Below are 115,343 nucleotides of genomic sequence, written 5' to 3' on the forward strand. Positions count from 1 at the left end.
GAATCCTTTAGGCCGAATATCCAAGGTTTCCAGGGTAAAGCTGATCTGCCCTGGGTAAGTCGGGGCCTAAGGCGAGGACGAGAGTCGTAGCCGATGGACAACAGGTGGAGATTCCTGTACTGCGGTATGACAGAACTGTGGGGACACGTAAGGAAAGCGGAAGCCGGGAATGGAAAGCCCGGTGCAAGCAGGGTACCAGTCACTTAGGAAAATCCGGGTGGCAATGGGAAGCTGTGATGCGGAGCGAAATAAAAGTAGCGAAGTCCGTGAGCCATGCGTCAAGAAAAGCCGCTATTGTTTATACCGTACCCGTACCGTAAACCGACACAGGTGGATGAGGAGAGAATCCTAAGGCCGGCGGAAGAAGCATTGTCAAGGAACTCGGCAAAATGACCCCGTAACTTCGGGAGAAGGGGTGCCTGCGAGAGCAGGCCGCAGAGAATAGGCTCAAGCAACTGTTTAGCAAAAACACAGGTCTATGCGAAACCGAAAGGTGAGGTATATGGGCTGACGCCTGCCCGGTGCTGGAAGGTTAAGAGGAGAGGTTAGCGGTAACGCGAAGCTTTGAATTTAAGCCCCAGTAAACGGCGGCCGTAACTATAACGGTCCTAAGGTAGCGAAATTCCTTGTCGGGTAAGTTCCGACCCGCACGAAAGGCGTAATGATTTGAGCGCTGTCTCGACAATGCATCCGGTGAAATTGAAGTACCAGTGAAGATGCTGGTTACCTGCGCCAGGACGGAAAGACCCCATGGAGCTTTACTCCAGTTTGGTACTGGGGTCCGGTATTGCATGTACAGGATAGGTGGGAGGCTAAGAAACGGTAACGCCAGTTGCCGCGGAGCCGCTGTTGGGATACCACCCTTGCAGTACTGGGCTTCTAACCAGCCGCCGTGACCCGGCGGTGGGACAATGCCAGACGGGGAGTTTGACTGGGGCGGTCGCCTCCGAAAGGGTATCGGAGGCGCCCAAAGGTTCCCTCAGAATGGACGGAAACCATTCGAAGAGTGCAAAGGCAGAAGGGAGCTTGACTGCGACACCGACGGGTGGAGCAGGTACGAAAGTAGGGCTTAGTGATCCGGTGGTATTAAGTGGGAATGCCATCGCTCAACGGATAAAAGCTACCCTGGGGATAACAGGCTTATCACTCCCAAGAGTTCACATCGACGGAGTGGTTTGGCACCTCGATGTCGGCTCATCGCATCCTGGGGCTGTAGTAGGTCCCAAGGGTTGGGCTGTTCGCCCATTAAAGCGGTACGCGAGCTGGGTTCAGAACGTCGTGAGACAGTTCGGTCCCTATCCGGCGTGGGCGTAGGATATCTGAGAGGAGCTGTCCTTAGTACGAGAGGACCGGGATGGACGGACCGCTGGTGTACCGGTTAGACTGCCAAGTCTACGGCCGGGTAGCCAAGTCCGGAAGGGATAAACGCTGAAGGCATCTAAGCGTGAAGCCCCCCTCAAGATGAGATGTCCCATTCGAAAGAAGTAAACCCCCTTGAAGACGACGAGGTAGATAGGGCAGAGGTGGAAGTGCAGTAATGCATGGAGCTGACTGTTACTAATAGGGTGAGGGCTTGACCAACAATCGCAAGGTTGAAAAAAGATTCTTGACAAAGTATTCCAAAGGATGTAACATGTATGTAGTTTTGAAGGTGCAAACCTTTATATTCCTCCTTAGCTCAGTCGGTAGAGCATTCGGCTGTTAACCGAAGTGTCGTTGGTTCGAGTCCAACAGGGGGAGTTTTTTATGAAAATATTTGGCTCCATGGTCAAGCGGTTAAGACACCGCCCTTTCACGGCGGTAACAGGGGTTCAAATCCCCTTGGAGTCATTGAGAAAATTAAATAAAATGGCATTTGGTGTGGCTTTACTCTGACATTTGGTGTATGATACATTTTGTAAGTATTGTGCCGATGTGGCTCAATTGGCAGAGCAGCTGATTTGTAATCAGCAGGTTATCGGTTCGAGTCCGATCATCGGCTTTTTGGACCTTTAGCTCAGTTGGTTAGAGCAACCGGCTCATAACCGGTCGGTCCTGGGTTCGAGTCCCCGAAGGTCCATTTAATTTAATATTTTTCTGGCCCGGTGGCTCAGTTGGTTGGAGCGCCGCCCTGTCACGGCGGAGGTCGAGAGTTCGAGTCTCTTCCGGGTCGTTGCTGTTTAACAGCTAATTTAATATTTTTGTTTATGGGATCTTAGCTCAGCTGGGAGAGCATCTGCCTTACAAGCAGAGGGTCATAGGTTCGAGCCCTATAGGTCCCATATGCCGCAGTGGCGGAACTGGCAGACGCCCGGGACTTAAAATCCCGTGGGTAGTGATACCCGTACCGGTTCGATTCCGGTCTGCGGCATGATTTGAAACCCTTGAAAAATCAAGGGTTTTTTTGTTGTTCATTTAATTGAGTGTTGCATTTCATGCTACATAGGAATTAAGATTTAGAAAATAAAATTTGATTTTATATTATAAAAGGATATAATTATATTAAAAATGCAGTATTTCGAAACGTGAAAAGGTGATAATTGTTTTAAAACTATAGAAATATAATGAACATTGGAGGAATAAGATATGGACGCAAACATGAAGAAAAGAAATGAAGTACTCGCTAAAACAGTGATCAAGGGGCTGGAATCCCGTAATATGTCCGGTTATTACGCGTCAGATAAGGAAGAGGCGGTAAAGCTGGCATTGGAATTGATTCCAGAGGGAAGCACTATTGCCATGGGTGGCTGTGCAAGTGCTCATGAAATCGGGCTGATAAAGACACTAACGGAAGGAAATTATAATTATATTGATCGTGATAAAATGACTCCTAGAGACAGCCTTATGGCAGCTTATGATGCAGATGTATTTTTGTCTAGCGCAAATGCTATTACAAGCGATGGAATTATGGTCAATATTGATGGAAATTCTAATCGTGTTTCCTGCATTGCCCAGGGCCCGAGAAAAGTAGTTTTTATTGTAGGAATGAATAAGGTCTGTTCCGATTTTGATAGTGCAATGAAGCGTGCCAGAAATGTGGCAGTACCAGCAAATGCCCAGAGATTTGATGTTAAGACGCCGTGCAAGGAAACAGGAAAATGCTCTGATTGTAAGTCGCCTGATACAATCTGCTGTCAGTTCCTGATCACCAGATATTCCCGGCACGAGGGAAGAATCCATGTAATCCTTGTGAATGATACGCTCGGATTTTGATAAGTTTTTGATAAGTTCTACTTTGTTATAGATTTATTCCCTCATATAATGTTATAATCTTTAATGGAGAACGTAAAAGAAAATGTAACTGTTTTGAACAGATACAAGAAAATTCAAATCACAGGAGGAATTTCCCAAAATGAAAAAAGCTACATTATTTGCAGCAACTGCCGCCTTATTAGGTACAATCTGGGTATCTGGAGCAACTGTCTTTGCAGAGGCAGATACTTTCCCTATCACTGTAACTGATGATTTCGGAAATGAAGTTACACTGGAGAAAGCACCGGAGAGTATTGTATCTCTGGCACCGGTTAATACAGAAATTCTGTTTGCTCTTGGCGCAGGTGATTCTGTAACTGGAAGAACTGACTACTGTAATTATCCGGAAGAAGCTGCTGATGTAGATTCTATCGGAACATATACAGAGCCAAATATGGAGCTGATCTTATCCAAATCTCCTGATCTGGTGGTAGCATCCAGTTATATTGATGACAGCATCCGCCAGCAGCTGGAAGAGAATGGAACTGCAATTTTTGTAACAAATGCCAATGATCTGGAATCAACTGAGAATGATATTGAGGCACTTGGTAAGCTGATTGGTCATGAAGCTGATGCAGAAGAAGTTGTGAAAAATATGGAAGACCAGCTGACAGATCTGAATAAGGAGCTTGAGAATGTCGAGACTGAGAAGAGTGCATTTATCGATCTTGGAAGTCTTTACAGTGCAGGTCCGGATTCCCTTCTGGATAATTCCCTGAAGCTGATCAAGGTAACAAATGTTGCAGCTGACGCAGATAGTGCATGGCCGCAGCTCAGTGCAGAAGCTGTTGTGGAGGCAAATCCCGATGTATATATTTCCCTGTATCCTACACTTGAGGATGTGAAAGCGACGGCTGGCCTTTCTGATCTTGCCTGCCTGAATGAGGATGGTGGATTTATTTACATCGACGGTTCCAGTGTAGAGGGTGATATGATCCAGAGATCAGGTCCGCGTTATGTTGAAGGCTTGAAAGCTCTGGCAGAGATGGTATATCCGGAAATTGCTGAGAACGCAGAGACAGAGGAAGCAGAATAATCATTGCTGTTTTCCACAAAGCGTGCTGATATCTTACAGAAAGCTTTTGGGGCACGCTATAAGGGGCGAAAAAGGTATAATAGGTATTTCAGAGTAAGGGGCAAGTTTTTTGCCCCTACTTTTATAGGTAATTGAAATTATTTTGAAAAATGGCGTTTTAGGAATAGTCTGAAAGGGCGTTTTACATAAACGTATAATTTTAAATGTCTGTGTTGAAAAAATAGGAAAAAGTATGAAAAATAAAAAACTAAAAACCAGATACCTTGTACTGGCAGTTATTCTTTGTATTGGTATAGTCTGGGTGTGCACGATCACCGGTGCTGCATCAGTATCAGTGAACGATGCAAACCGTATTTTACTTAATAAACTGTTTCATTTAAAGGTCAGTCTGGATGAAATTTCCCAGGGAAATATTACAATCATCTGGAATATCCGTTTTCCACGAATTATTCTGGGATTTATTACTGGTGCAGCACTGGCTGTGAGTGGAGCGGGCTATCAGGGAATATTCAAAAATCCTATGGCTGATCCATTTGTGCTGGGTGTCTCATCAGGAGCGGCTCTGGGAGCTGCTATAGGTATCGTATTTCATTTTTCCTTTCGTATTGGCGTGTTTAACAGTACCATGCTTCTGGCGTTTGCAGGATCTTTTGCAGCACTGATCCTGGTATATAGTATTTCCCGAGTTGGAAGAAGAGTACCGGTTGCCACTTTACTGTTGTCGGGAGTGGCGATTAATTCCACACTTTCTGCGTTGATGTCATTCATTATGATGATGAATAAGCAGAGTATGGACCAGATCATGTTCTGGACAATGGGAACCTTGAATGGAAAAGGCTGGAATCAGATAAAAGCTGTTTTGCCTTGGGTAATTATCGGACTGATCATTATGCTTTTTTCCAGTAGGGAACTTGATATTATGTTAACTGGGGAGGAAACTGCTACACAGCTTGGCGTAAATATTGAATTTGTAAAAAGAAAGATTTTGTTTGCGTCCAGTTTGCTGACCGCGTCCGTAATTTCTGTAACTGGTATTATCGGCTTCGTAGGTCTGGTTGTTCCACATGTAGTGCGTCTGTTTACCGGTCCGAAGCACCGCAGACTGATTCCGGTTTCACTGGTATTTGGCGGGGCGTTTATGGTAATCTGTGATACACTTGCAAGGAGTCTGACCACTTCAGAGATACCAGTGGGAATTATCACTTCCATTTGCGGTGGTCCATTTTTCCTTTACCTGCTTCGAAAATCCAAAAAAGGTGGTGGAACAGCATGAGTGAAAAAAATAAGATTATGCTTTCTTTTTCTCATGCAGCAGTTGGATATGGAGAAAAAATGGTGCTGCAGGATGTAAGCTTCCAGGTGTCAAAAGGGGAATATGTGGCACTTATCGGTTCCAATGGTACTGGAAAATCTACATTGATAAAATGTGTGTCAGGACTTCTTCCTCTTGCCGGCGGAGAGATTGAAATCTGCGGAAAAGACAGCAGAAAGCTGAAAGCAAAGGAGCGGGCAAGACTGGTTGCAGTTGTTCCACAGTCCTATTATGTGGACTATGACTTTACCGTAGAAGATATTGTGATGATGGGGCGGAATCCTTATATTGATTTTCGCCACCGGGAAAGTAAGGAAGACCATGAAATTGCAGAACGTGCAATGAAGCTGACCAAGACAGATGTTTTCAGAGACAGACCGTACAATGAGCTTAGCGGCGGTGAGCGCCAGAGAGTTATTCTTGCAAGGGCGATCACGCAGCAGCCACAGATCATCCTGCTGGACGAGCCAACCTCTGCATTGGATCTGCATCATCAGATCGAAGTGATGGAACTGATTCGTGATCTGAATGAGAAAGAGAACATTACGGTAATGGCAGTGCTTCATGATATCAACCTGGCGTCCAGATTTTGCAGCAGAATCATAATTTTGAAAGATGGGAAAGTGAAAGCAGATGGAACGCCAAAGCAGATCATAAACCGGGAAGAAATGGAATCCCTTTACAATATGAAACTACTGGTAAAGAATAATCCACTGCTTGAGAAACCTGAGATTATCCCGATTCGCGTTATGGATGAAGAAAAGGTGCAAAAACCTCTTCGCATTCATGTAATCTGCGGGGAAAAAGGCGGTGTACGTCTTCTGGAACAGCTGGTGAATATGGGGCACCATGTAAGTGCCGGTGTCTTAAACCAGGAAAGCGATGATGATGAGATCTGTCGCTATCTGGAAATTCCGAGAATTGAGATTGGTCCATTTCAACCGGTAAGTGCAGAAGACCAGGAAAGAAACCTGAAGCTTATGGAAGATGCCGATGTAGTGGTCGTGGCGGATATTCCTTTTGGAGAAGCCAATATCCGCAATCTGGACGGTCTGGAGAATGTGAAAGGTGAGCTTTATATGAATGAAAATATAAAGAGGCAGGATTTCACAGAAGGGCTGCTGGAAAAAAGACTGCAGGAAATCGCAAAAAAGAAGAAGATTAAATTTTACGGAAAAGATGTAATGGAGAAATAGAGAATGCAATATGTCAGCCATTTGATTCCGGATGAGGATATGAAAAAATTTGCAGAAAAGTACGATGTCGGAGTGGAAAGTATTGATTTTTCTATTTCGGATAATCTGGATGATCTTTCTCAGTCTATAGAAAAGTATCGTGAAAAAATGGAATACATGGGAACCAATCAGTTGATTCTCCATGGGCCATTTCTGGATGTGAATCCCTGTGCCTATGATAGTCTGGTGAGAAAGGCTACTATGACCCGTTTTTCCCAATGCTATGAGGCTGGGCTGACACTAGGAGCGAAGAAAATCGTCTTTCATTCCGGTATGAATCCTTATGTTTATTACAAACAGGGATGGGCGGAGCATACGGCGGCATTCTGGCAGGAATTTATGGAAGACCGGACAGAAATAGAAATTGTTCTGGAGAATGTTTTTGATGATGACTGGGAACTTCTGATGGATGTTTATCGGCGTGTAGGCAAGCCTAATTTCAAGCTGTGCCTTGATATCGGTCATGCCCATTGTTATTCCAGTGTAGATGTACGGACATGGGCGAAAAATCTGGCACCATACGTTTCACATGTGCATATTCACGATAATCATGGTGACCGGGATTCCCATGTAGGGCTTGGAAAAGGGAATCTTCCATGGAGGGAAGCTCTTTCATTTTTACCCGAAAATGAGAGCCGTACATGGACGGTAGAATGTATGGAAAATGAAGATGTTGAGATGTGTTTAAAAGCGTTGTCTGATGAGGCATAGTTTGGTGTTGAGAAATTCGTACGCATGATTCGGTTAACGGCATATAGAAAAGAAAAATATGATATATGCGCGAAAATTGTCGAATCATATCGTGAATTGTCGGACGATTTTTCTTGCAAAATCCTGGTATAAAACGTAGAATAATGACGGAATCTGTGAACAGAAGGAAATGTCATACGAAGGGAACTATCGCAGGTGGAGAAGCTTGCAAAGTAGGATTCTTTCTTAACAGAGAAATTTTAATAGAAAATAAAATACATACCAGGAGGAAATCGAATTATGGAAATGACTACGAGAATGATGCAGCAGAACATTGAGAGAATGGTTACAAAACAGGGGCAGGTTGATGAAAACGATCCTTATATCAAACAGGACAACGAGGACCTGAAATATCTGGAAGGAAGATATGACCAGCTGCAGCTGCCATATACGGTGAGACGGGTAATTGATGATTATATTGCATGCCTGCAGACCAGAGATGAGAGATATGCGGATCTGTCTTATGAGGCGGGGATAAGAGATACTATAAATTTATTACAGGGGATGGGAATGCTGAAAGAGGCAGCTGCGGCGATTAGTGGGACTTTATAAAGAGCTTCTGTGTTCAGATCAGAGCCTTTTTCAAACATGTTCTAGCATTTTGTCCAGGCATTCTACGATCAGCCTGACGTTTTTCAGAGCGCCTAGGGTATCTCCCTTTTGCTCCAGGGAATGGTTGCAGCCCTCGAAGATTCCGCCGGTTTTGTCCGGAAAATTTCTGGCAGCAGCGCGGATTTTGGATTCCGGCATATACGGATCAGCGGTTCCGGCGAAGAAAAGTCCGTTGATATCAGAGAGATAACGGAGTGTGGAGGGGATTGGGGTTATGAGAAACTGGCGGACTTTTCCCTTCAATTGCAGGGCTGTTTCCAGCTGGCAGGCGATGGTGGTGCCGATGCTCTTGGAGATAAAAACAATATCGTTGTATTCAGAGAAAGGAACGTTTTCCAATTTGGGAAGCGTTCTTTTTATTGCAAGCTTAATAATGGGTTCCAGTTCTGCTGGGGTGCGGCCATGGAAGGTGTGGATATCCTGACCATATTCGAGACGGATGACTTCATATCCATGCTCGGCGGCCATGGCAGCAGTGTAGTATAAGAGTGGTTTGGTGCAGGTGTAGCCTACACCGGGAAAAATAACGGCCAGTTTTTTCATAGGATACCTCGCTTTGTACTGTTTGAAATAGCAGATATATTTGTTCGTGATTGCATGGTAAATTAACATCATTATATACTTCACATACCGAAAATGTAAAGAAATGCAAAGAAGAAATATGGTGAATTATCTGTGAAGATGTGATAAAATTTTAACTGTTTAAAAAGTCTGTGAAAATATAATTCAACTAGCGAGGAATAAGATTATGAAATTATTGATTGTGCGTCATGGAGACCCAGATTATGATATAGATTCTCTTACGGAAAAAGGTTGGAAAGAGGTGAAATATCTTTCTCAGAGACTTTCTAAATTGGAGGTAAAAGCATTTTATGTATCTCCTCTTGGAAGGGCGAAGGATACTGCGGCACCTACCTTGAAAAAGATGGGAAGAACAGCCACTGAGTGTGAATGGCTGAAGGAATTCCCCTGCCAGATCTGGCGTCCGGATGTGACGGATAAGAAGATCATTGCATGGGACTGGCTGCCACAGGACTGGATGGCTGACGAGAGATTTTTCCAGTATGATCACTGGTTTGAGAATGAGGCGATGCAGGAAGGGCATGTGAAAGAAGAGTATGACCGGGTAATCGGGGAGTTTGATAAACTTCTGGCAAAGCACGGATATGAGCGGGAGGGGCATTATTATAAAGTGAACGAGGAGAATAACGATACGATTATTTTCTTCTGCCATTTTGGACTGGAGTGTGTACTTCTCAGTCACCTGCTTAACATTTCCCCGATGGTATTATGGCATGGATGCGTAGCAGCGCCTTCTTCAGTGACGACTTTGGCAACAGAGGAACGCCGACAGGGGATTGCGTCTTTCCGTATGAGCTCATTTGGTGATATCTCCCATCTCTACGCAAATAATGAGCCTCCGGCGTTTGCGGCAAGATTTTGCGAAGCCTATGGGAATAAGGAGCAGAGACACGATTAAGGTGTCAAGACACTTTAGAATTACTTAAGAATTTTATCACAAATGAATCACAATTGAAACACATTCCTATCACAAAACATGGCTATATTAATAACTGTTTTCGGAGGAAAGAAATTTTCCAAAGACTTGAAGATAAAAGGTTTAAATATTTGAAAGGATGTGTGTTTCAATGAAACGTAAATATGCAGCAATCGTATTAAGCATGGCAATGGTGTTATCACCTATGAGTGTGTTTGCAGCTGACAATACAACAGATGCAACTGAGACAACCGAGACCGCTGCCGCTGATGATGAAGACGAGACAGAGGTTTCAGAATACATAATCGGTCAGGTAACAAAGGTTTCCGATACTTCTATTGAAGTAAAGACAGGTGAAGTCCTGAAGGAAGCAAGTGAACAGAAGACAGAGGAAAATAAGGACGGGGAAAAGGAAAGCGAGGAGAAATCCGAGAGCATGTCCTTACAGTTAAAAGACAACGATTCCCAGTCCTATGATATAACAGAGGATACCCCATTGTACTCAGCAACCGGACATAACAAATTGGAAGTGCTGGAAGCTGGTAAGGAAGCAGATGATGCTGCAAGTGATGATGCAGAATCCACCGATGAGAAAACGGATGATGCAGAATCCACCGATGAGAAAACGGATGATGCGGAATCCACCGATGAGAAAACGGATGATGCAAAAGCTGCCGACGAGAAAGCAGACGATGCAGGAGATGCTGATGAGAAATCAGATGGCGCAGAAGCTACCGATGAAAAATCAGACGATACAACAGCTAAGGATGATGAAGATGATGTTTATAGTATGGTAGTTGGTGAGGATGCCGTGATTTCAACTATCAAAGCATCTGATATCAAAGAGGGCGATGTTATCATTCTGAAACTGGACAAAGATGGAAAAGTAGAATCTGCTACTGTTCTTGTAGAAGAAGACAAAGATGCTGAAAAAGAAGAAACAGCTGGAGATAATGCAGACGAGGCAAAGGACAGCAGTTCTGACGAGAAAGCAGCAGACAGCACTTCTGATGCAGCAGCTGATACAGAAGAATCTGCAAACTGATTGGTTTGAGAAAGATAATCTGGCATTGATTTTATAATACAAAGGATGACAGCCACAGACGGCCATAAGTTGGTTTGAGTCTGTGGCTGTTTTTTCTTTTTCTTAATAAATTTTATAAGATTATCAGACAAGCGTTATCATGTTTTATCTAATGTTATCAAGCAATTTTTATAATGCCGGAAAGCCTTGATTTTACTAGGAAAAATTATAAAAATGGTTTCATCAACATTTATATTGTCTTATCTCCTGTCGATAAAATGATTATGGATTTGTGGGGTAAGTACTGGGGTAAAAAATGGGGTACAAGAACCACAAAAAAAATAAGCACTCAATACCTATGACATGATGCCTCTTAAGTAGACAGGGTAAATGACCGGATCTACTTAAGGGGAATCAGGAGAGGTATTGGGTGCTTTTTACAATTTAACGATTTCCTAAATAATTTTTGAATGATGCGATAATATCTATGGAAGGAGTTGATCCATAAGTGGCAATTATGCGGTCTCTTTCGTGAGAGGCATTATCAGACCATTCTTTAAAATCCTTTTGAGATATTTTTTTGGCAGTTACACGAGCATACATTCTTTTATAGGCACGTTGATATTCTTGAAGAATAGGGGTTGAGTCAACTTTTGCTTTTCTTGTTTGTTTAGCAGCCAACTTTTTACATGAGAATTTTTCGCCAGGCAGTACTCTATCGCAATATTCAGTTGCATATTTTCCTTTAGGTATAAAATATTTATGGCATCGACCACATTTCTTTACTTGAACATTTAATTGAATAAGAGCATACAATTCTTCCATTAAATAACCATGCAAGTTGTCATATTGGTATCTGACAGTTGTTGAAACGTTTAATTTTTTTAATTCGGAAATGACTTTTGGGGAGAGGGCAGGTTTGTCAATAATAGGTTCTTGCCCATTATAGTGACGATATTTTTCATTGGAACAATCCATTCTTTCTAGCATATTTAGTTCATGAACAGGTGTGTTAGATTCTAAAAAAACAAATCCATTCCGTTCAAATTTTTTTATATTTGTCAAGTAGTTATCGTTATAAAGTTCGTTATAAATATAATATTTCTCGAGCGCTGACAGTGCTGATAATTCAGGTAAAAATGAGGTATTGCAGCAGAAATTCAAAGCAAAATCAAATTCTTTTTTTATGTTAATTAAACTTGTTCTATAAGGCAAGCTAAGAGTGCGTCTACAAAATGAGTAATATAAGATATATAAATAAATACATTCTAAAGATGCAAGGTATTCTTGTTCTTCGTCATTTTCGTGGAGCCCATCCCATTGTCCTGAATTTTCACCTGACAAGTTTTGCAGAAAACATAAAGTTTCATCCGGTAATGAAAGAAAATTGAATAAATTTTCTCCTAATGGAAATTGAATCACATTTTCACTGAATTCAATATAATGAAAATCTGAATTATCGTCATAATATTTTCTGGTGTCAATATCTAAAGAAATTGTTGAATTATTTATATCCATATAAGCATAGCACAATCCATTATTGATAAGCTTATGTAGTGTTTTGTAGTTGTACATAATACATCCCCCCCCTTTTTGATTAGAAAATTGAAATTATAATAAAAATAGATTTCTATACTACTCTAACATAAAATATTGTGAACGTCTAGACATAATGATATAATAAGATAAAATAGAAAATTAAAAATAATAAAATATGATTTTCGAAAGGAGAAAAGAAAATGAGGGCATTAAAAGAAAATAGCAATGGAAGATATCAAAAAGTTCCGGCGGCTTGTGGCTTAGTAAATGTAAGTAGAAATACGCTTATGAAGATAGCTGGTGAAGCAAATGCGATTGCGCGATTTGGAAAATCAGTTCGGATTGATATGCCAGTTCTTTATGATTATATAGATAAAAATTGTAAAGGCTGATGAAGAGAGGGGATGATTCTATGAACGTATATGAACATCTGCTGCCGGGTAAAGAAAATGCACTGACACCGGAGTACCTTACTGTGAAATGCCATTTTTCCAGCGTTCGAATGCTTCAGAAGCAGATCGAAGCAGAACGCAAGGCTGGCAAAGTCATATTATCCAGCACAACTCCGCCTGGAGGATATTATCTTCCTGCAGCAGGAGACACAATGGAAATCCGAAAGTTTATTCGCACACTTGAGAATCGTGGTGAAAATACATTGCGTGTGTTAGATAGTGCAAGAGAACTTTTGGAAGAGTTGGAAGGTGATAAGAATTGACTTTTGAAAGGATTTTATCACACTTTCAAGTTAAAAAGCGAGGACTGGGAAAAGCACAGTGCATTTGTCCAGCGCATGCAGATAAAGAGGCTAGTTTAACACTTACAGATGGTAATGATCGAACATTGATTAAGTGCCATGCTGGATGTAGTACTGAAAAAGTTGTTATTGCAGCAGGATTAAAAATGTCAGATTTATTTTACGGAGATGGATTGGCAAAGGAAAGATGGCGAGCGTACATAGAGAATCGTGAAAAAAGAAAGATTGAGGCTGTGTACAATTATGCTTCCATTAATGGCGATTATGCTTACACGAAGATTCGATTGGAAGGTAAGAAAATGCTTTTTGGAATCTTGAGCAATGAGCGTTTTGCTTATGGTTTGAACGGAAAGAATAAGAAAACGTTTAATGCAGTATATGGAAGCATACCTAGTATAAAAAGGGCCATTGAGAGAAAAGAACCAGTATTTGTTCCGGAGGGGGAAAAGGACGTTAATACTTTAGTTAAAAAAGGATACGTTGCTTTTTCTTGCGGCGGTGCAAATGACTGGAATAAAAACGTATCCGAGCTTTGTAAAGACGCAGATGTGATAGTTTTGGCAGATAATGATGATCCGGGAAAGAAATTGGCATCTACTGTTGTAAGAGACTTAAAAGGTACTGCTAAGAGTATCAAGGTAATTATTCCAATGCCAGAGGTACCTAAAGCAGATATTACTGATTATTTCGAAGCAGGACATACTGTTGAAGAATTTGAAAATTTAATAAGGAATATTGATGATACAGAGAAGATTTGTGCAGATGTTCAACAAGATCAGAAGCAGGATACAGGTAAAAAACGATCTGTAATACAAAAAAGCAAGGACGAAGTAGCTGGAGGTCCGGCATTAGTCTTTAAGTTCCTCGACTGCAACTATGATGAAGATGGAAATGTAAAAAGCGTAAAACAGCTTGTACATAATTTTGAAATCGTTATGGATAAAGACAGCCGTTTTGCCGGGAAAATCCGCCTTAATGAGTTTGCACAACAACCTTATCTATATGGTAGTGTACCATGGGAAAATGAGAATAATTGTAGAGCATGGAGCAGTCATGATGATTCAGCCCTATTTTCACTGATACAGGCTGATTATGGGCTTAAAAGCCGACAGGACTTTGCAGATGCATTGAAAAATGTTTCTATGCGGAATAAATTCCACCCAGTAAGAGAATTACTGGATTCCCTTACATGGGATGGAAAAGAGCATATAAGAAGCCTGCTGCCGGAATATCTTGGTGCAGAGGATTCTGATTATACATACCAGGTGATGCGCTTATGGATGTTGGGCGCTGTTTCACGGGTGTATAAACCTGGAAGCAAATTTGATTATACGATTATTTTACAGGGCTCACAGGGCATTGGCAAGAGTACATTTTTAAAGCAAATGGCAATGGACGATTCCTGGTTCAATGATTCGTTGGATAGTTTGGATTCAGATAAAGCGGTTCAGTCCCTTACTGGATCATGGATTATTGAACTGGCAGAGCTTAAATCATTAGCAAGGACGGCGGGCGGTGTGGAGAGTGTAAAGCGATTCTTGACAGCCACACAAGACAAATACAGGATTCCTTATGAGCGTAGAGCCGATACTTTTTATAGGCAGTGTGTATTCGCCGGAACTACCAATAAAGATGATTTCCTACAGGATGAAACGGGAAATAGGCGTTTCCTAATTGTCCAGACAGGCGTTAAGAAACCATCAAAAAGTCTTTTTGTGCCAGAAATCATGGATACAATCAAGCTGGCTTGGGCCGAGGCTGTACATATTTGGAAAAATGAGAAGCCACAGCTGATACTTCCAGAAGCATATATGCAAGAGGCAAAGGAACTTCAAGAGGCGAATATGGCGGATGATGGCAAGCGGGGGATTATTCAGGAATACCTGGAAGGTAAAACACAGGTATGTGCTAGGGAAATATGGGAAAAAGCGTTAGGGGAAAACGTATCGCCTAGAAAATATCAGATCACAGAGATTAATGATATTATTGCTAAAGTACCAGGATGGAAAAAACTGAAGAGTCCGCGTAATTTTGAAGGATATGGTAAACAGCGCGGATTCCAAAAAACGGTGCTACAAACTGAGAATGAAAAGGCTACAAACTTTTCTGAGTTTGTTCCAATATCACGGCAAGAACAGATGGAAATACCATTTGATTGAAAGCTTAAAGAAGAATGTAGCTGACTTTGTAGTTAGATTGTAGCTTGCTTAGACCCAGTATTTACAAGGCTTTCTACAATAACTACAAAGACTACATTGTATCAAAAGAATTATATAAATATAAGAATATAGGCATAAAAGAGTATATATATAAGTTTAAACTCTTTGGGAAGATTGTAGCTGTTGTTTTTGTAGCTTTGGTAGCTACGAATTTTATAGGCGGTAATTCGCCGGAAAGGACAATAATCATGAAAATAATGACACAGGATAAAACACGAGTTTTAAATTTTAAAATGACGTATATCAGTTATGTAAGCAAGAATCGTATTTGTGAGGGTGATTTTGGTATTGCGGAATATGCAAGTCCAGAACGAGCAAAAGAAGTGTTGAATGATATGTTTCAAAAGTATGCAGCAGGAGAAAAGATATATATCATGCCGGAGGAGTAACCAGTGAACGATAAAGAAGAATTAAAGCAGATATATGACATCTTCGCGGATTGCTGGAGGCTATACAAAAGGCTGTATCCTCCGAGCAGACCTGAAGACGATACATACTGGCAGGGAATGATGAAAGAATTAGAAGTGTTACGGAAGAATTATCATCATTCCCGGTTGTGTGAGGACCTTCTTTGCGCTGTTGTCAGGGATTTGGAAACAAAATCCAAAAGAAGTAATCCTGCTGCCAGTATGCAAGAGTAATGGGGGCGGTCACCCTTGTAATGCATCATATCATGCCAGGCTGAACGGTGCAAGATGGGGCAAACATGTACCACAACTGTGGTCAGGTTTGATGGTAAAATATATGTAACAGGTAATATTTCATTGTTTCGGAGGTGGTTTTTGTGGTAGTTATTGCACTTTTGTTATTTGTGATTGTATGTGAGTTGGCGGCTATTTATGACAGACAGAATGGGGGAAAATGACATGGGAAGAAAGAAACAGATTTCAGATCAGAAACGCTTGCACAGGGAAAGAATGCGATTGCAGAAGGGCGTGTTTAGCTCTCTGGCTAATGCGATTGGGAACATTGGAGAACTTTATGCGGATTTCGTGCAGAGCGATGAGGTACGTAATTCCATGAAAGCTACAGCGGATAAAGCAATTGAATGCATGGATAATATCAAAGAACTTAACGAGCTGGAAGAACAGCTGAAAGCAGAAGAGCAGGAAAGCGAGGATGAGGATTAATGGAAAAGGTAATAATTCAGACTGGTGCGAAGACATACCAGATTACTGATCAAGACGGAAATGATCTGGGCGTGTTCAGATTTATTCCTTCAGATGCCGGCATTTTAAAGAGGTATAAAGAGGCAGCAGCTTTCTTTACTGGAATTAACGAAAGGATTAAGGACAAAGATTTTGAGGAAATTCTTCCAGATCTGGAAAAGGAAGCCGGGGAGAAGATTGACCTGTTGTTTGGTGCTCCTGTATCAGAGAGCTTCTTCAAGATTACCAGTCCGTTTACCATCCTTGACAGCGGTGAGATGTTTGCAGAGCAGATTATTGCAGTTATCGGTGGAATCATCGAAAAAGAACTGGATGCCAGAGAAAAGGCGCAGCAGAAAAGGATAAAAAAGTATACTGACAAATACGCAAAGAAAGAAGTAGCCGAAGCGTAGTTACATAACAGGGCTGTCCTGGTAACGGGATGGTCCTGAACATATAACGGCATTGGAAACAGGGTTCAGTGCCCGAACCTCAAATAGTTTGGAGGCAGATAGAACATGGCAGATGGTTCAATTATCATTGATACCAGAATAGATACCGGCGGTGTGTCGAAAGGAATGAACGCTGTGAAGGCTGGAATGACCAGAATATCCGCACAGGTATCGAAGATGGGCGATTCAGCAAAAAGTTCTTTCCAGAGGCAGATAACAGCGATAACAGACCTGTATCAGAATTACGAGAAGCAGGAACGTAAAGTATCAGAGCTGAAATCAAAGCTCGAAGAACTGAGCAAGGTCAGAATCGAGACAGAAGAATATAAAAAACTCAAAGACGATATAAAAGCTCTGGAAGATGAGTTTGAAAAGGTTGAAACGAAACAGCGTGAATGGCTTGATATGGGCTTTTCGATAGATTCTGCACCGCTTAAGGAACTTGACAAACAGATGGACGGTACCTGGGCAGATATTGACCGGTTACAGCGGAAACAGAAAGAGATGCAGGCAACTGGAAGGGCCTATGTGGATCCTAAATCTACAGATGCGTACAAGGGGACAGCCGAGAAGTACAATACGGAATCGCAGAAGCTGGAACGCATAAACGGAAGGTTGTATTCATCATACAATAATCTGAAGAACAAGGTTGAGGAATACCGACAGAAAAACAACCGGCTGGCACAGGTCATGCAGAATCTTCAAAAGGCTGCTGCCCGTGTAGGTATGGTTGTAAAGAACATGGGTTCAGCATTGAGAAGTGCCGGTTCCTCGATTAAGAGCATGGTCTCAGCGATGAAAAAAGCTGTAGAGAACATGTTTAATCTGAACAAACAGACAAATCGGTCGAGAATGAGTCTTTCCCGAATGCTGGGAATGTCGTTGCTGTTTTCAGGGGTATTCCGGGCGATAAGTGCTGTCAGTGATGGTGTGAAGACCGGATTTGAAAATCTGGCACAGTATTCCAACAGTACCAATTCAGCAATATCTTCTTTGATGTCCAGCATGACGAGGCTGAAAAACTCATTTGCTACAGCCTTAGCACCTGTTCTCACCGCGGTAGCTCCGATCATGTCAAGATTTATTGATATGATTTCCAGGGCAATCACTTATGTTGGGATGTTCGTTGCGGCACTGACCGGACAGAACAGCTTCGTAAAGGCAGTTGGTGTTCAGGAAGATTATGCTGCAAGTCTTGATAAGACCTCGAAGAATGCGAAAAAGGCATCGAAGCAGACAAAAGACTATCTTTCTTCGTTGGACGAGGTGCATAAAGTTTCAGCTAGTGGGAGCACGGGAACAGATGATTCTGGTGGATACAAAGCACCTACACCGGGACAGATGTTTGAAACGGTTCCGATTGCAAACAGTATTAAAGGGATTGCAGACAAGATCAAGAAGCTTATTAAAGCTGAAGACTGGGAAGGTCTTGGAGCTTATATAGCCAGCGGAATCAATAAAGGACTTCAAAAAGTCTATGATGCTATCAGCTGGAAAAAGGTTGGTCCTAAGATAACGAAATTCTGTAATGCGTTTACCAGAACATTCAACAGCCTGGTAGATCACATTGACTGGGATTTGATGGGGCGGACGGTTGGTGCCGGTATCAACACGATTGTAAATACGCTGAATCTTTTGATTACAGGAATTGACTGGAAAAACCTTGGTAAGAAATTTGCAACCGGAATCGCCGGCTTTGTTCGGGAAGTCAACTGGAACAATCTTGGACAGCTCATAGGAAACAGGTTCATGATTGTCTGGAATATCTTTAACGGGATGGTCCATAACCTTCCGTATAAGGAAATTGGACAGGCTGTTGCGGATGGATTGAATGGTGCTGTATCAAGATTTTCTCTTTCGGAAATCGGAGATACACTGGCAACAGGGCTGAATGGTGCATTCACATCATTGTACAGCTTTACGGAGCGTTTTGACTGGTCAGAGCTGGTAAATAACATTGCCGGTGGTATTAATACTTTCGTATCGGAATTTGACTGGAAAGCCAATGGACGCAAGCTGGAAACTTTTCTGGATAATCTGTGCGGATCCCTAGTGGATATGGCAGAAAAGACAGACTGGGAGGCTTTTGGAAAAGGTGTCGGAGATATGCTGACACAAGTTGACTGGCTTGGACACCTGAAGCAGGTGATAAAAGCTGTTGTCAAATCGCTTGGAGGCCTGTTTGATGGCATGGAGGCGAGCGGAACAGCCGGTAAGATAGCTGCTTTTCTTGGTAAAGCGTTTATTGCAGTGAAGATTGCAGATATAACGGGAATCAGTGACCTCGTAAAATTACTACTAAAGGCAATCGGAAAGAAACTGATCGGGTCCGAAGCAATCGGAGAATTGTCCGGTAATCTGACTACTCTTTTAGGCAATGCAGTAAAAGGTGCGGCAGGAAGCTTTACTTCCCTTGCATCAGCTATTACCCCACTGGTAGGCACTGCAGGGCTAATTGCCGGTGTGGGTGTTGCGGCGGCCGCAGCTACTTCTGAATTGGCAAAAATGGTGGAGACCATGCAGGGCGGCAATGGCGTCGGTGGTACATTTGGAAATACCATGGACAATTTCATCCAGACATTACAGCGGCGTGGCGATATCATATCCGGTTCTGCAACAGAAATCTGGAATCTGAAAGAGTCTCTTGAGAAAGAGGGAATGACTGCTGAGGAAAAGTCCAGTGCAACGCAGAAACTTATTGATAAGCTGGGTGAAATGGGTGTGACATCTGAGCAGGCAACACAGGCATTCGAGACATTGAGACAGAAGGGGCTCATTACAGATGATATGTTTGATATCCTGTCAGAATCCATTAAAACACTTGGTAATAATACAACTAATATGGCAAGCCAGATCAATCTTGGAAGCCAGAGTGCTCAGAAATCCTATGATGATCTGAAGCTTGTTATTGGAAATTTGACAAATCAGATGCATCTTGGAACGGATGAACAGGGACAGTTATTGAACGCACTGGAAAGAACAGTGGATTCTGGTGGTACTGCACAGGATGCATATAACAACGTCATGGCAGCAGTTAAGAATATGGGCGGAAATACTGAGACTGCTGCAAGGATTTTTTCAGAGGTATTCCCAAATGCAGTACAGGCAACAAAGACCAGCGTAGACAAAAATATTGTTGGTGCGCAGCAGACAGTAACGACTTCTACGGGCAAGATGAAGACAGATGCAGAGACGAATCTGGCAGGACTCCAGAAAGCAGCAGAGGACGCTTCCAACGGTGTGAGCGCAGCGACAGTGACAAACTGGGGCAATTCAGCAGCGGAGGTGGATAAGAACCTTGATCAGATGAAGCAGCATGCAAATCTGAAGCTTGGAGAGATGCAGAAGACAGTAGATAGTCATTTCTCCGGTCAGTACAATACCATGACCAATAAATGGAAATGGGTCGGTGAACGTATTGCACAGATAATTTCTGAGATGATTCGGAATACAGAAAGAAGCCTGGAAGGGCTGGCACGTGAGATGAAGTCTATCGGAACGAGGATGGGAAACAATCTGGCAAACGGGATTTCAAATGCAACCAGTGGAATCACAAGGACATTGAATAATGTTGTTGGAAAAGTAAACAGCACGATAGGAAATATTAATAGTTCTCTGTCTGGAATCGAAAGAGCATTCAGCTTTTCTTATGATGTAACGGGTCCTACAGGCAACCGGAGATGGGGCTATTACAATATGAGTTTGCCAAGGGTGAATACAATTCCATACCTGGCTAAAGGTGCAGTTATTCCACCTAGAAGCGAATTTTTGGCTGTGCTTGGTGACCAAAAACAGGGTAATAACATTGAAACGCCAGAAGCACTGCTCAGAAAAATTGTTCGCGAGGAATCTGGTGGACAGCAGAGTAGTGGAAATTATCGTTTTACCGCTCAAATCAATCGAAGAACAGTGTTTGATGAAATTATTGAAGAAGCAAAGTTAAGGCGTGATACAAGCGGTAGAAACCCGTTTGAACTGGCATAAAGCAATTCCCTGTCATGCTAAAAAGTGTGGCAGGGAGAACACATGGAGGAAGAAAAATGCTTACGAGGGAAGCAACTTATGAAGATTATGGATTTTCAGAGGAAGAAGATAAGAAATTTAATGAGTTCTGTCGAAAGCTTGAAATGAGGGACAAGATATTGTTGTTACAGTGCGCAGCAGAAGTGTATCCGAATGTTTGTGATGAACTTTATTGTTGTATCGTAATTGGAATGAGCTATGACAAGATGAATAAAAAGAACTTTGTTGCACTTGATCGTAAAGATTTCTATGCATACCGGAAGAAAACACTGGCAGTGTTCCGGGCGGCATTAAAGGCATGTAATAGATATCCGTTCTAAAGGTTGGAATAGAACCTGTCAAAACCGTCTGTTTTTATGTATTGGAAAATATCATTGATTAGTTAGGGGTGATTACTATGGCAAAAGGTATATCAGCAGAAGCACGTGAGGACATATTAGTACAGGCATTTTTAACGTGTCCAAATATAAGTGAGATATCCAAAAAGACGAAGATTCCCAGACCTACAATTTATACTGTGATTCATTCAGACAGCTTCCAGCGTAAGTATTCTGAGGCAAGAAACGAGGCCGTAACAGGAGCGATTGCATACCTGCAGGGAAAACTTGGAGAATGTGCAGCAGTGTTGGTCAATACGGCTACTGATACGGAAGTACCGGCACAGATCAGAGTGAACGCGGCTAATGCAGCATTGTCACAGTGCTCTCAGTGGACAAAGAATGTAGATATGATTGAACGTCTGGAAGCTATGGAAGAATTGATGTCACGAGTAGAACAGGAGCAGAAATCACAGAAGAGGGGTAAATGATGGATTTATGAATCGGACAAGTCTAATCTGGATAGGAAGGAGTTATTAAATGCCGAGAAGAAATAAGCGTGTAACGATAAGAGCTACGAGTGTGCCGGAGCTGCACCAGTGGCTGAGAGCTTGTAAGAGGGAAAATGCCAGAAAGAAATCACAGGGGCATAATGGGACGAAGAAACAGACAAAGGATTTGCATATTTAAAGGCGGTGGTGAATTATGGGAAGTCCGTTGATTAAAAGGCTTGATGCTTTATACCAAAGAGCTCAGATGGTAATGGCGGTTCAGGCAGATCATGCTCCGTTTGTGTCCATTGCTCCATGGAGCTTTATGAAGAATGAATGCAGGGTTGAATATTTCCCGGAAGGACATTATCAGAAAGAAGAAAAAATAACAACCACACTTCTTGACGCACTTGCAATAGCTCAGTATTACTATGAATGCGGAATACATGTTCAATTTACAATGAGCCTGTGTATAGAATGGTTGTTCCTGTTTGTCCGTGATGATCCCCGGTATTCTCCGCCACAACAGAAGTCATGGTATACAAAGAATGTTGAAGAGTATCCGGAAATAAAAGCCATGTTGGAGAGTGAACAGCGATTTGAAATTATTGGAGCATTAAGAAGAATGCCTCAGAATTTCCTTTTTAAGGGATTGCCTGATGATATTAAAGATGATTACAAATTGATGGATTTTTAGACAAAAAATGTCGGGAGTATGGGGATTCGTGGACGCGATTACGCACGCAAAGGAATTTTGTAACACGATAACGCGCGCGAAAATATTCGGAGATTTCGGAGACCCTAAAAGAGTAAAATGCGTTAGAACGAAGCCTGAGCGAACCCCGAAAAATAAGACTGTAAATATTATCGAACAAAACGAAAAGGAGATTTTTATGGATGGCTGTAACGAAAATGTAATTGAATTTATGACCAACGATACCAGAGCAACCTTATCATTCTCACAGGGTCGGTATAAGTCTGTAATCCGCAAGCTGGCAGAGAAGCACCCGGAAGATTGCCAGATCATTGCAGATAACGAGGACGGAAGCATTTGTGCTCATGTTCTGGTATCCTGGCTTCGGATTTCTCCGCCAAGGCAGTATACAGAGGAACAGCGGCAGCAGATGGGAGAACGACTGAGGCAGAATAGGTCTGAAAATACAGCAACACAAGGATAAAACAGGGCGAGAAACGATTGTAGAGTGTTTGAGGTAAAGTTGTAAGGGAGAGCAGATAAAAAGGCTAAATGAGCCGATAAAACAGTAGAAGCGGTGATGCTGGTAGTTAATAAAAATCCTGCTGCCGAACCTACGGTTCAAGAAGTTTTTCACTATTTTAAGGAGCGTTGTTGAGAATGAAGCCGCTGAAGAGCGACAAAAAGGCGGCAAGAACCGGGAGTGCTTGAACTGTCGATTAACATCGATATATTTGCTCGAACAGGCGAGGAACAGGCGAGAAATTAATAAATTGATGGAATAAGATGGTATTTTTGGATATAGCTAAAGAAAGGCGTGCAGTATGAACGAACTTGTGTATTTAAAGAACGATGAAGCAGTGTGTGATAGTTTGCAGGTGGCCGAGAAGTTTGGGAAGAGGCATGACAAGCTGATAGCCGAAATAAGAAGAATGTATGGAGAGTTGATAGGAAAAAGAGGCGTCCAAAATGGTGGAGCGAAATTTTTCTTTGAATCAACTTACGAGAATCGTGGAAAACGATATCCTATGTTTTTAATGACGAGAGATGGCTTTTCGTTGTTGGTAATGGGTTTTACCGGGAAAGAAGCTCTTGAATGGAAATTACAGTATATCCGGGCATTTAATCAGATGGAGAACTTTATCCGTGAGAAATCTACTCAAATGTGGATTGAAACCCGAAAAGCAGGAAAGCTTACTCGAAAAGCAGAAACGGATACGATTCAGAAACTTGTTGAGTATGCAAAGGGACAGGGAAGCAGCCATGCAGAAATGCTTTATATGACTTATACCAGACTGGCAAATAAAATGGCAGGAATCAATAAAAGGGACGAAGCTACGGTGATGCAGCTTAATAACTTGTCTTTAATGGAAAATATCATTTTGCATGAGGTTGATCTGGGAATTATGCAGGGAAAACATTATCAGGAAATATACAGAGATTGTAAGAAACGACTTGAAGCGGTGAAAGATTTGGCATACCTCGAAGCGGTATAAGAAGAAAATAGGGATAGTAAGAGATATGGGTGATTTGTAGCGGGAAATTGACAAATCCCGGAAGCTGGCATATAATATATTTATCAAGACAGCCAGTAAGGGAAGTCAAGATTCCCCGTCCTGGCAAGATATATGTTTAAGACGTAGCCGCCTATTCTTTACCAGAGAGCAGGGCGGCTATTTCTTATGTGTGTATGTAAGGATAGATACAATTAAGCTGGCTGTCGTCAGGATTATCATAAAAATCTCATAATCGCTCATAAGCATTCCCTCCTGTCAAGGCTCAGGATCAGGGAACCACAGCCGCTCTACTGGCTGCCTGGATAAATATACTATATTTGATTTCTACGCTGGGCTTCTTTGATTCGTTGCTGTATTAATTGAACGTTTAAGTCATCCCAATAATTGATGTATACAAGAGTTATATGATTTTCAATGCTGAGTTTGAGTTTCTGCTTGTCGCGCCATTGTTGTTTTTCAAAGCCATCTTTTCCACCGAAAAAATCAATAGGTTCAAAATGTTGCTTCCCCTGATATTCAAAAGCTAGATGAAGACTTGGTATAAAAACGTCATAACTCAATTGACTGTTTCCTTGTTTTAAGAAATCGGCACGATATTGATAGTAAACAGGTTTTTTAGGAAACATTTGGGTTATTAATTGAAACATAAGTTGCTCTGATTTCCATTTATTTTCTGGAATTGAATATTCATATAAATCAATATCTGCATACATTCCCTTTTCAATGGATTTTAATAATTCTACATCATTATAAGATTTCATATATGCAGTGAGCCAGCAAAATGACATTCCTTTTTCTTCGATACCGAGTTTTCCATTTCCTAAATTTTTCTTTCTCCATGAAATATCAAAAGTACCATTCAAACGACCAGTTAAAACAGTATGCATATCGGAATTAAAAGTAAATAAATATTTTAATCCTGCCCAGGTATTGAAGTGTTTTGGGTTAGAACATGTAACGCAGGCAAACAAGAGATCTGAACCAATGTCATATATTTTTTTTAAAGTTTGTTTCGCATTGGTATGACAAATTGCAATCCCATGATAAGGCTCTTCTTTAAGATCGAATAGTGCATAAGAATACGGAATTCCCTCCCATTTGTTGTATAAATCATTTATTTGTAGATTAGGAAACGCAGCGTTAATTAGTTCATACTTACTTATGTGATATGGATTTGAATAGCCCAAAATACCATTAAATCCCCAGTAAGAACACAAGGGAATTGTGCGAGTGTATTTTTTTATTCCGAAATCATAATGTCCAGCATCGAATATTTCTTCAACAACAAGTGAATTAGTAAATTCAATATTTATAGAAATATAAAGGATTAATGTATTTTCAATAATATATAACAATCCATAGTCCCAAACGTTAAAAACTTGATAATTGCAATTTTCAAGAAGACTCTTTAATCCTAATATATACGATTCGAAAATTTGTTTGGTATTTGTATCAGGAATAGGTGCTACTATTTGGTATAATCCGCGCCTAATATCTTTATCTATCTCTGAAAAATTAACAGAATTGTTATAGTAATCGACTGATTTTCCGGAATTTACTATAGAAGACGGGACCAGAATGTAAATAGGATCAGTATGCGGAATGCCCCATAATGGGAAATTAGTTTTTATAATTTGAGTATGAGAGTATTTCATGTTATTAATCGGTTACTTTATCCCCGTTAGGAAGAATAAACGAACTTTGATAGATACATCCTGCTGCTTCTGCTACTTTTTTGAGTTCTGCTGGAGTAAATCCCTCTCGCTTTAATTTTTGGTTAAATGCTTGAGGACTTGAACCATATAAGCGAGCAAGTTCAGATACGCTTATACCGAGTTTGACACATAATATTTTGACTTGTTCTGAAACTGCCATAATAATTCACCTCTAATATTTGATGTTTGATATATAAATAAATTATAAACGATAATATTTAAAAAGACAACATTAAAGTGGAAAAAAGAAATAAAACTATTTAAACAAAACTATTGACATTATAAACAAAAATGTTTATACTATAATCAGTTCAAGGGAATAGACAACAGCTGGGAGAGCCGAAAGCCCCCAATACTTCAAGCCATATACCTGTGAGAATCGCAATAGGGCATATCAATAGCCAGGAAGATGCTTGAAGGGCTGAGAGACCTTGAAAAGCAAAGGAGGACAGCAATATGAAGTACAATCTCAGCAAGATCATGTTGAAAGCATGGAAAGTTTACCGCAAGACAAAGAATATCAGCTTTGCAGAAGCACTTCACAGAGCATGGTTATCTGCAAAAGCAGAAGAAATCAATGCAAAGAGAATCGAAGATGCGAAACATGCAGCAGGAATCACAGAGGAAACCAATACCTTTGCTAAGTGGAAAGAGCTTGGTTATAAGGTAAAGCATGGAGCATCAGCATTATTCGGATGTTCTCTTATCTGGGGAAGCAGAGGAGACGGGGCAACATACAAAGCCAGTTTCTTTGGAAAGTCTCAGGTAGAAGCAATTTAATAAAAAAGCCCTTACCAGAGCGGTAACTCTGATAAAGGCAAAGCAACCCGACAAACGATCAAAATTGAGGGGCTGTGCGTATTATAACATACTCATTCCCCTCAGACAACAAAAGAAAGGAATGGACAGAATGATATCAGTAATGGACGTTCTTATGATTTTCTTTGGTGGGTTTATATCCGCAAAGGTATGTGACAGTATTCGTGAGTTAGAGAGAGGAGAATGAAGAATGAGTAAAAAAGAGAAAGCAATGAAGACACAGAAAGAAGCAGAAGTGATGCAGATTGCAAGTGTTCCGTCAGAAGAAGCAGACGGTGTAGGTGTGGTTATGGCAACTGAGATTATTGCAGATCTCAAAAAACAGCTGGAAGAGGCAAAGGAAGAAGCGAAAGACTGGGAAGAAAGTTGGAATATGTGTCGTGAGCAGGTTCGAGCATTGTCCAGGCAGTCAGATATTATTAGTATGGTGTTAAGGATGGATGATGTAGAACTATTAGATTTAGCTTTTGGATTTGTTAGAGGATGTTATAACCAGCAGATTAAAAAGGAACAGGAGGCAGAAAACAATGGAGAAATGTAATTTAACCCAGATTCCTTGCAGAAAGGCAATCGTGGACGTTGTCCAGGCCAACAAAAATAGAAGATCATTGCAGCACACCTATGAGCTGGCAGAGCTCTTTCGGATAGCTTGTTCCGGTAATGAAGCTTTTATGGAATTATCAGAGGAAGATCAGGAGCGTTTCTGGCTGATTACAGATGCTTTAATGCTGAATGATCTGGAAGACCTTAAGCGAGTACATAACCTTGCTAATTATCTGATGGTAAAGCGAATAAAGGACAATGTAAAAGTGGCGGAGGCATAACATGGATTATAAAAAAGAAATTGCAAATTTTCTGAATGAAATCCAGAGCGAGAAATTTCTGAAATTTTTATATAACGTAATTGTCTCATTTAAGAGACAGTGGGGGTACTAATATGGATTACAAGAAAGAAACTATTGAGATATTACAGAAGGTAAATGATGACAGTCTGCTTGAATTCTTCTATAGATTCATTGCCAGAGTATTAAAAAACAGAGGATATTAAAATATGGACTATAAAAAGAAACTTATAGAGATGTTAGAGAAAGCAGATCATGACCAAACATATACAATTTTCAGATTTGTTTGTAGCTTTCTGGGAATTAAATAAGACAATCAGGGGCGGCAACTGCTGCCCTATTACCATAGAAAGAAAGGTGATACCATGGCAAGAATCCCATCAGGAATGCGCAAAAAGGAAAATGGCTTATTTGAAAAGCGTTTTACTGTAGAGGGAAAGAGGTACAGTGCTTACGGGCATACTATAAAGGAATGCACAGAGAGCGAAACTTCAATTCGTGAAATGATAAAAGCCGGATTGTATAACAATAATAAGAATGTAACTTTGGACACATATTTTAATGAGTGGGAGAAATCCAGACAGGGTATTGTAAAGGACAGTACTAATAAGATGGTCCGATCAAAATATGAAAATCACATCAAACCAGTACTTGGAAGAAAGAAGATCCAGAAGATTGAAAAACGCGAAATCGTGAAGCTCCAACAGGATTTATCAAAAGGACTGAGTGCGACAACGGTAAATGCTATTATCATTGTTTTAAAGTCCGTATTAACCGCTGCCGTTGATGATGAAATAATTGGAAAGAATCCTGCAATATCAGTAAAACCATTGAGAACAGATGATAGACCGAAAGCAAGCGAAACAATACATAGAGCATTAACAAGGGAAGAACAGAAAGCATTTATGCAGGAGGCACAATCTGAATGGTTGTATGAGTTCTTTTATTTTTCTTTATGTACTGGCATGAGAATTAACGAGATCACCGCATTGAGGTGGTCAGATATAGATTACGTGAACAACGTGATTCATGTAACCAAAACAATCTCATGGAAAGCCGGAGGGGGAGTCATGGAAACAACCCCGAAATCAAAGACCAGCAAACGGGACATTCCAATGAATGAGACGATTAAACAGGTATTGCAGAAGCAAAAAGAAAAGATTGCTATGGTGCATGGGGAAATATTCGCCAGAAAGCTGGATAGCAATGTTTTTATTGGCGCAAACGGGACCAGGGCGATTGCATCTGCTACAGTGGGATATTCTATAGACAATGTATTGAAACGGCTTCGGCAGCAGGGGATTATAATTGAGCGTTTCACGCATCATGCATTTAGAGACACATTCGCAACAAGGTATATTGAGGAAGGGGGCAATATGCAGACATTAAAGAATATACTAGGACATAACAGCCTTGCAATGACTGCCGATCTTTATTCTCATGTTCTTCCAGATACAAAACAACAGGAAATGAAGCAAATCGAAAATGCATTTACGGGGGTAGCAGTTTTATAACTGCTGCCTCATTTTTTTGATTAAAATAGTTTATTGGGGTAAAAAGTGGGGTAAAGCAGAAAACAGAGTCAGAAAGATGCCGTTAATTCAATATTCTTTGCTGTTTTTTAATAAATTTTATAAAATTATTAGAATTTAGACAAATGCTTTTCACAATTATGCGGTAAGATATATACATCTTAAGAGAAAGAACTCTTAAGAAAAACTCTTTCCTTTCCCTAAAAATGTATAAATAAACCACCGTCTGTTGGCAAGAACGCCGACTGGGCGGTGGTTTTACGTTGTGTAGAAATATTTAATTTGAGTTTTGAGTATTATGGGAATGTTGCATGGAAAGCAGGCGCGAAATCATGTAGAAGCATGATTTCTGTGCATCGCGAAGCGTGTTGCTGTGAAGGTCGTGAACAGTAACATATTCTAAATGGGAGAATAGGAAAGAATTGTCTGGACAAGACTGTGAAGAGTCTTTATAGTAAGAATAGTGACCGTTTAGAGTCACAGTGATGAAATACGAAGTATATTGGAAGAAGATTTATTATATAAAGTATTGGAGGTATCTATGCAGTCAGCAGATCAGCTGCAGGACATGCTTCGTTCTATCAACCGGAAGAGCTATCCTGCCTATAAATCCCTGAAAGGGGCATATCAGTTTAAGAAATATATTTTATCAATTGATCACGTGCAGGGCGATCCATTTGCATCCCCATCCCATATCAGCGTGAAAATTTCCCACAAAGAAGCTGGTTTTCCAACCGCATATTATAAGGATAAACTGACCAGAATTACATTGGCAGACTATCTTACCCGCCAGTTTGAGCAGCAGGTGAACCGCTATACCTTCCGGGCAAAAGGCTCGGGAAAAAGCGGTCTGATTTCTGTGACCAGATGCGGGCAGGAGGTGCTGGAAAGAACTGCCTGTGAGATTACAGATAAGGGAATTACGGCGCGGTTCTTCGTTGGATTTCCGGCAAATGGACGAACCATAAATGCTGGCGAGCTGGAGAAGATTTTCTTCGAATTTCTGCCTGTATGTGTGGAAAAAGCTTTTATTTTCCGGAATTTAAGTGGAAAAGATCTGGAAAATACTATTTTTCTGGCAGAGGATCAGGCTTATATCCGGGATGAATTAAAGAAACGCTCTCTGGTGGCGTTTGTAAATGACGGAGCAATTCTGCCAAGAGAAAGCGGAATTTCCTCCAGACCGATGAAAAACTGCGTGGCATTTATGTCGCCGGATAGTCTTCGGGTAACCATGGAACTGCCGCATAAGGGAAAAATTACAGGAATGGGAATTCCGAAAGGGATTACTCTGATCGTAGGTGGCGGTTATCATGGAAAGTCTACACTGCTGAATGCTTTAGAGCTTGGTGTATATAATCATATTCAGGGGGATGGAAGAGAGTACGTGATTACAGATTCTACTGCCCAGAAACTGCGTTCTGAGGATGGCAGATTTGTAAAAGATGTGGATATTTCTCTCTTTATAAATGACCTTCCGAATAAGAAAAATACCAGCTGCTTTTCCACGGAGGACGCCAGTGGAAGTACTTCACAGGCAGCAGGAATTGTGGAAGGAATGGAAAGTGGCAGTCATGTTTTCCTGCTGGATGAAGATACTTCTGCTACGAATTTCATGGTGCGGGATGCCTTTATGCAGCGTGTGATCAGCCGGGAAAAGGAGCCAATCACTCCATTTCTGGAACGTGCCAGAGATCTGTATGAGAAGGCTGGGATTTCTACCATACTGGTAGCAGGAAGCTCCGGTGCATTTTTCCATATTGCAGATACTGTGATTCAGATGGACAATTACAGTCCTGTAGATATCACCAGGAAAGCAAGGGAGCTTTGTATGGATTATCCTTTAAACGAGAATAAAGCAGCTGAATTTAAGACACCGAAGAGCTATCGGATTATGTCAAAAAATGCACCTGTAAAAGGCCCGAAAAAAGATTATTACGGTCATTTTAAACCCCAGGATAAGCCGGAGCGGTCGGAGCGACTGAAGGTAAAAGTCCATGGAAGAGATGGTTTTTCCATTGGAAAGCAGGATGTGGATCTGCGATATATCGAGCAGCTGATCGACAGTGAGCAGACACAGACATTGGGAGTATTGCTGAAATATGCAGTGGAAAAACTGATCGATGGGAAGCGTACATTAGCGGAAATTGTGGAACTGCTTTGCGACAAACTGGAAAAAGAGGGGCTGTCATTTCTTTCAGATGGATATATTTCCTGCGGTTATGCAATGCCCCGGAAACAGGAAATTTATGCATGTTTTAACCGGTACAGGAGACCATAAAATTTGTGCAGGAAACCATATTTGTCGGTAGCTTTTTACCTGGTTATACGTTATAATGAAGTTCGGATGAGGAAAACACCGGGACTATTTTCCCTGTGTTAAATGATAATAAGAGAAAGGTGGATATAGATTATGGAACGTCCAAACGCATGGCTCACATATTCAGATGCAGATATGCAGGATCTGGAAAATGTGGCTAAGAAATACCGTCATTTCTTAAATGTAGGAAAGACAGAGCGTGAGTGTATCACACAGATTGTGAAAGAAGCTGAGGAAGCTGGATATGTTTCCCTGGAAGAAAAGGTGAAAAATGGAGAAGCTCTCAAAGCAGGAGATAAAGTGTACGAAGTGGGTATGAAGAAGATTATTGCCCTGTATCATATTGGAGAGGACGATCTGGCTGAGGGAATGAACATTCTCTGTGCGCATATCGATTCCCCAAGACTGGATATCAAGCAGAATCCTTTATATGAGGATACCGATCTGGCTTATCTTGACACACATTATTATGGCGGTGTTAAGAAATATCAGTGGGTTGCCCTTCCGATGGCAATGCACGGTGTTATTGTGAAGAAGGATGGAACTGTTGTGGATGTAACGATCGGCGAGGATGAGGACGATCCGGTGCTGTATATCACAGATCTTCTGATTCATCTTGCAGGACAGCAGATGGCGAAGAAGGCATCCGAAGCAGTTGAGGGTGAGAAGCTTGACATTCTTATCGGAAGCCAGCCGCTGAAAGATCTTCCGGATGATAAGAAGAAAGAGGCTGTGAAAGAGAACGTTCTTCGGATTCTGAATGAGAAATACGGTGTGGAAGAGGAAGATTTCCTTTCCGCAGAGCTTGAAATCGTACCGGCTGGTAAAGCACGTGACTGTGGTCTTGACCGCAGCATGATCGCTGGTTATGGACAGGACGACAGAGTATGTGCATATACTTCCCTTCTGGCTCTTCTCGAGATGGAAGCACCGAAGCGTACAAGCTGCTGTCTTCTTGTTGATAAGGAAGAAATCGGAAGCGTTGGAGCAACTGGAATGCAGTCACGCTTCTTTGAGAACAGCGTAGCAGAGGTTCTGGACGCAATGGGACAGTATTCTGACCTGAGACTGAGAAAGACTTTGAAAAATTCCAGCATGCTTTCCTCTGACGTAAGCGCGGGCTATGATCCGGCATTTGCAGATGCTTTTGAGAAAAAGAATTCCGCATATCTTGGAAGAGGTATTGTTCTCAATAAGTTCACTGGTGCCCGTGGAAAATCCGGTTCTAACGATGCCAATGCAGAGTATGTGGCAAGAGTACGCAGGATTTTTGATGACCATAAGGTATGCTTCCAGACAGCAGAGCTTGGTAAGGTTGATGTTGGCGGCGGTGGAACCATCGCTTTTATCGCAGCACTTTACGGCATGGAAGTAATCGACAGCGGTGTTTCCGTTCTCAGCATGCATGCACCGTGGGAAGTTACCAGCAAGGCTGATGTTTATGAGGCGAAAAAGGCTTATAAGGCATTTCTTCTGGATGCGTAACTGAGTATGCAGACAGGCTGTGAAAGCACTGTTTGTTTGGATAAACGTGGTGATGCGCAATGGCGATAATTTTGCAACAGTAATAAAATTCAAATGTGTGAATTGTGACGTAGTATTAGAGGTATCTATAAATTGGCGGGCAGACTTTATATGTCTGCCCGAAATTTTATCTAAAAGGATAGAGAAAAGAACCTTTTTGATGCTTGTGTTTATTGAAGAAAATTCTATCAAATGATATTAGATGAGGAGTAAAAGAATATGTTGAAAAAACAGGCGCCAGGAGAAACAATCCTGAAGGTTGGGGGAATGCTTCTCCTGTTTCTTGGTGTGTTGCTGGCATTTGGAAGTGGAAACACTATTTCCCTGGTTATGAAGGGCAGCAGTGACAGTACAGTTATAGAATATCTGAAACAGAACAGTATGACATACAGTCAGATGGTGGCAAGTAATGTGATGGTCCTGGTGGCAGGAATCATCTATCTGGCAGCAGGTGTTGTAGGGGTGAAACAGGCTGGCAATGTGGAAAATGCAGGAATTTGTGTGGGAATGGGAGGACTTCTTATTATTGAAGTAATCGCAGAAGTTCTTGTCACAATAAAATTCGGAGAATTCGACCTGGCATCTGTGATCCGTATGCTGATGTTCCCGGCTATTTATATGGTGGGTGCGCTGCTGAACTGGCAGGCGAAGAAGAGCAAGCTGTAGATAAGAATCGAATTGTATAAATGATGTAATGGAGAAGTCCTTGAAATCGTATGAATCGTGCAAAAAATATCTACAAAAAAATATTTTAAAAAAATTTGAAAAAGGTGTTGACAAAACGATGAGTATCGTGTAGAATATCCATTGTTGTGAGGGACAAGCGAAAACGTAAGACCTTACAAATAATAAATGTGTGTTTAGCTCAGCTGGATAGAGCGTTTGGCTACGGACCAAAAGGCCGGGGGTTCGAATCCTCTAACACACGTAACTGAGAAGCGGAATCATTGAGAAATCAGTGGTTCCGTTTTTTTTGTGCAATATAAAATTCCGTTGAAAATCTCTATTGCATGAAAGGCATTTCGTGCCGATGATGTGCATTCGCACAATAAGAAAGTTCTGTATGGTAAGAAATTTTCTTATATTTTTGTGTTACCATCCTTTTATTTTTACGATATATATTATGAAGGAGCTCATGTTACTGAGAAAAAATGGTACCCAAATATCTCCTTTCAAAAAGGCACCTTATTATATAGAAAACGGGAGGATAACCTGTAAATGAAAGACGATGAAATTATAAATTTGTTTTTGACGAGAGATGAAAATGCCATTAAAGAATTAAGTGCGAAATATCATCCCTATTGCTACAAGATTGCCTGGAATTTACTTGCGAACAGAGAGGATAGTGAGGAATGTCTGAATGATACATGGTTTTCAGTATGGTCACAAATTCCTCCGTCCAAGCCGCCTGTTTTATCACATTTTTGTGGGAGGATAACGAGAAATCACTGCATTGACCGTCTGCGGAAGCGATTTGCAGGTAAGCGCCCGGATATTCATATGGCAGATGTTTTGGGCGAGATGGATCAGCTGAATATCACTTATACAGTGGAGGACCAGCTGGCAGAAAAAGAATTGCTGGAAGTTATCAATGATTTTCTCGGGAAAATGAAAGCGGAAGAAAGGGATATTTTTGTGAGAAGGTATTGGTTTCTGGATTCCATTGCTTCCATTTCCAAGAGACATCATATGTCGGCAGGAAGCGTGAAAATGAATCTGTATCGAAACAGGAAGAAGCTGTTGAAAATGTTAGAAAGAGAAGGAGGCAGCCTATGAAAAAGTTTGATTTTTCAAAAGAATTTGGAAATATTGATTCAAAATATATCAGAGAGGCAGAAGGGGAGTGGAAGAAGGAAAAAGAAATCTGGACACCTCGGTTCTGGAGTAGAGTAGCAGCGGCCTGTGTGATTGTTACATTAGGTTCTGCGATCTTTTCCAATCCCCATGTGCAGGCAGCAATAAAAAATCTTACATTGTCAATAGGAGAAACTCTTGGCTTCTCGAAGGGAATTGAATCCTACACGGAAGTGTTGGATACTTCGAAAACAGATAATGGAATTACGGCAACTTTAAAAGAGGTGGTAGTGGATGATGGCCTTTTACTGGTAAAGATACACGCTGAAAAAGCAGAGTTGGAAGAGCAAAAAGAAATGGATGCTGCCAGCAAAATATCTTTTACTAATATGGACTTTGGGATTGATTATCAGAATTCCACAATAAATGGTCAAAAAATTGAGGAGTATGGAAGTGGAACCTACCTTCCTTATTCGATGAATGAACTCATGGAGAATGGGAGGAATGAAAATGCATATGATGAAGTGCTGGAATCCCGTTTTCAAAATTCTGTGGAGCTTGGTGAAAGTCCAAAGATACATCTTGTGCTTTGTGCTTATAATGAAGAGGATTTTGGCCGAAATCCAGTTGCCACTTTCCAGTTCGATTTTCAGGTTTCACATGCAGAGCTTATGAAACAGACGATTCACAAGAAACTGGAGAATATTTCTATTGAAACCAGAGAAGGAACTGTAAAATTAACTGATTTTTCCATGAATAAGCTGCAAAGCAGTATTACTGCAGAAATTCCAGATGAATTGTATGGGAAGTATGATTTGGAATTGCTTGGAACGGATAGTAAAGGAAATCTGTTGCGATATGAATTGAACGCAGGTACGGAGAGTGAAGCGCACCAGTGGATTTTTAAAACAGATTTTTGGGGAATGTACTGGAATGATTCGGATGAGCCTACACTTTTAATTCCAGATATGGATAGTGAGTACATGGAATTACAGCTCTACATTCGGGAACCATATACAGCAACTACAGATTCTGTCTGGGACGGTGATGCCTATGTAGAAGTGGGTGAAACGACTGCTGAAGTGGAAGAGGTTCAGGAAGATTATAAGGATGATGGAAATATTTCCGATACAGATGAGAATCTTGAAAATCAAATTATCGGAGGTGCAACAGGCTCTACTGCAGTGATGATTAAAGATGATATAGATGAGAATGAAAATGCGGATGTAGCAGAGGAAGATGAGTTTTATGGTACAGAAGAAAGCACATATAATGTGAAAGACAGCTCAGAAAAGGTTGGTGAGGAAGCCGCTTTGGCAGATGATGGCTGGATTCCTGTTGGAAATAGAATAAAAATCCAGATCAAATAATTTAAATATCCAGGCTGTATCAGTTTTAAAGCGGAATCATTGAGAAATCAGTGGTTCCGTTTTGCCGCCAGGGTAAAATTGGCAGCAAGGCAGCTTCTGGAAGAAAATAATAAATACATAGCTATTTCAAGGCTGTGATATAATATGCAAAACTTTGATTATAAAAGTTCATTTCAAAGCATGTTCTATGCTGTTTACATTCTCATGGGAAAGAGGAAGCGTAAAGAGAAAAGAAAAATACGATGCCGGGGCAGAGCGTGTCCGGTGGGCAAATACGGAGGAAGATATGTGCGGTATCTGTGGATTTACCGGTTACAGACAAGACCAGAAGACTGTGATCGAGAGAATGATGAAATCCATTGAACATAGAGGACCAGATAGCGAAGGCTCTTTTTGTAGTGATGAGATTACGTTAGGATTCAGAAGACTTAGTATTATTGATCTGGAGGATGGGCAGCAGCCTATGGAAAGTGCAGACGGGAATCTGCATATTGTTTTTAATGGAGAGATTTACGATTATAAGGAGCTGCGGGAGGAACTTGAGGACGCAGGCATTTCTTTTCATACTCATTCTGACACGGAAGTATTGGTAAATGCTGTACAGCAGTATGGTGACAGGGTCTTCCATAAGCTTCGCGGTATGTTCGGCTTTGCTGTATGGAATGAGAGAGAACAGAGTTTAATGCTGGCGAGGGATTTCTTTGGCATTAAGCCAGTCTATTATGCACAGATCAACGGACATTTTGTATTTGCTTCCGAGATCAAAAGTATTCTTGCTTTTCCTGGATATAAAAGAGAAGTGAATCAGCAGGCTCTGGAGCAATATCTGTCTTTTCAATATTCCCCTCTGGAAGAAACTTTTTTTAAAGGAATTTATAAACTTATGCCTGGACATGTGCTTTTTTATAGAAATGGGAAATATGAGATAAAGAAGTATTTTCAGGCGAGACTCACTCCACAGAAGTCGGAAAAAGGTAAGCTGATAAATGAAGCAGAAGCACAGACGCTGCAGCTTGAGCATGTCCTTGCAGATTCCGTGGAGCACCATATGCTAAGTGATGTAGAGGTTGGCTCGTTTTTGTCAGGAGGTGTGGATTCCGGTTATCTGGCTGCTGCTTCTGGTGCAGACCAGGCATTTACGGTCGGCTTTGACGAAGGAGACCACTATAATGAGGTGAAAAAGGCGGCAGAGGTTGCGAAGAAAGCAGGTCTGAAGCATCATGTGAAAATTATTTCCAAAGAAGAATTCTGGAATTCTCTTCCAGATGTAATGTACCATATGGACGAGCCACTGGGAGATGCCTCAGCAGTTGCCCTTTATTTTTTGGCGCAGGAGGCGTCGAAGCATGTAAAGGTGGTTCTGTCAGGTGAAGGGGCAGATGAGCTTTTCGGCGGATATAATATTTACCGGGAACCGGAAGCACTGAAAAAAGTTACATGGATTCCATTCGGACTTCGTCGTGCAATCGGTAAGCTTGCGGCGAAACTGCCAGATATAAAAGGGCGGGACTTCCTGATTCGCGCCAGCATGTCAGTGGAAGAGCGGTTTATTGGAAATGCATATATCTACCGGGAAAAAGAGAAAGATCAGATTCTGAAAAATGGTGTGACAGGAATATCCACCCAGGAATATCTGCGCCCATTCTACGAAGAAATCGGGAAGCCGTTTTTGGAAAAGGAGACTCAAAAGGACAAGAATTGTAACACATCGAAGCTTTCAAGGCGGAGAAGCAGTGAATCGAAGATTTCCGGAAAAGCAAGCAGTCTGCAGGACATGGAGAAAATGCAGTCTGTAGATCTGAACTACTGGCTTCCCGGTGATATTCTCCAGAAGGCAGACAAAATGAGTATGGCACATTCCCTGGAGGTCAGAGTTCCTTTCCTGGATAAAGAGGTGTTTGATCTGGCTTCCAGGTTACCGAAAGAATCCAAAATCGCCAATGGAACAACCAAATATATTTTCCGAAAAGCGGTTTCGAACTATATTCCACAGGACACAGATGGCAGGAAGAAGCTTGGATTTCCTATTCCCATCCGTGTATGGCTACGTCAGGATGACTGGTATCAGAAGGTGATGGAATTATTTACCTCAGAAGAAGCAGAGAAATTTTTCAATACCAGGAAGCTGGTTCAGCTTCTGAAAGAGCATAAAGAAGAGAAAGCAGATAACAGCCGCAAAATCTGGACGGTTCTGGCTTTTCTTGTATGGTACGACAGATTTTTTATGAAGAGTGCGGGAATACTTGAATGAGTGTGGGTGCCCGGAAGATTATGCTGTGCAGTTATAATCTTCCGGGGATTTTGCTCTTGTGTGCAATTCTATAAAAAATGCCTTGATAAATTAATTAAAAAAACTCTCTTTACGAATCTTTCCGATTCACATTTCTTGCCTTCTTCGCCGAATACATTTTCTCGTCAGCCAGGTTAATGTAGTCATTTAGTGAGTAAGCGCAGTCCATGGCAACTACATAACCGATACTTGCCTCAATTGGAAACTCAGTTTTGCTTTTTGATGACAAAATATCCAGCTGGGTCTGAAGGGTGTGAACCAGCTGCTGCATTTCTTTCGCACCGCAGTCTGGTATCACGCTGACGAATTCGTCCCCTCCATATCGCATGGAAATAGATCGGACCGGACAATATTCATGGAGGATAGAGGCAATGCTGCGAATGGCAAGATTTCCCATATCATGACCGAAATTGTCATTAATATATTTCAAATGGTCAGCATCAGCAAAAATGATCCCGACAGGCTTTTTCTCCCTCATACAGCTTTGGAAAAGAGGCAGTGCCAGCTTCTCGTAAGCCATCCGGTTATATAGTCCGGTCAGGGAATCGTGGATGTAAAGCTGGGAAAGCTGCTTATTCATCTTGCGGAGCATAAGTCTTGCATAAAGAGCCTCAATAGAGGTCTGGAGGGAGTTCATAGTCTCAAACAGAAACTGATGCTCCAGAAGGTAATCGCAGTTTTCCAGAATCAGATACCCGACTTCGCGTTCACGGAAGTGAAGTGGACAGAATTGATAGATATTCTGTTCTGTCTCAGCTTCCGTATGTGGAAAAAGAATACTGTCCTTCAGCTGGAAAATGGATGAACCGGATGCTTCCTCTGGCTGAGGATAGACCAGTGCCATTTCATCGGGGTAACCTTTGGTACGGTAGGTATCCTCTGGAATCTCCGGCAGGACATCTACTTTTTCACTTATAAAGATATCCGGATTCATAAACAGATAAATATTTCCGCATTTATGCTCTGTAAGCCATGTCTGTATGCGTCTGGCAAGCTCCGTATAACTGTCGCAGTCAAGAAGGTAACGGTCCAGATCCATCATCCAGTTCTGCATATCCCCCTGACGTGCCTCGGCTACGATCCGGCGGATTACATATTGTCCACGATCCGGCGGATTGGCAGAAACGCAGCCGCAGCTTTCCTGGAAAACGTGGGTAACCGGTGCATACATAAAGGTGTCAGAGGTGTCCCCTTTCCATAGTTTTTCCAGAAGGGCGATGGCATTGTACATAACAGTAGCCTTGGAAAATCCTACAGTGGTGATTCGTGGATCGTAATAAGAAGCCTTGTCTTCATTGTCAAAGCCAGTTACCAGGAAATCTTCAGGAATAGAGAAACCGGCTTCTTTTGCAGCCAGGCATACTCCTACTGCAATATTGTCATTGACACAAACGAAAGCGTCTGGGAGCAGACCTTTTTCACAAAAAGTGGTAAAAGCCTGGATACCGGTTTCAATTTCGTAATTGTGATGAATCACACGTTGTTCCTCAAAGGGGATTCCGTAACGGATAAGCGTATCTTTATAGGCCTGGAAACGAAGCTGGTTCTCTTTATTAAATTCAGGTCCACCGATAAAATTCAGCTTCCTGCAGCCGTGCTCCCGGATCAGATGCTCTGTGATTTCTGTGATGGCATTATAGTTATCGATACCAGAGTGATACAGTCCTGGAATCTGCTCCAGAAGAGACACTGCTGGTACGCCGCATTTCTTTGCACGGTCTGTTACCTCTGCGATCAAAGCTGGCTGGGAGACTGTGGCAAGATCCAGAAGAATACCGTCAAATTCAGAAAAATCAGGTAATCTGGTAATGTTATATTCTCCGGTGTTATGCTTCTCGTCCTTGTTGAAATTCCCAAAACACTGGAAAACATACAAATCTATATCTGACTGGTGTGTAGCCATATATTCCCGGTATCCTTCAATCCAGGTATACGTGACATAGCGTCCCCAGCCATCTGTAATAAGTGCAATTTTTTTCATGAGAAAACTCCAATAAAAATCAGATGTCCTAGAGCGTGTTTGAAAAATCATTCCTGCAATCTGCACGCCCCACTTTGCGGTATATTTTGCCCTCTTTCAGTCAGCGTAGCCCGCTACGCCTCCTTCAATCGGACAAAATCTCCCACAAATTGTGACGCACATCTTGCAGAAAGCCTTTTTCAAACACGCTCTAGAGCCTTTTTTAAACGTGCTCTAATGCGCCGCAAAATTCTTTTTTATACGTTTCAAGTAATTTCGCATTGTATATATTATATCGAATAGCAGAGAAAAAATCTATATTTTTTGTACATTTTAAAGATTGAAGCGGGAGAAATTTTAGAAATATCGCACTGTATTATAGAGGGAAGTGGAACATGAAACGTGAAAAAAAGGTAATTATTGACAAAATATTTTTCGAAAAAACGAAACCGGCTTTACTGAAAATTATTCTCATTTTGCCATCTTTCCTTTTGTAAACAAAAGAAGTATGATAAAAACAAGTTAGCACAGACTAACAGCCTGGGCAAACGATTACGATCTCACAGGGAGGAAGAGAGATGTTTCTGGAAATCAAAGGATTGAAAAAAGGGTTCGGCTCTGGTGACAGCCGTACAGAGGTGTTGAGAGGAATTGATTTTTCCGTGGAGAAAGGAGAATTCTGCGTGCTTCTTGGCCCGTCAGGCTCTGGAAAATCAACGCTTTTAAATATTATCGGAGGAATTGATGAGCCGGATGAAGGCTACATTTCCATCAATGGGGAAAAAACAGGGGATATGAAAGAGAAGGCGCTGACGATTTACCGCAGGAAGCACCTTGGTTATGTATTTCAGATGTACAATCTGATCCCGAACCTGAATGTGAAAGAAAATGTTGAAGTAGGCGCCTATCTTAGTGACAAGGCTCTGGATATTGATGAATTGCTTCATACACTTGGACTTTATGAACACAGGCATAAACTGCCGAACCAGCTTTCCGGCGGGCAGCAGCAGAGGACGGCTATCGGACGTGCCATTGTAAAAAATCCGGATATCCTTCTTTGTGATGAACCTACAGGCGCCTTGGATTACAATACCTCCAAGGAAATTCTGCGCCTGATCGAGCAGGTAAACCAGAAATATGGAAATACAGTCATTATGGTTACACATAACGATGCCATTAAAAATATGGCAGACCGTGTGGTGAAGATACGTGACGGACAGATCCGTAAAAATTATATTAATGAGTCCAAAGTCGCTGCAGACGATCTGGACTGGTAAGGCGGTGCGTTATGAAAAATCCATTGTGGAAACGTCTGCCCCGGGAACTGAAAAGTGATTTTGGGAAATACATTGTGATATTTCTGTTTATGACACTGACCATCGGTTTTGTGTCCGGATTCCTGGTGGCAGATGAAAGTATGCTGGCGGCTTATAATGAAAGTTTCGAAAAATATAATATTGAGCATGGAAACTTCACACTTTCTTCGAAAACCAGCGAAAGTGACCTGAAGAAGATAGAGAAAAAAGGAAAAGTACGAATTTGCGAAAACTTCTACCGGGATGAAGCTGTGGACGCAGATCTGGATGGTGATGAAGAAGGAACCATGCGTATTTACCAGAACCGTACAGACATGGATCTTGTGTGCCTGATGGATGGAAAAATGCCTGAAACAAAGGATGAGATTGCCATCGACCGGATGTATGCAGATAACAACAGCCTGAAAACGGGAGATAACGTCAAAATTGACGGCGACGAGCTTACGATTACCGGATTAGTAGCGTTATCCGACTATAGTTGTTTATTCTCGGATAACAATGATATGATGTTTGATTCGGTAAAATTTGGCGTAGCGGTCATGACAGAGGAAGGTGCCGGACGCTTCGGGGAAACCCATCTGGAATACCGTTATTCCTGGCAATATGATAAGGAGCCAAAGGATGACATTGAAGCAAAAGAAATGTCAGAGGATTTTCTGGAAGTGTTGGTGAAATATGGTGACGTAACCGGTTTTATCCCAGGATATGCCAACCAGGCCATCCATTTTACAGGTGAAGATATGGGTGCCGACAAGGCTATGGTGGAAGTCCTTTTGTACATGCTGATCGTGATCATTGCCTTTGTGTTTGCGGTTACAATAAATAATACCATTACAAAAGAGGCCTCTGTGATCGGTACACTGCGGGCTTCCGGATATTCCAGAAGAGAATTGCTTATCCACTATATTTCCATGCCGGTTCTGGTAACCGTGATCGCTGCAATCCTGGGAAATATATTAGGATATACGTTCTTTAAAGATGTGTGCGCTGGAATGTATTATGGAAGCTATAGTCTGCCTACTTATGAGACAAGGTGGAATGCAGATGCATTTATTCTGACTACGCTGATTCCGGTAGCGCTTATGCTGCTGATCAATCTGCTTCTCATTTCCAGAAAACTGAAGTTATCACCGCTTAAATTTCTTCGCCATGATCTGTCAACCTCCAGGCGAAAAAAAGCAGTGCGGCTTCCGAATTTTAAATTTTTCAATCGTTTCCGTTTGCGCATCGTGCTGCAGAATAAGTCCAGTTATCTGACACTTTTTATCGGAATCTTTTTTGCAAATGTACTGTTGCTGTTTGGAATGATGATGAAGCCTCTTCTGGATCATTACCAGGAAGAGACTGTGAAGAATATGATCGCGCCTTACCAGTATATTCTCAATGTACCGGAAGAGCCGGAGGAGGATGAGAAATATACGGTGATGGGAATGCTGCAGAAATTTCTGACTCCGTCCTTGAAAACAAGTGAAAAGTCTGCTGAGAAATTCTGTATGGAAGCTTTGAAAAATGTAGTTCCGGGTAAAGACGGGGAATCCATTACGGTCTATGGGATTTCAGAAAACAGTGAATATGTAAGCAGGGAACTTCCTTCGGACGGGGTGTTGATTTCAGACAGCTATTCTGAGAAATATAAAGTAAAAGAAGGAGACACCATTACCTTAAAAGAATCCTATGGAAGCGAAGAATATGAATTTACAGTCCGTGGAATCTATGATTATCCAGGCGCATTGACTGTATTTATGCCAATTACATCTTTTAGGGATGCTTTTGACAAGGATGAGGATTACTTTAACGGCTATTTTTCGCAGGAAAAAATAAAGGATCTGGATGAAGATCTGATCGCGGCTACCATCACGGAGGATGATCTGACAAAGGTCAGCCTCCAGCTGGATGTTTCTATTGGGGAAATGTTCCAGTTGATCAATGTTTTTTCAGTAATCCTGTTTGCATTGCTGATCTATCTGCTGACGAAGCTGATCATTGAGAAGAATGCCACTGCCATTTCCATGGTAAAGATTCTTGGGTACGAGGATAAAGAAATCATCAGTTTATATCTGACTTCTACTACATGGGTGGTAGTATTCTCTATTTTGTTCAGCCTGGCTTTATCAACATGGACGATTTATGGAATTTACGGTTACCTGATGTCTTCTTTTTCAGGCTGGCTGACTTTATATCTGGAACCTGTGGTGTATCCGGAGATGTTTGCAATGGGAATGGGTGCGTATGTGCTGGTTGCATTGCTGCAGTTCAGGAGGATACGGAAGATTCCTATGGATGTAGCACTTAAAAATGTGGAGTAGGAAAATTGTCTATAGGTTATTGAGAAATGATCCGGATTTCCGTTTTGGAAAATCCGGATCATTTTGACTAAAAGTGTTGGAGAAGGGCGCGGTTACTGCGAACAGAGTGAATAGTAACGGAGCATGTGTGTTATGAGAAATTTATTCATGATTTACAGTTGTGATTTGAGGCAGTTTCGTATATACTTTCAAATGTAGCCCAAAGTGGATATAGGTTTCCACTTTCATTTATGGTGATGTCTGCGTAAGCAGGCATGTCCGTTTAGAAAGATATGAGGAGATATGAACATGGATTACGCAAAAGAATCCTTAAAAATGCACTATGAGTTAAAAGGGAAGATCGAAGTAGTTTCAAGAGCAAAGGTGGATTCCAAGGATGCCTTGAGCCTTGCTTACACCCCGGGTGTAGCGCAGCCCTGCCTTGAGATTCAGAAAGATATTAATAAAAGTTATGAGCTGACCAGACGCTGGAATACGGTAGCTGTTGTTACCGATGGCACTGCAGTCCTGGGACTTGGAGATATCGGTCCGGAGGCAGGCATGCCAGTTATGGAGGGCAAATGTGTTCTGTTTAAAGAGTTTGGTGATGTAGATGCCATTCCTCTTTGCGTGCGCAGCAAGGATGTGGATGAAATCGTCCAGACGGTGCGTCTTCTGGCAGGAAGCTTCGGAGGGGTAAACCTGGAGGATATTTCTGCACCAAGATGCTTTGAGATTGAGAAAAAGCTGAAAGAATGCTGCGATATCCCGATTTTCCATGATGATCAGCATGGTACAGCGGTTATCACACTTGCAGGCGTGATCAATGCGCTGAAGGTTGTTGGAAAGAAAATTGAAGATATCAAGATCGTTACTTCCGGCGCTGGAGCAGCAGGAATCGCCATTATCAAGCTGCTGATTTCCATGGGACTGAAGAACGTAATCATGACAGACCGTAAAGGTGCTATTTATGAAGGCCGTGAGGGTCTGAATCCGATCAAGGAAGAGATGGCGAAGATTACCAATGCCAATCATGAGAAAGGCTCTTTAAGCGAAGTGATCAAAGGCGCAGACGTATTTATCGGTGTTTCTGCACCTGGCACCCTGACAGCAGACATGGTTCGTACTATGGCAAAAGATCCGATCATTTTTGCATGCGCTAATCCAACACCGGAGATTTTCCCGGAAGAGGCGAAAGCTGCCGGGGCAGCAGTAGTATCTACCGGACGCTCCGATTACCCGAACCAGGTAAATAACGTACTGTGTTTCCCGGGAATCTTCCGCGGTGCGCTGGATGTACGCGCTTCTGATATCAATGATGAAATGAAGATTGCGGCAGCTTATGCGATCGCAGGATTGGTAAGCGATGAGGAACTGTGTGCAGATTATATCCTGCCTGCTGCATTTGACTCCAGAGTAAAGGATGCTGTTGCCAAGGCAACCGCTGAGGCTGCGATTAAGAGCGGCGTGGCCAGAATCTGATTCTATTCTTCTCTGTAAATCCGCGCATTAGCTTCGGCAGAGTATAATTTCAATTGATGCCCGATCCGGATGGCTTTTGAATCGGTTCCGTGTCCGATCAAAGGTGTCCGGGCAACGGGCGTCTTTTTTTCTGCAAAATCTAATATCAGCTGGCCCATATCCGGCTGGCAGTTTTCTTTCTCCATTTGGGAAAAAGTACCAAGCAAAATTCCGTTTACTTTCTTAAAAACCCCCATTTGCTGAAGCTGGCTTAAGTAAGTGATCATTTGCGGCAGTTTTCCACCATAGGATTCCAGCAACAGGATTTTTTCCCTCATATCAGGCCAGTATGGTGTGCCTGCAAGTTTAAGAAGACAGCGGATGTTACCGCCTACCACAACTCCGTTCATATGGGAGCCGCGGATAAAATTGCAGGGAAAATCATACAGGGCAGAGCTCCCTGCAAGAGTCGTGCCAAGAAAGTCCGTTATCTGGGACTGGCCATGCTCATAAGTGAGATTACGGATCTGATAAAGAACAGAAGTTTTCCCTGTTCGTGAATAAATGGCATTCAGAATCGTTGTCAGATCACTGTATCCCCAGAAATGCTTTTTAGACCAGGCAATGGTCTGGAAATCAAGATAGGGCAGGAGCTCATTGGCCATGTCCCCGCCAGATATGTCAAAAATTTCTTCAACAGAGTCGTCTTCATAAAATTTCATCAACGCCTGGGCCCGCTGTCTGGCTGTTCCGGCAGAGCCGTTCTCATCAGCATAAATATATGGACTAAGCTCTGGTACGAAACCGGATTTATCTAAAATCTGAACCAACATGTCTAATGTGGCAGTTTGTTCCTTGGAAATTCCATTGGAACAACAGACAATTCCTATTTTACTTCCTTGCTTCATGATTACGTTCTTCCTTTCCGTGAAATATACCAGTTATATGTAAAATTAAGATAGCAGGGTGGAATGCTTTCATTATAAACAATAAATTGGGATAATTCTACAGGTAAGCTGGAATTTGACTGAAAATCTCTTGCGGAATACCAGAGCCTTTTTCAAACACGGTCTAGAGCCGAAAGTGTTTCTGAAAAGTCTGGTAAATTTCTTGAAAATCTTGGATTTGTACAGGGAGCTACTGTAACCGTTGTAAGCGAGATCAGCGGTAACATGATCGTGAATGTGAAGGATTCCCGCGTTGCCATTGGAAAAGATATGGCGAATCGGATCATGGTCTGAAATCCAGGAAAAGGAGTCGAGTATTATGAAGACATTACGACAAGTTGGCATTGGCCAGACTGTCACAGTGAAAAGACTGCACGGCGAAGGACCGGTAAAGAGACGTATTATGGACATGGGAATCACCAAAGGTGTGTCTATCTATGTTCGTAAGGTTGCTCCCCTTGGAGATCCTATCGAGGTAACTGTAAGAGATTACGAGCTGTCTCTGCGAAAAGTCGATGCGGAAATGATCGAGGTTGAGTAAACACTGTACCAGATATCGTACTTTTCTGACAGCTGTGAAGCTATGAACCACGATTTTTGCTGTGCGAAGGAAAAACGCAGCAGTAAATTGCATATTCAGGAAAAGAATAGGCAATTTTTTTTACCACAATAGTTAGCTGGCTCTAACAAAAGAGATAAAACACTAACATATAAAAAGGCAAATGAAACAAACGGCAGACGGATAAAACAAATGACAGCCAAACATAATAACTGGCAGCTGAAAGTAACCAACCTGATATCCGTCCGAAATGAAAAAAGAAAATCTGGAAAGAAAGAGGAGGCATGAAAATGTCGATTAAGATTGCACTTGCAGGTAACCCAAACTGCGGCAAGACTACATTATTCAATGCACTGACCGGCTCTAACCAGTTCGTTGGTAACTGGCCTGGTGTAACTGTAGAGAAAAAAGAAGGTAAACTGAAAGGCCACAAGGATGTAACAATCATGGACCTTCCTGGTATTTATTCCCTTTCCCCATATACACTTGAGGAAGTGGTAGCCAGAAATTACCTGATCGGTGAGAGACCGGATGCGATCATCAATATCGTAGATGGTACGAACCTTGAGAGAAACCTTTATCTCTCCACCCAGATCATGGAACTTGGAATTCCGGTTGTTATGGCAATTAACATGATGGATCTGGTTCAGAAATCCGGAAATAAGATACATATTGATAAATTAAGCAAAAAGCTTGGCTGTGAAGTAGTTGAGATTTCCGCCCTTAAAGGAACCGGAATCATGAAAGCTGCTGAGAAAGCAATCAGTGCAGCACAGAGCAAAAAGAACATTGTTCCAGTTCATGAATTTGCACAGGATGTTGAGGACACAATCAAGACTGTTGAGGGTAAGCTGACAGGAACAGTTGAGGAGTCCCAGAAACGTTTCTTTGCCATCAAGCTCCTGGAGAAGGATGACAAGATCGTAGAGCAGATGAAGAGCGTTCCGGATGTGTCTTATGAGGTGAAAGCCTTGGAAGATAAGTTTGATGATGATACAGAAAGTATTATTACAAATGAACGTTATGTATATATTTCTTCCATTATCGGACAGTGTTATACCAAATCTGCCAGCGGAAAGAAGCTGACCACATCTGATAAGATTGACCGTATCGTAACAAACAGATGGGCAGCTCTTCCGATCTTTGCAGTTGTAATGTTTGTTGTTTATTATGTATCTGTAACTACAGTTGGTACCATTGTAACAGACTGGACAAATGATGTGCTCTTTGGAGAAATCATTCCTCCGGCAATTGAGTCTGCTCTGGAAGCAGTGCACTGCGCTTCATGGCTTCAGGGATTGATCCTTGAAGGTGTTGTTGCCGGTGTTGGTGCTGTACTTGGTTTCGTACCACAGATGCTGGTTCTGTTCTTCTTCCTTGCATTTTTGGAGTCCTGTGGTTACATGGCCCGTGTTGCATTCATCATGGACAGAATCTTCCGTAAATTCGGTCTTTCCGGAAAATCCTTCATCCCGATGCTGATCGGTTCCGGATGTGGTGTTCCTGGCGTTATGGCTTCCCGTACTATCGAGAATGACCGTGACCGTAAAATGACAATTATGACTACAACCTTTGTTCCTTGTGGCGCAAAGCTTCCGATCATTGCAATGATCGCCGGTGCATTCTTTGGAAACAGCGGATGGGTAGCAACCAGTGCATATTTCGTTGGTATTGCAGCAATCATCTGCTCTGGTATCATTCTTAAGAAAACAAAAATGTTTGCTGGTGAGCCTGCACCATTCGTTATGGAGCTTCCGGCATATCACTGGCCAACAGCAGGAAATATTCTCAGAAGCATGTGGGAGAGAGGCTGGTCCTTCATCAAAAAGGCTGGTACCATCATTCTTCTTTCCACTATCGTTCTCTGGTTCTTAATGGGATTCGGCTGGGAAAATGGCGGATTCGGAATGGTAGAGGAACTGAACAACAGTATCCTTGCAAAAATCGGTTCTGCGATCGCATGGATCTTCGCTCCTCTTGGATGGACAAAAGCCGGCGAAGGCTGGAAGATGGCAGTTGCAGCTGTAACTGGTCTTATCGCAAAAGAGAACGTTGTTGCTACATTCGGTATGCTCTTCGGATTTGCAGAGGTTGCAGAGGATGGAGCTGAGATCTGGGGAAATCTTGCACAGGTTATGACTCCTGTTGCAGCGTACGGTTTCCTGGTATTCAACCTTCTGTGTGCTCCTTGCTTCGCAGCTATGGGTGCTATCAAGAGAGAGATGAATAACGCAAAATGGTTCTGGTTTGCAATCGGATATCAGTGCGGTCTTGCTTATGTAGTTGCACTTTGCATTTATCAGATTGGTACACTGCTTACAGGCGGCGGATTTGGAATTGGAACAGTTGTAGCATTTGTTCTGGTTGCAGCATTCCTGTACCTGCTCTTCAGACCATATAAAGAAAGCAATAGCTTGAAAGTAAACGTAAAAGGTGTTGCTTAAGCAATCGCTTTAAAAAGTATTTCAGCCTGTATCAAATGAACGATACAGGCTGGAATTTTTATATAAGGGGAAATTCGGTTACAGATGAAAAAGGATAACAGATTTCTCTTTATATAAAAATTCCAGTGTAAATGAATGGGAAAAAAGGAAATTCAGAAAAGGACGGCGACGAAAATGAGGGAAAACGCAGTAAAAGAAAAAGCATATGAGAATCATGAGGCATATCAGCGCACACAGATGCAGAAGGATATGATCATTGAACGATTACGCGAACAGGGCTGCAGGATCACCAGACAGCGTCAGCTGATCCTGGATACCATTCTGGTATTGAGAGTATTGAGATGACAATGTCAAAGTGCCAGGCGTGAAAAAAGGAATGCCTGTAATGTGCTTCATGCATGCTTTATAATGGCGAGTATGGAGTCAATGACCATAGTAAATCAGGATACATCAGTACCAGGAACCGAGGCAAAAAGAAAGGCGGAGGTGCGGCAGCTATGTGGTGTATGAAGAAAGAAGGAATGAAGGAATCAAGGGAAGATTATCTGGAGACGATTCTGATTCTGAATAAGAAATCCCCGGGGGACGTACGGCCTGTGGATATAGCCCACCACCTTGGAATTACCAAGCCAAGTGTGACAAGGGCTATGACGGAACTGGAAAAGGATGGGCATATTAAAAGAAATGAAAAAGGACGCCTGTTGCTCACAGAATCAGGAAAAGAAATCGCTGAGAATGTCTATGAGAAGCATCAGGTGATTACAAAACTGTTTTCCACTTGCGCAAATGTATCAGAAGAAACAGCAGAATCAGATGCCTGTAAAGTGGAACATGTGATCAGTGAAGAAACGTTCCAGGGGATAAAGAATTATCTGGATACAATGAAGAAAAGTGTGGAAGGTTAAAAATTTTTTTACTGATAAATACCTGCTCTAACTGGTTTGAAATAACGATTTTTGGAAAGTAGTGGCGAAAAAAAGTATTGTAAAACTTATACAAAGTACATAAAAATAACAACAGTTAGTTATATAAAACACTAAAAAATATCGAGAAGATTTCTCAACAAGCAAAAAAGTACTAGAAATTTGTAAAATGCTGATTTATAATACGAGAAATCGAAAGATAAGCAGATTATGACATAATAAAAAACATTAACGTATAAGGAAGAATTTAATCATGGCAAGTTTTAAATGGGACAAAACAGGACTTTTCGCAGCAGGTGTTTTATTCGGAACTGCTGGTATCAAGCTCCTTTCCAGTAAAGATGCAAAAAAGGTTTACACAGAGTGCACAGCAGCGGTTCTTAGAGCAAAAGACTGCGTAATGAAGACTGTTACAACTGTTCAGGAGAATGCAGGTGACATCTATGCAGATGCACAGCAGATCAACGAGGACAGAAAAGCAGCTGAGGAACCATTTGAGGACGAGGTTGCTGAGGAAGAGACTGCTGAAACTGAGACTGAGTTCAAAGAGGCAGAAGCTCAGACTGAGGAAAAAGCTGAATAAGTAACGAAGAACAATGCGGGAAGCCCTGCCGGGCCGGAACAAGAAACGGCAATGAGACATATGTCGTATGAAGCGTCCCTTGGCATTTGGGAAATTTTGCAGGAAAAGCGGTATAAGAGGGACTGGCGTATATTTGGCGGCAGTCCCTTTCTTATGAAAACGAATTATTTTTACAATGTAGTGGATTGTCAAAATCAGACGGCTGGAATGTCTGGGTTTGAACAATTGTTATTATATGATAAAAGTAGGTGACATCTTTGAAATTTACGATAAAACATGAGAAGAAGGGACGTATCAGAGTCCATCTTTTTCAAAAATATATGAATTTTACCCAGGCCGATACGCTTCAGTATTACCTGGAAAATCTGGAGGGAGTAAAGAAAGCCCAGGTTTTTAACCGTACCTGTGATGCTCTTATTTACTATACCGGAGAGAGAGACGAGCTGTTAAAGGCAATTCAGGCCTTTGGATATGCCCGTGTCAGTGTACCGGCTCAGGTATTGGAGAATTCCGGAAGGAAATTAAATGAAACTTATAAGGAGAAACTGGTAAACAAGGTTATTTTTCATTATGGACGTAAGCTCCTTTTGCCATATCCGTTGTCTGCAATTTATACTACGGCAATGTCAGTGAAATATATCTGGCTGGGAATCAAGACATTGTGGAAACGTAAGATAGAGGTTCCGGTGCTTGATGCAACAGCAATCGGTGTTTCCATTTTCAGAGGAGACTTCTCCACAGCTGGTTCAGTTATGTTCCTGCTTGGAATCGGAGAACTTCTGGAAGAATGGACACATAAGAAATCTGTTGACGATCTGGCGAGAACCATGTCCCTGAACACTGGCAAAGTATGGCTGCGCAGTGAGGGCACGGAGGTGCTGGTTGATGTTGACAAGATTCAGACCGGCGACATGGTTGTGGTACATATGGGAAATGTGATTCCATTTGACGGCGTGATCGCTGAGGGTGAAGCGATGGTGAACCAGGCTTCCCTTACCGGCGAATCAGTTCCGGTGAGAAAGGTAGAAGGAAATTCTGTATATGCAGGTACTGTTGTGGAAGAGGGCGAAGCTGTTATCACTGTAAAAGCAGTTGGTGGCTCCAGCCGTTATGAGAATATCGCTGCCATGATCGAGGACACCGAGAAATTGAAGTCCGGTCTTGAGAGCAAAGCAGAGCACCTGGCAGACAGACTGGTTCCCTATACATTAGGCGGCACTGCACTTACGTATCTGCTTACCAGAAATGTGACAAAGGCTGTTTCTGTTCTAATGGTTGATTTTTCCTGTGCATTGAAGCTGGCGATGCCGGTATCCGTACTTTCCGCGATCCGTGAGGCAGGAGAGTACAAGATTACTGTCAAAGGCGGTAAATTCCTGGAGGCAGTTGCTGATGCAGATACCATTGTATTTGATAAAACAGGTACTCTTACCAAGGCAGAACCTACAGTAGCCAAGGTTGTCCCATTTAACGGACAGAACCCGGATGAGCTGCTTCGTATCGCTGCCTGCCTGGAAGAACATTTCCCTCATTCTATGGCAAAGGCCGTTGTAGATGCGGCGAAGCAGAAGAAACTGGATCATGAGGAAATGCATTCCAAGGTGGAATACATTGTAGCTCATGGTATTTCCACAACCATTGAAGGCAAAAAGGCTATCATCGGAAGCTCCCATTTCGTATTCGAGGATGAGAAATGTACCATTCCGGATGGCATGGAAGAGCAGTTTAAGAATCTGCCAAACGAGTATTCTCATCTGTATCTTGCAATTGAGGGCAGCCTCGCAGCAGTTATCTGTATTGAAGATCCGCTTCGCGAGGAAGCACCTGCTGTTGTAAAAGCTTTAAAAGAGGCTGGATTTACCAAAGTTGTTATGATGACGGGAGACAGCGAACGTACTGCAAGGGCAGTTGCAGCAAAGGTTGGTGTTGACGAGTATTATTCAGAGGTTCTTCCTGAAGACAAGGCAAGCTTTGTGGAAAAAGAGAAGGCAAAAGGCCGTAAGGTTGTTATGCTTGGTGATGGAATCAATGATTCTCCTGCGCTTTCTGCAGCTGATGCAGGTATTGCAGTAAGTGAAGGAGCGGAACTGGCACGGGAGATCGCAGATATCACCATCGGTGCGGATAATCTGGAAGGTATTGTGGTACTGAAGCATATCAGTGATGCACTGATGAAGCGGATTCATGGAAATTACCGGACAATCGTAGGATTTAACACGGGTCTGATTTTACTGGGAGTTCTTGGAATCCTGCAACCGACTACATCTGCATTGCTTCATAATACCTCTACACTTCTGATCGGTATGAACAGTATGAAGAACCTGGTTTCTACTGAGGAAATTTAAGCTGTCAGAGTAGTGCTTTTGAGTCTGCCGAAAATGATTCCTGCAATTAAAAATGGTTATAAATCGAGAGTTAATGAGACAGTTTTTCATTAACTCTCTTTTTTTAGTTTGGTACTTGACACCACTAAAGGATTAGGGTAAACTAACAACATAAAAGTTAGCACTAGCTAACTAAAGGGCAAATTGTAGTACACAAAAGACTGCATCGGTGTTCTATAAAGCAAAAAGAGTAATACGTAACGTGCAAAGTGCAAGTCGTAAAACATAAATCACAAAGCACAAAGTATAGGACGTGAAGCATAAGGCAAAACAGCAGACCACGGACAGCAGTCAGAAACCATAACATACAGTAGAAGTGAAAACTTCTAATTTTTTTAACAAAGGGTTAGAATACGCTAACATATATAAGAAATATAAAACATTGATGAAGCAAACGTTTTTTATTTCCATAAGTGGCCCAAACCCGGAAAGGACAGTTCATATGAGTATTGTAATTATCGGCAGCAATGAGAGAATGGTGTGTCAGTATACTGATATCTGTAAAGACTATGGATACAAGGCAAAGGTTTTCCCGAAAGAAAACGGTGCCATCCGCAAGAAAATCGGATGTCCGGATCTGATGGTGCTTTTCACCAATACAGTGTCCCATAAAATGGTCATCAGTGCTTCCCAGGAAGCGAAGAAAAATAATATTCCAGTGGCACGTATCCACACCAGCAGTGCAAGTGCATTAAAGTGTGCACTGGATGAGCATGCTGTGATGGTATAAAGATATGTTTGAAAAATGTCTCATTGAGCATTGTGCTCCCACACTTGCTTCCTTGAAAGCAGCCAATCTTTTTAACGCCTGCTGTGAGGAAGGAGAGAATATCGACCTTCAGATTTCTATCTGGAATCAATTGATGAATCCAAAGGGAGTCAAGCTGATTACACTTCGCAAATCTGGTAACCGGGCATTGGTTTATGTTTACCGGGAAAAGAAGCTGGAAGAAAATCTGAAACGTCCAGGTGTCGAAAGGTTCCTGAAAAAGTGTGGATATGAAAGTACGAAACCAGAGCAGTGTCTTGAACTTCTTCAAAAACGGTTTGAAGGCGCAGATGGATTTCCACATGAAATTGGAATTTTTCTTGACTATCCATTAGGAGATGTGATTGGGTTTATCCAGAATGGCGGACAGAATTATAAATGTTCTGGCTGCTGGAAGGTATATTGTAATGAATGTGAAGCATTAAAAATGTTTCAGAAGTACCACAAGTGCCGGGAGGTGTACCGGAACTTATGGGAAAAAGGCAGGAGTGTTCTGCAGCTGACAGTGGCTGCTTAACATATATATAGTGAAAAATGTAACTGCTCAGAACCGACGTTTGTGAGGTTGGTGCCGAATAGTTGCAAAAATTATTAAAAAGAAAGAGGTAGAAGAACATCATGAGTAAAGTAGCAGTTGTATATTGGAGCGGAACCGGTAATACAGAGGCAATGGCAAATAAAGTGGCAGAGGGAGCGAAAGCTGCCGGAGCAGAGGTTGAAGTTATCAGCGCAGATGATTTTGACGCAAACCAGATTGATGGTTTCGATGGCGTTGCATTCGGATGCCCTGCAATGGGAGACGAGGAACTTGAGGATTCCGTATTCCAGCCAGTATTTGAAGCATGTGAGCCGAAGCTTGCAGGTAAGAAAGTAGCTCTTTTTGGCTCCTATGGATGGGGCGACGGCGAGTGGATGCGTAGCTGGGAAGAAAAATACCAGAATGATGGTGTAGCACTTGCAGCTGACAGTGTAATCTGCAACGAAGAGCCGGATGACGATGCTCAGGCTGCATGCATTGAACTTGGAAAAGCTATCTGCTAAGTTTCTGACTAAAAATATAACAATAATAACAAAAAACAACCTATATTAGAGTGAAAAATACTCTAATATAGGTTACTTTGCGCTTACGGGTTGCGGCTCCAGGAATTTTGGTGAAAAAAATCACAGAAACTCCGAGACTGGTTTTATGTGAAAGAATTTCCATAAGAAACATTGTTGAACTTTTTGGCTTGTGATAAAATAAATACAACTGTTTGAAACAACCGTAAAAGAAATCTGGCATAAAATATTTATCTAAAATAGAAATGATACCGCTAAAAATAGAAATGACCGAGGTGAGTATATGACTTTAGAAAACAAGCTAAATATTACGGAGTCCACAGAGCTTGCAAGAATGGAAGAGAAAATCAGCAAGAAAAAAGCTGTTGAATTATTTGAAAATGGATACCTGGATCATTATGAAGCTGGGACATTTAAGATGCTTGCTGTGATTCATAAATATCTCTTTGATGAAATATATGATTTTGCGGGAAAGGTGCGAACTGTAAATCTTGCAAAGGGAAATTTCAGGTTTGCGTCAGTGATGTATTTGCAGGCTGCACTTGAGAATATTGAAAAAATGCCACAGTCCACATTTGATGAGATTATTGAGAAATACGTGGAAATGAATATTGCACATCCGTTTAGAGAAGGAAACGGACGAAGCACCAGAATATGGCTTGATTTAATCCTAAAAAGGGAACTGGGCAAGGTTATTGACTGGAGTGCTGTGGATAAAGAGGACTATCTGCTGGCAATGGAACGGAGTCCCATTAAAGATATTGAAATCAAATACATTTTAAAAAAAGCTTTAACAGATCAGATTGATAACCGGGACGTGTATATGAAGGGAATTGATCACAGTTATTATTATGAGGGATATGTTATTTATAAGGCAGAGGAGTTATAAAAACGTAAAATCCCCCTGAAAAGATGAATTTATTTCCCCTTTTCAATCGTTTTGAAATGGAGTAAGATGGTAAAAACAAAGGTATATTCTTTGATACTGCAATTACTGGAAAATGCTTGAAAATGGTTTTAGATAAATTGTAATGTACATTTTGTAAGAATGATTTTGAGGCATGTTCTGGACTTTATATGTAAAGGAGAACAACAATGGCAGTTATAGAAAAAAAATACCAGTTTGGAACAGCTGAAAACAAAGAATTTATGCAGAGAATAAGAGAAGATCTGTTAAAATTCGGACACCGGTTTCCATCACCGGGAGGCAGCTCCTATTATCTGGGAGATGACGGAACTCCATGGACGGACAGGAACCGCGAGACATGGATCACATGCCGTATGACACATGTTTACAGCATCGGTGCAATGCTGGGACATGAGGGCAGCGAGGCACTTGTGGATGCAGCACTTAAAGGCATCCGGGGAGAACTTCATGATGATAAAAATGGTGGCTGGTATGCTGGCCTTACGCATGATGGCGAGATCGTACCAACCAAGCAGTGTTACGCCCATGCATTTGTTATTCTGGCTGCATCCTCTGCGATACTTGCCGGAAGAGAAGGGGCAGAAGAGCTTCTGAAGGACGCTTTGCAGCTTTATGACCTGAGATTCTGGAATGAGGAAGAGGGACTTTCCTGCGACACCTGGAATACAGAGTTTACCAGGTTGGATCCTTACCGTGGGGTGAATGCCAATATGCATACAGTAGAAGCATTTCTTGCGGCAGCGGATGTAACAGGAGATGAAAAATACCGTGCACGTGCAGGAAGAATCATAGATCATGTGATTGGATGGGCCAAGACGAACAGCTGGCGCATTCCAGAGCATTTTTCCAGCGACTGGGTACCAGATCTGGAATGCAACAAAGATCGCCCAGATGACCAGTTTAAGCCATATGGTGCAACTCCGGGGCATGGAATCGAGTGGGCCAGACTGATCACACAGTGGGCACTTTCTACATATCAAGAAGATAAGGTTGGCGCAGTACCTTATATTGAAGCTGCCCAGAAGCTGTATAACCGCGCTGTTGCTGACGGATGGAATGCAGACGGGGCACCTGGAATTGTTTATACTACAGACTGGAGTGGAAAGCCGGTAGTACATGACAGAATGCATTGGACACTTGCAGAAGCACTTAATACTTCCGCAGTTCTTTGCAATGTAACCGGAAATGAGAAATACGCCGCAGACTATGCAGAATTTATGAAATATTTGGATGAAAAGGTTCTGGATCATGTGAATGGCTCCTGGTTCCACCAGTTGGATAGAGAGAACAATCTTCTGGAAACCGTATGGCCGGGCAAGTCAGATATTTATCATGCATTGCAGGCAACTTTGATTCCGTATTGTGATCCAAGCCTGTCTGTTGCAGTGGCGGTGAAGAAACAGGCGGATTGATAAAATTCAAAAGTATGCAGGTTGTATTGCAGAGCAAATAAAATAATTGAATATAAAGAAATGAAGTAATTTTTGGGAATTGCAAATATTAAGGGGCGCGTGAAAAACGAGAAATCATTTTTCACGCGCCTCATTTGGACTTATCGGGTAAGCCGGTGAATCCTGAACATATAAGGGGAATTCAGGTATTCACGGTAAACTTCATTCATCCCACCCATCATATAATCGTATGGTTACCTGGATATTTCTTACCACATCTCCGTCCTCCAAATCCATATCATCTGGATCGGTGATCGGGGGCAGCTCTGGTACTTCTTCGGATAGCTCTACAGAGATCCAGTCAAATGCGGCTGCGTTTGCATTTTCGATAGCTTCATCCAGGGTATCCCCTTCCCCGAAGCAGCCTTCCAAGTCAGGAAAAGTTCCTTTATAGCGTCCGTCTTCTGTTTTTTTGAAGACAGCAGGATATACAAATTTCATGATAAACCTCCCGGAATAATTTTTTTGATAATTGTAACTGCTGAATTTCCTAGCAGTTTCAGAGAATGAATAGGGTTCTCTATTGCATTATAAGCGTTCAGATGGGGAAATACAAGTGCATAGAAGAGCAAACCATACCCGTTTAGGAAAGAAAAAAAGCCATTCGTGCAAACATTTCTTACTTTTTTTCTCAAAGAAATATAATGACCTAGTTTATTCGTGCTAAGATATATGGAAACAGAGAATATAAAAATTGTGAAAAATATACAAAAGTTGTTTTGCAAAATTATAAAAAACAGAAAAAGTGCAATATACACTTTACAAAAGGAAGAAAGTATTGTATAGTCTAATTAAGTTACACGAGTAACCAACGAAAAGAACAGGATAGGGGGGATGCAGGTGGCGACGAGGAAGGATGTGGCAGAATATGCCGGAGTATCAGTAGCGACTGTTTCCTATGTTGTGAATCATACCAAACACGTTACCCCTGAAGTGCAGGCGAGGGTGGAAGAAGCCATTCGGGAACTTCACTATACTCCTAATCTGGTGGCCCGGAGCCTGGTTACCCGTAAGACACAGCACGTTGCGATGCTGGTGAATAATCTGAAGAATCCTTATTATACAGAATTGCTGGCTGGAGCACAGGCGGTGGCAAGTAAGAAGGATTATATCGTATCTACGATCATGATTGATTATTCTAATCCAGAAGGTGGATTGAAGCTGGCTTCCAGAGGAGTGGATGGAGTGATTCTGGCTACTGTACAGTCCGGGGAAACGGCGAAACTGTTGGAGGGAAGTCTTCCCTATGCAACACCTTATGGAAATCTTGTATTAAGCTATAAAGAGGGGATATTTGGTGCCGTAAAGGCTTTGAAAGAATATGGACACCGGGATATCGCTTATCTCAGTGGTCTTCATCTGAACATGGAATCCCATGACCGTTATCGGGATTTAGTGGAAGCGTTGAAATATTATAATCTTCCCTATAATGAGAAACTGATGGTAGATGGTAATTCCTGTGAGGAGACAGATGAAGAGGCTGGCGTACAGGCAATGCGTAAGCTTCTGAAGAGAAAGGTTCCTTTTACAGCAGTATTTGCGCTGAATGATCTGATGGCATTCGGTGCGATAAAAGAGCTGAATAAAAGAGGAATCAGGGTACCGGAAGATGTTTCTGTAATAGGCTGTGATAATGTAAAAATTGGAAGTTACTTTGTACCATCTCTTTCGACGTTAGATACTTCATCCTTTGAAATGGGTAAGTATATGATGAAAACGCTGATTGCGAGAATTGAGAACAAACCGGAACCGCACAAAGTGATTGTTTCTTCTTATGTGGAAAGAGAAAGTGTAGGGAAATGTAAAAAATAACAGAGCTGCCTTTTGACAAGGCAGCTACAGTGAAAAGTATTGCGAAATAGAAAGCAATATTTTTTATTCGACAAAAAGTTACACGGGTAACCAAAGGAAAATCAGCATAACAGAGGGAAAAAGTGGAAAAGAAGAGAGTTGTGAATAATATAGAAGAATTTAAAAATCCCGGAATGAAATACAGAAGCATACCTTTCTGGGCCTGGAATGGAAGGCTGGAGGAAAAGGAACTTTACAGACAGCTTGATATTTTGAAAGAAATGGGATTCGGCGGAGCTTTTATTCATTCCAGAGTTGGTCTGGAGACAGAGTATATGGGAAAGAAATGGATGGAGCTTATCGATAAATGCCTGAAATATGGGAAAGAAAAAGGTCTGGAGTTATGGCTTTACGACGAAGATCGGTGGCCATCTGGAACGGCAGGCGGTCGGGTGACTGCAAAAAAGGAAAACAGAAGCAAGCGTCTGCAGCTTACTGTACTGGACCCGGGGCCTTTCCAGGATTTCGTGGCTGAAAACAGGGGAAAACTGGCAGGGATATATAGTTGCTTTCTGGAAGGACATGAATACCGGAACCTGAATCAATTGAATCCAGAGCAATTGGACCAGGAGGAACTGGAAAAAGAGGTTAGAATAGAACGTGGTAAAAAAGTTCTTGCAATTACCATAGAAGATTCTGATTTCAGTGATAATTATAATGGTTACACTTATCTGGATACTATGAAAGAAAGTGCCATGATGGATTATCTAGAGGAAACACATGACCGATATGAGAAAGAACTTTCCAAGGCGAGCCTTTCCTGTATGAAGGGAATTTTTACAGATGAGCCACATAGAGGTGCATTTCTTTGTGACTTTTCCGAAGGAAACAAAAAATCTATTCCTTATACAGATGAATTGTTTGAGGCATTTCAAGAGAAATACGGGTACGATCTGAAACCGGAGCTTCCAGATGTTTTTTTACGGAAACAAGGACAGTCCTTTTCCAGAGCTGCGTTTGATTATGTGGAATTGGCCCAGGAATTATTTCTGAAAAATTACATGAAAATGTATGCGGATCGCTGTCATGAATATGGATGGGAATTTACGGGGCATCTGCTTCATGAAGATTCTCTTTCCTCTCAAACCTGTATGTTGGGTTCCCTAATGACTGGATATGAATATATGGATATTCCAGGAATTGATTTGCTGGGCGAGCAAAATGATTGTTGGTGGATTGGGAAACAGTTAAGCTCTGTGGCTCATCAGCTGGACAAAAAGAAAATGCTTACTGAGTTGTTCGGATGTACCGGCTGGCAGATGAAGTTCCAGAATTATAAGGAAATCGGGGACTGGCAGGCAATGATGGGAATCAATCTGTTCTGTCCGCACCTTTCCTGGTACACTATGGAAGGGGAAAATAAGCGGGATTATCCGGCTAGTATTTTTTATCAGTCTGCCTGGTATAAACAATATAAATATATCGAAGATTATTTTGCAAGAATCCATATGTGCACAGAAGGGAAACCTGCTGACTGCAGACTGCTGGTACTAAATCCCATTGGTTCTGTATGGGCGAGAGCTTACAGTGGAAGTTTCCAGTGGCTGATGGCAGAGGATGAGGAAATCCAATCTATTGAAAATCAGTATCAGGAAACTTTCCGGATTCTGATGAGTGCAGGAATTGATTTTGATTATGGAGACGAGAGAATCCTGTCTGAGCATGGAAGTGCAAAGGCTGGAAAGCTTCAGGTTGGCAGCTGCACTTACGAAAAAATTCTTCTCTCAGGCGTTGAAACCATAAAAGAAAGCACCTGGAAGCTTTTAAATGATTTTCAGGAGCAGGGAGGAAAGTTGGTCATTGCAGGAAAGGTACCAGAACGAATCCAGACACAGCCGGATGAGCGAATGGAACGGATTACCCAAAAGGCAACTAAGGTTCCTTTTGAAGAAGAGAAGATAAAAGAAGCATGTAGGCCGGAAGACCCTCTTTACACTCTGGAAAATCATGGAAAAAATATTTTCCTTCAGAGTTACCAGAAAGAAAATCAGATCACGTTCCTTCTTTTGAACATGGATAGAGAAGAGAACGGGGAAAATATAGAGCTTACAGTGGGGGCTGGAAAGCTGGAACAGCTGAATGTGAGAAACGGGACGATTTCTCCTGTGATCGCACAAAAAAATCCTAATTCTGCCGGCATGGACGGACAGAAGATCTGTTTTGATCTGGAGCCTGGAGAAGAAAGAATTTATGTTTTAGATATAGAAGAGAAACCTTCTTTTTTTACAGAAGAGGTTACTCGAAAAACCGTTGGAAAAGAGGAACAATTAATTCAGAAAATGTTCCACTATAAATTATCGGAACCAAACATTGCAGTCCTTGACAGAGCAGATTTTTATCTGGAGGGGGAACAGCTGCTTATGCAGGAAGAAGTCTTAAAAGCAGATCGGAAACTGCGTGAACAGATGGGATATCCATGGAGAGGCGGCGAGATGATGCAGCCATGGTATGTTAAAAAATACCACAGCGGGCAGTTAAAAGACCGTCATAAGGTAAAAGTGGTTTATTCTTTCTTCGTCGATGGGATTCCGGATACTCTGGAAATTGCAGCAGAGACAGGGGAAAAAGAATCTCTTCTTCAGATAAATGGACATCCTCTGGAGGCAGCAGATGATTTCTGGCTGGATACTGCGTTTCATAAATTTCCGGTACCTTCCGGGACAGTGCAGAAAGGCAGAAATTCGATTACCGTGGAATATGAATATGGAAGAGACAGCGGCTTGGAAGCAATTTATCTGTTAGGAACCTTTGGAGTCAGCCTTGTAAAAGAAGGCAGGCAGGAAACCGTTCATCTTACAGAACTTCCTGAAAAACTGAAAGCAGGGGATATCAGAACACAGGGAATGCCATTCTATTCCGGGGCAATTAGTTATGAATTACAGGAGAAGATAGAAGATACCGTGCAAGTAAGAATGGATGAAATGCCTGCGGCTGCTGCAGTTCTTCATGGTGATACAGATGAGATTGTGGCATTTGTTCCTTATCAGGCAAAAATCAGCGGTCTTTCCAGTATAGAAATGATATTTAACAGAAGAAACACCTTTGGTCCACTTCATTTGCCATTGACTTATAAAGGAAATTACGGACCAGAAACTTTCCTGACGGAAAAAGAGCTGTGGAAAGATGAGATGCAGCTTTATCCGCAGGGCTTACCACTGAATATTACTTTTCAAAGGGAAAAGTGATAGAAATATAACAATATTATCCAAAACGGGGTAGCAAAAAAGAAAAGGAGGCAACAAATATGAAGAAAAAAGTACTCGCAATCTTTATGGCAGCACTCACTGCAACTACAATGGTCGGAACAGTAGCAGTTCAGGCGGAGGAAGCTGACGCTCAGGCAGAGGAAATCACAGAAACTGAGGAAAATGCTGACGCTGAGGAAGAGTCAGAAGGAGCAGATGTGGACGTTGCAACTGGGACAGATGAAAATACCATTACAATCTGTACAACCAACGATCCTGGAAAGGAAGCAGCGTGGACAGCACTTGCAAACGCTTATATGGAAAAACATCCTGATATCAAAGTGGTTGTTGACCTGAAGGCTTCTGAGAATTACGACCAGTGGGTACAGACCGCATTTACTTCCGAGGAACCTACAGCGGATATCGTAAACATCAACCTTGCGGGTGATGCAAAGAAGGGAAAATCCATTAACTACATGGAATATATTGACAATGACAGTCCATATTCTGATGGAACCTGGGGCGAGCAGTTTGATGTTTCCAAGCAGACCATCAACATGGCTGATAACAGCTTTGATGCTCTTAGTCTTGATACCGTACAGGTTATCTGGCTGTACAATGCAGATATTTTTAAAGAGGTTGGAGTAGAAGCTCCTACAACATGGGATGAACTGATCGATGTTTGCGGAAAAATTCAGGAAGCAGGCTATCAGCCAATTGCTATAGATGGTGATTACAACAGCTTCTATGCACAGACAATGGGCTGGCTGGCTCAGATTTATGAAGATCAGACAAACCGAAGTGAGGTTGAGATAACAAGAGCGCAGGAAGGTGATTTCTGCTATGATCCGGATATTGATGGTGAGTGGAGCTATGATCCAACAGATCCAAACAATGATGATGCAGACCATGTAACCCAGAACCCGGTAAGAGCCTTCGCTGCAGTTAAAGATGGAACAAGAAGAGGCGATACAGATGGTATGAAGGCAGTATGGACCAACTTCGCAAAAGTATTCCCTGAATATGCAGGTGGAGATTCCTTCTTCGGAACAAACGCTAATGGTGCGAAAACTCTGTTTTATCAGGGAAAAGCAGCGATGATGATAAACCTTGCATCTGGTATCGTTGAGTATAACAATGATATGAAAGCCCTGGATTCCGGTGAAGAAGTAGAGGATTCCGAAGGAAATGCAATCGAAAACGTACAGAAATTTACACTTGGAACATTCAATATGCCATCTATGGAAGGTGATGCGTTTGAGGCAAAGGCAAGAACCATCGAAGTATCTAACGGATTCGTTGGCTGCATTTCCAAAGATCAGGCACATGATGATAAAGTAGTTGATTTCCTGATGTATTACTCATCCAGCGAAGGACAGAGCGTTTATATTGATGCAGGTCTGGAAGATGGTATGGTTCCAGCAGGTATGAGCCTTGTATATGATGTTTCCTATCCAGACGAGATTCAGAATGCATTTGATTCTCTTGAACTGATCGGTAATGTGCAGAAAGACTTCAATAACCAGCTTGCAAGAGGTATCGGTGAGTCGGCTGACAACTTCCGTAATTTCTATGAATACAGCTATGATTTCCTTACTGGTGAAATTGATGTAGATACATGGGCAGAAAAACATCAGGAAAATATTATGAGCCATCTGACAGATGCAATGGCTGAAAAAGGTGTAGGTGAAAGCGACCTTGCCAATCCACAGAATGAGCCTACAGGTAACTGATGAAAAAGAAAACTGACATCTTAGGAAACTGACAGTAGTTTTGAAGTAAGTTTGCAGCGGCGGCAGAAGTATCTGTAAAGGCAGGCACCCTGCTGCCGTTAAAAGATGCAGGAAAGGAGCAGATTATGAAAAATAAGACTTCCAGAAACAATATAATTCTGCTGGTGCTGGCAGTGGTATGTCTGATTGCAGGAATTGGTCTGCTGGTGGGACAGAGATATTGTAGCGGAAAAACACAGGGAATTGAGAGCAGTAATATTGTTACAGGAGCGCAGAACACCTGCATCGCATATGACAGTGCAAATGAGATCCTTATAGTAGGGACGCACAACAATGAGGCTGTAGCTTTTAAGGATGGAACGGAAATCTGGAGACAGACTGCAAATGGAGCATACAGTGCATTTGTGATCAATGCAGAACAGAATATCGTGTATGCATCAAGTGAAGATAATCATGTCTATATTTATAATATTTCCGATGGCTCAGCTGTAAATGACATCAACACACAGCGCAGAATCGTAGCTATGGATGTGTCAAAAGATGGAAAAATTGCAGTAGCAACCAGTACTGGTTCTTCGAAAGCCAATGTTCTTCTTTATGATAAAGAGGGAAATGAATTATTAAACCAGAAATCAAAAATTAAGATCAATGGAATTGAATTTACAAATGACAATGAAAACATTATCATCGGCAACAACCGTGGTGAAATTATCAAGATGGATCTGAACGGTCAGGAATTGTCTAAATATGCGACCAATTATACTGTCCTTCAGATGATCCCTTATGGGGAAAATCATATGGCAGTCTGCAAAAACGGCGGCTATTTTGGTTTTGACGATGATTTAAATATAATCAGACAAGGTGAGATCACCAACACGGCCCAGGCGGTTGTGACTAGTGTTGGCACTGATTCTGATCAGGAATATATTGCAGTTGGAACCCAGGAGGGATATCTGTATATCTTAGATGGCAGTGATAAGCAGATTTATGTAGAAAATACAGATGCAACCATCAATGCTTTTGCGCAGGATGGAGAAAACATTTATATGGCTGGTGCTAGTGAGTCTGTGCAGACTGTTCATGTGGTAAACCTGGCAAATATGGAGTCTTATGTTACATTGGCAAACATTTTTCTGTATACGGGTGTTATTGTAACTGTGCTTGGTATCTTTTTGCTTCTTATGGCAATTCCGGGAACCAGGAAAAAGATATGTAAACTTGGAAAATCTATATGGAAGCATAAGATTGCCTATATTCTTCTGCTCCCCACTTTTCTTCTGGTATGGTTCTTTAATTACAGAGGAATTCTCACCGCTTTTGTGAGAGCGTTTACGAACTGGTCTACCACTAACAACACAGTTGCAAAAATGGAATTTGTAGGACTAGACAACTTCCGCAGAATGTTTTCAGAAGGATATTTCCTTATTGGCATGAAGAATCTGGTCCTTCTCATTGTAACCGGAGTGCTGAAGGTGCTGACGATGCCCCTTATTGCAGCATGGCTGGTCTATGCGGTAAATGGAAATAAAAGAAAATACATGTATCGTTTCCTGTTTGTACTTCCTGTAGTGGTACCAGGTGTAGTTATGGCAATGACCTGGCAGAAGATTTATGACCCAAATATCGGACTTTTAAACGAAGTTCTCGGCGTGCTGGGAATGTCCGGCCTGCAGCAGGTTTGGCTTGGAAACGCAAAAACAGCTATCTGGGCGATTATCTTTATGGGATTTCCATTTATCTCTGCAATGGCGTTTCTGGTATATTATGGCGGATTTATCAATATTGGAAAAGAAATTGAAGAATCAGCACGGGTGGATGGAGCAAACCGCCATCAGATTTTCTGGAAAATACAGCTTCCAATGATAAAGCCACAGTTAAGCATTATGATTACCTTGACATTGATTGGTGTTATGCAGGATTTCAATAATATTTATATTATGACTGGCGGCGGCCCTGGTACTTCCACTTATGTACCAGCTCTGGAGCTTTATCTGAACGTAGCACAGTTTGGCCGTTATGGATATGCCTGCGCACTGGGTGTGGTTCTGTTTGCATTTACAATGGCAATTACGCTGATTAATATGCGTCTTACAAGAGAAAAGGAGGTCTGAAAACATGAGTAAGAAACGTGCAGAATTTCGCTTTCAAAGCATCGTGACAGTGATCATAGTTTTGCTTCTCCTGATTTCATTTGTACCGATTGCACTTATGATTATGTTGTCTTTTAAGACAAATGCGGAAGTTTACAGTAACTTTTTTGCTTTGCCAAAGAGTCTGAACTGGGCAAATTATTCATCCGCAGTAGGGCTTTTGGGAAGAAATATGTTTAACACCGTTGCAGTCGTTGCAATTGCAGTGGTTCTGACTCTGATTTTGTCTGTAATGGGCGGCTATGTTTTCGCAAGAATGAATTTTCCAGGTAAGAATCTGCTTTATGTCCTTCTGATGGCATTAATGATGATTCCTGGTATTTTGTACCTGGCTCCAAACTATGCATTGGTACAGCAATACGGTATTTTTAATACCTGGTGGGCGCTGATACTGCCATGGATTTCCGGCGGCCAGATTCTGGGAATCGTTCTTTGCAGAAACTCTGTGGAGGCTTTGCCGACAGATCTTTTTGAAGCTGCGAAGCTGGAAGGTTGTGGGGAAATCCGGACACTGCTTTATATTACGGTTCCTCTTGTAAAGCCTATTCTTTCCACAATCGCAGTATTGAAAATGGTAGATTATTACAATGATTTTATTTGGCCAATGATGGTAATTGAGTCAAATGCAAAACAGGTTATTACAGTTGCAGTACGTGTATTTGCCGCTTCACAGTCAGCTGGCGGAGGGCAGATCGGACCAATGTTTGCAGGTTATGTTATTGCTACAGTTCCTGTATTTATCCTGTTTTTATTTACTTCCAGACTTTACATGGAAGGTATGACAGCTGGTGCTGTAAAAGGCTGATTTCTCAACAAGGAGGATACTTATGCAGATAACAAATTTAAGAACCAACCATTTTGAAAATCCTGTTGGATTCCAGATTTCACCTCTTTCCCTGTCCTGGATAACGGAAGAAGCAAACGGAAAAAAAACAGAGGCTGCCAGAGTAAAAATTGCACTGGATTCCCAGTTCGCCAGGATTGTATGGGACAGTGAAAAAAGAACAGATATGAATTCTGCTGCATATTTGCCAGAATTTGTGCCAGAAGAAAGAACCAGATATTATTGGCAGGTTGAAGTCTGGGATGATGCAGGTGACTTTGCAATCAGCGACAGTGCGTTTTTTGAAACAGCGGCAAATAAAATTCAAGGAAAATGGATTACAGCTCCTTTTGAGAAGGAAGCTCATGGAATTTATCAGAAAATATGGGAAATTCCAGCGAAAACAGAAGAGATAGAAAAGGCAAGACTGTATATTTCCGGTATGGGCCTTTATGAAGCTTATTTAAACGGAGAAAAAGTGGGAGAAGAGTATCTCACGCCATTTTATAACGATTATAACAACTGGATCCAGTTTCAGACTTTTGATATTACTCAGATGCTGAAATCTGGCAGCAATGAGCTGGAAATTATGTTGGGTAATGGCTGGTACAAGGGCAGATTTGGATTTATTGATAAGATGGACCGCCTATATGGAGACACCCAGGCAGTAATTTGTGAATTGGAAATTGTTTTACAAAATGGAGATAAGATCACGATTTCTTCAGATGAAAGCTTCCGGTGTCAGAAATCTCCTGTTTTGGAAAGCAGTATTTATGACGGGGAAGTATATGATGCCAATCTGGTTCCAAAAGAGGATAAGTGGGTGCAGGCAGTGCCTGCAAAAGAGGAAATCCAGAAATGGAGTGAAAAGCTGACACCCCGATACAGTCTTCCGCTGATCGCACATGAAGCATTGAAGCCTGTGGAAGTAATCCACACTCCTGCTGGGGAAACAGTCCTGGATTTTGGACAGAACCTTACAGGGATTTTCACCTTTGTGTGTAAAGAACCGAAAGGGGCAAAAGTTCATCTTCAGTTTGGAGAGATTTTACAGGAAGAAAATTTTTATAACGAGAATCTTCGTACTGCCAAGGAAGAATTTACATATATTTCAGATGGGGAAACAAGAGTGGTAAGACCTCATTTTACTTTTTATGGATTCCGTTATATGAAGGTAGAGGGAATTGAAAATATGGAAGAGGCAGATTTCACTGCCTATGCCCTGTATTCCCATATGGAAGAAACGGGACATATCGAAACCTCCAATTCAAAAGTAAACAGACTGTTTCTTAATGCGCTTTGGGGACAGAAGGGCAACTTTGTGGATACGCCTACAGACTGCCCACAGAGAGATGAGCGTATGGGCTGGACTGGAGATGCACAGGTATTTTGCGCAACTGCAAGTTTTAATATGTATACACCAGCATTTTATGCAAAATTTTTGCATGATATGGAGGATGAACAGAAGAAGCTTGGTGGATCTGTACCACATGTCGTACCGGATATCCTGGATCAGATCAATGATGTTCTGGAAGATCCCCAAAGAGCAAAACAGCTGGGAATAAAGACAAGTCAGGAAGATAATGGAAGCGGCGTTGCCCATGCAGAAAAGGAAGAGGAAAACGATTGTGGGGAAGAACTGATTTCCCAAGGGGAAGAGAAAGTGACTTCTGAACAGGAGAAAAAAGAACCGGAAAAAGCTGCCGGCTCTTGTGCATGGGGGGATGCGGCAACTGTTATTCCATGGACTTCTTACGTCTTCTTTGGGGATAAAAGTCTTCTTGCAAAAGAGTATGGAAATATGAAGATGTGGATAGATTATATCCACAAAATCGACGAAGAAAAATGTGGAGGAAAGCGTCTGTGGAATTATGGTTTCCATTTTGCAGACTGGCTTGCCCTTGATAATTTCCACAAAGACAGCTGTCTGGGAGGAACAGATCCCTATTATGTGGCCAGCTGCTATTATCTCTACTCCGCAGAGCTGACAGCAAAGGCAGCTGCTACACTTGGAAAAGGGGAAGATGCACTATTTTATACAAAACTTGCAGAGGAAGTAAGAGAGGCTATCCGTAAGGAATACTTTACTTCTACCGGCCGTATTGCAGTGGATACCCAGACGGCTATGGTTTTGGCACTGCAGTTCGGAATTGTGCCGGAAGGGGCAAAAGAGCGTCTGATTCAGGCTCTGAAAACCAAACTGGAAGAGGAAAAGATTCATCTTACAACGGGATTTGTAGGAACACCATACCTCTGCCCGGTATTGACGGAGAATGGATTGGTCGAGTATGCTTATACATTACTTCTTAACGAGGATTTCCCAAGCTGGCTTTATGAGGTAAATATGGGGGCTACCACTATTTGGGAGCGTTGGAATTCTGTGCTTCCCGATGGCAGTATCAGTGATACCGGAATGAACAGTCTGAATCATTATTCTTACGGTTCTATAGTAGAATGGATGTATCGCTATATGTGCGGAATCAATCCGGATGAACACAAAACTGGTTTCCGGAAATTTACCATTCATCCATATCCAGACCAGCGGTTTGAATATGCGAAAGCAGAATATCAGTCTGCTTATGGATTGATTAAAAGTGGATGGGAAAAGACAAAGGAAGGCTGGCTGTTCCGTGTGACGGTTCCATTTGACACAGAAGGTGAATTTATTCTGGAAGGAAAAATAAGAAAACAGGCAGCTGGAAATATTCAGATTTTGGCAGATGAGGAAAAAGAAATTCCGGAAGCAGAGAAGCTGCTGGGTGAAGATGGAAAAATCAGACTGCAGGCAGGAAGTTATGTGATCAAGGTGGGCGTATGAAAATAAGAGAAATCATTGGAGAGAAAAACAGAATCTGCTTCTTACTGGATGGAGAAGCTGAGGCTGACGCCATCTATACTGTGGAAGTACAAAGACCTTTTGGGGTTAAAAGAATTGGAACTTTCCATGTGAAAGGAAAGGAACAGTTATTTGTAGAAAGATATTTTGATAAGGAGGATCTTCTGACTGCCCGGTTTACAGTGCTGGGATCGCAAGAATCCGGAAATATGAAACCGCTGGAGGGACCTGGATTTGTAACAGATCTTGTGGGTGCGTCTGTTTTCTCGGCATCGTATCCTAAATTCAGGACCAAGAAAACATTATCTGAATGCGGGGAGGATTACGAAAAACTGCAGATTGAGCAGACGTTATTAAATATCAATCTTCCTGCGATCATGACTTTTTCTCCTAAGAAAGAAGACCTTGAATTTCAGGTAAATGGCGAAAGTTATTTTTTTCTAAAGGAAAAAATTGATGAGATTGACCGTTTTATGGAACAGGCAGCAGGAAGAAAGATTGCAGTGACGGCAATTCTTTTAAACTCTCCAAGACTTTTTGATTCAACCGGGGAAAAAGAACTGCTTGATGCTTGTATCCATCCGGATTTTGACTGGGAGGAAAAGAATGCGTTTATCAGCGCTTTTTCCATGAAAACCAAAGCTGGACAGGGTTGTTATCAGGCTTTTGTGGAGTTTCTTGCATCCCGTTATGGAGCAGGAGAGGAGAAGCGTCGTTCCCTGAAGGGAATGATCGTTTCAAATGAAATTGATTCCCAGTACATATGGGGAAATGCAGGGGAAAAGACAGTAGAGGAGTATATGGAAGAATATACCCAGACCCTTCGCCTCACCTACCTGGCCGGAAGAAAATATTATGACCATTTGAGAGTTTATGTATCATTGGATCATCTGTTTAATATTTCCTATGATCAGGCTTCGTATTTTGATCCACAGCCCAAAAGATACTATCGTGGGAGACAGATTCTGGAGCTTCTCAATCAGAATGGAAAGAAAGATGGAAATTTTGACTGGAGTGTGGCATATCACCCATATCCGGAAGATTTAAATCATCCAGACTTTTATAATGACAGGACAGTTTCCTTTTATTTTTCTACTCCAAGAATTACATATAAAAATATAGAAATGCTGCCAGCCTATCTGGCACAGGAACGATTCCTGTACAGAGGACAGGAAAGAAGGATTATCCTTTCGGAACAGGGATTTAATTCAAAGGATGACGGAATCACAGAAAATCAGGGAGCTGCGGCATATGTGCTGGCGTATGAAAAAGTGAAGGCATTGCCCACCATTGATATGATGATGAACCACGCTTATGTGGATAATAAGTACGAATTCGGCCTTCATCTGGGGATAAGAAAAGCGGATGAAGATGGAAATCCAGGTGAGCCAAGACCAATCTATTACTGTATGAAGGATATGGGGACAGATCAGGAAGCAAAGCGGATAGAAGAGGCAAGAAATTATATAGGTGCAGCTTTATTTGATTCTGTTTTACATCCAGTGATTACTGCAGCTGAGAATCCAAAAGCAGTCAATATGGAATTTTTTACAGAGGAGTAGAAAAATAGCTGGAATATGTTTCATTTTAAGAAAACCCAGTCAGCGCGGCTTTTTTCCATGACCTGGCCGATCGCCCTGGAACTTTTGCTTACCGGGTTTATCAATACTGGTTCCACATATCTGCTGAACCAGTATTCCCAAGAGGCTGTGGCAGTTGTGGGAAGCTTGTCGCAGATGGTTACGCTGACCGTAAATCTGTATACAATCATATCGATAGGAGGCAGTGTACTTCTGGCTCCTATGGTGGGAGCTAACAAAAACCAGGAGGCCAGAAAATTAATTCAGACAATCTTATATTCCAATCTGTTGTTCAGTGGATTGGTAAGTATTGTTATGGTGTGCAACATTGACCGTTTTTTTGAAATGATGCAGTTAGATCCGTCTTTATATTCCATGGGGCGGGAGTATCTTCTGGCCAGTTTCGGATTGTCTGTGATGCAATCGCTTCTGATTACTTACGTGGCGATTTTCCGCAGTTTTGGAAAAATGAAGGATGTACTGATCTGCAATTTCACGGTATATCTGGTGTGTTTTTTTGTAAATTGCTTTATCTATTATGGAATTGCAAGGGAAAAGCAGCATTTGCTGTACTATACCATGGCTGGTATTATCGGACAGGCATGTGGGGTCAGTTACCTACACATGCGTCTGAAAAAATTCTTCTGGAAGGAATATGGATGGAGCAGACTGCCGGTAAAGGAATGGAAAGAATATCTAAAAAAGGTTCTGCAGTTTGGAACTCTTGGAGGGATGGAAGGAATCAGTTATCTGATTATCCAGACCATGGTGGTTTCCATGATGGGACTTCTGGGAACACAGGCACTGCTTGTCAAAGCTTATGTTGCCACTTTTGCAGGTTATATGGTTATCTGCAACAGTGCATTGAGTTCTGCTGTATTTGTTCTTACCGGCCAGCATCTGGGAGAAAAAAATTACGATGCCTTGCGATTGACCGATAAAGAGAGCAGAATCGTGGGCATCTTATTAACTGCGTTGGTAAGTGTGGTCCTGATTTTGTTCAGCAGGCCGATCTTAGATTTGTTTACAACGGACCAGAGCGTGATTCATCAGGTCAGGGTTATGCTATACATACAGCTGGCATTGGAAATCCTACGTGTTCCGGTATCCATACTTGTGGTGGAGCTAAAAGGAGTGGGGGAAGTGAAGATTCCTTTCCTTGTTGTGATCGCAGGTGGAATCTGTAATCTGGTGTTTTCCTGGATTTTCGGAATCCAGCTGAACATGGGCCTGCCAGGAATCTGGATTGGATATTTTGGGGATTTGCTGTTACGCTTATTGGTGGGGGGTCATTACCTAAAAAAAATTTTAAAAAATCCGGAAGTATATTTAGAAAAAATCAGTCTGTAAAAAACAGCCAGGGACAATTAAATTTGCCTCTGGCTGTTTTCTACGGATGGAAGAGTAACATCACAACGAAAAGTTTGCTGTGGGTATGACTAAACATGATTGCAAAGTATGGCATAAAATGATATCCTTACAATAAAATGAAGCTGTCGAGAAGAGCGTGTTAATATATAACTAAAATAAATGATCTAAATATATGGATAGGGGATATATATGACAGAGGATTTAAACCAACACAGGAGGTGAACCATGGAATTTCAGCATGAACTGATCATACCCAACGAAGGACTTCCGTTCAAAATCTTTTTGTTTGAGGGTGGACGTGGAAATTACGAGAGAGAAAAGCACTGGCATACTTCCATCGAGATTTTCGCCGTGTTAAAAGGCAAACTGACCTTCTTTCTGAATGAAGAGGAGTATCCACTTGAAGCCGGTGGTCTGATCATTATCAATTCGAATGAAATCCATTCCATCCACGCTCCGGGAAAGAATGAGACTGTGGTTCTCCAGATCCCATTGAAACAGTTTGAAAAGTATTTTACAGCCCAGCGTTTTATCCGTTTTACAAGTGCAGCCCGTGTTGCCAGGGACCAGAAGTCCAAGGCACCGGATAACCGGAAGCTGGCATTTTTCATCGAAGAGCTTTATAAAGTGTACAAGGCCAGGGAAGAAGGCTGGGAATACCGGACTATGGCACTGTATTACAATATACTTTACCTGATGATAAAAGACTACCGTGAGACAGAAGCTGCTCAGGAAGAAATCCAGGACAGCCGTCGGCTGGATGCATTGTCAAAAATTACCACTTATATGAGAGAACATTACAGGGAAGAACTGAAGCTTTCCGATATGGCGAATCTTTTTGGGTATTCAGATGCTTATTTGTCGCGAATGTTCAAAAAGTATGCAAAAATTAACTTTAAGGCATATTTGCAGGAAATCCGCATGTTTTATGCTTACCGGGAGCTGATGAATACAGAGAAAACAGTGGGACAGATCGCCTTGGACAATGGGTTTGCCAGCAGCAGGGCTTTCGCCAGGGAATTTCAGAAAAAGTATGGTGAGCTGCCAAGCGACCTGCGCAAAAAACAATAAATGTCAAAAAAGTGCTATAGATTAGACAAGAAAACCGTCGCAAAGCATACCAGAATATGGTATGCTTTTTTCAACTTGAAAAGCCTGTTTCAGGCAAAAAGGAGGTTAATCGTGAAGATTCAGAAAGTTACAGATCCGGCATTCCGCAAATACGGACAGGTGCTGGAGGGATACGACTTTACAAGCCTTATTAAAGAAATGAAACACACACCGGTTCCGGAGGATGTCATTTATGTTCCGTCCGTAGAGGAGCTGGAAGCATTGGATGTTATGAAAGACCTGCAGAACAAGGGTTATGGCGGACTGCCAGTCCAGATCGGATACTGCAATGGCCATAACAAGAAGCTGAATGCAGTAGAGTATCACCGTAATTCCGAGATCAATGTTGCAGTAACAGATCTTGTCCTTCTTATCGGACACCAGCAGGACATTGAGCCGGACCACACCTATGATACCTCTAAGATTGAAGCATTCCTTGTACCGGCAGGAACCGGAATTGAGGTATATGCGACTACACTTCACTATGCACCATGCCATGTAAATGATGGCGGTTTCCAGTGTGTAGTAGTCCTTCCTAAAGGAACCAACACTGAGCTCACTTTCACGACAGAGAAGACCGGAGAGGACAGCCTGATGACAGCTAAGAATAAATGGCTGATCGCACATGAGGATGCGAAGATCGAAGGCGCATTTAACGGTCTGAAGGGTGAGAATATCACTATTGATTGAGAAGAATATTAAATTCTAAACTTAGAATATTAAAATATGGAGGAATACATATTATGAACAATATACCAGTAGTAAAACTTGGACTTATCGCAGTAAGCCGTGACTGTTTCCCGATTCAGTTGTCTGAGAAGAGACGTGCAGCAATCATGGAAGCTTACAAAGGAGATCTTTATGAATGTCCAGTAACTGTTGAGAATGAGAAGGACATGGAGAAAGCTCTCGAGGATGTAAACAAGGCTGAATGTAATGCACTTGTTGTTTTCCTTGGAAACTTCGGACCAGAGACTCCTGAGACACTGATCGCTGAGAGATTCGACGGACCTTGCATGTATGTATCCGCTGCTGAGGGTGACGGTGACATGATCAACGGACGTGGTGATGCTTACTGTGGTATGCTGAACTGCTCCTATAACTTAAAGATGCGTCATCTGCAGGCTTATATTCCAGAATATCCGGTAGGCAGAGCTGATGATATCGCTAAGATGATCGCTGATTTCGTTCCGATTGCACGTGCTGTCATCGGTGTTCATAATCTGAAGATCATTACCTTCGGACCACGTCCACAGGACTTCTTCGCATGTAATGCACCAATCAAAGGCCTCTATGAGCTGGGCGTTGAGATCGAAGAGAACTCTGAGCTTGACCTTCTTGTTGCTTTCAAAGAGCATGAGAACGATCCACGTATCCCAGAGGTTTGCGCTGATATGGCAAAAGAGATGGGCGAAGGCAAATATTATGCTGACCTGAATGAGAAGATGGCACAGTTTGAGCTGACTCTTCTTGACTGGGCAGAGGCTCATAAAGGAGCTAGAAAATACGTTGCATTTGCTGACAAATGCTGGCCGGCATTCCCGTCACAGTTTGGATTTGAGCCTTGCTATGTAAACAGCCGTCTTGCTTCCAGAGGAATCCCGGTATCCTGTGAGGTTGATATCTATGGAGCACTCAGCGAGTATATCGGACTTTGCATTTCCAATGACGCTGTTACACTGCTTGATATCAACAACTCCGTTCCGCAGTACATCTACGACGAGGACATCAAGGGCAAATATGATTACAAGCTTACGGATACATTCATGGGCTTCCATTGTGGAAATACTCCTGCATGTAAGATGTGCGAGTCCAGAGCTGTTAAATATCAGCTGATCCAGCACAGACTTCTTGAGCCAGAAGGATCTGAGCCAGACTTCACAAGAGGAACTCTTGAGGGAGATATCGCAGCTTCTGATATCACATTCTATCGTCTGCAGTGCAACTCTGAGGGAGAGCTTGTTTCCTATGTTGCAGAAGGTGAAGTTCTTGACGTACCTACAAGATCATTTGGTGGTATCGGTATTTTCGCAATCAAAGAGATGGGAAGATTCTACCGTCACGTTCTGATCGAGGGAAACTTCCCGCATCATGGTGCAGTTATGTTTGGACATTATGGAAAGATTTTCTACGAAGTAGTGAAATTCCTCGGACTGGATGTTAAGAAGATTGGTTACAACCAGCCAGCTGGTGTAAGATATCCAACTGAGAATCCATGGGGCTGATTAGCTGAGTGAATAGAAAATTATAGGCGTATATAGAAACGGCCGTACCACTTTATGCGGTACGGCTGTTTTTCAAATAGGAGGATAAAAATGTATTTTATCGGTGTTGATCTTGGTACTTCCGCAGTAAAACTTCTTCTGATGGAAGAATCCGGAAAAATCTGTAATATCGTATCTAAAGAATATCCATTATTTTTCCCGCATCCGGGCTGGTCTGAGCAGAATCCGGAGGACTGGTACACACAGAGCATGGCTGGTATGAAAGAGCTGACAGAGGGAATTGACCGTTCTCAGGTTGCAGGAATCAGCTTCGGCGGACAGATGCATGGTCTGGTTACATTGGATGCACAGGATCAGGTAATCCGTCCTGCAATTTTGTGGAATGATGGCCGTACCTCCGAGGAGACCGATTATCTGAATAACGTAATCGGTAAGGACAAGCTTTCCCAGTACACAGCAAACATTGCATTTGCCGGATTTACCGCTCCGAAGATTCTCTGGATGAAGAAAAATGAGCCGAAGAAATTTGCAAAAGTAGTAAAGATCATGCTTCCGAAGGATTACCTGGCTTACCGCTTAAGTGGTTCCTTCTGTACAGATGTATCGGATGCTTCCGGTATGCTTCTTCTTGATGTTAAGAACCGTTGCTGGTCCAAAGAAATGCTGGAGATCTGCGGTGTAAAAGAAGAACAGCTTCCGAAGGTTTATGAGAGCTGGGAAGTTGTTGGAACTCTGAAGCCGGAAGTGGCAAAAGAGCTTGGATTTTCAGAAAATGTAAAAGTCATCGCAGGAGCTGGCGACAATGCGGCAGCAGCTGTTGGTACAGGTACAGTCGGCGATGGACAGTGCAATATTTCTCTTGGAACATCTGGAACTGTATTTATTTCCAGCAAGAATTTCGGTGTGGATGAACACAATGCACTTCATTCCTTCTGCCATGCAGATGGAAGCTATCATCTTATGGGATGTATGCTCAGCGCAGCTTCCTGCAATAAATGGTGGGCTGAGGAAATTCTTGGAACAAAGGATTTCGCAGCAGAGCAGGCTCCAATCCAGAAGCTTGGCGAGAATCATGTATTTTTCCTGCCATATCTGATGGGAGAGCGTTCCCCGCACAATGATCCAGACGCAAGAGGCGTATTTTTCGGCATGTCCATGGACACTTCAAGAGCAGATATGACTCAGGCTGTCCTGGAAGGTGTTGCCTTTGCTCTTCGTGATTCCCTTGAGGTTGCCAAGAGCCTTGGTATTAAGATTGAACGCACCAAGATCTGTGGTGGTGGAGCCAAGAGCCCTCTCTGGAAACAGATCATTGCCAATGTTATGAATATCAAGGTTGACGTTCTGGAAGTAGAGGAAGGACCGTCACTTGGCGGCGCTATGCTGGCAGCTGTTGGATGTGGTGTTTATCCGGATGTTGAGACTGCAGGAAAGAAACTTGCCAAGGTGGTAGATACCGTAGCGCCTACACCAGAGCTGGCTGCTAAGTATGAAGAGAGATACCAGAAATTCAAAGAACTGTATCCGGTTATGAAACCATTGTTTAAGAATCTGTAAGATGTGAAAATATTTATTATAAAATGTATAAACGTTTGGTATTAAAAGAATATTTGTTGCAAAAAAGTTAATAGAAGGAATTGTGAAAAAGTGATTGTTTTAGCTGGAAAAATGTTAATACAATCACTTTTTTGTATATTTTGTTATAATATATATTTATCAAGAACCTCGGAAATACCGTTTTCGTTATTTGTGTGCCGGGTAATATAATCGGCATACTTTTTCACTCCATCTGGTGCATTTGCCATGGCCACGCCAAGGGCGGCATGCCGGATCATGGAAAGGTCGTTGAAACCATCTCCAATCGCAATCGTCTGTTCTGGTGAGAAGCCATAAAGTTCGCCAATCCGGTCAATGGCAGCAGCTTTTGAAACCTTGCTGTTGAAAAATTCCAGATAGAAGGGCTTGGAGGTACAGAAGGTAACATTTTGAAAAGTATTTTGAATCTTATTTTGGGAAGGAGCTGCCTGGCGCAGCTCTTTTTCCATTTCGGAAATTCTTTCTACGTCATCATACCATAAGATTTTGGTAATCCCCTGCGCTAAAAGCTGATCTGTGTCTGGCATCAGAAGGGGCGCAACCCTAGTTGCCTGGCTGTATTCAAAAATGCGGTCATTCAGCTTGTTTCCGTATAATTTATTATCAGACCAGATACACATAGTGGTATCATATTTTATTCCTGCGTCCAGAATCAGACGGGCATCAGATGGTTCAAGCTCCTGGCGGTACAGAACCTTTCCTGTTGCAGAATCGAGAATCATGGCACCATTGTAGGTAATCACCGGGCCATTTATACCAAGCTGTTTCTGATAGCGTTCTACACCTTGCATGGGACGGCCGGTGCAGATGGAGAAAATAAGTCCTTTTGAAACAGCATTTCGTATTGCCTGGATGTTATCCGGAGTTATCTCATTGGCATCGTTGAGCAGGGTGCCGTCCATGTCGGCTGCTGCGAATTTGTATTTCATAGTGTCTCCTTGTTTTTGGAAAAGAAGAATTTCAGAGATTGGAACTGAACAGTTACTTTATTATTATACGGTTGAAAAGGTGTAATGACAATCCTTTTGGACTGTTTTTTGTGCAAGAAATTTTCGACAAAATGTTGACGAACATGGACAATCCGAGTATCTTATTACTATATTGTTTGAAATACTTGAAAATTAAGGTATATGAAATACCTGATAATCCGAAAAGGTGGAACAATGGACGAAGTAAATCATTATATGGACCAGATTCTTGAAATCAGACACCAGTCCCCGGAAAAAGAACGGGAACTGTGCCTGAAACTGCTGGAATTGGATAAAACTGAGTACTCCAGGGCATTTGCACATACATATCTGGCAGATGCTTTTCATTCTATGGGACAGCTTGATCAGGCTATGGATGAGTGCCATATGGCAATGCAGCTGATCGGAGAAGAGGTAAGCGAATACGAGAAATTATCCCTTACTTTGAATAATCTGGCAGGGGTGATCTATATTGGTCTGGATGATGAACAGGGGGCTCTTGACTGCTTTTTCAAAGAAATGGAAATTGCGGAACAGCTGGAAGATTATATAATGTGTTCTGCTGCTCTTGCCAATATTGCATTCGTATACAAGGAAGCTGGTGCTTATGACAAGGCAGAGCAGACTATGAACCGTGCATACCAGATGGCGAAAAAGGCCAGCGATAATGATACGAATATAGCATTTAGCGGAGAATTTTACAATATGCTGAAATCCGGACTGGCGCTGGAAAAAGGAGAGCCGGATAAAGCACTGGAATATCTGGAAGCTTTGGATACGTTAAAAGATGATCCTCTGGATGTGCCTCTTTTGTACGCGTCCTGCTATGCCCAAAAGGGGCAACGGGAAGCTGCACTGAGGGAACTTGCAAAAAGCTGGACGGAAGTGGAGAAGATACGGAACCGGTTTGAAAAGCTGTCCCATTATTTTGACATTCTTGATGTATTAATGACACTGAAAGAGTATGGGAAGGCAGAAGCATTTGCGCAAAAGGCAGAGGTACTTCTGGAAAAAGTGCAAAGTGCAGGAAAATGGACCAGACTCCTGGATTATGAAATAAAGATTTATACGGCACAGGGAAATGAAGAAAAACTGGATCGTGCTTATGAATTGTTTTTTGAATATGACCAGATATTCCACAAAGCATCCAGACAGGCTACTGTAAAGAGACTGCAGAAACGTATGGAATTGCAGGAAGAGGCTGACAGACATGAAAATATGGAAGCCTGGCGGGATATTTTGTTTAAAAGAAATGAGTATGATGAGCTTACCGGTGTATTAAACAGGCGTGGAATCCGCAAACATATGAGCGCCGCTTTGGAGGAAGCGAAAAAGAAACAGGAGAAATTTACTGTTTTGATCATAGATGTGGATTTTTTTAAAGAATTTAACGATACTTACGGCCATGTGGAAGGTGATAAATGCCTGAAACGGGTTGCAGAAATACTGAAAGAGGCTGTCTCGAAGAACGGGATGGTTGGCAGATACGGTGGGGATGAATTCCTGATCACGATCACAGGTGGAGAACTTACGGATGTCACACAGATGACAGCCAGGATCAAAGGTGAACTGAAAAATGCAGCAATTTTAAACGAGAAATCAAGGGTATCAGAATTTGTGACGGTGACAATAGGCGGTGTACATGTAACTCCGGTTTTATCAAAAGGGTTCTCCTGTTATGTGGAGAAGGCAGACCGGGTCCTTTATGGTTTAAAAAAAGGCTTTAAGGGTGATTTTGCAATTGCGGAGGCTTTGCAGGGAGACGAGAATGAACAGGGCGATTGAAGAAAAATGCAAAGAAGTAATAGAATACCGGTTTTCAGATCCCCAGAGGGCTTATGAAATATGCTGCCAGCTATTGAAGCAGGGAAGCGATGAGGAAAACAGCTATCTGATGGCATATGCCCGCTTATATATGGGCGATACTTTGTTCTCCATGGGGGACCTAAAGGAAGCGCTGGATAATATGCGTATGGCAGAGAAGCTTCAGCGTAAGTATGGGTATGAAGAGCTGCTTATGAAAAACTGTAATATTACGGCGATCATTTATGCGAATCAGGGAGATGGCCTGCTTGCACTGGACTATTATTATATGGCATTAAAATTCGCAAAAAAGCGGGATGATACTGCAATGCAGGCAATGATATATAATAATATCGGAGAGCTACTGCATAAAGTAGGAGACATGGATGGGGCTACCAGATATCTGAAAATGGCCTTTGAAATGTGTAAGAAGCGGGAAGAAAAAGAGAAGAAAAAAATATATAACAAAAAACAATATTGCATTAATATTGCGGATGGATGCATCGTAAAGAAGGATTATGCTGCAGCAAAGAAATTTCTGGATATGGCTGCTGATGAAGAGGGAAGTGAGACAGATACTGTATTTCCAGCGTCTGAGGTGAGCTGGAGTGTCCATAATATAAAGCTGTGCTATTATACCGGAGAGAGACAGAGGGCTGTTTCACAGGCGGAGAAAATGCTGGATTTACCCAGGGAAGCATATAAAGAGGTGGAATCCTTCTGGTGTTTTATAGAACTGGTCAAGGTGCTTATTTCAATGCAGGAGTACCAGAAAGCAGGAAAACTGCTGGAAATCCTGGATGAAGATAACAATGAAGACACCCTATTAAAACGCCGGGTGGAATTGCTTAAAGCATGGATCAGGTATTGCAAGGCAACTGGTGCCAAAAGAGAACTTCAGAAGTGTTACCGCAACTATTATGAACTGAAAAAAATAGTTAATGAACAGGAAAAAGATCTGATCGTCCGGGCGATTGATAACCGTTATAAACTGGAATATGAGAAAATGACAAATGAACAGCTGTCTGCAAATGCCAAGGAACTTATGAAAACCAGCGAGGTGGATGAGCTTACCGGAATCAGCAACCGTTATGGCCTGAAAAAGAAGTTTAACAAGCTGTGTGAGATTTCCAGATTCCAAAAAAGCAAGATATGTCTCTGTATTTTTGATATTGATAAATTTAAGGTATACAACGATGAATACGGGCATTTGAAGGGAGATGAATGCTTGAAGGAAATTTCAGAGCTTCTGGTAGAGACAGTAGGCGAGGAATACTTCGTAAGCCGCTATGGTGGTGATGAATTTGTGATCCTTGGACTCGATAAGTCTGATGCAGAATTGAGACGATTTATTGAAAAGCTTTTTGACAGGATCAATGCTGCGAAAATGCCATTCCTTAAGCATAAAGGTTTTGGAACTGTGACCATTTCCATGGGAGCAGTAAATAAGCTGGCAGAAAAGGAATACAGTCTGGCGGATTTTATTCATAATGCAGACCGTAATCTGTATCTGGCTAAGAAAAATGGGAAGAACCGGTATGTACTTGGATAGAGGATACAGAGGTTTTCAAAGAGACTCTGGAATACTTTAGGGTATATGGACTGGACTATGGTAAGATTCACATTGTTTTTAGAAAATGGGTATTGGATTTCGGCAATTAAGAGAATTGTTTTTTTTCCTGTAAAATGGTAAAATATTCAAGTGCTGTGAGTGAAATTCTTTCAGCGAAAAATAAAATAGAAAAGTGACGAGGTGTAAAGCTATGCAGGAAATGAAGCCAGTTAAAGAAGGCAAAGTACGCGAGATTTACGACAACGGAGACAGCCTGATCATGGTTGCTACAGACCGTATCAGCTGTTTTGACGTGATCCTGAACAACGAAGTGACTAAAAAGGGCACTGTTCTCACACAGATGTCCAAGTTCTGGTTCGACATGACCCAGGACATCCTGCCGAACCACATGATTTCTGTTGATGTGAAGGATATGCCGGAGTTTTTCCAGCAGGACAAATTCGACGGAAACAGTATGATGTGCCGCAAGCTGGATATGATTCCGGTTGAGTGTATCGTTCGTGGATATATCACTGGAAGCGGCTGGGCAAGCTACCAGAAGAATGGTACTGTCTGCGGAATTAATCTTCCGGAAGGTCTGAAAGAGTCTGATAAGCTGCCAGAGCCTATTTACACACCTTCTACCAAGGCTGAGATCGGCGACCATGACGAGAATATTTCCTTCGAACAGAGCGTGACTCATCTTGAGAAATATTATCCGGGACATGGCCAGGAATACGCTGAGAAGATCCGTGATTACACCATCGCATTATATAAAAAGTGTGCAGAATATGCATTGAGCAAGGGGATTATCATTGCAGATACCAAGTTTGAGTTTGGTCTGGATGAGAATGGCAATATTGTACTTGGTGATGAGATGCTCACACCGGATAGTTCCAGATTCTGGCCGGCAGACGGATACGAGCCAGGACATGGACAGCCATCCTTTGACAAGCAGTTTGCCCGTGACTGGCTGAAAGCCAATCCGGATAATAACTGGACACTTCCACAGGAAATCGTGGACAAGACCATTGCAAAATATCTTCAGGCATATGAGATGCTGACAGGAGAAAAACTGAAATAAAGTTTACATAACTTTATTGAAATATGCTTTACAGTAAGCGGGAATAAGAACGCCCGGGAGCTTAAAAACTCTCGGGCGTTTGTTGTTTGAAATTTCGATTATCTATGAATAGTAACGGATTTAGAACAGTCCTGTGATCTTACCAGTCTCGTCTACGTCGATCTTCTCAGCAGCCGGAACCTTCGGAAGACCTGGCATGGTCATGATCTCTCCTGTAAGTGCTACGATGAAGCCTGCACCTGCGGAAATTTTCAGGTTACGGACAGTTACTTCGAAGTCTGTCGGAGCACCAAGCTTGGTCTGGTCATCGGTTAAGCTGTACTGTGTTTTAGCTACACAGATCGGGCAGTTGCCAAATCCAAGTGCTTCCAGCTGTTTTGCCTGTTTCTGGGCATTTGCTGTAAGAACAACTCTCTTACCGCCATATACTTTCTGGACGATCTGGTTCAGTTTATCCTCGATGGAACCTTCCAGTTCATATGCATATGTGAAATCGTTCGGCTCCTCAACAAGACGGATAACTTCCTCAGCTAACTTCTTGCCACCTTCGCCGCCTTTTGCCCATACTTCGGAAAGTGCAACGTTAACACCAAGTTCTTTACATTTTGCTTCAACAAGGTCGAGCTCTGCTTTTGTATCGGTTGGGAATGCGTTGATTGCAACAACACATGGAAGCTTGTAAACATTCTTGATATTGCTTACGTGTTTCAGCAGGTTCGGAAGACCTTTCTCAAGAGCTTCCAGGTTCTCATTATTCAGATCTGCTTTCGGAACACCACCGTTATATTTCAGTGCACGGACAGTTGCAACGATAACAACTGCATTTGGTTTCAGACCAGCCATACGGCACTTGATATCAAGGAATTTCTCAGCACCAAGGTCAGCACCGAAACCAGCCTCTGTGATAGCATAGTCAGCAAGTTTAAGAGCCATTCTGGTTGCTGTTACGGAGTTACATCCATGAGCGATGTTTGCAAATGGTCCGCCGTGAACAATTGCCGGTACATGCTCCAGAGTCTGAACCAGGTTTGGTTTCAGGGCATCTTTCAGAAGTGCTGTCATAGCGCCCTCTGCGTGAAGGTCACCTGCTGTTACAGGTTTCTGCTCAGATGGTTTGCCATATGTATATCCAATGATGATTCTGGAAAGTCTTTCTTTCAGGTCTTTGATGTCACTTGCAAGACAAAGAACTGCCATGATCTCAGAAGCAACGGTGATGTCATAGCCGTCTTCACGAGGCATACCATTTGTTCTTCCGCCAAGTCCGTCTACTACGTTACGGAGCTGACGGTCGTTCATATCTACGCATCTTCTCCATGTGATCTTACGTGGGTCGATGTTCAGGGCATTTCCCTGGAAAATGTGGTTGTCGATCATTGCTGCAAGAAGGTTGTTTGCTGCACCGATGGCATGGAAGTCACCTGTGAAATGAAGGTTGATATCCTCCATAGGAACAACCTGTGCGTATCCGCCGCCTGCTGCGCCGCCCTTTACACCAAATACAGGTCCAAGGGATGGCTCACGAAGAGCTACCATAACATTTTTACCAAGCTGCTGCATAGCATCTGCAAGACCAACAGTAGTAGTGGTTTTTCCTTCTCCTGCCGGAGTTGGGTTGATGGCGGTAACCAGGATCAGTTTTCCATCTTTTTTATCTGTTTCCTTTAAAAGATTATAATCAATTTTTGCTTTGTATTTGCCGTACTGCTCAAGGTACTTGTCTTCAATACCTGCCTTTTTGGCAATCTCAGTAATTGGTTTCATTTCGCATTCCTGTGCGATTTCGATGTCACTTTTAAACCCCATAATAAAAGCTCCTTTCGTTGTGTAAGATTAAATGGCTGTTTGATGCCTTCCGATAAAAAAGGGCAGTATCTGATAATTCAAATACTGCCCAGACGGTCGGCTCCTTAAGTTACTGTAAATATCATTCACAATAACTTCCTTGATCTGCTCCCGAAGTCCCTGTGGTAAACTCCACGATCCGTCAGTATTCAGAAGCTTTTCAATTGATGTGTCTATTGTATCATTAAAAAGACATTTTGTCAAGAAATTAACAGACGGCATTATTGTCAAAAAACACAATAGATATTTGTGGAAATTTACAAAAGTTTTTTGGATGACAAAAAATATTTCTTCTTTTTAGAATGTGTTCAGAAACGCTTCACAAAAATTTTATTAACTGAATAGTTGCGTATGAAAGAAAGTATTGTTAGAATGTAACTATTCAGAGTATGGCTGATACGTCACATAAACAGAAGATGGGATATTGTGGCGGTTATGTTTTTGAAGTGAACTGTAATTTTGAATGTGCAGTGAAGGTTCTTTATAAGTGAAGTTTCTTTATATAAGAAAGGTTAAATGATTAAATGAACAGAACAGAATTTCTGGATACATTGAGAAGCCAGTTGTCCGGGCAGATGCATGAAGGCAAGGTGGCTGCGCATGTGCGCTATTATGAGGATTATATTCAGTCCCAGGTGAGGAAGGGAAGAAATGAGCAGGAGGTTCTTGCAGAGCTTGGAGATCCAAGGCTGATCGCCCGTACTTTACTGGACACAGACGTAGATAATGGACAGGTGGATTACGAGGAATACAGCACCTACTCAGATAATACAGACAATTCAGGGGAAAAGGCCGGGGAGCATGTACATGTATGGCGGTTCGATACCTGGTACAGTAAGCTGCTTGGAATTGTGATCCTGCTGATTATTGTATTCTTACTGTTCCATATTCTGGTTGCTGTGATTCCGTTTTTTGCAATTCTGGCAGTGGTCTTGTTTGTTATATCGCTGATCAAGAACCGCAGCTGAGGGGAAAGACACTTCGTGCCGGAGATAATAAGAAAATAATGTCTGAAAGATAGTAATAGATTTAGGAGAAAGAGTTTTCATGAGTAGTATAACAATAGAAGAATTAAAAAAGTTACCCGCGGATTCTTATCAGATCATTGACATCCGTGATGAAATTGAGATTTCCCATGGCGCCGTGAAAGGTGCTGTGGCGTGTAAGCCAGAGGAAATCCAGGCGAATCAGGAAATTGATAAGACGAAGAAGCTTGTGATCTGCTGTAGCCGTGGAATCAACAGCAGGGAAGTTGCAAAGAAGCTTGCAGAGGACGGGCTGGATGCCGTGAGCCTGGAGAAAGGCTATATTGCCTGGCTGATGGACGTGATGAAAAGCTCCCAGGACGAGGATTTCGCCAAAAATGTGGAAATAAGTCTCCGCAAGAAATTCAAGAAAAAAATCTGGTCAAAATTTACGAAGGCAATCAACACCTATGAGCTTGTGAAACCGGGAGACCGGATCGCAGTCTGTATTTCAGGTGGCAAGGATTCCATGCTGATGGCCAAGTGCTTCCAGGAACTGAAGCTTCATAACAAGTTTGATTTCGAAGTGAAATTCCTGGTAATGGATCCCGGCTACAGCCCGGCGAACCGTCAGGTCATCGAGGAAAATGCGCGAAAACTGAATATTCCTATCCGTATTTTCGAGTCCGATATTTTTGAATCTGTATTTAATGTGGAGAAATCTCCCTGTTATCTCTGTGCCAGAATGCGCCGCGGACATCTGTATGCCTTCGCGAAAGAAATGGGCTGCAATAAGATCGCACTGGGCCACCACTATGATGATGTTATTGAGACGATCCTTATGGGAATGCTTTACGGAGCCCAGGTGCAGACCATGATGCCGAAGCTTCACAGCACCAATTTCGAAGGAATGGAGCTGATCCGTCCGCTTTATCTGGTGAGAGAGGATGATATTAAGGCATGGCGCGATTACAATGACCTGCATTTTATCCAGTGCGCATGTAAATTCACGGATACCTGTACCACCTGCAACAATGAGAACCGTTCCAAACGTGTGGAAATCAAAGAGATGATCCGTGATCTGAAGAAGGTGAACCCATTTGTGGAGGGGAACATTTTCAAAAGTGTGGAAAATGTAAATATTGATACGGTTGTTGGATATAAGCAGTATGGAGTGAGACATTCTTTCCTGGAAAATTATGACCGGAAGGAAGAGAATGAATCTGGAAAAAATGTTGAATCTGGAAAAGCTGCCGAATCTGAAAAAAATGTTGAATTTGAAAATACTGCCGAATCGGCAGATGAATAAAGGAAAAAGATTTTTCTGGTATCGCGAAGCGTGTTGCTGTGAACGAAGTGAAGCGTAACGTGTGATGCCGTGAAAGCTTTGAATAATTTATCTGTTGTGAATGCAAAATTAAGGATATAACAAGCCAAGGTCAGGAATTATGGGAGACCTTGGCTTGTTTTTTGCTAATTGTCCCGGCTTACCGGAAATGCTCTGCGAGGCATGTGAGTGAATGGTAATTATTTATTTTCCGATCTTTCCAAGAAGCCATACACAAAGCATAATGATTAAAATGGCAGTGAAAATTCCAGCCATTCCTTTTGCCATAATTTCAAGGGCAATTATGATATTGGATGTATTCATAGTTTAAAATCCTCCTACTGTTTACAGAATATCCGGCAATGTGCCTGAAAGAAAACGTGTCTGGGTGTGGAAAGCTTTATAAAAATTTCGACACCAGGTTGATAACCATGCCGCCCGCAATGACAGAGGCAATCTGCCCGGACACGTTGGCTCCTGCGGCCTGCATGAGAATTACATTGGTGGGATCCTCCTTCATAGCCATTTTCTGAACCACACGTGAAGACATTGGAAATGCAGAAATTCCGGCACCACCGATCATAGGATTGATCTTGTTTCTCAGGAAAAGATTCAAAAACTTGGCAAGAAGAACGCCTCCAATGGTGTCCATTACGAAGGCAAAAAGTCCAATAGCCAGGATCAGAAAAGTCTCTTTTGTTACAAACTGGTCAGCCTGCATGCTAAAGGAAATCGTAATTCCAAGAAGCAGGGTGATCAGATTTGCCAGAATATTCTGGGCTGTGTCAGACATGGTTCCAAGGACACCGCACTCCCGGATCAGGTTGCCGAACATCAGAAAGCCTACCAGTGAAACTGATTGAGGCGCTACCAGGCCTACGATCACTGTAACGACAATGGGAAAAGCAATTCGCATGGTTTTGGAAACGGATTTTGGGTTGTATTCCATGTGGATGCAGCGTTCCTTTTTGGTGGTGACAAGACGGATGGCAAAAGGCTGCACAATTGGAACAAGAGCCATGTAGGAATAAGCTGCAACTGCAATGGCACCTATATATCTGGAACCCAGGATCTGAGACACCAGAATGGAGGTGGGGCCGTCTGCTGCGCCGATGATTCCGATGGAAGCCGCATCTTTTAAGTCAAATCCAAGAATAACTGCTATAAGAATGGCAGCAAAAATTCCAAACTGTGCACCTGCGCCAAACAAAAACAGGAATGGATTGGAAAGAAGAGGACCGAAGTCGATCATGGCGCCAATTCCGATGAAAAGTAAAATCGGCATAACTTCTGAAGCTTCAATCCCAACATGAAAAAGCCATTCAATGACTCCATTTGCCTGAATGCCGCCTGCCAGAGTCTGGTTTAATACTCCGGAAAAAGGCAGGTTCACAAGAATCGCGCCAAATCCCATTGGCAGGAGCAAGGCCGGTTCGAATCCTTTTTTGATGGCCAGCCAGATTAAGGTGATGCCTACAGCAAACATAATGATCTGTTGCCAGGTTAATGCAAGTATTCCATCTGTTAAAAATTCCATTTCGTATACCTCCATCCTTTTTGTTGTAATATGAATGATAAATGGCAAGGAAAACATTCATATTTGTGAGTATTGTTATAAAAATAAAAAAGACTCTTATTACAATAGTGCATACATAAAGATATGCAGATATTGTAATAAAAGTCTTGCCATTTCAATTTCCTGCGGGCGACGACCTTAGAATCGTCTGCCGTTCTGACGCACGAAAATCCATATACAGGTCTCGCCTGCCTTTTCATGACAGTGAGACGGGATATGCCTGCTACTCCCTTTTATTAAGGCAATTATAAAGGATGGATTTGTAGGTGTCAACCTGCAAGTTTGAAATATAACTGTCTGCTCTGGCTTGTTTGTAATATTCACTCATGATAAAATAGGAGCAAACGAACTGTTACGAAATGTAGTAATCAGAAAAGCTCAATTGAAATTCTGGAGAGAAATAAAGGAGTAGAACATGTTATATTTTGAAAATGATTATTGTGAAGGGGCCCATGAGACGATTTTAAAAAGATTAGTAGAAACCAATATGGAGAAGGTTCCTGGATACGGACAGGATTCCTATTGTGACCAGGCAAAGGAAAAAATAAAACAGGCCTGCGGATGCCCGGATGGAGAAGTGTACTTCCTGGTAGGCGGAACCCAGACGAATGCAGTGGTGATCGCTTCTATGCTGAAGCGTTATGAGGGAGTCCTTTCTGCAGTTACCGGACATGTAAATGCACATGAAGCAGGAGCCATTGAATTTACCGGGCATAAAGTGCTGCCGCTGCCACAGAAAGAGGGCAGGATTTCTGCCACAGATCTGAAAGATTATCTGAAAACTTATTATGCTGACGGAAGCTACGATCATATGGTTTTCCCAGGAATGGTTTACCTTTCACATCCTACGGAATATGGCACTCTTTATACGAAAAAGGAACTGGCTGACATTTCAGCTGTGTGCCATGAGTATGAAATCCCGTTATTTCTGGATGGAGCCAGACTGGGCTACGGGCTGGTGGCAGAAACGGATGTAACCCTAAAAGATATTGCCGCTTACGCTGACGTATTTTATATTGGCGGAACCAAAGTAGGCGCACTGTGCGGAGAAGCCGTAGTTTTCCCCAAAAAGGCACCGAAGCATTTCTTTACCATGATCAAACAGCAGGGCGCCCTTCTTGCAAAAGGAAGACTGCTTGGAATCCAGTTTGATACGCTTTTCACGGACAATCTGTATCTGGAAATCAGTAAGAATGCTATTGAAACTGCCGCAAAACTGAAAATGGCTTTCAAAGAAAAAGGCTATGAGTTTTTTATTAATTCACCGACCAACCAGATTTTCGTCATTCTGGAAAATAAGAAGATGGAAGAGCTGGGCGAAAAAGTAAAGTTCAGTTTCTGGGAAAAATACGATGAAAATCATACGGTGGTTCGCTTTGCAACAAGCTGGGCGACGAAGATGGAAGATATTGATGCGTTGATCGGTATTCTGTAGGATGGTGATTGCGCAAAAAAGTTTGGCGCAGCAGTTCACATATTTTACGGAAAGGTTTCAGAGAGATATTGACGCCTTTTTGGAAAGATATTATAATAAAACCAGGCTTTGACCGTTTTTATTTAGAAAAATAGCACAATATACAGCGCAAAAATCTGTATATGATAGAACAACAATGGGAGGATTTTACGAATGGGAGCAGCAGAAGCAAAACAGGCAATTCTGGAGAACAGAACTGCACTTGGAATCGAGTTCGGTTCCACAAGAATCAAGGCAGTTCTTGTAGATGGAAATAACGCACCGATCGCCTCTGGCGGTCATGAGTGGGAGAACCGCTATGAGAATGGGGTATGGACATACAGTCTGGAGGATATCTGGTCAGGTATTCAGGATTGCTATCAGCAGATGGTAAAGGATGTCCAGGAGAAATATGGTGTAGAACTGACAAGCGTTGGTGCAATCGGAATCAGTGCCATGATGCATGGCTATATGCCATTTGATAAAGAGGGCAATCTTCTGGTTCCGTTCAGAACCTGGAGAAACAATATTACAGGAGAGGCAAGCAGGAAGCTTTCTGAGCTTTTCCAGTACAATATCCCGCAGAGATGGAGCATTGCACATCTGTACCAGGCAATCTTAAATGGAGAGCCGCACGTGAAGGATATTGATTACATTGCAACTCTGGAAGCATATGTACATTGGAAGCTGACAGGCAAAAGAGTACTTGGAATCGGTGATGTAGCCGGAATGTTCCCGGTAGACAGCACAACAAAGGATTACAATGAGAAGATGGTACAGCAGTTTGACGAACTGGTTGCTTCCTATGGCTTCCCATGGAAGCTTCGCGATATCCTGCCGAAATCCCTTGTGGCAGGACAGGATGCAGGAAGTCTTACAGAAGAAGGTGCGAAACTGCTTGATGTAACAGGCAGACTGAAAGCAGGAATTCCGATGTGCCCGCCGGAAGGTGACGCAGGTACCGGTATGGTTGCTACTAACAGTGTTGCAAAGCGTACCGGAAATGTTTCCGCTGGTACCTCCGTATTTGCCTCCATCGTTCTGGAGAAAGAACTGTCCGCTCCATATTCTGAAATCGATATGGTTGCCACTCCATCCGGACATCCGGTTGCAATGGCACATTCCAATAACTGCACCTCTGATCTGAATGCATGGGTAAACATTTTCCGTGAATTTGCAGAAGCAATGGGAATGGATGTTGATATGAATAAGCTTTTCGGAACCTTATATAATAAGGCTATGGAAGGGGATGTAGACTGTGGCGGACTTTTGTCCTACTGCTATTTCTCAGGCGAGCATATGACTGGATTTACAGAGGGAAGACCACTGTTTGTACGTTCTCCTGAGAGTAAATTCAATCTTGCGAACTTTATGCGGACCAATCTTTATACCTGTCTTGGCGCAATGCGGGTAGGTCTTGATATTCTGTTTAAGAAAGAGGGCGTAAAGGTTGACCGTCTTCTTGGACATGGTGGTTTGTTTAAGACAAAAGGTGTTGGTCAGCAGATTCTTGCAGATGCAGTAAACGCACCGGTTTCCGTTATGGAGACTGCCGGTGAGGGTGGTGCATGGGGAATTGCAGTACTTGCCTCCTATCTGGTAAATAAAGAGGAGAATGAGACGTTGGAAGATTTCCTGGATACCAAGGTATTCGCGGGAAATCAGGGAAGCACTCTGAATCCGGATCCGGAAGGAGTAGAAGGCTTCAATATGTTCATGGACAGATATATGAAGGGACTTCCGATCGAGCGCGCAGCTGTGGATTCCAAGATCTGGTAATCGTTCAGGCTGAAAGTAGTGTCTTATGAGGGTTTCCTGCATATCAGGGTTTGATTTTTTGCACAGACGCTGGTATGTGGGAAACCTTTTATGTTATAATCAGGGAAAACAGCGTTTCAAGATTTTACAGGAGAAAGCTATGGTTTTTAGTTCAATGCTTTTTTTATGGATTTTTCTGCCTCTTGTACTGGCAGTATATTATATTGGTTCCAAAGGAATTGGGGCAATCTGTGCTGCGCATTCTTCCGGCAGAGCATCCAGCTCACGGTTCAGGAAAGTCAGTAATGGGATCCTGATATTTTTCAGCCTGCTTTTTTATGCATGGGGTGAGCCTGTTTATATTTTTCTTATGTTGTTTTCCGTGGCAGTGAATTTTGCAGGGGGAATTCTGCTGGAGCAGAATCCTGGGAAAAAGAAGGAAATTCTTGTAGGAACGATTCTTATCAATCTTGCCCTTCTTGGATATTTCAAATATTTCAGTACGGCAGCAGAGGCTATAAGGGGAATCTTTTTTCCAGATGGAACCGGAACGGCTCTTTTTCAGGGGGCTTTGCCTATCGGAATTTCTTTTTATACCTTTCAGGCACTGTCCTATGTGATCGATGTATATCGCGGAGAAGTGAAAGCACAGCATAATTTCTGGGATATGCTTTTGTATATTTCCTTTTTTCCACAGCTGATCGCAGGTCCCATTGTGAAGTATAAGGACATTGCGGCACAGATTTCGGGAAGAAAAGAAACCATTGAAAAGTTCGCAGCAGGCATTATGCGCTTTTGCTGGGGACTTGGGAAAAAGGTACTGCTTGCCAATTCTTTTGCAAAAGTAGTGGATGACATTTTTAAGTACGGTCCCTATGCGGTGTCCCGGAAAGCCTTGTGGCTTGGGGCCGCCCTTTATATGCTGCAGATTTACTATGATTTCTCAGGATATTCGGATATGGCAATCGGTCTTGGGAAAATGTTTGGATTTGAATTTCAGGAAAACTTCAATTATCCGTATGTGTCCGGTTCTGTACAGGAATTTTGGAGAAGATGGCACATTTCCCTGTCCTCCTGGTTCCGGGATTACGTGTACATTCCCCTTGGAGGAAACCGCAAGGGGACGGCATGCACATACCGGAATCTGCTGATCGTATTTTTCCTTACCGGAATGTGGCATGGGGCAGGAATGGCGTTTATTTTATGGGGGCTTTACCATGGGCTGTTTCTGATCCTGGAACGCGCATGGCTTGGGAAAAAGCTGGAAAAACTGCCGAAAGCAGTGGGATGGAGTTATACCATGGCAGTGGTGTTCTTTGGCTGGATATTATTCCGTGCAGAAGACCTTTCCCTGTTTTTTTCCTATGTAAGAAATCTGTTTGTATCTCACGGGGGAATTATTCTTCTGTCTGCATATCTTGACAGAAAAATGATATTTTTAATAATAACCGGAATTTTATTTGCAGGAATTATACAGAGATTTTATAAAGTGCTCAGAAATCATTTTTCAGGGAAAATTCCGGCGGATGGAGTGGTGACCATACCGAGAATCATCGCCAGTGTAGTGATCTTCTGGCTTTGTGTGACGGCACTTGTAAACAATAGCTATAACCCATTTATTTATTTCAGATTTTAACGGATAGAATATGAAAAAACAAAAAGTATTGATCGCATTATTTGTAGGAAGCCTGGTTTTTCCCAATCTTATCTGGGGAGTTTTCCAGGATAAGTTTGACACAGAAAATAACGAAAACAGGGAACTGGCAGGCTTTCCACAGGTAAGTGTGTCTGGGATTGCTGAATTTCCCTCACAGTTTGAGGCCTTTTATAAAGATCATGTTCCATTTAAAAATGTGCTGGTAAATTTCAGCAATTTTATAGATACGGAATTTTTCCAGAATACGAAAATTGGGGATGTGGTGATCGGAGAGGATAACTGGCTGTTTTATCTGCCCTCGAAAGATGGGGAAAATGCCATGGCAGATTATCAGAAAACCAATGTATACAGTGAAGAGAAATGTGCCGAGATCGCGGGCAAAATACAGAAAGTCCGGGATTGGTTCCTGGAAAATGGAGTGGAGCAGTTTCATTATTACATTGCGCCAAGCAAGGAGACGATTTATTCGGAATATATGCCTGAGAAACCGGAAATCATCGGAACAGGGGAATCCAGGATGGAGGCTTTTGCCGGTTACATGAAAGAAAATTCAGATGTGGAATTCGATTATCTGGAGGATTATCTGGAAAAATATTCCAAAAAGTATCAGCTATTCCGAAAATATGACACCCATATGAACAATCTGGGAGGTTATATTACAAATGAAAAAATTGTCCAGGATATGACTGGCGATTGCCTTCCGATTGGGGCAATCCAGGTAATGATGGGAACAAATCCATGCCGGGGTGATCTGTCCAGGATGATTGGCAGATATAAGGAACTTGATGATGACCGGGAGTATGGGCTGGATCATTTCCATGATGGAATACGCTACAGAGTGCGAAAAGAAAAAAGTGAAGGCGGAGAAGAGATACTGAAGGTTTTTAAGTCTAATTCAGATAATGAGAAAACATTGATGGTGATCGGTGATTCTTTCCGGCTGCGTCTTGAGAAATATATGCCTTATCGTTATAAGAAGACCATTTTTGTGCGGATCGATGATTTTGACCAGGAGCTTCTGGAAAAGTATGCACCGGATGATGTTGTGATGATCACGGTGGAAAGAGACCAGAGATATATGGAAAATCTGGATAGCTATATCATACAAAATAATGAACAGTTACAATAAAGTGTAAGAAATTATCGGAATATTATAATAACATTGACAATAAGTATGGTAAATGATATTCTGATATTAACTTGTTTTGTCAAAAATGGCTGTTATGGTACGTTATACAGATTATGACCGCCAATTGACAAATCGTGAAATTTATAAGGTTATTTGCCTAAGGAGGACATTATGAAGAGGAAGAAAGTTACTGCGATCTTATTAGCATCTCTTATGGGAATCAGTACCATGCCAGCTACAGCCTGGGCAGCAGATTCTTACAAAGAAACCGAAAAAGCAGCAGTTGCCAAGGCAATTCAGAATCTTGGAGAAGAATACGCCCAGAGCCTTTCTGAATTGAACACGGATGAAGTAAAAGGCAGTGCAGATATAAAGGTGAGTCTGGATGATGGTGGAAAAGCAATCCTGGGAATGCTTTCACCGGTGGATATCTCATGGCTTTCAGATGCCTCCATTGATACAGATGTCAGCCTGAGCGGAAAGAATCTGACAGAAGCCATGGATGTAAATGTGAATGGCACTAAGATCTGCACAGTGGAGTATTATTTTGATACTGAGAATTCAGAAGTTTACATGAGAATTCCAGAGCTGAGCGACGGCTATATCAAGATGAACATGGATGAGATGACACAGGAAGCTGTGGAAGAGGCTGACCAGAATACAGACTCCTCTTTCTCTGCAAGTGTGGATATGGCAGATGCCATGAACAACTATGTATCGACTCTGGAGAATCTTCCGGAGGCAGACACGCTTACTTCTATTTTGACAAGATATACAGACATTATTTTTGATAATGTGGCAGATGCGGAGAATCCGGGCGTACAGGAAGCTGTTGCCGGGGATGTAAGCCAGGAGCTGACCGTACTGGAAGGACATGTTACACAGACCGAGGCTCTCCCGATGTTCCAGCAGATTCTGGATACAGCGAAGACGGATGAAGAACTGAAGGGTGTGATCGAGACCTGGACAGTTGCAATGAACAATCCGGATTACACTTATGAGACCTTCCTGGAAGCAATCGAGGATATGGAGAAGGATCTGGATGTAGAAGCAGATGAGACAGATGAATCCGGCTTTGTACTCCGTGCATGGGTTGACGGTGATGGCGAAGTGGTTGGGCGTGAGTTCCTTATGAACGATGGAGACCAGGATGAAGAATTGTTCAGCTATCTGTGTACAACAGATGGTGAGAAGAGCGGATTTTCTTTCCAGATGGGCTCTGGAGATGATTCCTTTGCATTTGAAGGAAGCGGTGAGAAAACGGGTGACTTGTTAAGCGGAACTTATACACTTTCTTCTGCTGGCTCAGATGCGGCGATTATTGAAGTAACTGATTATGATACACAGGCTATGAAGGATGGAATCTGGAAAGGTACTTACATGATCTCCAGTGCTCCGGTTACCGATGAAGATGGCAATTCCTATGACCCGTTAGGCGGAATGCAGCTGATCTTTACTGCTGACGGTAAAGATGCGAATAACATAGAGTGGAATCTTGCTCTTGCAATGAGTGGCGCTACACTTGGTTCCATTTCTCTTGCTGGTGATAATGTGGGAACTGATCTTAGTGCAATTGATGTGGCGTCTCTGACAGATGTCTATGATTTTGGTAATGAGGATGATATTGAGAAATATACAGCTTCCATGAACCTGGATGCTCTTACAGAGAATCTTACCAGTGCAGGCATGCCAGAGGGCTGGCTGGATGATCTGAGTGCTGCAATGGCTGGATCCGGCGCCGAAGAAATTACGGATGAGGAAGCTGGAACAGCTGAGGAAGAGCAGACAGATATGGCAGGAGATACACTGGATGATAGTGAGGCACCTGCAGCATAATTGAGTCCAGGGTAATCGGGCGTTAAACATACCAGTTGCTGTTAAACACACTCTGGTATGCGATGGCAGCAAAAATATAATAGAGTAAATTATGTGGGCAGACGAAGCTATTTGTCTGCCCAGCTTGCTATTGGGAGATTATTCGTTTTATCTGTGCGATATTCATAAGTCCATTATGCGAGCATGCTGGATTCATGGCTGCCGCACAGGACTTTCATAGGAAATATTACATATGGGGGAAGGAAAGTGAAAAAAAGAAGCTGGGGGATTCTTGGTTTTATTATTTTACTATGTGCTTTGTATCTGACACCGGTATCTGCTGCTTCCTATGTGAAGCAGGCAGAAACGAAAGTAAGTACCACATCCAAAAAACACGGGTGGATCAGGCATGGTAATGACTATTACTATTACAATTCCAAAGGAAAACTGCTGTGGGGGAAGATCAAATACAAAGGACAATATTATTACAGCACAAAAGATGGGAAGCGTTTTACCGGTTGGCTGAAATCCGGGGGAAAACGTTATTATTATAATCGGAAAAATGGTATTATGTTCCGCGGCAGATGGGCTACAGGAACGAAATACAAGTATTATTTCAATAAATCCGGAGTGGCACTTGCAAACAGCTGGCTGAGTTATCAGGGAAAAAGATACTACTTTCTGGCTAATTCCAGAATGGCCACTGGTTGGCAGAAAATTGGTAAATATCGTTATTATTTTGATAAGAAAACAGGCACGCTTGCAAAAAATATGTGGGTGGGACAATATTATGTGAACAAATCCGGACGCAGAACCGGAAAAACAAGGCCGGATGTGAAGTTGAGTGACACCCATTATACATATAAAAGCAGCACTCTGAATATTGATCTGAAAAGAAAATCCACACATGGTGTTCCCTATTGGATCGCTGTAGTGAAAATATCCAGTGCAGGACAGCTGAAATCAGCGCTGTCCTATGGGACTTACGGAGGCGCCAGGCAGACTACTTCCAGCGCTGTTTCCAGCAATGGTGGAATTATCGGAGTGAATGGCAGCGCATTCAGCTATCAGACCGGGCGGCCCTCACCGCTTGGAATGTGTATTAAGAATGGTGTGATCTATGGGGACTATGAAACCAGCTACAGTGTGATGGCTGTAAAGAACGATGGAACTATTTATACCCCTAAGCGAGGGCTGAAGGGAAAAGATCTGCTGAAAGCAGGCGTGAAAGATACTTATAATTTCGGACCGGTTCTGATCCAGAATGGAAAAGCCCAGCCTGCATGGTCTGAGACTGCCAAGTATTATCCAAGAACTGCAGTGGGCATGGTAAAACCAGGTCAGTATGTGCTGTTGGTTACAGACACGGGCAGTTATTCCGGGCTGAATCACTGGGATCTTGTGAATATTTTTAACAGCTATGGATGCCAGTATGCTTATAATCTGGACGGTGGTGGTTCGGCTACCCTGTATTATAATGGGAAGGTTATGAATCGGCTGATCAGTAATTATGAGAGACCTTGTGGGGACTTTTTGTATTTCAGCAATTAAGAAAGAAATTTTGATTGTGGATACAGAGTGAAGGAAATGAAAATGTTTTAAAAATGGATAATTTTATTAGAATATAGAATTCTTATATGATATTATAATGATAAGAAAAAGCGGGGGAAAATTACGCAGAAATTATTCTAAAAAGTTCGGCAATATACTACAAAATATGATTTTTAATGTTGCCCATTACTATAAGAGAAAATTGGAGGAACTGCTGTATATGGCATTATCAGAACTGATCAAGTACGAAGGTGACAATTCGACATTTATCTGGAAATATCCAAATGAAGATTTTAATAATATGACAGAACTGATTGTTCATGAAAGTCAGGAGGCTGTTTTTGTTGCCCAGAGTTTTATTTGACGAATATTGTTTTACCAGAGGCAGATCCAAGTTTCAGAAGGTTAAAAGAGCTACATACGATTACACTTCAGAAAAGAATGGCATTTGCAGAAGCAGAGATGAAAACATCCCAGGCGGAAAGTAAGGCATTTTATATGACCGCAGAAGCGGATGCAGAAGCCCGAATTAAAGCAGCCCAGAGAGGCGCCATTCTTGAAGCCCAGACAACAGAAACAGAAATCGCCAGACGAGAGGCAGAGAGAAAAATCATTCAGGCACAGACTGAGGCACAGACTGCTCAGATGAAAGGAATGGCAGAAGCTGCTGTTATGCAGGCAAAAGGATATAATCAGAAGGATGTCCTGCAGGCAGATGTCCAAAAAGCATATGCGGAAGGAATTGGAAATATGGGACCCGCGATTTCTGCAGGCGGTGGTTCTTCGATCATGGGGGATATGCTTGGTATGGGAGTTGGGATGGCTGCAATGGGCGCCATGGCTCCACAAGTGGGAGAAATGCTGAAAGGTTTTTCTCCTAAGGGAGCTTCTGATACCGTCAAGGGACAGCCAAATAAAACAATAAAGTGTCCTAAGTGTGGAAATGAACTGCCGGAAAATGCGAAATTCTGTATGGAATGCGGTACCAAAATAGAGGTGCTTGCAGAGAATGAGGTCCTCTGCCCTGCATGCGGAAAGAAAACGGTGAAGGGAAAGTTCTGTATGGAATGCGGAGAGAAGATTTGATAAAGTGGAAACATCAAAATAGGTTGTATTATAAGGCGTTAGACGTTTCGAAAATGCCTGTGAAAGGGAAAATAAAAAGGAGCAAAAAATATGGCGGTGATAAAATGCAAAATGTGCGGTGGGGATTTAAAAATCACGGAGAATGTGAGCGTGGCTGAGTGTGAATATTGTGGAACCATGCAAACGATTCCAAAGGCAGATAATGAGAAAAAAATGACTCTATTTAATCGGGCGAACAGACTTCAGTTGGCGTGTGAATTTGATAAAGCGGCAGCAGTGTATGAAAATATTGTGGCTGAATTTCCTACAGAGGCAGAAGCATATTGGGGATTAGTGTTATGTCGTTATGGAATCGAATATGTAGATGATCCAATTACTGGAAAGAAGGTTCCTACCTGCCACCGTTCTTCTTTTGATAGTGTTTTGGAAGATTCTGATTTTGAGCTTGCATGCGATAATGCAGATGTGATTGCCCGTAAATTGTATAGAACCGAGGCGAAGGCCATTGAAGAAATTCGCAGAGGAATTTTGACAGTTTCCGGAAAAGAAGAGCCCTATGACATTTTTATTTGCTATAAAGAGACTGACGAAAATGGGGGAAGGACGTTGGACAGTGCGCTTGCCCAGGAGACATATGATGCTCTTACGGAGAAAGGATACCGGGTATTCTTCTCTCGCATTACGTTGGAGGACAAGCTTGGTTGCGACTATGAGCCCTACATTTTTGCGGCACTGAATAGTGCTAAAGTGATGTTGGTGTTTGGTACAGATTATGAATATTTTAATGCTGTGTGGGTGAAAAATGAATGGAGCCGTTATCTGAAACTTATGGCGAAAGATAAAAGCAAACATCTGATTCCATGTTACAAGGGTATTGATGCTTATGATATGCCGAAGGAATTTGTGCGCCTTCAGGGACAGGATTTTGGAAAAATCGGAGCTATCAAGGATCTGGAGCGAGGCATAGAGAAGCTGATTGGAAAAGCAAATTCGGAACAAACTTCGGAATCAAATGATATGGCGCAGACAGCTGGTGGACCTACAATGGAATCGTTTTTGAAGCGAGGACAGATCTTTCTGGAGGACGGAAGCTGGCGCAAAGCAAAAGAATATTTTGACAATGTCCTGGATATCAACCCAGAGTGTGGACAGGCTTATTTTGGAAAATTTCTCGCTTCTTATGGATTGAGATCCTTGGATGGAACCCATAAATTAGCTTTTGATTTAGATCGTAATAAAGATTTTTGCCATGCCGAACAGTTTGCAAATGGTGATTTGGCAGAGGTTTTAAAAGAAATTAGAGCAACCAATAGCCTGAATATCAGAAGAAAACAGTTCCTTTATACACTGAATAAGATTTTGGAAATGAAGAAAAAAGAGGAACGTATTCTCCAAAAGAAGGAAGCACTCTATAAGGAACTTGTTCGAAGTATAGATGGGGTGAATCTGGTAAAAGAGTTAAATAATGCTGCTGAAAAATTTGATACTTTGGGGGATTATCGGGACAGCAGAGAATGGGCGGAAAAATGCCGACAGCGTGCAAAGGAAGAACAGACACGATTGGAAGATGCAGAACGCCAGCGTATAGAAAAGGAAAAAGAAGAAAAGCGACGTGAGGCAGAACGTCTGAAAAAGGAAAAAGAAGAACAGGAGCGAAAAGAGGAGGAAGAACGGCAAAAGTTACTGAGGGAAAATGCAGAGAAGGCGGAAAGAAAAAGAAAAAGAAGAATCGTTATGCTTGTTGGTGTAGCTGCTATTGCTGCGTATGTTTTTGTAGAGGAAATATATATTCCTAAGATTATTTCTGGCAGAAAGTATGACAATGCTGTGGCACTGATGGAGAATGGGGATTACGAAGATGCAATTGATGCATTTGAAGAAATATCGTATTATTCTGATTCCAAGGAACAGATTTTGCAATGCCAATATGAACAGGCCTCTGCACTGATGGAGGGTGGTGAATATGAAAATGCTATTAGTGCATTTGAGGAAATATCGGATTATTCTGATTCCAAGGAACAGATTTTGCAATGCCAATATGAACAGGCCTCTGCATTGATGGAGGCTGGTGAATATGAAAATGCTATTAGTGCATTTGAGAAAATATCGGATTATTCTGATTCGAAGATACAAATCCAGCAAGGCAAGTACAATATTGCAGCGAAACAGATGAAAGAGGGGAATTACAATGAGGCAATAACTGGTTTTGGAAGAATATCAGATTATTCCGATGCAGAGACACAAATTTCACAATGCATATATGAGAAGGCACTGGCATTTAAGGAAAAAGGCGATTTCCTAAATGCAATCCTTGTCTTTGGGAAAATACCAGATTATTCTGATGCAAGAGAACAAATTAATCAGCTTCGAGCGGAGTGTGTAGAACGAAAAGTGCTTGATGGAGGAGAACGCTGTACTGTTTCACTTCATCCAGATGGAACTGTTGCAGCAACTGGAATAGATATATATGGTGAAACCAATGTTAGTGACTGGACCAATATCGTTGCAATTTCTGCGAATTATTTTACTACAGTGGGGTTGCATGCAGACGGTACGGTTGTAGCAACTGGCTGGAATGAATATGGACAATGTAATGTTGGTGAGTGGACAGATATTGTGGCTATTTCCAGTGGGATGCTGCACACAGTAGGACTGCGTGCGGACGGTACAGTTGTGGCAGTTGGGGATAATGATTATGGAGAGTGTGATACAAGCGAGTGGAAGGATATTGTAGCTATTTCAGCTGGGGCGGGGTTTACAGTAGGATTACATGCGGATGGCACCGTTGTGTCAATAGGCGTTAATGAAGGCGGGCAAGATGAAGCGAATAACTGGTCTGGAATTATTGCTGTTTCCAGCAAAGGAGATCATGTGGTAGGACTGCGTGGGGATGGCACAGTTGTAGCAGCTGGCTGGAATAAATATGGACAATGTGATGTTGGTGAATGGACTGATATTATTGAGGTTTTGGCAAGCTTGCGTGGACATACAGTGGGATTAAAAGCGGATGGAACGCTTGTGACAACTGGAGAGAATTCATGGGAACAATGCAAGGTTGAGGAATGGGAAAATATCTCATCAATATCGGTTGGAGATTATTGTACTTTTGGTATTTGTGCAGATGGTACAGTTAGGGCAGCTGGATATAATGAAGATGGGGAATGCGAGATCCAAAATTGGAATAATATGTTAGATGTATCTCAAGAAGCTCATGTCAATGAACTTCGCACTTTGGCAATCGCAGGTGCACCTGAACTGGAAGCACTAAATGAGGCTTTGAAAGAGGAGACGAATACGAAATCTGGTGATTCGTCTTCTGGTACTTCCAGCAGCGGCGATTCACAGAAAGTGAAATGCCCAAGCTGCGGAAAATATGTGAGCAGTCTTATCAGCAAAAAAGATAAAGCTGGAGTAACAAGAAATTGGTGTTCTTCATGCTGGAGCCAATATAATGATATAATGGGCGATTAAACTGCAGATTTTATATAATTTAATGATTAATGAGGCTTAGAAAGTTTAGTTTAAAGGCTTTCTAAGCCTTTTGACCATTATAGAAATATGGGTATTTATACAAGAGGGGAGACCGTCCAAAAACTAAAAATTCAATTTTGAAAGTGGAGAATGACGACCAGTCAAAAATAGTTTTCGGACTGGCTGAGGGGGAGTTTTTGTAGAAAATGCAAAGAGAAACACCCGGTAGGGGAGCTACCGGGTGTTTCGAGGGGAGTATAAATAATTAAATAAGGGGTTATTATGTAAAAAAATTTTTGAAGGGTAAATTCTTTTACAAGTGAAATTATAATATAAACTGGAAAAAAAAGCAATATCATTTTGCTGAATATTCTTGTTGGTTTTGGGAAGACTACACAAAGTAATCCAATAACATTCAATAGGAGGAATACTCAAATGGCTAAAAATTATGAGTCTGAAAACAAAAACAGCAAAAATTCAACAAACAGAGCTTATGAGAATGAGACAGATACCAAAGATTGCAGAAACACTTATACAAAAAACAGCAGCAAGAATAAAAACCGCAATTCTTATGAGTCTGAGGAAGATACTACTTCCAGATACTAGATAGTAAATGCTGCTGATTGATACAGACATTGCTATGAACGTAAAGCAGCTACTTTAGGAAAAAGGCGCAGGGGTGATTTCCTTCTGCGTCTTTTTACAGAGAATTTCGTTAGAAGTTCCTATTACATAAAAATCCTTCCAGTCAGGGACGTACTGTAGAAGTTACCCAGAAGTGTTTTCCGCATATACTGATAAAAAAGGGGATTTGTCATGTTTCCCGTTGAGCCGATTTCAGGTAAAATGCTGGATTATTATGTGGGGCGGAAAGACTCCTTTCTTATAGATCTGCGAAGCCGTGAAGACTATCGTACCGGACATATAAAAGGGGCTGTAAATGTACCATATGAGGAGTTTGAAGAAATGCAGGAATACGATTTCCCAAAGAAAAAAATATTGGTACTGTACTGCGAGCGGGGAGGAGCAAGCCTTCGGGCAGCCAGGATCCTGGCACGAAACGGATACGAGACAAGAACAGTGATCGGAGGAATGAATGAGTACAGGGGAAGAAATCTGGTGTGTGATCTCTAGAATATAGAATTTTTGTAACTATTCAGTAGGCAGTATTCCGCGAGGTGTTTTGGCATGAATATGCCAAAATCCCGAGACATACAAGCCAAAATGCCATCACCGCAGGTGATTTGGAATGCATTTTGGCTCGTAACTGTGAAGGTACTGAACAGTTACGAATTTTGAAAGCCACAGTTAATATCTTGTAATTTCCCCCAAGGCATGATAAGGTAAAAAGGAAAATATCCCTGTACAAAATGGGATATACGAAATGAAAAAACGGTTTATATATTGATATTTCAGACTATAGAAACAGAGGAGAAATGCGACTTATGAAATATATGTTTGCGTCAGACATCCATGGTTCTGCCTATTGCTGCAGGAAAATGCTGGATGCGTTTGAAAAAGAAGGAGCAGAGCGCCTGGTCCTGCTGGGCGATCTGCTTTATCATGGCCCGAGAAATGATCTGCCCAAGGAATATGCACCGAAGCAGGTAATCCCTATGCTGAATGCCATGAAGGATAAGCTGTATGTTGTCCGGGGAAACTGTGAGGCAGAAGTAGACCAGATGGTTCTGGATTTCCCGGTAATGGCAGATTATTGCATTCTGGCTATTGAGGGCAGAACATTTTATGCGACTCATGGCCATATTTATAATCAGAACAACCTTCCTCCGCTATGTGAAGGGGATATTCTGATCCATGGCCATACACATGTGCTGAAGGCTGAGAAGATGGATGGTTATATCCTGCTAAATCCAGGCTCTGTGTCCATTCCGAAGGAGGGAAATCCGCCTACATATGCAGTATTGGAAAATGGTGTTTTTTCCATCAAGGATTTCCAGGGAAATGTAGTAAAGAGCATAGCACTTTAAGAAGGGAAAAAGGTGAATGAGCACAGAAAGATTTGAATTGATCGCTCCCTGCCATTTTGGGCTGGAAGCGGTTTTAAAAAGAGAAATACTGGATCTTGGCTATGAGATCAGCAAAGTAGAAGATGGCAAGGTGACATTCCTGGCAGATGCCCAGGGAATTGCAGATGCAAATATTTTTCTGCGCACCACAGAGCGTATTCTTCTGAAGGTCGCAGAGGTGAAGGTGGAAACTTTTGATGAGCTTTTTGAGGCGACCAAAGCCCTGCCATGGGAGCGTTACATTCCTGCTGATGGCAAATTCTGGGTGGCAAAAGCCAATTCTGTGAAGAGTAAGCTGTTCAGCCCGTCGGATATCCAGTCTATTATGAAAAAGGCCATTGTGGAGCGCCTGAAGGGCGTATATAACGTTTCCTGGTTCCCTGAGGATGGGGCAAGCTTTCCTATCCGTGTGGCGTTCATGAAGGATGTGGCAACCATCGGAATCGACACCTCAGGAGTTTCCCTGCATAAAAGAGGATACCGCCAGATGACTGTGAAAGCACCGATCACAGAGACTCTTGCCAGTGCCCTTATTATGTTAACCCCATGGAAAAAAGACAGAAGTTTAGTTGATCCATTTTGTGGAAGCGGTACTTTTCCAATCGAGGCGGCTATGATGGCTGCAGATATAGCCCCGGGAATGAACCGTTCCTTCCTTGCTGAGGACTGGAAGCATGTTGTGCCAAGACGCTGCTGGTATGAGGCTGTAGAAGAGGCCCAGGACCGTGTAAATCTGAAAATCGAGACAGACATCCAGGGCTATGATATTGATGGGGAAGTCCTGAAGGCTGCCCGTGCAAATGCCAAGCTTGCAGGCGTAGACAGCCTGATCCATTTTCAGCAGAGACCGGTAAAGGAGCTGCATCATCCTAAGCCATATGGCTTCATTATCACAAATCCGCCATATGGGGAGCGTCTGGAAGAAAAAGCTGCCCTGCCACAGCTTTACCGTGAAATCGGGGAAAGCTACCGTGGACTTGATAAGTGGTCCATGTATCTTATCACTTCTTATGATAAGGCGGAGAATGATATTGGACGCAAAGCAGATAAGAACCGCAAGATTTATAATGGAATGCTGAAAACATATTTCTACCAGTTCCTGGGACCGAAGCCGCCAAGACGCAGCCAGCCACAGGATAAGAAAGAAGGCACGAACGAATGAAAAAAATTATTTTTGCAACAGGAAATGCGGATAAAATGAAAGAAATCCGTGAGATATTAGCTGATCTGGATGCAGAGATAGTGTCCATGAAGGAAGCCGGAATCCAGGCCGATATTGTAGAAGATGGAAAAACCTTTGAAGATAATGCAGTGATCAAGGCAACTGCTATAAGTAAGCTTACCAGCAACGGGGAAATCGTTCTGGCAGATGATTCCGGACTTGAGATTGATTACCTGAATAAGGAGCCGGGGGTATATTCTGCACGTTATATGGGCGAGCATACCGATTATCATATTAAAAATGCCAATCTGATCCAGAGACTTGAGGGAGTGCCGGATGAAAAGCGTACAGCCCGCTTTGTCTGTGCAATTGCAGCTGCTTTTCCGGATGGAAGGGTAGAGACGGTACGGGGAACTATGGAAGGCAGGATCGGATATGAGGAAAAAGGTGCTAACGGATTCGGTTACGATCCAATCTTTTTCCTGCCGGAATATGGCTGTACTTCCGCAGAGCTGTCCATGGAAGAGAAGAATAAGATCAGCCACAGGGGGAAAGCCCTGCAGGCGATTAAGGAAGAATTGCGATGAAAATACTGGTAGTCAGTGATACCCATGGAAGGGATGAAAGGCTGGAGAGGGCTGTGGAACAGGCGCGTCCCTTTGATTATCTGATCCACTGTGGGGATGTAGAGGGCAGAGAAATTTTTATTGAGGCGCTGGCAGAATGCCCATGCACGATCGTAGCTGGAAACAATGATTTTTTCAGTGATCTTCCAAGAGAAGAGGAGATCGTGCTGGAAGGGCACAAGATCATGGTGACCCATGGACATAATTATGGTGTGTCCATGGATCTTTACGGCGTTTCAGAAGAGGCAGCAGCAAGGGACTGTGAGATTGTATTTTTCGGTCATACACATAAACCGGTGATTGAGAAGAAGAATGGTGTTCTTGTGATCAATCCGGGCAGTCTTTCTTTTCCAAGGCAGGAAGGACGCAGACCAAGCTATGTGGTGATGAACCTGGAAAAAGGAAAAGAGCCGGAAGCTGAAATTTATTTTTTATGATCCAAAACGGTTCAAAGGTTCTAAAATGATTTATACTTTTAGCGAGAAAAAATAAAAAAATTAAAACGAAATTTGAAAAAAATAGTATCAAATAGAGTAAATCCATGGAGAGAAGAGCCCAGAAACCCGCATTTTTAGCGGGTTTTCGGGAATTGCATCTTTTTTTGAAAAAAATATAAAAAAATATGAAAAAAGGTGTTGACAAATGGTAGACCATATAATATAATAACTCTTGCCTTGAGCGAGAAAAAATAAATTCTTGAGAGAACAAGGAATCACAACTTCATAGAAATGATGTTGTAAGACATCGGGGTGTGGCTCAGTTTGGCTAGAGCGCCTGGTTTGGGACCAGGAGGCCGCAAGTTCGAATCTTGTCACCCCGACTGCTGTAACAACATTACCGTTTCAGCGTAAATGCGGGTGTAGTTCAATGGTAGAACACTAGCCTTCCAAGCTAGATACGTGGGTTCGATTCCCATCACCCGCTTCTCTGATGAAGAGAGATATGTGTCAGTAGCTCAGCTGGATAGAGCAACGGCCTTCTAAGCCGTGGGTCGGGGGTTCGAATCCCTTCTGACACGCTGTGGTGGATATAGCGCAGTTGGTTAGCGCGCCAGATTGTGGCTCTGGAGGCCCAGGGTTCGAATCCCTGTATCCACCCTTTGCCTTTGGGCTATCGCCAAGCGGTAAGGCACAGCACTTTGACTGCTGCATTCGCTGGTTCGAATCCAGCTAGCCCAGTCCTATATGGAGCATTAGCTCAGTTGGTAGAGCACTTGACTTTTAATCAAGTTGTCCGGGGTTCGAATCCCCGATGCTTCACTTACAAATGAGAACCGGAAGCCTTGTAAATTGAGGGTTTCCGGTTTTTTTGTTTCTTATAGATTTCTATTGGTATTTTGGAATGGCTTTAGAAAAGTGTCTCAACAATGTCTCGGAATTGTCTAGCTGCAAATAAGATGTCCCAAATTTGTCCCAGAAAATATCCCCGAAAATTAAAACACAGTATAAAAAACACTACATTGACATACGTGATATTACGTGTTAACCTATAAAAGAGGAGAAATGCCATTAAGTTCTAAAATGATGATAAAATTATTAAAAAAGAATGGCTTTGTGGAAATAAGCAGTAATGGTTCGCATATAAAAATGAAAAATAAGAATAATGGAAAAACAGTAATAGTGCCATATCATACAAAGGAACTGAAAACGGGTTTGGAACAGGCAATATTAAAGCAGGCTGGTCTAAAGTGATTGAAAGAATGGAGACAGATTATGAATAGAATGTTTTATCCGGCAGTTTTTCATAAAGCAGAGGAAGGGGGCTTCTGGGTTACATTTCCGGACATACCAGAATGTATGACACAAGGGGAAAATATGCAGCAGGCATATGAAATGGCGTTTGATGCGTTGGGACTGGCGTTGACATCAATGGAAAGAGAGAAAGAGAGTTTTCCGATACCTTCAAGCCCGGATGAGATTACACTTGAAGATGGAATTTTGGTGATTATAGAATTTGATCTGGCAGAATACCGGAGAAAGAATTGTTCGCGGGCAGTAAAGAAAACTTTAAGCATTCCTGAATGGCTAAATGAAGCGGCAATGCGGGAGAATATAAATTTTTCCCAGACGCTGCAGGAAGCTTTACTGGTAAGACTGGGGTTAAATCGATAACGGGGAGGAGCTATTGCTCATTGCAAAGCATTTGCTGGATGTGTGACGGGCTATAAATAAGGGCTTGACAAGCAATTAAATATCACGTATTATGATTAAGTCTTATTTTTCTTTAAAATATGAAAAAGAAAACAGGTACATGCGGATGTGGCGGAATTGGCAGACGCGCCAGATTTAGGTTCTGGTGTTTACGACGTGCAGGTTCAAGTCCTGTCATCCGCAGGAGAGAATAGATTCGGATCAGATTCCCGGTAGAGAGTGTGACCCGGATCTTTTTTTGAGGTTTGCCCTGAAGCGTTGCCTTGATTTTTTAATATGAATTTGCTATAGTTTACCCAATAGAATTACAGAATGGACGAAGTATGGAGGAACATTATGGATGTTGTTCAGTTTCAGGAAAAATTAAGAGAAATCTGTGAGCTTGGAAAGCAGAACGGAAACCTGCTGACCCATGAGCAGATACGGGAGTACTTTGCAAGCACCGATCTTGAGACCAGTCAGATGGTGAAAGTACTGCAATATCTGAAATTACAGGGGATTACGATAGAGGGAGAAGATGCAGCAGTGACAGCAGCCGAGAAGGAAGAGGGGGAAGCTGGCGAAACAGAGCTGGAGTCCCATGGAACCAGCACGCCGCTGACACCAGAAGAGGAAGCTTATCTGAAGGAATACCTGACAGAGGTTGAAGCATCTGGTAAAGGACGAAATGTAAGCCAGGAGATGCTTCATACATTATTTGAGAATCTGGCAGAGGGAGATGCCATCGCAGAAGCGGCTCTTACCAGTATTTATCTGCCGGTTGCAGCGAAAATGGCATCCGATATGAATTGTGCGGAAATTCACCTGGCAGACTTGATCCAGGAGGCTAATGTGGTGCTGCTCATGGCCCTGTCCGATCCTGAAACGGCTCACAAGGATGACGCCTGGCTGCGTCTTCAGCTGCGCAAAGGAATTATTGCTGCCATTGAAGAGCAGACCCAGCAGAAATTCCAGGATGACTGCCTGGTAGCGAAGGTGGAGAAGCTGGAATCCGCAGTGAAGGACCTGACCGATGATGATGGCGAGAATCGTTTTACCATTGATGAGCTGGCTGTAATCCTGGATATGAAGGTGGATGAGATCCGGGACATTCTGCGCCTCACTGGTGATGACAAATAAAGTTATTTATAGTATAAAAATTAAAATATATTGAAAAAATGGAAAAGCCTGTTGGTAACACTTCATTATCCCTTATCTGCCTGATAGGAGATGATGCCGTACAGTTATCGGCAGGCTTTTTATATTAGGAAAACTTATTGGAATCTCATATGATACAAAAGAAAGCTCATATCGGTGATGTGGTAACAGGAAATTAAATCTGTTGGAAAAAAGATTTTATGAAAAATCACATTGAAATTCTGCTATACAAGTGTTACTATCATAAATAATAATCAAAATATTTTTAGATGAACAAAAATATTATTTGAAAATGAAAGGAGGATACATATGAATTTAGAAAAATATCGACAGTATTCCAGAATTGCACGGGGACTGGAACCGGCAGAACTGGTATTGAAGGATGGCAGAATTGTCAATGTTTTTACAGAAGAGATCATCCGTGGAGATATAGCGATTCAGGACGGAATCATCGTGGGAGTTGGCAGCTTCCACGGCAGAGAAGAGCGGGAACTTGACGGGAAATATGTGTGCCCGGGATTTATTGACAGTCATCTCCATCTGGAATCTACACTGGTGACTCCGGCAGAGCTGGTAACTGTGGCATCCAGACATGGAACCACTACATTCATTGTGGATCCTCATGAATCTGCCAATGTATCTGGTCTGGCAGGCATTGACTATATTCTGGAGCAGACAGAGGATGTGAAAGCAAATGTGTACGTGATGATGCCTTCCTGTGTTCCTGCCACTTCTATTGACGATAACGGCTGTACATTGACAGCAGAAGATATGGCGCCTTATCTGGACAATAGCCGCATTCTTGGGCTGGGAGAAGTAATGGACAGTGTCTCTGTAGTACAGGGAGAGAAAGACATGCACGATAAGCTGGGGCTTTTTGAAGGAAGGATCCGCGATGGACATGCTCCATTCCTGGAAGAAGGTGACCTGGAGGCTTATGCATTAGCTGGAATTGCTACAGATCATGAGTGCAGCTTCTTTGATTATGCTATGCGGGAACGGCGCAATGGACTTACTGTTCTGATCCGCGAAGGCAGTGCTGCCAGGAATCTGGAAGCCTTGGTAGGCGGATTGGTACAGCGCCATATGAACGGGGAAGGATTTTGCTTCTGCACGGATGATAAGCATATTGAAGACATTCAACGGGAGGGCCATATTGACCATAATGTGCGGAAGGCAATCCGTCTTGGGATGAATCCGGTTTCTGCCATAAAAATGGCGACTATCAATGCTGCTGATTGCTATGGACTGAAAGACAAAGGCGCTGTTGCTCCTGGCAGACAGGCAGATCTTCTGATTTTGTCGGATCTTGTCAGCGTTGCCATAGAAGATGTCTACTATAAAGGGGAACTGGTTGATAAAAATGCGAATATTGTTATAAAACCATGCGCATCTGAATTGAAAAATACGGTACATGTGGCTGGATTTTCCAAGAAAGATTTCCTGCTGGAAGCAGTAGATGGAAATTTCCCGGTCATTCTTGCGGAAGAGGGGCAGATTACTACCAGAAAAGGAAGCTTGCATCTGTCTGACGGTCCCTGTGAATTCCGGTCTGATGATGATTATCAGAAAATTGCGGTCGTGGAAAGGCACAAAGCAACTGGAAAAATCGGTTGTGGTGTGATCGGTGGCTTTGGAATCCGGGGAGGAGCGATTGCGTCCAGTGTTTCCCACGATTCCCACAATATTATCGTGATCGGGGATAATGATGAGGACATGGAACTTGCTGTACGTGAACTGATCCGTACCCAGGGGGGATATACGATTGTAGAGAACCATAAGGTATTTGATACGTTGGCGTTACCGGTCATGGGACTGATGAGTGACAATGGCTTTGAGAGGGATAATGAGACTTTGAAACGGATGATTCAAAAAGCCCATGAAATGGGTGTGAAAAACGGTCACGATCCTTTTATCACTTTATCCTTCATGGCGTTGCCGGTGATTCCCCAGATCAGAATTACGCCACGGGGAATTTATGATGTGGAGAATGGGAATTTTTATTAAAAATATTACTTGAAAGCGTCTTCTGATGCGTATATGATAGGAATATAAGGAGTGACGGAAGATGGCGAAAGTAAGAAAACACATCTATTTTTCCGGACAGGTACAGGGAGTCGGATTCCGCTTCCGGGCTACGAATGCGGCAAGAGCCAATGATCTTACTGGCTGGGTAGACAACCTGTGGGATGGAAGAGTGGAGATGGAAGTACAGGGTGAGCTTTCGGGAATAGAGAGAATGATCCAGGAAATCGAGATGGGAAGTTTTATCCGGATTGAAAATTATCAGGTGGAAGATCTGCCGGTGGACGAAAGTGAATGGAGCTTTTACTCTAAATAATGGGAAAGTGTCGGGAATGGAGAAATCTGTTCCCGGCGCTTTTTTTGTGTTTTTCGGTATATGTTAATTTGGGAGATTTTATTCATTTTAGGAATATCAAATGGAGGATATTTTTCAAAAATACAGTTGACAGATGAATAATCAGTTATTATAATTAGTTCGTGCTCGAACAGTTCGAAGACGAACAGTCCGTACACGAACTATTTTTTGGGGAATTAAAAAAGGTGCCAGAGCGTGTTTGAAAAAGGCTTTCTACGAAGTAGATGTGCGTCCTACTTTGTGGGAGATTGCAGGAATGATTTTTCAAACGCGCTCAAACCTGCGAAAGAAGGGAAATATGGAGGAACAGAAGAAAAAATATGGTCCTGATGGCTGTAATTGGACAGAAAGACATATCGGACATGAGGTACGGTCGCTGGATCTTACCATAGGCCGTCTTGTAAATGCCTATCAGTCCAAGGTTGATGAGAAAGCCGGAATCAATCGCATGCAGGGCTGGATCATCGGGTATCTGTACCGTCATTCCGGCCAGGATGTTTTTCAGAAGGATCTGGAAGCAGAATTTCAGATGGCGCGCTCTACGGCTTCCGGTATTCTTGGGGCTATGGAGAAGAAACAGCTTATCACCAGGGAATCGATTCCAAGAGATGCCAGGCTGAAGCGACTGGTGCTTACTGAGAAAGGAATGGAATTCCAGCTGGAGATTATGGAGAATTTCGACCGGATCCAGAAGATATTAAGCGCAGATATCCCAAAGGAAAAGCTGGAATGTTTTCTGGAAGTTCTGTACATGATCAAGGAAAATGCTGTCAGGGATTGCAATCTGAACCAACAGTAAGGTGAAAAAGAAAAATAAGAAGGACAAAAGAAACTAAGAAACCAAAAACAAAGAAACAAGAAAGGGGAGAACCTGATGATAAAGACATTGCTTGCCCAGGTAAAAGAGTTCAAGAAGGCTTCCTTCCTCACTCCTGTATTTATGATACTGGAGGTACTGGTGGAGACTTTGATTCCTCTTGTAATGGCAGATATGATCGATAACGGTGTGGAAGCCGGTAATATCAGCTATCTTTACCAGAAAGGTGCCATTATGGCGCTTCTTGCGGTAGCAGGGCTTGTGACAGGTATTTTAGGCGGTAAATACGGAGCATATGCATCCTCCGGTTTTGCACGTAACCTGCGTAAAGCTATGTATACCAATATCCAGACATTTTCATTTTCAAACATTGACAAATTCAGTACTGCCAGTCTGATCACCCGTCTGACTACAGATGTGACCAACTTGCAGAACGCATACCAGATGATCCTGCGTATGTGTACCCGTGCCCCGGCCAGCCTGATCTGTGCTATGGTGATGGCGTTTATGATCAATGCAAAGATTGCCAGCATTTACCTTGTGGCTGTTATTTTCCTGGGCAGCTTCCTCATATTTATTATGAAGAAGGCTACGAAGTATTTCCAGGAAGTATTTGAAAAATATGATGATCTGAATGCCAGCGTACAGGAGAATATCAATGCAGTCCGTGTTGTGAAGGCTTATGTGCGTGAGGATTATGAGACTACCAAGTTCCAGAAAGCCTGCAATAAGGTTTATGAAATGTTCGTAAGAGCTGAGAAGCTGGTTGTTATGAACATGCCGGTCATGCAGTTTACTGTGTATGCCTGTATCCTTGGAATCAGCTGGCTTGGCGCGAAGATGATCGTGGGAGGCAGCCTGACCACAGGTGAGCTGATGAGTCTTCTTACATATTGTATGAATATCCTGATGAGCCTTATGATGCTTTCTATGGTATTTGTTATGATTACCATGAGTGCAGCAAGCGCAGAGCGTGTGACTGAAGTTATCAATGAGAATGCAGACCTGTGTGATCCGCAGAATCCGGTTATGGAAGTTGCAGATGGAAGTATTGTATTCGACCATGTTGATTTCAGTTATAAGAAAAACAGCCAGGAGCCGGTACTGAAGGACATCAACCTTTCTATTCATGCCGGAGAAACCATCGGTATTATCGGTGGAACCGGAAGTGCCAAATCCAGTCTTGTAAACCTGATCAGCCGTCTTTATGATGTAAGCGCTGGTTCTGTAAAAGTTGGCGGTGTGGATGTCCGGGAATACCATATGGACAGTCTGCGTAACCAGGTGGCAGTTGTATTACAGAAGAATGTGCTGTTTTCCGGCACGATTCTGGAAAACCTGCGCTGGGGGAATAAAGAGGCTTCTGAAGAAGAATGCCGCCGCGTATGTCAGCTGGCCTGTGCAGATGACTTTATTGAGAAAATGCCAGATAAATATAACACCTACATCGAACAGGGCGGAACGAATGTTTCCGGTGGACAGAAGCAGCGTCTGTGTATCGCAAGGGCACTTCTTAAGAAGCCAAAGGTTCTGATACTGGATGATTCCACAAGTGCGGTAGATACTGCTACAGATGCACGTATCCGCCGGGCTTTTGCAGAGGAAATCCCGGATACTACCAAGCTGATCATTGCACAGCGTATTTCCAGTATCCAGAGTGCAGACCGCATCATTGTTATGGATGAAGGAAAAATCAGTGGATTTGGAACTCATGAGGAGCTGATGAAGACCAATGCTATTTATCAGGATGTTTATAATTCCCAGATCAAGGGCGGCGGAGACTTTGATGAGAACAAGGGAGGTGAGCAGGCATGAGTAATAACAGACCGGTAAAAGGTCCAGGACGTGGAGGCGCTGCTTTCCGAACTGGCCAGATGGTAGAGAATCCGGGCAAAATGCTTGGAAGACTGCTGGCTTATGTATATAAGAACTATAAGATCCATATTATTCTGGTGGTGATCGGAATTATCGTCAGTGTTCTTGCCAATGTGCAGGGAACCATGTTTACCAAGACATTGATCGACCAGTATATCCTGCCGCTTCTGAAATCGGACACACCGGATTTCCATCCTCTGGCAATGGCGATTTTAAGAGTAGCCTGTTTTTATGCCATCGGTGTGGGATGTACTTATATGTATAATCGCCTGATGATCTATGTGAGCCAGGGAACCCTGCGCAACCTTCGAAACGAGATGTTCGAGCGCATGGAGACTTTGCCTGTTAAATATTTTGACACACATGCCCATGGCGATATCATGTCAATCTATACCAATGATATCGATACCCTGCGCCAGATGATCAGCCAGAGTATTCCACAGCTGATTTCCAGTGTGATCACCATTGTCAGTGTGCTGGTAAGTATGATCATCCTGAATGTGCCGCTTACCATTGTGACGCTGGTTATGGTAGGTGTTATG

95 protein-coding genes, 15 tRNA genes, 1 rRNA gene, 4 pseudogenes and 1 riboswitch (1 of these 116 running past the window's edge) are annotated in these 115,343 nt (G+C 42.3%); of the genes and pseudogenes, 104 read left to right on the forward strand and 11 right to left on the reverse strand.

Going from position 1 to position 115,343, the window contains the following annotated elements:
* From ACTQWB_RS00005 to ACTQWB_RS00070, 14 genes are all read left to right on the forward strand, one after another.
* A 23S ribosomal RNA gene (locus tag ACTQWB_RS00005) occupies positions 1 to 1,581 on the forward strand; the annotation flags it as partial.
* 86 nt (positions 1,582 to 1,667) lie between these two features.
* Positions 1,668 to 1,740: transfer RNA gene (locus tag ACTQWB_RS00010), tRNA-Asn, on the forward strand.
* Between the two features lie 18 nt (positions 1,741 to 1,758).
* Positions 1,759 to 1,830: transfer RNA gene (locus ACTQWB_RS00015), tRNA-Glu, on the forward strand.
* Between the two features lie 78 nt (positions 1,831 to 1,908).
* A tRNA-Thr gene (locus tag ACTQWB_RS00020) sits at positions 1,909 to 1,981 on the forward strand.
* 4 nt (positions 1,982 to 1,985) lie between these two features.
* Positions 1,986 to 2,059 (forward strand) — tRNA-Ile (locus ACTQWB_RS00025).
* A gap of 19 nt (positions 2,060 to 2,078) precedes the next feature.
* Positions 2,079 to 2,152, forward strand: a tRNA-Asp gene (locus ACTQWB_RS00030).
* 36 nt (positions 2,153 to 2,188) lie between these two features.
* Positions 2,189 to 2,261 (forward strand) — tRNA-Val (locus ACTQWB_RS00035).
* Positions 2,262 to 2,264: 3 nt separating this feature from the next.
* Positions 2,265 to 2,350 (forward strand) — tRNA-Leu (locus ACTQWB_RS00040).
* 215 nt (positions 2,351 to 2,565) lie between these two features.
* On the forward strand, positions 2,566 to 3,192 hold the full coding sequence (locus tag ACTQWB_RS00045; protein WP_441502857.1) for a lactate utilization protein: 627 nt from the start codon (positions 2,566 to 2,568) through the stop codon (positions 3,190 to 3,192).
* 139 nt (positions 3,193 to 3,331) lie between these two features.
* A complete protein-coding gene (locus tag ACTQWB_RS00050) occupies positions 3,332 to 4,267 on the forward strand; it encodes an ABC transporter substrate-binding protein (RefSeq protein ID WP_441502858.1) in 936 nt (311 codons plus the stop codon).
* Positions 4,268 to 4,499: 232 nt separating this feature from the next.
* Positions 4,500 to 5,540 (forward strand): FecCD family ABC transporter permease, encoded by a 1,041-nt coding sequence (locus tag ACTQWB_RS00055; RefSeq protein WP_441502859.1) that lies wholly within the window; start codon positions 4,500 to 4,502, stop codon positions 5,538 to 5,540.
* Positions 5,537 to 6,775, forward strand: coding sequence for a heme ABC transporter ATP-binding protein (locus tag ACTQWB_RS00060; RefSeq protein WP_441502860.1), 1,239 nt, complete (start codon positions 5,537 to 5,539; stop codon positions 6,773 to 6,775). The genes ACTQWB_RS00055 and ACTQWB_RS00060 overlap by 4 nt, the downstream gene beginning before the upstream one ends.
* A gap of 3 nt (positions 6,776 to 6,778) precedes the next feature.
* Complete coding sequence (locus tag ACTQWB_RS00065) at positions 6,779 to 7,525, forward strand: sugar phosphate isomerase/epimerase family protein (RefSeq protein ID WP_441502861.1); 747 nt, start codon at positions 6,779 to 6,781, stop codon at positions 7,523 to 7,525.
* Positions 7,526 to 7,804: 279 nt separating this feature from the next.
* On the forward strand, positions 7,805 to 8,116 hold the full coding sequence (locus ACTQWB_RS00070) for a hypothetical protein (protein ID WP_441502862.1): 312 nt from the start codon (positions 7,805 to 7,807) through the stop codon (positions 8,114 to 8,116).
* A gap of 30 nt (positions 8,117 to 8,146) precedes the next feature.
* On the opposite strand, the gene ACTQWB_RS00075 is transcribed toward ACTQWB_RS00070, so the two are convergent.
* Positions 8,147 to 8,719, reverse strand: a complete 573-nt coding sequence (locus ACTQWB_RS00075; protein ID WP_441502863.1) for a hypothetical protein — start codon at positions 8,717 to 8,719, stop codon at positions 8,147 to 8,149.
* Between the two features lie 205 nt (positions 8,720 to 8,924).
* Between ACTQWB_RS00075 and ACTQWB_RS00080 the strand changes: the two genes are divergently transcribed.
* Together ACTQWB_RS00080 and ACTQWB_RS00085 are read left to right on the forward strand one after the other, a co-directional pair.
* On the forward strand, positions 8,925 to 9,656 hold the full coding sequence (locus tag ACTQWB_RS00080; protein ID WP_441502864.1) for a histidine phosphatase family protein: 732 nt from the start codon (positions 8,925 to 8,927) through the stop codon (positions 9,654 to 9,656).
* A 169-nt stretch (positions 9,657 to 9,825) separates the two neighbouring features.
* A complete protein-coding gene (locus ACTQWB_RS00085) occupies positions 9,826 to 10,719 on the forward strand; it encodes a hypothetical protein (protein WP_441502865.1) in 894 nt (297 codons plus the stop codon).
* A 423-nt stretch (positions 10,720 to 11,142) separates the two neighbouring features.
* Here ACTQWB_RS00085 and ACTQWB_RS00090 read toward each other — a convergent pair whose 3' ends face one another.
* Positions 11,143 to 12,273: a DUF6076 domain-containing protein gene (locus tag ACTQWB_RS00090; protein ID WP_441502866.1), complete on the reverse strand. Its 1,131-nt coding sequence runs from the start codon at positions 12,271 to 12,273 to the stop codon at positions 11,143 to 11,145.
* Positions 12,274 to 12,437: 164 nt separating this feature from the next.
* Here ACTQWB_RS00090 and ACTQWB_RS00095 point away from each other — a divergent pair, with 164 nt between their 5' ends.
* The 14 genes from ACTQWB_RS00095 (at position 12,438) to ACTQWB_RS00160 (ending at position 23,831) form a co-directional block, all read left to right on the forward strand.
* Positions 12,438 to 12,629: a DUF6462 family protein gene (locus ACTQWB_RS00095; RefSeq protein ID WP_118031099.1), complete on the forward strand. Its 192-nt coding sequence runs from the start codon at positions 12,438 to 12,440 to the stop codon at positions 12,627 to 12,629.
* Between the two features lie 20 nt (positions 12,630 to 12,649).
* The gene (locus tag ACTQWB_RS00100) at positions 12,650 to 12,952 is read left to right on the forward strand and encodes a hypothetical protein (protein ID WP_441499796.1); all 303 of its coding nucleotides are present in this window, start codon (positions 12,650 to 12,652) and stop codon (positions 12,950 to 12,952) included.
* Positions 12,949 to 15,150, forward strand: coding sequence for a VapE domain-containing protein (locus ACTQWB_RS00105; protein ID WP_441499797.1), 2,202 nt, complete (start codon positions 12,949 to 12,951; stop codon positions 15,148 to 15,150). Before ACTQWB_RS00100 ends, ACTQWB_RS00105 begins: the two co-directional genes overlap by 4 nt.
* Positions 15,151 to 15,398: 248 nt before the next feature.
* Positions 15,399 to 15,599: a hypothetical protein gene (locus tag ACTQWB_RS00110; RefSeq protein ID WP_441499798.1), complete on the forward strand. Its 201-nt coding sequence runs from the start codon at positions 15,399 to 15,401 to the stop codon at positions 15,597 to 15,599.
* 3 nt (positions 15,600 to 15,602) lie between these two features.
* On the forward strand, positions 15,603 to 15,851 hold the full coding sequence (locus ACTQWB_RS00115) for a hypothetical protein (protein ID WP_441499799.1): 249 nt from the start codon (positions 15,603 to 15,605) through the stop codon (positions 15,849 to 15,851).
* A 198-nt stretch (positions 15,852 to 16,049) separates the two neighbouring features.
* Positions 16,050 to 16,340, forward strand: coding sequence for a hypothetical protein (locus ACTQWB_RS00120; protein WP_441055419.1), 291 nt, complete (start codon positions 16,050 to 16,052; stop codon positions 16,338 to 16,340).
* Positions 16,340 to 16,771: a hypothetical protein gene (locus ACTQWB_RS00125; RefSeq protein WP_441499800.1), complete on the forward strand. Its 432-nt coding sequence runs from the start codon at positions 16,340 to 16,342 to the stop codon at positions 16,769 to 16,771. Before ACTQWB_RS00120 ends, ACTQWB_RS00125 begins: the two co-directional genes overlap by 1 nt.
* A gap of 105 nt (positions 16,772 to 16,876) precedes the next feature.
* Positions 16,877 to 20,794, forward strand: coding sequence for a hypothetical protein (locus tag ACTQWB_RS00130; RefSeq protein ID WP_441499801.1), 3,918 nt, complete (start codon positions 16,877 to 16,879; stop codon positions 20,792 to 20,794).
* Between the two features lie 56 nt (positions 20,795 to 20,850).
* On the forward strand, positions 20,851 to 21,153 hold the full coding sequence (locus tag ACTQWB_RS00135; protein ID WP_441499802.1) for a hypothetical protein: 303 nt from the start codon (positions 20,851 to 20,853) through the stop codon (positions 21,151 to 21,153).
* Positions 21,154 to 21,230: 77 nt separating this feature from the next.
* Positions 21,231 to 21,641, forward strand: a complete 411-nt coding sequence (locus tag ACTQWB_RS00140) for a hypothetical protein (protein ID WP_015542663.1) — start codon at positions 21,231 to 21,233, stop codon at positions 21,639 to 21,641.
* Positions 21,642 to 21,690: 49 nt separating this feature from the next.
* Positions 21,691 to 21,840: a hypothetical protein gene (locus tag ACTQWB_RS00145; protein ID WP_005427357.1), complete on the forward strand. Its 150-nt coding sequence runs from the start codon at positions 21,691 to 21,693 to the stop codon at positions 21,838 to 21,840.
* A gap of 126 nt (positions 21,841 to 21,966) precedes the next feature.
* Positions 21,967 to 22,338, forward strand: coding sequence for a hypothetical protein (locus tag ACTQWB_RS00150; RefSeq protein WP_441499803.1), 372 nt, complete (start codon positions 21,967 to 21,969; stop codon positions 22,336 to 22,338).
* A gap of 196 nt (positions 22,339 to 22,534) precedes the next feature.
* A complete protein-coding gene (locus ACTQWB_RS00155; RefSeq protein ID WP_441499804.1) occupies positions 22,535 to 22,819 on the forward strand; it encodes a hypothetical protein in 285 nt (94 codons plus the stop codon).
* A gap of 340 nt (positions 22,820 to 23,159) precedes the next feature.
* Positions 23,160 to 23,831, forward strand: coding sequence for a Rha family transcriptional regulator (locus tag ACTQWB_RS00160; RefSeq protein WP_118048732.1), 672 nt, complete (start codon positions 23,160 to 23,162; stop codon positions 23,829 to 23,831).
* A 332-nt stretch (positions 23,832 to 24,163) separates the two neighbouring features.
* Here ACTQWB_RS00160 and ACTQWB_RS00165 read toward each other — a convergent pair whose 3' ends face one another.
* Together ACTQWB_RS00165 and ACTQWB_RS00170 are read right to left on the reverse strand one after the other, a co-directional pair.
* Positions 24,164 to 25,507 carry a hypothetical protein gene (locus tag ACTQWB_RS00165; protein ID WP_055066187.1) on the reverse strand — a complete coding sequence of 448 codons (1,344 nt, stop codon included), beginning with the start codon at positions 25,505 to 25,507 and terminating at the stop codon, positions 24,164 to 24,166.
* Between the two features lie 4 nt (positions 25,508 to 25,511).
* Positions 25,512 to 25,727, reverse strand: a complete 216-nt coding sequence (locus ACTQWB_RS00170; RefSeq protein ID WP_055066188.1) for a helix-turn-helix domain-containing protein — start codon at positions 25,725 to 25,727, stop codon at positions 25,512 to 25,514.
* Between the two features lie 296 nt (positions 25,728 to 26,023).
* Between ACTQWB_RS00170 and ACTQWB_RS00175 the strand changes: the two genes are divergently transcribed.
* From ACTQWB_RS00175 to asnB, 11 genes are all read left to right on the forward strand, one after another.
* Positions 26,024 to 26,347: a hypothetical protein gene (locus ACTQWB_RS00175; protein ID WP_118048735.1), complete on the forward strand. Its 324-nt coding sequence runs from the start codon at positions 26,024 to 26,026 to the stop codon at positions 26,345 to 26,347.
* A 229-nt stretch (positions 26,348 to 26,576) separates the two neighbouring features.
* On the forward strand, positions 26,577 to 26,927 hold the full coding sequence (locus tag ACTQWB_RS00180) for a hypothetical protein (RefSeq protein ID WP_441499805.1): 351 nt from the start codon (positions 26,577 to 26,579) through the stop codon (positions 26,925 to 26,927).
* Complete coding sequence (locus tag ACTQWB_RS00185; RefSeq protein ID WP_441499806.1) at positions 26,914 to 27,210, forward strand: hypothetical protein; 297 nt, start codon at positions 26,914 to 26,916, stop codon at positions 27,208 to 27,210. Before ACTQWB_RS00180 ends, ACTQWB_RS00185 begins: the two co-directional genes overlap by 14 nt.
* A gap of 383 nt (positions 27,211 to 27,593) precedes the next feature.
* The gene (locus ACTQWB_RS00190; RefSeq protein WP_441054881.1) at positions 27,594 to 28,742 is read left to right on the forward strand and encodes a tyrosine-type recombinase/integrase; all 1,149 of its coding nucleotides are present in this window, start codon (positions 27,594 to 27,596) and stop codon (positions 28,740 to 28,742) included.
* Between the two features lie 559 nt (positions 28,743 to 29,301).
* Positions 29,302 to 31,041, forward strand: coding sequence for an ABC-ATPase domain-containing protein (locus tag ACTQWB_RS00195; RefSeq protein WP_441499807.1), 1,740 nt, complete (start codon positions 29,302 to 29,304; stop codon positions 31,039 to 31,041).
* A 132-nt stretch (positions 31,042 to 31,173) separates the two neighbouring features.
* Positions 31,174 to 32,565 carry an aminopeptidase gene (locus tag ACTQWB_RS00200; RefSeq protein WP_441499808.1) on the forward strand — a complete coding sequence of 464 codons (1,392 nt, stop codon included), beginning with the start codon at positions 31,174 to 31,176 and terminating at the stop codon, positions 32,563 to 32,565.
* 258 nt (positions 32,566 to 32,823) lie between these two features.
* Positions 32,824 to 33,270: a hypothetical protein gene (locus ACTQWB_RS00205; protein WP_441499809.1), complete on the forward strand. Its 447-nt coding sequence runs from the start codon at positions 32,824 to 32,826 to the stop codon at positions 33,268 to 33,270.
* 188 nt (positions 33,271 to 33,458) lie between these two features.
* Positions 33,459 to 33,532 (forward strand) — tRNA-Arg (locus tag ACTQWB_RS00210).
* Between the two features lie 290 nt (positions 33,533 to 33,822).
* The gene (locus ACTQWB_RS00215) at positions 33,823 to 34,380 is read left to right on the forward strand and encodes an RNA polymerase sigma factor (protein ID WP_441499810.1); all 558 of its coding nucleotides are present in this window, start codon (positions 33,823 to 33,825) and stop codon (positions 34,378 to 34,380) included.
* Positions 34,377 to 35,768, forward strand: coding sequence for a DUF4179 domain-containing protein (locus ACTQWB_RS00220; RefSeq protein ID WP_441499811.1), 1,392 nt, complete (start codon positions 34,377 to 34,379; stop codon positions 35,766 to 35,768). Before ACTQWB_RS00215 ends, ACTQWB_RS00220 begins: the two co-directional genes overlap by 4 nt.
* 286 nt (positions 35,769 to 36,054) lie before the next feature.
* Positions 36,055 to 38,019, forward strand: a complete 1,965-nt coding sequence (gene asnB / locus ACTQWB_RS00225; protein ID WP_441500094.1) for an asparagine synthase (glutamine-hydrolyzing) — start codon at positions 36,055 to 36,057, stop codon at positions 38,017 to 38,019.
* A 109-nt stretch (positions 38,020 to 38,128) separates the two neighbouring features.
* On the opposite strand, the gene ACTQWB_RS00230 is transcribed toward asnB, so the two are convergent.
* Together ACTQWB_RS00230 and ACTQWB_RS00235 are read right to left on the reverse strand one after the other, a co-directional pair.
* Positions 38,129 to 39,229, reverse strand: coding sequence for a GGDEF domain-containing protein (locus ACTQWB_RS00230; RefSeq protein ID WP_441500095.1), 1,101 nt, complete (start codon positions 39,227 to 39,229; stop codon positions 38,129 to 38,131).
* 21 nt (positions 39,230 to 39,250) lie between these two features.
* Positions 39,251 to 40,201, reverse strand: a pseudogene (locus ACTQWB_RS00235) (substrate-binding domain-containing protein); the annotation flags it as partial.
* Here ACTQWB_RS00235 and ACTQWB_RS00240 point away from each other — a divergent pair.
* From ACTQWB_RS00240 to ACTQWB_RS00255, 4 genes and pseudogenes are all read left to right on the forward strand, one after another.
* Positions 40,139 to 40,321, forward strand: a pseudogene (locus tag ACTQWB_RS00240) (DUF6783 domain-containing protein); the annotation flags it as partial. The pseudogenes ACTQWB_RS00235 and ACTQWB_RS00240 sit on opposite strands and share 63 nt — an antisense overlap.
* A 275-nt stretch (positions 40,322 to 40,596) precedes the next feature.
* A complete protein-coding gene (locus ACTQWB_RS00245) occupies positions 40,597 to 41,295 on the forward strand; it encodes an ABC transporter ATP-binding protein (RefSeq protein WP_441499812.1) in 699 nt (232 codons plus the stop codon).
* 11 nt (positions 41,296 to 41,306) lie between these two features.
* On the forward strand, positions 41,307 to 43,640 hold the full coding sequence (locus ACTQWB_RS00250) for an FtsX-like permease family protein (RefSeq protein ID WP_441499813.1): 2,334 nt from the start codon (positions 41,307 to 41,309) through the stop codon (positions 43,638 to 43,640).
* A 288-nt stretch (positions 43,641 to 43,928) separates the two neighbouring features.
* A complete protein-coding gene (locus ACTQWB_RS00255; RefSeq protein WP_441499814.1) occupies positions 43,929 to 45,101 on the forward strand; it encodes an NAD(P)-dependent malic enzyme in 1,173 nt (390 codons plus the stop codon).
* Between the two features lie 2 nt (positions 45,102 to 45,103).
* Here ACTQWB_RS00255 and ACTQWB_RS00260 read toward each other — a convergent pair whose 3' ends face one another.
* Complete coding sequence (locus ACTQWB_RS00260; RefSeq protein WP_441499815.1) at positions 45,104 to 45,988, reverse strand: LD-carboxypeptidase; 885 nt, start codon at positions 45,986 to 45,988, stop codon at positions 45,104 to 45,106.
* 183 nt (positions 45,989 to 46,171) lie between these two features.
* On the opposite strand from ACTQWB_RS00260, the pseudogene ACTQWB_RS00265 reads away from it, so the two are divergent.
* From ACTQWB_RS00265 to ACTQWB_RS00320, 12 genes and pseudogenes are all read left to right on the forward strand, one after another.
* Positions 46,172 to 46,321, forward strand: a pseudogene (locus tag ACTQWB_RS00265) (FeoA family protein); the annotation flags it as partial.
* 25 nt (positions 46,322 to 46,346) lie between these two features.
* Positions 46,347 to 46,568, forward strand: coding sequence for a FeoA family protein (locus ACTQWB_RS00270; RefSeq protein WP_441499816.1), 222 nt, complete (start codon positions 46,347 to 46,349; stop codon positions 46,566 to 46,568).
* 308 nt (positions 46,569 to 46,876) lie between these two features.
* A complete protein-coding gene (gene feoB, locus ACTQWB_RS00275) occupies positions 46,877 to 49,030 on the forward strand; it encodes a ferrous iron transport protein B (RefSeq protein WP_441499817.1) in 2,154 nt (717 codons plus the stop codon).
* A 174-nt stretch (positions 49,031 to 49,204) separates the two neighbouring features.
* Positions 49,205 to 49,375 carry a hypothetical protein gene (locus ACTQWB_RS00280; RefSeq protein ID WP_441499818.1) on the forward strand — a complete coding sequence of 57 codons (171 nt, stop codon included), beginning with the start codon at positions 49,205 to 49,207 and terminating at the stop codon, positions 49,373 to 49,375.
* A gap of 53 nt (positions 49,376 to 49,428) precedes the next feature.
* The gene (locus ACTQWB_RS00285) at positions 49,429 to 49,935 is read left to right on the forward strand and encodes a metal-dependent transcriptional regulator (protein ID WP_441499819.1); all 507 of its coding nucleotides are present in this window, start codon (positions 49,429 to 49,431) and stop codon (positions 49,933 to 49,935) included.
* 271 nt (positions 49,936 to 50,206) lie between these two features.
* Positions 50,207 to 50,536: a DUF6110 family protein gene (locus ACTQWB_RS00290; protein WP_441499820.1), complete on the forward strand. Its 330-nt coding sequence runs from the start codon at positions 50,207 to 50,209 to the stop codon at positions 50,534 to 50,536.
* Between the two features lie 257 nt (positions 50,537 to 50,793).
* Positions 50,794 to 52,881 (forward strand): heavy metal translocating P-type ATPase, encoded by a 2,088-nt coding sequence (locus tag ACTQWB_RS00295; RefSeq protein WP_441499821.1) that lies wholly within the window; start codon positions 50,794 to 50,796, stop codon positions 52,879 to 52,881.
* Positions 52,882 to 53,362: 481 nt separating this feature from the next.
* Positions 53,363 to 53,650 carry a DUF2325 domain-containing protein gene (locus ACTQWB_RS00300; RefSeq protein WP_441499822.1) on the forward strand — a complete coding sequence of 96 codons (288 nt, stop codon included), beginning with the start codon at positions 53,363 to 53,365 and terminating at the stop codon, positions 53,648 to 53,650.
* Between the two features lie 4 nt (positions 53,651 to 53,654).
* A complete protein-coding gene (locus ACTQWB_RS00305; protein WP_441499823.1) occupies positions 53,655 to 54,206 on the forward strand; it encodes a DUF3793 family protein in 552 nt (183 codons plus the stop codon).
* 101 nt (positions 54,207 to 54,307) lie between these two features.
* Positions 54,308 to 54,730, forward strand: a complete 423-nt coding sequence (locus ACTQWB_RS00310; RefSeq protein WP_441499824.1) for a flavodoxin — start codon at positions 54,308 to 54,310, stop codon at positions 54,728 to 54,730.
* Between the two features lie 301 nt (positions 54,731 to 55,031).
* Positions 55,032 to 55,637, forward strand: a complete 606-nt coding sequence (gene fic, locus ACTQWB_RS00315; protein ID WP_441499825.1) for a protein adenylyltransferase Fic — start codon at positions 55,032 to 55,034, stop codon at positions 55,635 to 55,637.
* A gap of 206 nt (positions 55,638 to 55,843) precedes the next feature.
* A complete protein-coding gene (locus tag ACTQWB_RS00320) occupies positions 55,844 to 57,088 on the forward strand; it encodes an AGE family epimerase/isomerase (RefSeq protein WP_441499826.1) in 1,245 nt (414 codons plus the stop codon).
* Between the two features lie 201 nt (positions 57,089 to 57,289).
* Here ACTQWB_RS00320 and ACTQWB_RS00325 read toward each other — a convergent pair whose 3' ends face one another.
* On the reverse strand, positions 57,290 to 57,568 hold the full coding sequence (locus ACTQWB_RS00325) for a type II toxin-antitoxin system HicB family antitoxin (RefSeq protein ID WP_342980940.1): 279 nt from the start codon (positions 57,566 to 57,568) through the stop codon (positions 57,290 to 57,292).
* A gap of 399 nt (positions 57,569 to 57,967) precedes the next feature.
* Between ACTQWB_RS00325 and ACTQWB_RS00330 the strand changes: the two genes are divergently transcribed.
* From ACTQWB_RS00330 to xylB, 12 genes are all read left to right on the forward strand, one after another.
* The gene (locus ACTQWB_RS00330) at positions 57,968 to 58,939 is read left to right on the forward strand and encodes a LacI family DNA-binding transcriptional regulator (RefSeq protein WP_441499827.1); all 972 of its coding nucleotides are present in this window, start codon (positions 57,968 to 57,970) and stop codon (positions 58,937 to 58,939) included.
* 122 nt (positions 58,940 to 59,061) lie between these two features.
* Positions 59,062 to 62,163 carry a glycosyl hydrolase gene (locus ACTQWB_RS00335; protein ID WP_441499828.1) on the forward strand — a complete coding sequence of 1,034 codons (3,102 nt, stop codon included), beginning with the start codon at positions 59,062 to 59,064 and terminating at the stop codon, positions 62,161 to 62,163.
* A 59-nt stretch (positions 62,164 to 62,222) separates the two neighbouring features.
* A complete protein-coding gene (locus ACTQWB_RS00340) occupies positions 62,223 to 63,896 on the forward strand; it encodes an ABC transporter substrate-binding protein (RefSeq protein ID WP_441499829.1) in 1,674 nt (557 codons plus the stop codon).
* 125 nt (positions 63,897 to 64,021) lie between these two features.
* Positions 64,022 to 66,007: an ABC transporter permease subunit gene (locus ACTQWB_RS00345; protein ID WP_441499830.1), complete on the forward strand. Its 1,986-nt coding sequence runs from the start codon at positions 64,022 to 64,024 to the stop codon at positions 66,005 to 66,007.
* A gap of 4 nt (positions 66,008 to 66,011) precedes the next feature.
* Positions 66,012 to 66,851 (forward strand): carbohydrate ABC transporter permease, encoded by an 840-nt coding sequence (locus ACTQWB_RS00350; RefSeq protein ID WP_173771685.1) that lies wholly within the window; start codon positions 66,012 to 66,014, stop codon positions 66,849 to 66,851.
* 22 nt (positions 66,852 to 66,873) lie between these two features.
* Positions 66,874 to 69,687: a family 78 glycoside hydrolase catalytic domain gene (locus ACTQWB_RS00355; protein WP_441499831.1), complete on the forward strand. Its 2,814-nt coding sequence runs from the start codon at positions 66,874 to 66,876 to the stop codon at positions 69,685 to 69,687.
* Entirely contained in the window at positions 69,684 to 71,267 is a 1,584-nt protein-coding gene (locus ACTQWB_RS00360) for a DUF5722 domain-containing protein (RefSeq protein WP_441499832.1), read from the forward strand. Before ACTQWB_RS00355 ends, ACTQWB_RS00360 begins: the two co-directional genes overlap by 4 nt.
* Positions 71,268 to 71,282: 15 nt before the next feature.
* Complete coding sequence (locus ACTQWB_RS00365) at positions 71,283 to 72,635, forward strand: MATE family efflux transporter (protein ID WP_441499833.1); 1,353 nt, start codon at positions 71,283 to 71,285, stop codon at positions 72,633 to 72,635.
* Between the two features lie 246 nt (positions 72,636 to 72,881).
* On the forward strand, positions 72,882 to 73,727 hold the full coding sequence (locus tag ACTQWB_RS00370; RefSeq protein WP_441499834.1) for an AraC family transcriptional regulator: 846 nt from the start codon (positions 72,882 to 72,884) through the stop codon (positions 73,725 to 73,727).
* 111 nt (positions 73,728 to 73,838) lie between these two features.
* On the forward strand, positions 73,839 to 74,456 hold the full coding sequence (locus ACTQWB_RS00375) for a DUF4867 family protein (RefSeq protein WP_441499835.1): 618 nt from the start codon (positions 73,839 to 73,841) through the stop codon (positions 74,454 to 74,456).
* Positions 74,457 to 74,509: 53 nt separating this feature from the next.
* A complete protein-coding gene (locus tag ACTQWB_RS00380; RefSeq protein ID WP_441499836.1) occupies positions 74,510 to 75,991 on the forward strand; it encodes an L-fucose/L-arabinose isomerase family protein in 1,482 nt (493 codons plus the stop codon).
* Between the two features lie 90 nt (positions 75,992 to 76,081).
* A complete protein-coding gene (gene xylB, locus ACTQWB_RS00385; RefSeq protein WP_441499837.1) occupies positions 76,082 to 77,548 on the forward strand; it encodes a xylulokinase in 1,467 nt (488 codons plus the stop codon).
* Positions 77,549 to 77,691: 143 nt separating this feature from the next.
* On the opposite strand, the gene ACTQWB_RS00390 is transcribed toward xylB, so the two are convergent.
* Positions 77,692 to 78,516 (reverse strand): Cof-type HAD-IIB family hydrolase, encoded by an 825-nt coding sequence (locus ACTQWB_RS00390; RefSeq protein ID WP_441499838.1) that lies wholly within the window; start codon positions 78,514 to 78,516, stop codon positions 77,692 to 77,694.
* Positions 78,517 to 78,750: 234 nt separating this feature from the next.
* On the opposite strand from ACTQWB_RS00390, the gene ACTQWB_RS00395 reads away from it, so the two are divergent.
* From ACTQWB_RS00395 to ACTQWB_RS00405, 3 genes are all read left to right on the forward strand, one after another.
* Positions 78,751 to 80,340: a diguanylate cyclase gene (locus ACTQWB_RS00395; protein ID WP_441499839.1), complete on the forward strand. Its 1,590-nt coding sequence runs from the start codon at positions 78,751 to 78,753 to the stop codon at positions 80,338 to 80,340.
* Positions 80,324 to 81,910 carry a diguanylate cyclase gene (locus ACTQWB_RS00400; protein ID WP_441499840.1) on the forward strand — a complete coding sequence of 529 codons (1,587 nt, stop codon included), beginning with the start codon at positions 80,324 to 80,326 and terminating at the stop codon, positions 81,908 to 81,910. The genes ACTQWB_RS00395 and ACTQWB_RS00400 overlap by 17 nt, the downstream gene beginning before the upstream one ends.
* 211 nt (positions 81,911 to 82,121) lie before the next feature.
* Positions 82,122 to 82,994, forward strand: a complete 873-nt coding sequence (locus ACTQWB_RS00405; protein ID WP_441499841.1) for a phosphoribosylaminoimidazolesuccinocarboxamide synthase — start codon at positions 82,122 to 82,124, stop codon at positions 82,992 to 82,994.
* A 120-nt stretch (positions 82,995 to 83,114) separates the two neighbouring features.
* Here ACTQWB_RS00405 and ACTQWB_RS00410 read toward each other — a convergent pair whose 3' ends face one another.
* On the reverse strand, positions 83,115 to 84,800 hold the full coding sequence (locus ACTQWB_RS00410) for a formate--tetrahydrofolate ligase (protein WP_441499842.1): 1,686 nt from the start codon (positions 84,798 to 84,800) through the stop codon (positions 83,115 to 83,117).
* A gap of 79 nt (positions 84,801 to 84,879) precedes the next feature.
* Positions 84,880 to 84,999, reverse strand: a riboswitch (ZMP/ZTP riboswitch).
* 364 nt (positions 85,000 to 85,363) lie between these two features.
* Here ACTQWB_RS00410 and ACTQWB_RS00415 point away from each other — a divergent pair.
* Both ACTQWB_RS00415 and ACTQWB_RS00420 read left to right on the forward strand, forming a co-directional pair.
* Positions 85,364 to 85,807, forward strand: a complete 444-nt coding sequence (locus ACTQWB_RS00415) for a DUF1700 domain-containing protein (protein WP_441499843.1) — start codon at positions 85,364 to 85,366, stop codon at positions 85,805 to 85,807.
* A 79-nt stretch (positions 85,808 to 85,886) separates the two neighbouring features.
* Positions 85,887 to 86,738 (forward strand): annotated as a pseudogene (locus ACTQWB_RS00420) (ATP-binding protein); the annotation flags it as partial.
* Between the two features lie 793 nt (positions 86,739 to 87,531).
* On the opposite strand, the gene ACTQWB_RS00425 reads toward ACTQWB_RS00420, so the two are convergent.
* On the reverse strand, positions 87,532 to 88,668 hold the full coding sequence (locus ACTQWB_RS00425) for a sodium ion-translocating decarboxylase subunit beta (RefSeq protein WP_441499844.1): 1,137 nt from the start codon (positions 88,666 to 88,668) through the stop codon (positions 87,532 to 87,534).
* A 454-nt stretch (positions 88,669 to 89,122) separates the two neighbouring features.
* Here ACTQWB_RS00425 and ACTQWB_RS00430 point away from each other — a divergent pair, with 454 nt between their 5' ends.
* The 30 genes from ACTQWB_RS00430 to ACTQWB_RS00575 form a co-directional block, all read left to right on the forward strand.
* Positions 89,123 to 90,142, forward strand: a complete 1,020-nt coding sequence (locus ACTQWB_RS00430) for a threonine aldolase family protein (RefSeq protein ID WP_441499845.1) — start codon at positions 89,123 to 89,125, stop codon at positions 90,140 to 90,142.
* A 192-nt stretch (positions 90,143 to 90,334) separates the two neighbouring features.
* On the forward strand, positions 90,335 to 91,939 hold the full coding sequence (locus ACTQWB_RS00435) for a xylulokinase (protein WP_441499846.1): 1,605 nt from the start codon (positions 90,335 to 90,337) through the stop codon (positions 91,937 to 91,939).
* 139 nt (positions 91,940 to 92,078) lie between these two features.
* Positions 92,079 to 93,554, forward strand: coding sequence for an MBOAT family O-acyltransferase (locus ACTQWB_RS00440; protein WP_441499847.1), 1,476 nt, complete (start codon positions 92,079 to 92,081; stop codon positions 93,552 to 93,554).
* 10 nt (positions 93,555 to 93,564) lie between these two features.
* A complete protein-coding gene (locus ACTQWB_RS00445) occupies positions 93,565 to 94,704 on the forward strand; it encodes an alginate O-acetyltransferase AlgX-related protein (RefSeq protein WP_441499848.1) in 1,140 nt (379 codons plus the stop codon).
* Between the two features lie 171 nt (positions 94,705 to 94,875).
* On the forward strand, positions 94,876 to 96,540 hold the full coding sequence (locus ACTQWB_RS00450; protein ID WP_441499849.1) for a hypothetical protein: 1,665 nt from the start codon (positions 94,876 to 94,878) through the stop codon (positions 96,538 to 96,540).
* Positions 96,541 to 96,786: 246 nt separating this feature from the next.
* On the forward strand, positions 96,787 to 98,070 hold the full coding sequence (locus ACTQWB_RS00455) for a phosphodiester glycosidase family protein (RefSeq protein ID WP_441499850.1): 1,284 nt from the start codon (positions 96,787 to 96,789) through the stop codon (positions 98,068 to 98,070).
* A 220-nt stretch (positions 98,071 to 98,290) separates the two neighbouring features.
* Positions 98,291 to 98,434, forward strand: coding sequence for a hypothetical protein (locus ACTQWB_RS00460; protein WP_441499851.1), 144 nt, complete (start codon positions 98,291 to 98,293; stop codon positions 98,432 to 98,434).
* Positions 98,431 to 99,156 (forward strand): zinc-ribbon domain-containing protein, encoded by a 726-nt coding sequence (locus tag ACTQWB_RS00465; protein WP_441499852.1) that lies wholly within the window; start codon positions 98,431 to 98,433, stop codon positions 99,154 to 99,156. The genes ACTQWB_RS00460 and ACTQWB_RS00465 overlap by 4 nt, the downstream gene beginning before the upstream one ends.
* Positions 99,157 to 99,246: 90 nt before the next feature.
* Positions 99,247 to 102,627: a tetratricopeptide repeat protein gene (locus tag ACTQWB_RS00470; protein WP_441499853.1), complete on the forward strand. Its 3,381-nt coding sequence runs from the start codon at positions 99,247 to 99,249 to the stop codon at positions 102,625 to 102,627.
* A gap of 435 nt (positions 102,628 to 103,062) precedes the next feature.
* On the forward strand, positions 103,063 to 103,233 hold the full coding sequence (locus ACTQWB_RS00475; protein ID WP_441499854.1) for a hypothetical protein: 171 nt from the start codon (positions 103,063 to 103,065) through the stop codon (positions 103,231 to 103,233).
* Between the two features lie 210 nt (positions 103,234 to 103,443).
* Positions 103,444 to 103,761 carry a rhodanese-like domain-containing protein gene (locus ACTQWB_RS00480; protein WP_441499855.1) on the forward strand — a complete coding sequence of 106 codons (318 nt, stop codon included), beginning with the start codon at positions 103,444 to 103,446 and terminating at the stop codon, positions 103,759 to 103,761.
* A 311-nt stretch (positions 103,762 to 104,072) separates the two neighbouring features.
* Positions 104,073 to 104,615: a phosphodiesterase gene (yfcE, locus tag ACTQWB_RS00485; protein ID WP_441499856.1), complete on the forward strand. Its 543-nt coding sequence runs from the start codon at positions 104,073 to 104,075 to the stop codon at positions 104,613 to 104,615.
* Between the two features lie 16 nt (positions 104,616 to 104,631).
* On the forward strand, positions 104,632 to 105,816 hold the full coding sequence (locus ACTQWB_RS00490) for a THUMP domain-containing class I SAM-dependent RNA methyltransferase (protein ID WP_441499857.1): 1,185 nt from the start codon (positions 104,632 to 104,634) through the stop codon (positions 105,814 to 105,816).
* Entirely contained in the window at positions 105,813 to 106,403 is a 591-nt protein-coding gene (locus ACTQWB_RS00495; protein WP_441499858.1) for an XTP/dITP diphosphatase, read from the forward strand. Before ACTQWB_RS00490 ends, ACTQWB_RS00495 begins: the two co-directional genes overlap by 4 nt.
* On the forward strand, positions 106,400 to 106,879 hold the full coding sequence (locus tag ACTQWB_RS00500; protein WP_441499859.1) for a metallophosphoesterase: 480 nt from the start codon (positions 106,400 to 106,402) through the stop codon (positions 106,877 to 106,879). Before ACTQWB_RS00495 ends, ACTQWB_RS00500 begins: the two co-directional genes overlap by 4 nt.
* Before the next feature lie 308 nt (positions 106,880 to 107,187).
* Positions 107,188 to 107,262 (forward strand) — tRNA-Pro (locus ACTQWB_RS00505).
* A gap of 33 nt (positions 107,263 to 107,295) precedes the next feature.
* Positions 107,296 to 107,366 (forward strand) — tRNA-Gly (locus ACTQWB_RS00510).
* A 20-nt stretch (positions 107,367 to 107,386) separates the two neighbouring features.
* A tRNA-Arg gene (locus ACTQWB_RS00515) sits at positions 107,387 to 107,460 on the forward strand.
* Between the two features lie 5 nt (positions 107,461 to 107,465).
* Positions 107,466 to 107,539 (forward strand) — tRNA-His (locus ACTQWB_RS00520).
* Between the two features lie 9 nt (positions 107,540 to 107,548).
* Positions 107,549 to 107,620, forward strand: a tRNA-Gln gene (locus ACTQWB_RS00525).
* Between the two features lie 8 nt (positions 107,621 to 107,628).
* Positions 107,629 to 107,701, forward strand: a tRNA-Lys gene (locus ACTQWB_RS00530).
* 243 nt (positions 107,702 to 107,944) lie between these two features.
* Positions 107,945 to 108,133 (forward strand): type II toxin-antitoxin system HicA family toxin, encoded by a 189-nt coding sequence (locus tag ACTQWB_RS00535; RefSeq protein WP_441499860.1) that lies wholly within the window; start codon positions 107,945 to 107,947, stop codon positions 108,131 to 108,133.
* Positions 108,134 to 108,154: 21 nt separating this feature from the next.
* Positions 108,155 to 108,553, forward strand: a complete 399-nt coding sequence (locus ACTQWB_RS00540) for a type II toxin-antitoxin system HicB family antitoxin (protein WP_441499861.1) — start codon at positions 108,155 to 108,157, stop codon at positions 108,551 to 108,553.
* A 141-nt stretch (positions 108,554 to 108,694) separates the two neighbouring features.
* Positions 108,695 to 108,775: transfer RNA gene (locus ACTQWB_RS00545), tRNA-Leu, on the forward strand.
* 153 nt (positions 108,776 to 108,928) lie between these two features.
* Positions 108,929 to 109,711 (forward strand): RNA polymerase sigma factor region1.1 domain-containing protein, encoded by a 783-nt coding sequence (locus tag ACTQWB_RS00550; protein WP_441499862.1) that lies wholly within the window; start codon positions 108,929 to 108,931, stop codon positions 109,709 to 109,711.
* Positions 109,712 to 110,038: 327 nt separating this feature from the next.
* Positions 110,039 to 111,736 carry an adenine deaminase gene (gene ade / locus ACTQWB_RS00555; protein ID WP_441499863.1) on the forward strand — a complete coding sequence of 566 codons (1,698 nt, stop codon included), beginning with the start codon at positions 110,039 to 110,041 and terminating at the stop codon, positions 111,734 to 111,736.
* A 61-nt stretch (positions 111,737 to 111,797) separates the two neighbouring features.
* Positions 111,798 to 112,070: an acylphosphatase gene (locus ACTQWB_RS00560; protein WP_441499864.1), complete on the forward strand. Its 273-nt coding sequence runs from the start codon at positions 111,798 to 111,800 to the stop codon at positions 112,068 to 112,070.
* Between the two features lie 295 nt (positions 112,071 to 112,365).
* Positions 112,366 to 112,908, forward strand: a complete 543-nt coding sequence (locus tag ACTQWB_RS00565; RefSeq protein WP_441499865.1) for a MarR family winged helix-turn-helix transcriptional regulator — start codon at positions 112,366 to 112,368, stop codon at positions 112,906 to 112,908.
* A gap of 75 nt (positions 112,909 to 112,983) precedes the next feature.
* Positions 112,984 to 114,741 (forward strand): ABC transporter ATP-binding protein, encoded by a 1,758-nt coding sequence (locus tag ACTQWB_RS00570; protein ID WP_441499866.1) that lies wholly within the window; start codon positions 112,984 to 112,986, stop codon positions 114,739 to 114,741.
* Between the two features lie 59 nt (positions 114,742 to 114,800).
* On the forward strand, positions 114,801 to 115,343 hold the start of the coding sequence (locus ACTQWB_RS00575) for an ABC transporter ATP-binding protein (RefSeq protein WP_441500096.1). Its footprint extends 1,305 nt past the window's final position; only the first 543 of its 1,848 coding nucleotides appear in the window; the start codon lies at positions 114,801 to 114,803; its stop codon lies beyond the right edge, outside the window.

Source organism: Blautia sp. HCP3S3_H10_2, from assembly GCF_052122375.1.
Lineage (GTDB): Bacteria > Bacillota > Clostridia > Lachnospirales > Lachnospiraceae > Blautia_A.

Coding starts and splice junctions, on each gene's coding strand:
- ACTQWB_RS00045 (WP_441502857.1), top strand. CDS start 2,566: ATGGACGCAAACATGAAGAAAAGAAATGAAGTACTCGCTAAAACAGTG.
- ACTQWB_RS00050 (WP_441502858.1), top strand. CDS start 3,332: ATGAAAAAAGCTACATTATTTGCAGCAACTGCCGCCTTATTAGGTACA.
- ACTQWB_RS00055 (WP_441502859.1), top strand. CDS start 4,500: ATGAAAAATAAAAAACTAAAAACCAGATACCTTGTACTGGCAGTTATT.
- ACTQWB_RS00060 (WP_441502860.1), top strand. CDS start 5,537: ATGAGTGAAAAAAATAAGATTATGCTTTCTTTTTCTCATGCAGCAGTT.
- ACTQWB_RS00065 (WP_441502861.1), top strand. CDS start 6,779: ATGCAATATGTCAGCCATTTGATTCCGGATGAGGATATGAAAAAATTT.
- ACTQWB_RS00070 (WP_441502862.1), top strand. CDS start 7,805: ATGGAAATGACTACGAGAATGATGCAGCAGAACATTGAGAGAATGGTT.
- ACTQWB_RS00075 (WP_441502863.1), bottom strand. CDS start 8,719: ATGAAAAAACTGGCCGTTATTTTTCCCGGTGTAGGCTACACCTGCACC.
- ACTQWB_RS00080 (WP_441502864.1), top strand. CDS start 8,925: ATGAAATTATTGATTGTGCGTCATGGAGACCCAGATTATGATATAGAT.
- ACTQWB_RS00085 (WP_441502865.1), top strand. CDS start 9,826: ATGAAACGTAAATATGCAGCAATCGTATTAAGCATGGCAATGGTGTTA.
- ACTQWB_RS00090 (WP_441502866.1), bottom strand. CDS start 12,273: ATGTACAACTACAAAACACTACATAAGCTTATCAATAATGGATTGTGC.
- ACTQWB_RS00095 (WP_118031099.1), top strand. CDS start 12,438: ATGAGGGCATTAAAAGAAAATAGCAATGGAAGATATCAAAAAGTTCCG.
- ACTQWB_RS00100 (WP_441499796.1), top strand. CDS start 12,650: ATGAACGTATATGAACATCTGCTGCCGGGTAAAGAAAATGCACTGACA.
- ACTQWB_RS00110 (WP_441499798.1), top strand. CDS start 15,399: ATGAAAATAATGACACAGGATAAAACACGAGTTTTAAATTTTAAAATG.
- ACTQWB_RS00120 (WP_441055419.1), top strand. CDS start 16,050: ATGACAGACAGAATGGGGGAAAATGACATGGGAAGAAAGAAACAGATT.
- ACTQWB_RS00125 (WP_441499800.1), top strand. CDS start 16,340: ATGGAAAAGGTAATAATTCAGACTGGTGCGAAGACATACCAGATTACT.
- ACTQWB_RS00130 (WP_441499801.1), top strand. CDS start 16,877: ATGGCAGATGGTTCAATTATCATTGATACCAGAATAGATACCGGCGGT.
- ACTQWB_RS00135 (WP_441499802.1), top strand. CDS start 20,851: ATGCTTACGAGGGAAGCAACTTATGAAGATTATGGATTTTCAGAGGAA.
- ACTQWB_RS00140 (WP_015542663.1), top strand. CDS start 21,231: ATGGCAAAAGGTATATCAGCAGAAGCACGTGAGGACATATTAGTACAG.
- ACTQWB_RS00145 (WP_005427357.1), top strand. CDS start 21,691: ATGCCGAGAAGAAATAAGCGTGTAACGATAAGAGCTACGAGTGTGCCG.
- ACTQWB_RS00150 (WP_441499803.1), top strand. CDS start 21,967: ATGAAGAATGAATGCAGGGTTGAATATTTCCCGGAAGGACATTATCAG.
- ACTQWB_RS00155 (WP_441499804.1), top strand. CDS start 22,535: ATGGATGGCTGTAACGAAAATGTAATTGAATTTATGACCAACGATACC.
- ACTQWB_RS00160 (WP_118048732.1), top strand. CDS start 23,160: ATGAACGAACTTGTGTATTTAAAGAACGATGAAGCAGTGTGTGATAGT.
- ACTQWB_RS00165 (WP_055066187.1), bottom strand. CDS start 25,507: ATGAAATACTCTCATACTCAAATTATAAAAACTAATTTCCCATTATGG.
- ACTQWB_RS00170 (WP_055066188.1), bottom strand. CDS start 25,727: ATGGCAGTTTCAGAACAAGTCAAAATATTATGTGTCAAACTCGGTATA.
- ACTQWB_RS00175 (WP_118048735.1), top strand. CDS start 26,024: ATGAAGTACAATCTCAGCAAGATCATGTTGAAAGCATGGAAAGTTTAC.
- ACTQWB_RS00180 (WP_441499805.1), top strand. CDS start 26,577: ATGAGTAAAAAAGAGAAAGCAATGAAGACACAGAAAGAAGCAGAAGTG.
- ACTQWB_RS00185 (WP_441499806.1), top strand. CDS start 26,914: ATGGAGAAATGTAATTTAACCCAGATTCCTTGCAGAAAGGCAATCGTG.
- ACTQWB_RS00190 (WP_441054881.1), top strand. CDS start 27,594: ATGGCAAGAATCCCATCAGGAATGCGCAAAAAGGAAAATGGCTTATTT.
- ACTQWB_RS00195 (WP_441499807.1), top strand. CDS start 29,302: ATGCAGTCAGCAGATCAGCTGCAGGACATGCTTCGTTCTATCAACCGG.
- ACTQWB_RS00200 (WP_441499808.1), top strand. CDS start 31,174: ATGGAACGTCCAAACGCATGGCTCACATATTCAGATGCAGATATGCAG.
- ACTQWB_RS00205 (WP_441499809.1), top strand. CDS start 32,824: ATGTTGAAAAAACAGGCGCCAGGAGAAACAATCCTGAAGGTTGGGGGA.
- ACTQWB_RS00215 (WP_441499810.1), top strand. CDS start 33,823: ATGAAAGACGATGAAATTATAAATTTGTTTTTGACGAGAGATGAAAAT.
- ACTQWB_RS00220 (WP_441499811.1), top strand. CDS start 34,377: ATGAAAAAGTTTGATTTTTCAAAAGAATTTGGAAATATTGATTCAAAA.
- asnB (WP_441500094.1), top strand. CDS start 36,055: ATGTGCGGTATCTGTGGATTTACCGGTTACAGACAAGACCAGAAGACT.
- ACTQWB_RS00230 (WP_441500095.1), bottom strand. CDS start 39,229: ATGTATGCACCGGTTACCCACGTTTTCCAGGAAAGCTGCGGCTGCGTT.
- ACTQWB_RS00245 (WP_441499812.1), top strand. CDS start 40,597: ATGTTTCTGGAAATCAAAGGATTGAAAAAAGGGTTCGGCTCTGGTGAC.
- ACTQWB_RS00250 (WP_441499813.1), top strand. CDS start 41,307: ATGAAAAATCCATTGTGGAAACGTCTGCCCCGGGAACTGAAAAGTGAT.
- ACTQWB_RS00255 (WP_441499814.1), top strand. CDS start 43,929: ATGGATTACGCAAAAGAATCCTTAAAAATGCACTATGAGTTAAAAGGG.
- ACTQWB_RS00260 (WP_441499815.1), bottom strand. CDS start 45,988: ATGAAGCAAGGAAGTAAAATAGGAATTGTCTGTTGTTCCAATGGAATT.
- ACTQWB_RS00270 (WP_441499816.1), top strand. CDS start 46,347: ATGAAGACATTACGACAAGTTGGCATTGGCCAGACTGTCACAGTGAAA.
- feoB (WP_441499817.1), top strand. CDS start 46,877: ATGTCGATTAAGATTGCACTTGCAGGTAACCCAAACTGCGGCAAGACT.
- ACTQWB_RS00280 (WP_441499818.1), top strand. CDS start 49,205: ATGAGGGAAAACGCAGTAAAAGAAAAAGCATATGAGAATCATGAGGCA.
- ACTQWB_RS00285 (WP_441499819.1), top strand. CDS start 49,429: ATGCTTTATAATGGCGAGTATGGAGTCAATGACCATAGTAAATCAGGA.
- ACTQWB_RS00290 (WP_441499820.1), top strand. CDS start 50,207: ATGGCAAGTTTTAAATGGGACAAAACAGGACTTTTCGCAGCAGGTGTT.
- ACTQWB_RS00300 (WP_441499822.1), top strand. CDS start 53,363: ATGAGTATTGTAATTATCGGCAGCAATGAGAGAATGGTGTGTCAGTAT.
- ACTQWB_RS00305 (WP_441499823.1), top strand. CDS start 53,655: ATGTTTGAAAAATGTCTCATTGAGCATTGTGCTCCCACACTTGCTTCC.
- ACTQWB_RS00310 (WP_441499824.1), top strand. CDS start 54,308: ATGAGTAAAGTAGCAGTTGTATATTGGAGCGGAACCGGTAATACAGAG.
- fic (WP_441499825.1), top strand. CDS start 55,032: ATGACTTTAGAAAACAAGCTAAATATTACGGAGTCCACAGAGCTTGCA.
- ACTQWB_RS00320 (WP_441499826.1), top strand. CDS start 55,844: ATGGCAGTTATAGAAAAAAAATACCAGTTTGGAACAGCTGAAAACAAA.
- ACTQWB_RS00325 (WP_342980940.1), bottom strand. CDS start 57,568: ATGAAATTTGTATATCCTGCTGTCTTCAAAAAAACAGAAGACGGACGC.
- ACTQWB_RS00340 (WP_441499829.1), top strand. CDS start 62,223: ATGAAGAAAAAAGTACTCGCAATCTTTATGGCAGCACTCACTGCAACT.
- ACTQWB_RS00345 (WP_441499830.1), top strand. CDS start 64,022: ATGAAAAATAAGACTTCCAGAAACAATATAATTCTGCTGGTGCTGGCA.
- ACTQWB_RS00350 (WP_173771685.1), top strand. CDS start 66,012: ATGAGTAAGAAACGTGCAGAATTTCGCTTTCAAAGCATCGTGACAGTG.
- ACTQWB_RS00355 (WP_441499831.1), top strand. CDS start 66,874: ATGCAGATAACAAATTTAAGAACCAACCATTTTGAAAATCCTGTTGGA.
- ACTQWB_RS00360 (WP_441499832.1), top strand. CDS start 69,684: ATGAAAATAAGAGAAATCATTGGAGAGAAAAACAGAATCTGCTTCTTA.
- ACTQWB_RS00365 (WP_441499833.1), top strand. CDS start 71,283: ATGTTTCATTTTAAGAAAACCCAGTCAGCGCGGCTTTTTTCCATGACC.
- ACTQWB_RS00370 (WP_441499834.1), top strand. CDS start 72,882: ATGGAATTTCAGCATGAACTGATCATACCCAACGAAGGACTTCCGTTC.
- ACTQWB_RS00380 (WP_441499836.1), top strand. CDS start 74,510: ATGAACAATATACCAGTAGTAAAACTTGGACTTATCGCAGTAAGCCGT.
- xylB (WP_441499837.1), top strand. CDS start 76,082: ATGTATTTTATCGGTGTTGATCTTGGTACTTCCGCAGTAAAACTTCTT.
- ACTQWB_RS00390 (WP_441499838.1), bottom strand. CDS start 78,516: ATGAAATACAAATTCGCAGCAGCCGACATGGACGGCACCCTGCTCAAC.
- ACTQWB_RS00395 (WP_441499839.1), top strand. CDS start 78,751: ATGGACGAAGTAAATCATTATATGGACCAGATTCTTGAAATCAGACAC.
- ACTQWB_RS00400 (WP_441499840.1), top strand. CDS start 80,324: ATGAACAGGGCGATTGAAGAAAAATGCAAAGAAGTAATAGAATACCGG.
- ACTQWB_RS00405 (WP_441499841.1), top strand. CDS start 82,122: ATGCAGGAAATGAAGCCAGTTAAAGAAGGCAAAGTACGCGAGATTTAC.
- ACTQWB_RS00410 (WP_441499842.1), bottom strand. CDS start 84,800: ATGGGGTTTAAAAGTGACATCGAAATCGCACAGGAATGCGAAATGAAA.
- ACTQWB_RS00415 (WP_441499843.1), top strand. CDS start 85,364: ATGAACAGAACAGAATTTCTGGATACATTGAGAAGCCAGTTGTCCGGG.
- ACTQWB_RS00425 (WP_441499844.1), bottom strand. CDS start 88,668: ATGGAATTTTTAACAGATGGAATACTTGCATTAACCTGGCAACAGATC.
- ACTQWB_RS00430 (WP_441499845.1), top strand. CDS start 89,123: ATGTTATATTTTGAAAATGATTATTGTGAAGGGGCCCATGAGACGATT.
- ACTQWB_RS00435 (WP_441499846.1), top strand. CDS start 90,335: ATGGGAGCAGCAGAAGCAAAACAGGCAATTCTGGAGAACAGAACTGCA.
- ACTQWB_RS00440 (WP_441499847.1), top strand. CDS start 92,079: ATGGTTTTTAGTTCAATGCTTTTTTTATGGATTTTTCTGCCTCTTGTA.
- ACTQWB_RS00445 (WP_441499848.1), top strand. CDS start 93,565: ATGAAAAAACAAAAAGTATTGATCGCATTATTTGTAGGAAGCCTGGTT.
- ACTQWB_RS00450 (WP_441499849.1), top strand. CDS start 94,876: ATGAAGAGGAAGAAAGTTACTGCGATCTTATTAGCATCTCTTATGGGA.
- ACTQWB_RS00460 (WP_441499851.1), top strand. CDS start 98,291: ATGGCATTATCAGAACTGATCAAGTACGAAGGTGACAATTCGACATTT.
- ACTQWB_RS00470 (WP_441499853.1), top strand. CDS start 99,247: ATGGCGGTGATAAAATGCAAAATGTGCGGTGGGGATTTAAAAATCACG.
- ACTQWB_RS00475 (WP_441499854.1), top strand. CDS start 103,063: ATGGCTAAAAATTATGAGTCTGAAAACAAAAACAGCAAAAATTCAACA.
- ACTQWB_RS00480 (WP_441499855.1), top strand. CDS start 103,444: ATGTTTCCCGTTGAGCCGATTTCAGGTAAAATGCTGGATTATTATGTG.
- yfcE (WP_441499856.1), top strand. CDS start 104,073: ATGAAATATATGTTTGCGTCAGACATCCATGGTTCTGCCTATTGCTGC.
- ACTQWB_RS00490 (WP_441499857.1), top strand. CDS start 104,632: ATGAGCACAGAAAGATTTGAATTGATCGCTCCCTGCCATTTTGGGCTG.
- ACTQWB_RS00495 (WP_441499858.1), top strand. CDS start 105,813: ATGAAAAAAATTATTTTTGCAACAGGAAATGCGGATAAAATGAAAGAA.
- ACTQWB_RS00500 (WP_441499859.1), top strand. CDS start 106,400: ATGAAAATACTGGTAGTCAGTGATACCCATGGAAGGGATGAAAGGCTG.
- ACTQWB_RS00535 (WP_441499860.1), top strand. CDS start 107,945: ATGCCATTAAGTTCTAAAATGATGATAAAATTATTAAAAAAGAATGGC.
- ACTQWB_RS00540 (WP_441499861.1), top strand. CDS start 108,155: ATGAATAGAATGTTTTATCCGGCAGTTTTTCATAAAGCAGAGGAAGGG.
- ACTQWB_RS00550 (WP_441499862.1), top strand. CDS start 108,929: ATGGATGTTGTTCAGTTTCAGGAAAAATTAAGAGAAATCTGTGAGCTT.
- ade (WP_441499863.1), top strand. CDS start 110,039: ATGAATTTAGAAAAATATCGACAGTATTCCAGAATTGCACGGGGACTG.
- ACTQWB_RS00560 (WP_441499864.1), top strand. CDS start 111,798: ATGGCGAAAGTAAGAAAACACATCTATTTTTCCGGACAGGTACAGGGA.
- ACTQWB_RS00565 (WP_441499865.1), top strand. CDS start 112,366: ATGATTTTTCAAACGCGCTCAAACCTGCGAAAGAAGGGAAATATGGAG.
- ACTQWB_RS00570 (WP_441499866.1), top strand. CDS start 112,984: ATGATAAAGACATTGCTTGCCCAGGTAAAAGAGTTCAAGAAGGCTTCC.